General features: G+C 32.8%; 106 protein-coding genes, 3 tRNA genes and 1 riboswitch (2 of these 110 cut by a window edge). Of the genes, 58 read left to right on the top strand and 51 right to left on the bottom strand.

The annotated features are described in order from the left end of the window. Nucleotides 1–1350, bottom strand: the 5' portion of a protein-coding gene (locus OS188_RS02140) for a GH3 auxin-responsive promoter family protein (protein ID WP_267147168.1). Its footprint begins 165 nt before the window's first position; the window shows 1350 of its 1515 coding nt (coding positions 1–1350); the start codon lies at nt 1348–1350; its stop codon lies off the left edge, out of view. 128 nt (nt 1351–1478) lie between these two features. Between OS188_RS02140 and OS188_RS02135 the strand changes: the two genes are divergently transcribed. Continuing rightward, entirely contained in the window at nt 1479–2273 is a 795-nt protein-coding gene (locus OS188_RS02135) for a DUF2797 domain-containing protein (RefSeq protein ID WP_267147167.1), read from the top strand. On the opposite strand, the gene OS188_RS02130 is transcribed toward OS188_RS02135, so the two are convergent. The 4 genes from OS188_RS02130 to OS188_RS02115 form a co-directional block, all read right to left on the bottom strand. Next, nucleotides 2266–2715, bottom strand: coding sequence for a GNAT family N-acetyltransferase (locus tag OS188_RS02130; RefSeq protein ID WP_267147166.1), 450 nt, complete (start codon nt 2713–2715; stop codon nt 2266–2268). The two genes, OS188_RS02135 and OS188_RS02130, sit on opposite strands and share 8 nt — an antisense overlap. 6 nt (nt 2716–2721) lie before the next feature. After that, nucleotides 2722–2916, bottom strand: a complete 195-nt coding sequence (gene rpsU / locus OS188_RS02125) for a 30S ribosomal protein S21 (RefSeq protein WP_267147165.1) — start codon at nt 2914–2916, stop codon at nt 2722–2724. A gap of 43 nt (nt 2917–2959) precedes the next feature. Continuing rightward, complete coding sequence (locus tag OS188_RS02120; protein WP_267147164.1) at nt 2960–3823, bottom strand: sigma-70 family RNA polymerase sigma factor; 864 nt, start codon at nt 3821–3823, stop codon at nt 2960–2962. A gap of 305 nt (nt 3824–4128) precedes the next feature. Next, nucleotides 4129–6822, bottom strand: coding sequence for an AsmA-like C-terminal region-containing protein (locus tag OS188_RS02115; protein ID WP_267147163.1), 2694 nt, complete (start codon nt 6820–6822; stop codon nt 4129–4131). 304 nt (nt 6823–7126) lie between these two features. Here OS188_RS02115 and folK point away from each other — a divergent pair, with 304 nt between their 5' ends. Continuing rightward, nucleotides 7127–8269: a 2-amino-4-hydroxy-6-hydroxymethyldihydropteridine diphosphokinase gene (gene folK / locus OS188_RS02110; protein WP_267147162.1), complete on the top strand. Its 1143-nt coding sequence runs from the start codon at nt 7127–7129 to the stop codon at nt 8267–8269. 188 nt (nt 8270–8457) lie between these two features. Here folK and OS188_RS02105 read toward each other — a convergent pair whose 3' ends face one another. Continuing rightward, nucleotides 8458–8997, bottom strand: a complete 540-nt coding sequence (locus OS188_RS02105) for an RNA methyltransferase (RefSeq protein ID WP_267147161.1) — start codon at nt 8995–8997, stop codon at nt 8458–8460. Nucleotides 8998–9263: 266 nt separating this feature from the next. Between OS188_RS02105 and mutS the strand changes: the two genes are divergently transcribed. The 3 genes from mutS (at nt 9264) to OS188_RS02090 (ending at nt 12174) form a co-directional block, all read left to right on the top strand. Beyond that, entirely contained in the window at nt 9264–11897 is a 2634-nt protein-coding gene (gene mutS, locus OS188_RS02100) for a DNA mismatch repair protein MutS (RefSeq protein ID WP_267147160.1), read from the top strand. A gap of 96 nt (nt 11898–11993) precedes the next feature. Beyond that, nucleotides 11994–12065: transfer RNA gene (locus OS188_RS02095), tRNA-Gly, on the top strand. A 25-nt stretch (nt 12066–12090) separates the two neighbouring features. After that, a tRNA-Leu gene (locus OS188_RS02090) sits at nt 12091–12174 on the top strand. Between the two features lie 209 nt (nt 12175–12383). On the opposite strand, the gene OS188_RS02085 is transcribed toward OS188_RS02090, so the two are convergent. The 6 genes from OS188_RS02085 to OS188_RS02060 form a co-directional block, all read right to left on the bottom strand. After that, on the bottom strand, nt 12384–13415 hold the full coding sequence (locus OS188_RS02085; RefSeq protein ID WP_267147159.1) for a DUF6371 domain-containing protein: 1032 nt from the start codon (nt 13413–13415) through the stop codon (nt 12384–12386). 177 nt (nt 13416–13592) lie between these two features. Then, nucleotides 13593–14906, bottom strand: a complete 1314-nt coding sequence (locus OS188_RS02080) for a DUF3987 domain-containing protein (RefSeq protein WP_267147158.1) — start codon at nt 14904–14906, stop codon at nt 13593–13595. 10 nt (nt 14907–14916) lie between these two features. Then, nucleotides 14917–15177, bottom strand: a complete 261-nt coding sequence (locus OS188_RS02075) for a helix-turn-helix domain-containing protein (RefSeq protein WP_267147157.1) — start codon at nt 15175–15177, stop codon at nt 14917–14919. 93 nt (nt 15178–15270) lie between these two features. Continuing rightward, complete coding sequence (locus OS188_RS02070; RefSeq protein ID WP_267147156.1) at nt 15271–15882, bottom strand: hypothetical protein; 612 nt, start codon at nt 15880–15882, stop codon at nt 15271–15273. A 23-nt stretch (nt 15883–15905) separates the two neighbouring features. Beyond that, a complete protein-coding gene (locus tag OS188_RS02065) occupies nt 15906–16169 on the bottom strand; it encodes a hypothetical protein (RefSeq protein WP_267147155.1) in 264 nt (87 codons plus the stop codon). A gap of 138 nt (nt 16170–16307) precedes the next feature. Then, nucleotides 16308–17672 (bottom strand): tyrosine-type recombinase/integrase, encoded by a 1365-nt coding sequence (locus tag OS188_RS02060; protein ID WP_267147154.1) that lies wholly within the window; start codon nt 17670–17672, stop codon nt 16308–16310. 658 nt (nt 17673–18330) lie between these two features. Here OS188_RS02060 and OS188_RS02055 point away from each other — a divergent pair. Further along, nucleotides 18331–18948: a nucleoside deaminase gene (locus OS188_RS02055; RefSeq protein ID WP_267147153.1), complete on the top strand. Its 618-nt coding sequence runs from the start codon at nt 18331–18333 to the stop codon at nt 18946–18948. A gap of 66 nt (nt 18949–19014) precedes the next feature. Here OS188_RS02055 and OS188_RS02050 read toward each other — a convergent pair whose 3' ends face one another. Both OS188_RS02050 and OS188_RS02045 read right to left on the bottom strand, forming a co-directional pair. Then, nucleotides 19015–19902, bottom strand: a complete 888-nt coding sequence (locus OS188_RS02050; protein WP_267147152.1) for a ChaN family lipoprotein — start codon at nt 19900–19902, stop codon at nt 19015–19017. Nucleotides 19903–19908: 6 nt separating this feature from the next. Beyond that, nucleotides 19909–20667, bottom strand: coding sequence for an NYN domain-containing protein (locus tag OS188_RS02045; RefSeq protein ID WP_267147151.1), 759 nt, complete (start codon nt 20665–20667; stop codon nt 19909–19911). A gap of 195 nt (nt 20668–20862) precedes the next feature. On the opposite strand from OS188_RS02045, the gene OS188_RS02040 reads away from it, so the two are divergent. From OS188_RS02040 to OS188_RS02030, 3 genes are read left to right on the top strand one after another with little or no spacing between them, the layout of a single operon-like run. Beyond that, nucleotides 20863–21636 carry an MlaE family ABC transporter permease gene (locus OS188_RS02040; protein WP_267147150.1) on the top strand — a complete coding sequence of 258 codons (774 nt, stop codon included), beginning with the start codon at nt 20863–20865 and terminating at the stop codon, nt 21634–21636. Nucleotides 21637–21639: 3 nt separating this feature from the next. Next, entirely contained in the window at nt 21640–22419 is a 780-nt protein-coding gene (locus tag OS188_RS02035; RefSeq protein WP_267147149.1) for an ABC transporter ATP-binding protein, read from the top strand. Nucleotides 22420–22478: 59 nt separating this feature from the next. Next, on the top strand, nt 22479–23465 hold the full coding sequence (locus OS188_RS02030) for an MlaD family protein (RefSeq protein ID WP_267147148.1): 987 nt from the start codon (nt 22479–22481) through the stop codon (nt 23463–23465). Nucleotides 23466–23522: 57 nt separating this feature from the next. Here the strand turns inward: OS188_RS02030 and OS188_RS02025 are convergent, their stop codons facing one another. The 8 genes from OS188_RS02025 to OS188_RS01990 all read right to left on the bottom strand — a co-directional run bounded on the left by OS188_RS02025 (nt 23523) and on the right by OS188_RS01990 (nt 29672). Then, nucleotides 23523–24098, bottom strand: a complete 576-nt coding sequence (locus OS188_RS02025) for a GNAT family N-acetyltransferase (RefSeq protein ID WP_267147147.1) — start codon at nt 24096–24098, stop codon at nt 23523–23525. A 64-nt stretch (nt 24099–24162) separates the two neighbouring features. Next, nucleotides 24163–25266 carry a transporter substrate-binding domain-containing protein gene (locus OS188_RS02020; protein ID WP_267147146.1) on the bottom strand — a complete coding sequence of 368 codons (1104 nt, stop codon included), beginning with the start codon at nt 25264–25266 and terminating at the stop codon, nt 24163–24165. Nucleotides 25267–25385: 119 nt separating this feature from the next. Continuing rightward, a complete protein-coding gene (locus OS188_RS02015) occupies nt 25386–25682 on the bottom strand; it encodes a chaperone modulator CbpM (protein ID WP_267147145.1) in 297 nt (98 codons plus the stop codon). A gap of 2 nt (nt 25683–25684) precedes the next feature. Beyond that, nucleotides 25685–26572, bottom strand: a complete 888-nt coding sequence (locus tag OS188_RS02010) for a DnaJ C-terminal domain-containing protein (protein ID WP_267147144.1) — start codon at nt 26570–26572, stop codon at nt 25685–25687. 11 nt (nt 26573–26583) lie between these two features. Next, nucleotides 26584–27039: a pyridoxamine 5'-phosphate oxidase family protein gene (locus tag OS188_RS02005; RefSeq protein ID WP_267147143.1), complete on the bottom strand. Its 456-nt coding sequence runs from the start codon at nt 27037–27039 to the stop codon at nt 26584–26586. 69 nt (nt 27040–27108) lie between these two features. Next, the gene (locus OS188_RS02000) at nt 27109–28329 is read right to left on the bottom strand and encodes a metallophosphoesterase (RefSeq protein ID WP_267147142.1); all 1221 of its coding nucleotides are present in this window, start codon (nt 28327–28329) and stop codon (nt 27109–27111) included. Between the two features lie 18 nt (nt 28330–28347). Further along, nucleotides 28348–29247, bottom strand: a complete 900-nt coding sequence (locus OS188_RS01995) for a mechanosensitive ion channel family protein (RefSeq protein ID WP_267147141.1) — start codon at nt 29245–29247, stop codon at nt 28348–28350. A gap of 14 nt (nt 29248–29261) precedes the next feature. Continuing rightward, complete coding sequence (locus OS188_RS01990) at nt 29262–29672, bottom strand: hypothetical protein (protein WP_267147140.1); 411 nt, start codon at nt 29670–29672, stop codon at nt 29262–29264. Between the two features lie 171 nt (nt 29673–29843). On the opposite strand from OS188_RS01990, the gene OS188_RS01985 reads away from it, so the two are divergent. The 9 genes from OS188_RS01985 (at nt 29844) to OS188_RS01945 (ending at nt 39858) form a co-directional block, all read left to right on the top strand. Beyond that, complete coding sequence (locus OS188_RS01985) at nt 29844–32282, top strand: PAS domain S-box protein (RefSeq protein WP_267147139.1); 2439 nt, start codon at nt 29844–29846, stop codon at nt 32280–32282. 55 nt (nt 32283–32337) lie between these two features. After that, nucleotides 32338–33387, top strand: a complete 1050-nt coding sequence (locus tag OS188_RS01980) for a response regulator (RefSeq protein WP_267147138.1) — start codon at nt 32338–32340, stop codon at nt 33385–33387. Between the two features lie 82 nt (nt 33388–33469). Next, on the top strand, nt 33470–34312 hold the full coding sequence (locus OS188_RS01975) for a universal stress protein (RefSeq protein ID WP_267147137.1): 843 nt from the start codon (nt 33470–33472) through the stop codon (nt 34310–34312). A 162-nt stretch (nt 34313–34474) separates the two neighbouring features. After that, nucleotides 34475–34855, top strand: coding sequence for a hypothetical protein (locus OS188_RS01970; protein ID WP_267147136.1), 381 nt, complete (start codon nt 34475–34477; stop codon nt 34853–34855). A 562-nt stretch (nt 34856–35417) separates the two neighbouring features. Then, a complete protein-coding gene (locus OS188_RS01965) occupies nt 35418–36266 on the top strand; it encodes a universal stress protein (RefSeq protein WP_267147135.1) in 849 nt (282 codons plus the stop codon). Between the two features lie 44 nt (nt 36267–36310). Then, nucleotides 36311–37153 carry a universal stress protein gene (locus OS188_RS01960; RefSeq protein ID WP_267147134.1) on the top strand — a complete coding sequence of 281 codons (843 nt, stop codon included), beginning with the start codon at nt 36311–36313 and terminating at the stop codon, nt 37151–37153. 54 nt (nt 37154–37207) lie between these two features. Continuing rightward, nucleotides 37208–38044 carry an ATP cone domain-containing protein gene (locus OS188_RS01955; protein ID WP_267147133.1) on the top strand — a complete coding sequence of 279 codons (837 nt, stop codon included), beginning with the start codon at nt 37208–37210 and terminating at the stop codon, nt 38042–38044. 3 nt (nt 38045–38047) lie between these two features. Beyond that, the gene (locus OS188_RS01950; RefSeq protein ID WP_267147132.1) at nt 38048–39421 is read left to right on the top strand and encodes an MBL fold metallo-hydrolase RNA specificity domain-containing protein; all 1374 of its coding nucleotides are present in this window, start codon (nt 38048–38050) and stop codon (nt 39419–39421) included. A 17-nt stretch (nt 39422–39438) separates the two neighbouring features. Then, the gene (locus tag OS188_RS01945) at nt 39439–39858 is read left to right on the top strand and encodes a hypothetical protein (protein WP_267147131.1); all 420 of its coding nucleotides are present in this window, start codon (nt 39439–39441) and stop codon (nt 39856–39858) included. Between the two features lie 297 nt (nt 39859–40155). Here OS188_RS01945 and OS188_RS01940 read toward each other — a convergent pair whose 3' ends face one another. The 3 genes from OS188_RS01940 to OS188_RS01930 form a co-directional block, all read right to left on the bottom strand. Next, a complete protein-coding gene (locus OS188_RS01940) occupies nt 40156–40992 on the bottom strand; it encodes a universal stress protein (RefSeq protein WP_267147130.1) in 837 nt (278 codons plus the stop codon). Between the two features lie 202 nt (nt 40993–41194). Further along, complete coding sequence (locus OS188_RS01935) at nt 41195–41602, bottom strand: hypothetical protein (protein WP_267147129.1); 408 nt, start codon at nt 41600–41602, stop codon at nt 41195–41197. 117 nt (nt 41603–41719) lie between these two features. Then, entirely contained in the window at nt 41720–42895 is a 1176-nt protein-coding gene (locus OS188_RS01930) for a 3-deoxy-D-manno-octulosonic acid transferase (RefSeq protein WP_267147128.1), read from the bottom strand. A 142-nt stretch (nt 42896–43037) separates the two neighbouring features. On the opposite strand from OS188_RS01930, the gene OS188_RS01925 reads away from it, so the two are divergent. The 3 genes from OS188_RS01925 (at nt 43038) to OS188_RS01915 (ending at nt 45545) form a co-directional block, all read left to right on the top strand. Continuing rightward, a complete protein-coding gene (locus OS188_RS01925; protein WP_267147127.1) occupies nt 43038–44171 on the top strand; it encodes a DegT/DnrJ/EryC1/StrS family aminotransferase in 1134 nt (377 codons plus the stop codon). Further along, the gene (gene galE, locus OS188_RS01920) at nt 44164–45186 is read left to right on the top strand and encodes a UDP-glucose 4-epimerase GalE (RefSeq protein WP_267147126.1); all 1023 of its coding nucleotides are present in this window, start codon (nt 44164–44166) and stop codon (nt 45184–45186) included. Before OS188_RS01925 ends, galE begins: the two co-directional genes overlap by 8 nt. A 167-nt stretch (nt 45187–45353) precedes the next feature. Further along, nucleotides 45354–45545, top strand: coding sequence for a hypothetical protein (locus OS188_RS01915; RefSeq protein ID WP_267147125.1), 192 nt, complete (start codon nt 45354–45356; stop codon nt 45543–45545). Nucleotides 45546–45578: 33 nt separating this feature from the next. Here OS188_RS01915 and lspA read toward each other — a convergent pair whose 3' ends face one another. From lspA to OS188_RS01855, 12 genes are all read right to left on the bottom strand, one after another. Then, nucleotides 45579–46076, bottom strand: coding sequence for a signal peptidase II (gene lspA, locus OS188_RS01910; protein ID WP_267147124.1), 498 nt, complete (start codon nt 46074–46076; stop codon nt 45579–45581). After that, entirely contained in the window at nt 46076–46969 is an 894-nt protein-coding gene (gene fabD / locus OS188_RS01905; RefSeq protein WP_267147123.1) for an ACP S-malonyltransferase, read from the bottom strand. Before fabD ends, lspA begins: the two co-directional genes overlap by 1 nt. Before the next feature lie 97 nt (nt 46970–47066). Then, nucleotides 47067–48617: an NAD(P)/FAD-dependent oxidoreductase gene (locus OS188_RS01900; RefSeq protein ID WP_267147122.1), complete on the bottom strand. Its 1551-nt coding sequence runs from the start codon at nt 48615–48617 to the stop codon at nt 47067–47069. Between the two features lie 101 nt (nt 48618–48718). Next, nucleotides 48719–49468: a hypothetical protein gene (locus tag OS188_RS01895; RefSeq protein WP_267147121.1), complete on the bottom strand. Its 750-nt coding sequence runs from the start codon at nt 49466–49468 to the stop codon at nt 48719–48721. Nucleotides 49469–49634: 166 nt separating this feature from the next. Then, the gene (locus tag OS188_RS01890) at nt 49635–50903 is read right to left on the bottom strand and encodes a chloride channel protein (RefSeq protein ID WP_267147120.1); all 1269 of its coding nucleotides are present in this window, start codon (nt 50901–50903) and stop codon (nt 49635–49637) included. 18 nt (nt 50904–50921) lie between these two features. Then, nucleotides 50922–51824 (bottom strand): dihydrofolate reductase, encoded by a 903-nt coding sequence (locus OS188_RS01885; RefSeq protein ID WP_267147119.1) that lies wholly within the window; start codon nt 51822–51824, stop codon nt 50922–50924. Between the two features lie 42 nt (nt 51825–51866). Then, complete coding sequence (locus OS188_RS01880) at nt 51867–52691, bottom strand: energy transducer TonB (protein ID WP_267147118.1); 825 nt, start codon at nt 52689–52691, stop codon at nt 51867–51869. Nucleotides 52692–52705: 14 nt separating this feature from the next. Continuing rightward, the gene (locus OS188_RS01875) at nt 52706–53530 is read right to left on the bottom strand and encodes a thymidylate synthase (RefSeq protein ID WP_267147117.1); all 825 of its coding nucleotides are present in this window, start codon (nt 53528–53530) and stop codon (nt 52706–52708) included. 157 nt (nt 53531–53687) lie between these two features. After that, nucleotides 53688–55400: a NupC/NupG family nucleoside CNT transporter gene (locus tag OS188_RS01870; RefSeq protein WP_267147116.1), complete on the bottom strand. Its 1713-nt coding sequence runs from the start codon at nt 55398–55400 to the stop codon at nt 53688–53690. Nucleotides 55401–55417: 17 nt separating this feature from the next. Next, nucleotides 55418–56032 carry a bifunctional nuclease family protein gene (locus tag OS188_RS01865; protein ID WP_267147115.1) on the bottom strand — a complete coding sequence of 205 codons (615 nt, stop codon included), beginning with the start codon at nt 56030–56032 and terminating at the stop codon, nt 55418–55420. 165 nt (nt 56033–56197) lie between these two features. Next, nucleotides 56198–57157, bottom strand: coding sequence for an electron transfer flavoprotein subunit alpha/FixB family protein (locus tag OS188_RS01860; protein WP_267147114.1), 960 nt, complete (start codon nt 57155–57157; stop codon nt 56198–56200). A gap of 107 nt (nt 57158–57264) precedes the next feature. Next, nucleotides 57265–58011 (bottom strand): electron transfer flavoprotein subunit beta/FixA family protein, encoded by a 747-nt coding sequence (locus tag OS188_RS01855; protein WP_267147113.1) that lies wholly within the window; start codon nt 58009–58011, stop codon nt 57265–57267. Nucleotides 58012–58344: 333 nt separating this feature from the next. Here OS188_RS01855 and OS188_RS01850 point away from each other — a divergent pair, with 333 nt between their 5' ends. The 5 genes from OS188_RS01850 (at nt 58345) to OS188_RS01830 (ending at nt 66459) form a co-directional block, all read left to right on the top strand. After that, nucleotides 58345–59322 (top strand): pyruvate dehydrogenase complex E1 component subunit beta, encoded by a 978-nt coding sequence (locus OS188_RS01850; RefSeq protein ID WP_267147112.1) that lies wholly within the window; start codon nt 58345–58347, stop codon nt 59320–59322. Nucleotides 59323–59476: 154 nt separating this feature from the next. Further along, a complete protein-coding gene (locus OS188_RS01845) occupies nt 59477–61978 on the top strand; it encodes a DUF5686 and carboxypeptidase-like regulatory domain-containing protein (RefSeq protein WP_267147111.1) in 2502 nt (833 codons plus the stop codon). 272 nt (nt 61979–62250) lie between these two features. Then, nucleotides 62251–62778, top strand: a complete 528-nt coding sequence (locus tag OS188_RS01840) for an inorganic diphosphatase (protein WP_267147110.1) — start codon at nt 62251–62253, stop codon at nt 62776–62778. Between the two features lie 114 nt (nt 62779–62892). Further along, the gene (locus OS188_RS01835; protein ID WP_267147109.1) at nt 62893–65358 is read left to right on the top strand and encodes a sodium-translocating pyrophosphatase; all 2466 of its coding nucleotides are present in this window, start codon (nt 62893–62895) and stop codon (nt 65356–65358) included. Nucleotides 65359–65463: 105 nt separating this feature from the next. Beyond that, entirely contained in the window at nt 65464–66459 is a 996-nt protein-coding gene (locus tag OS188_RS01830; protein ID WP_267147108.1) for an App1 family protein phosphatidate phosphatase, read from the top strand. Here OS188_RS01830 and OS188_RS01825 read toward each other — a convergent pair. Both OS188_RS01825 and OS188_RS01820 read right to left on the bottom strand, forming a co-directional pair. Next, the gene (locus OS188_RS01825; protein WP_267147107.1) at nt 66456–67070 is read right to left on the bottom strand and encodes a deoxynucleoside kinase; all 615 of its coding nucleotides are present in this window, start codon (nt 67068–67070) and stop codon (nt 66456–66458) included. The genes OS188_RS01830 and OS188_RS01825 overlap by 4 nt on opposite strands. Before the next feature lie 2 nt (nt 67071–67072). Continuing rightward, entirely contained in the window at nt 67073–67852 is a 780-nt protein-coding gene (locus tag OS188_RS01820; protein WP_267147106.1) for a hypothetical protein, read from the bottom strand. Between the two features lie 179 nt (nt 67853–68031). On the opposite strand from OS188_RS01820, the gene OS188_RS01815 reads away from it, so the two are divergent. Further along, entirely contained in the window at nt 68032–69588 is a 1557-nt protein-coding gene (locus tag OS188_RS01815; protein WP_267147105.1) for a M20/M25/M40 family metallo-hydrolase, read from the top strand. Between the two features lie 179 nt (nt 69589–69767). Continuing rightward, nucleotides 69768–69849, top strand: a tRNA-Tyr gene (locus OS188_RS01810). Between the two features lie 829 nt (nt 69850–70678). Here the strand turns inward: OS188_RS01810 and metK are convergent. Continuing rightward, nucleotides 70679–71968, bottom strand: a complete 1290-nt coding sequence (gene metK / locus OS188_RS01805) for a methionine adenosyltransferase (protein ID WP_267147104.1) — start codon at nt 71966–71968, stop codon at nt 70679–70681. Nucleotides 71969–72393: 425 nt separating this feature from the next. Further along, a riboswitch (SAM riboswitch) is annotated at nt 72394–72519 on the top strand. A gap of 121 nt (nt 72520–72640) precedes the next feature. On the opposite strand from metK, the gene OS188_RS01800 reads away from it, so the two are divergent. The 5 genes from OS188_RS01800 to OS188_RS01780 all read left to right on the top strand — a co-directional run bounded on the left by OS188_RS01800 (nt 72641) and on the right by OS188_RS01780 (nt 79777). Continuing rightward, the gene (locus OS188_RS01800; protein WP_267147103.1) at nt 72641–73948 is read left to right on the top strand and encodes an O-acetylhomoserine aminocarboxypropyltransferase/cysteine synthase family protein; all 1308 of its coding nucleotides are present in this window, start codon (nt 72641–72643) and stop codon (nt 73946–73948) included. Nucleotides 73949–73959: 11 nt separating this feature from the next. Further along, the gene (locus tag OS188_RS01795) at nt 73960–74409 is read left to right on the top strand and encodes an OsmC family protein (RefSeq protein ID WP_267147102.1); all 450 of its coding nucleotides are present in this window, start codon (nt 73960–73962) and stop codon (nt 74407–74409) included. A gap of 3 nt (nt 74410–74412) precedes the next feature. Continuing rightward, nucleotides 74413–77811 carry a bifunctional aspartate kinase/homoserine dehydrogenase I gene (thrA, locus tag OS188_RS01790; protein ID WP_267147101.1) on the top strand — a complete coding sequence of 1133 codons (3399 nt, stop codon included), beginning with the start codon at nt 74413–74415 and terminating at the stop codon, nt 77809–77811. A gap of 124 nt (nt 77812–77935) precedes the next feature. After that, nucleotides 77936–79027: an acyloxyacyl hydrolase gene (locus tag OS188_RS01785; protein ID WP_267147100.1), complete on the top strand. Its 1092-nt coding sequence runs from the start codon at nt 77936–77938 to the stop codon at nt 79025–79027. 3 nt (nt 79028–79030) lie between these two features. Then, a complete protein-coding gene (locus OS188_RS01780) occupies nt 79031–79777 on the top strand; it encodes a head GIN domain-containing protein (protein ID WP_267147099.1) in 747 nt (248 codons plus the stop codon). A gap of 56 nt (nt 79778–79833) precedes the next feature. Here OS188_RS01780 and gldA read toward each other — a convergent pair whose 3' ends face one another. Next, complete coding sequence (gene gldA / locus OS188_RS01775) at nt 79834–80727, bottom strand: gliding motility-associated ABC transporter ATP-binding subunit GldA (RefSeq protein ID WP_267147098.1); 894 nt, start codon at nt 80725–80727, stop codon at nt 79834–79836. 271 nt (nt 80728–80998) lie between these two features. On the opposite strand from gldA, the gene OS188_RS01770 reads away from it, so the two are divergent. The 14 genes from OS188_RS01770 to OS188_RS01705 all read left to right on the top strand — a co-directional run bounded on the left by OS188_RS01770 (nt 80999) and on the right by OS188_RS01705 (nt 94232). Further along, the gene (locus OS188_RS01770) at nt 80999–81826 is read left to right on the top strand and encodes a prephenate dehydratase (RefSeq protein WP_267147097.1); all 828 of its coding nucleotides are present in this window, start codon (nt 80999–81001) and stop codon (nt 81824–81826) included. Further along, nucleotides 81823–82965, top strand: coding sequence for a pyridoxal phosphate-dependent aminotransferase (locus OS188_RS01765; protein WP_267147096.1), 1143 nt, complete (start codon nt 81823–81825; stop codon nt 82963–82965). Before OS188_RS01770 ends, OS188_RS01765 begins: the two co-directional genes overlap by 4 nt. An 80-nt stretch (nt 82966–83045) precedes the next feature. Then, the gene (locus OS188_RS01760; RefSeq protein ID WP_267147095.1) at nt 83046–83897 is read left to right on the top strand and encodes a prephenate dehydrogenase; all 852 of its coding nucleotides are present in this window, start codon (nt 83046–83048) and stop codon (nt 83895–83897) included. A 119-nt stretch (nt 83898–84016) separates the two neighbouring features. Continuing rightward, nucleotides 84017–85099: a bifunctional 3-deoxy-7-phosphoheptulonate synthase/chorismate mutase type II gene (locus tag OS188_RS01755; RefSeq protein WP_267147094.1), complete on the top strand. Its 1083-nt coding sequence runs from the start codon at nt 84017–84019 to the stop codon at nt 85097–85099. A gap of 97 nt (nt 85100–85196) precedes the next feature. After that, nucleotides 85197–86150: a ribosome small subunit-dependent GTPase A gene (rsgA, locus tag OS188_RS01750; protein WP_267147093.1), complete on the top strand. Its 954-nt coding sequence runs from the start codon at nt 85197–85199 to the stop codon at nt 86148–86150. Nucleotides 86151–86225: 75 nt separating this feature from the next. Then, the gene (dtd, locus tag OS188_RS01745; protein WP_267147092.1) at nt 86226–86678 is read left to right on the top strand and encodes a D-aminoacyl-tRNA deacylase; all 453 of its coding nucleotides are present in this window, start codon (nt 86226–86228) and stop codon (nt 86676–86678) included. Continuing rightward, nucleotides 86678–87004: a nucleotide pyrophosphohydrolase gene (locus OS188_RS01740; protein ID WP_267147091.1), complete on the top strand. Its 327-nt coding sequence runs from the start codon at nt 86678–86680 to the stop codon at nt 87002–87004. The genes dtd and OS188_RS01740 overlap by 1 nt, the downstream gene beginning before the upstream one ends. A gap of 4 nt (nt 87005–87008) precedes the next feature. Beyond that, complete coding sequence (locus OS188_RS01735) at nt 87009–88241, top strand: 3-phosphoshikimate 1-carboxyvinyltransferase (protein WP_267147090.1); 1233 nt, start codon at nt 87009–87011, stop codon at nt 88239–88241. A gap of 121 nt (nt 88242–88362) precedes the next feature. After that, nucleotides 88363–89412, top strand: coding sequence for a tRNA preQ1(34) S-adenosylmethionine ribosyltransferase-isomerase QueA (queA, locus tag OS188_RS01730; protein WP_267147089.1), 1050 nt, complete (start codon nt 88363–88365; stop codon nt 89410–89412). 222 nt (nt 89413–89634) lie between these two features. Continuing rightward, on the top strand, nt 89635–90675 hold the full coding sequence (gene rlmN, locus OS188_RS01725) for a dual-specificity RNA methyltransferase RlmN (RefSeq protein ID WP_267147088.1): 1041 nt from the start codon (nt 89635–89637) through the stop codon (nt 90673–90675). Between the two features lie 34 nt (nt 90676–90709). Beyond that, nucleotides 90710–91687: a polyprenyl synthetase family protein gene (locus tag OS188_RS01720; RefSeq protein WP_267147087.1), complete on the top strand. Its 978-nt coding sequence runs from the start codon at nt 90710–90712 to the stop codon at nt 91685–91687. A gap of 129 nt (nt 91688–91816) precedes the next feature. Continuing rightward, complete coding sequence (locus tag OS188_RS01715) at nt 91817–92380, top strand: RNA polymerase sigma factor (protein ID WP_267147086.1); 564 nt, start codon at nt 91817–91819, stop codon at nt 92378–92380. Next, nucleotides 92367–93107 (top strand): hypothetical protein, encoded by a 741-nt coding sequence (locus OS188_RS01710; RefSeq protein WP_267147085.1) that lies wholly within the window; start codon nt 92367–92369, stop codon nt 93105–93107. Before OS188_RS01715 ends, OS188_RS01710 begins: the two co-directional genes overlap by 14 nt. A gap of 42 nt (nt 93108–93149) precedes the next feature. Continuing rightward, nucleotides 93150–94232: a hypothetical protein gene (locus OS188_RS01705; protein WP_267147084.1), complete on the top strand. Its 1083-nt coding sequence runs from the start codon at nt 93150–93152 to the stop codon at nt 94230–94232. 61 nt (nt 94233–94293) lie between these two features. Here the strand turns inward: OS188_RS01705 and OS188_RS01700 are convergent, their stop codons facing one another. After that, nucleotides 94294–95379: a DUF748 domain-containing protein gene (locus tag OS188_RS01700; RefSeq protein WP_267147083.1), complete on the bottom strand. Its 1086-nt coding sequence runs from the start codon at nt 95377–95379 to the stop codon at nt 94294–94296. Nucleotides 95380–95516: 137 nt separating this feature from the next. Here OS188_RS01700 and dnaG point away from each other — a divergent pair, with 137 nt between their 5' ends. Then, nucleotides 95517–97475 (top strand): DNA primase, encoded by a 1959-nt coding sequence (gene dnaG, locus OS188_RS01695; RefSeq protein ID WP_267147082.1) that lies wholly within the window; start codon nt 95517–95519, stop codon nt 97473–97475. On the opposite strand, the gene OS188_RS01690 is transcribed toward dnaG, so the two are convergent. Both OS188_RS01690 and nadE read right to left on the bottom strand, forming a co-directional pair. Next, complete coding sequence (locus OS188_RS01690; protein ID WP_267147081.1) at nt 97472–98101, bottom strand: response regulator; 630 nt, start codon at nt 98099–98101, stop codon at nt 97472–97474. The genes dnaG and OS188_RS01690 overlap by 4 nt on opposite strands. 98 nt (nt 98102–98199) lie before the next feature. Then, the gene (gene nadE / locus OS188_RS01685) at nt 98200–98988 is read right to left on the bottom strand and encodes an NAD(+) synthase (protein WP_267147080.1); all 789 of its coding nucleotides are present in this window, start codon (nt 98986–98988) and stop codon (nt 98200–98202) included. Nucleotides 98989–99081: 93 nt separating this feature from the next. Here nadE and gldB point away from each other — a divergent pair, with 93 nt between their 5' ends. Beyond that, the gene (gene gldB, locus OS188_RS01680) at nt 99082–100044 is read left to right on the top strand and encodes a gliding motility lipoprotein GldB (protein ID WP_267147079.1); all 963 of its coding nucleotides are present in this window, start codon (nt 99082–99084) and stop codon (nt 100042–100044) included. Further along, nucleotides 100045–100377, top strand: a complete 333-nt coding sequence (gldC, locus tag OS188_RS01675; RefSeq protein WP_267147078.1) for a gliding motility protein GldC — start codon at nt 100045–100047, stop codon at nt 100375–100377. Nucleotides 100378–100727: 350 nt separating this feature from the next. Here gldC and OS188_RS01670 read toward each other — a convergent pair whose 3' ends face one another. The 4 genes from OS188_RS01670 to OS188_RS01655 all read right to left on the bottom strand — a co-directional run bounded on the left by OS188_RS01670 (nt 100728) and on the right by OS188_RS01655 (nt 105239). After that, nucleotides 100728–101771: an HAD family hydrolase gene (locus OS188_RS01670; RefSeq protein ID WP_267147077.1), complete on the bottom strand. Its 1044-nt coding sequence runs from the start codon at nt 101769–101771 to the stop codon at nt 100728–100730. A 734-nt stretch (nt 101772–102505) separates the two neighbouring features. Then, on the bottom strand, nt 102506–103300 hold the full coding sequence (locus tag OS188_RS01665; RefSeq protein ID WP_267147076.1) for a neuromedin U: 795 nt from the start codon (nt 103298–103300) through the stop codon (nt 102506–102508). 158 nt (nt 103301–103458) lie between these two features. Next, on the bottom strand, nt 103459–104547 hold the full coding sequence (locus OS188_RS01660) for a DUF6515 family protein (RefSeq protein ID WP_267147075.1): 1089 nt from the start codon (nt 104545–104547) through the stop codon (nt 103459–103461). Between the two features lie 26 nt (nt 104548–104573). Then, nucleotides 104574–105239, bottom strand: a complete 666-nt coding sequence (locus tag OS188_RS01655) for a DUF2092 domain-containing protein (protein WP_267147074.1) — start codon at nt 105237–105239, stop codon at nt 104574–104576. A 200-nt stretch (nt 105240–105439) separates the two neighbouring features. Here OS188_RS01655 and OS188_RS01650 point away from each other — a divergent pair, with 200 nt between their 5' ends. The 6 genes from OS188_RS01650 to OS188_RS01625 all read left to right on the top strand — a co-directional run bounded on the left by OS188_RS01650 (nt 105440) and on the right by OS188_RS01625 (nt 111242). Further along, nucleotides 105440–106951: an arylsulfatase gene (locus OS188_RS01650; RefSeq protein ID WP_267147073.1), complete on the top strand. Its 1512-nt coding sequence runs from the start codon at nt 105440–105442 to the stop codon at nt 106949–106951. A gap of 130 nt (nt 106952–107081) precedes the next feature. Next, nucleotides 107082–108050 carry an AAA family ATPase gene (locus tag OS188_RS01645; protein ID WP_267147072.1) on the top strand — a complete coding sequence of 323 codons (969 nt, stop codon included), beginning with the start codon at nt 107082–107084 and terminating at the stop codon, nt 108048–108050. A gap of 28 nt (nt 108051–108078) precedes the next feature. Continuing rightward, nucleotides 108079–109014, top strand: a complete 936-nt coding sequence (locus tag OS188_RS01640) for a DUF58 domain-containing protein (RefSeq protein WP_267147071.1) — start codon at nt 108079–108081, stop codon at nt 109012–109014. Between the two features lie 2 nt (nt 109015–109016). Beyond that, the gene (locus tag OS188_RS01635; protein WP_267147070.1) at nt 109017–109523 is read left to right on the top strand and encodes a DUF4381 domain-containing protein; all 507 of its coding nucleotides are present in this window, start codon (nt 109017–109019) and stop codon (nt 109521–109523) included. After that, nucleotides 109516–110508: a VWA domain-containing protein gene (locus tag OS188_RS01630; RefSeq protein WP_267147069.1), complete on the top strand. Its 993-nt coding sequence runs from the start codon at nt 109516–109518 to the stop codon at nt 110506–110508. Before OS188_RS01635 ends, OS188_RS01630 begins: the two co-directional genes overlap by 8 nt. Beyond that, nucleotides 110508–111242, top strand: a complete 735-nt coding sequence (locus OS188_RS01625; RefSeq protein ID WP_267147068.1) for a VWA domain-containing protein — start codon at nt 110508–110510, stop codon at nt 111240–111242. Before OS188_RS01630 ends, OS188_RS01625 begins: the two co-directional genes overlap by 1 nt. On the opposite strand, the gene OS188_RS01620 is transcribed toward OS188_RS01625, so the two are convergent. Further along, a complete protein-coding gene (locus OS188_RS01620; RefSeq protein WP_267147261.1) occupies nt 111213–112136 on the bottom strand; it encodes an IS3 family transposase in 924 nt (307 codons plus the stop codon). The genes OS188_RS01625 and OS188_RS01620 overlap by 30 nt on opposite strands. Further along, the gene (locus OS188_RS01615; protein ID WP_241836877.1) at nt 112094–112375 is read right to left on the bottom strand and encodes a transposase; all 282 of its coding nucleotides are present in this window, start codon (nt 112373–112375) and stop codon (nt 112094–112096) included. The genes OS188_RS01620 and OS188_RS01615 overlap by 43 nt, the downstream gene beginning before the upstream one ends. An 85-nt stretch (nt 112376–112460) precedes the next feature. Here OS188_RS01615 and OS188_RS01610 point away from each other — a divergent pair, with 85 nt between their 5' ends. After that, nucleotides 112461–113510: a tetratricopeptide repeat protein gene (locus OS188_RS01610; protein WP_267147067.1), complete on the top strand. Its 1050-nt coding sequence runs from the start codon at nt 112461–112463 to the stop codon at nt 113508–113510. Beyond that, nucleotides 113504–114850 carry a BatD family protein gene (locus OS188_RS01605; protein WP_267147066.1) on the top strand — a complete coding sequence of 449 codons (1347 nt, stop codon included), beginning with the start codon at nt 113504–113506 and terminating at the stop codon, nt 114848–114850. Before OS188_RS01610 ends, OS188_RS01605 begins: the two co-directional genes overlap by 7 nt. Nucleotides 114851–114906: 56 nt before the next feature. On the opposite strand, the gene OS188_RS01600 is transcribed toward OS188_RS01605, so the two are convergent. Then, nucleotides 114907–115343: the 3' portion of a DUF4136 domain-containing protein gene (locus tag OS188_RS01600; protein WP_267147065.1), read on the bottom strand. 139 nt of this gene lie beyond the right edge of the window; the window shows 437 of its 576 coding nt (coding positions 140–576); its start codon lies beyond the right edge, outside the window; its stop codon occupies nt 114907–114909.

Genomic DNA, 115343 nt, shown 5'->3' with positions numbered 1-115343 from the left:
CTTCGCTTCGTAATCAGAATTTAAAGATTTTAAGGCACTATCAAGTAATTCATTAAAATAATTAATATCTGTAGGGGGCGTTTTAAATTCTATAAGCCATTCGTGTGCACCTTTTTCCTTGCCTTGCATAAAAATAGGAGCAGCTGTGTAGTCCACAATTTCTGCTTTTGTTTTTTTGCATACTTTTCTTAAAGCATCTTCAGCGTTTTCTATAATAAGCTCTTCGCCAAAAGCATTTATATGATGTTTAGTTCTTCCAGATACTTTTATTCTATATGGATTTACGGACGTAAATTTTACTGTATCGCCAATCATATAACGCCAAAGCCCGGCGTTAGTAGTAATAATAACAGCGTAATTCTTATCGACTTCCACATCACTTAAAGGAATTACTTTTTGGTTTTTTGTGCCAAAAGTTTCCATGGGGATAAATTCATAAAAAATTCCATAATCGAGCATAAGAAGTAACTCACTAGAATTATTTTGATCTTGTATGGCGAAAAAGCCTTCAGAAGCATTATAGATTTCATAATACCTAAAATCTTTTTTAGGTAAAATATTTTTATACTGTTCTTCATAAGGTAAGAAGCTCACGCCTCCATGAAAATAAACTTCTAGATTGGGCCAAATATCAAATAAAGTGTCTTTGTCCGTGGTTTCTAATACATTGTTTAGTAATACCAACATCCAAGATGGTACGCCTGCTAAGCTGGTTACATTTTCTTGAATGGTTTCGTCTACAATGGCTTGCATTTTTTCTTCCCAATTGCTCATTAAAGAGACTTTATTGCTAGGAGTACTGCTGTATTCTGCCCAAAACGGCATATTGTCAATTAATATAGCGGATAAATCGCCAAACGAAGTGCCATTTTCTTTATAGAGTTCCTTGCTGCCTCCAAGACGTAAGCTTTTACCCGTAAATAATTGTGAGTTTTCGTTGTTATTTAAATACATACATAGCAAATCTTTACTAGCTGCATAATGACAATCTTCAAGAGAGTCTTCGCTTACAGGTATAAATTTGCTTTTTGCATTGGTTGTTCCACTCGATTTTGCAAACCATTTAATAGGTTGTGGCCAGAAAATATTATTTTCTCCACGACGAGAACGTTCAATTTTACTTTGATATTCTTCGTAAGTTGAGATAGGTACACGTTCAGAAAAAGTTTTGTAATCTTTAATAGATTCAAAACCATATAGTTTACCCACCTCCGTATCTTTTGCTTTATTGACAAGCTGAATAAGTAACTCTTGTTGCACTTCATTCGGGTACTTTAAAAACAAATCTATTTGATGAAAACGTTTTTTTAAAAACCAGGAAGCTATGGAATTTACAATGGGAATTGGCATATTTGCGTTATATTTAAAAAATAAAAATAATACTTTTTTTTTTGAAATGTGCGTCAAAACTGCTCATTTAAAACCATTCTTTTTAAACGAGTAGATTTTTATACATTTTTAATCTTAATTTTGATAACATGACATACCAAGGTGTTTTAAGAAAAATGACTACGGAAATTTCTAATCCTATTCAATACTATCTCATATTTAAAGAAGATTTTATTAATATGAATCAGCTATTAAATAAGACTATTAATATAAAATTTGTTGGTTATCAATGCTTAAATTGTGGTTTGAACAAACCTATTTATAGACAAGGATTCTGTAAAAGCTGCTTTTTCGATATTCCTCAAGCAGCAGAATGGATTATAAAACCAGAGTTAAGCACAGCGCATTTGGGTAAAGAAGATCGAGATTTAGAATACGAAAAGAGGGTGCAATTACAGCCTCATATTGTTTACTTAGCTAATTCAAGTCATGTAAAAGTAGGAGTTACTAGAAAAAGTCAAGTGCCAACTCGATGGATTGATCAAGGTGCTCATGAAGCGATAGAAATTGTTGAGGTGCCAAATAGATATCTAGCAGGTATTACAGAAATTGCGTTAAGAGATTATGTGTCAGACAAAACTAATTGGCGTACCATGTTGAAGAATGAGATTGCCGATGAGGATTTGGTGGCCTGGAGAGAGAAGTTGAAACAATATATTCCAGAAGAGGCCAAAGAATATTATATTACTTCAAACTCTGAAACAAATATTGAGTTCCCTGTATTGCATTACCCTAAAAAGCCTAAAAGTTTAAACTTAGGAAAAACTCCTGATTTTACTGGGAAATTAGTAGGTATTAAAGGGCAGTACTTAATCTTTGAAGACGAAACAGTTTTTAATGTTCGTAGTAACGAGGGATATGTAGTGGCTATATCTATTAATTAGTGTCTTTTGTAAGACGCATTTCTAGATACTTATTGGTAAAGCCAAGTTTTTCGTAGAGTTTTATAGCTGGATTATTAGGTTCCACATGAAGAGCAATATCTCCATGAGCTAAAGAAATAGCTTCTTGAATCAGTTTTTTACCAATACCTTTTCCTCTGGCATTTTTGTGCACAGCAATATATACTAGAATGTTTTCTGGAATATAATCTGTCATTCCAGTTTTATTAATAATAGTAATTCCTTGTATAAGTTCTTTTTCTTTTAATACCAAGACAAAACCTCCAAAGGAAGAAATTGTATTTTTTACAGCATAATCTAAGCATTTAGAAATAGCTTCTTTGGTATCGCTAAATTCTTGTAAATGACTATGTAAAAAATTTACAATATATTGTTTTTCTTCTTTTGAAGGTTTGGATTCAGAATCATATACTTTAAAAAGCATATAATTCTAAATGTCTTCTTGGTCTCTTAAGCCTTGTATGTATGCGGCTTTTTGTAACTGTCTTCTTTTCTTTACTGAAGGTTTTGTAAAGAATTGATTTTCTCTAATGTTTTGCATGATTTTAACGTTACGGTGTTTCTTTTTGTAACGTTTTAGAGCTCTGTCAATTTTCTCTCCTTCTTTTATTTCAATCTTTATCATCTGTTTATTTTAGTAGGGGTTAAAGTTAAATGTTTATTTAAAACTATCCTAAGTAAGTTCTTAATATTTTGTTTTTTGATGTATGTCTAAGTCTTCTAATGCCTTTTTCTTTTATTTGTCTGACACGTTCTCTGGTTAATCCAAAGGTTTCGCCAATTTCCTCGAGACTCATTGGTTGCTCATTATTAATTCCATAATAAAGTCTTACTACATCTGCTTCTCTTTGCGATAAGGTGTTTAAAGCACGGTTTACCTCGAGATTTAACGAGTCGTTCATGAGTTCTCTATCTGGATTTGGCGATTCTCCTGATTTTACCACATCATATAAACTAGAATCTTCACCTTCTTTTAAAGGTGCGTCCATGGATAAATGGCGTCCAGAATTTTTTAAAGACTGCTTCACATCGCTTACTGTCATTTCTAATTCTTTAGCAATTTCTTCTGGGCTAGGTGGGCGCTCATGAGCTTGTTCTAAATAAGAATAAGCTTTATTAATTTTATTAATAGAGCCAATTTTGTTTAATGGCAAACGTACAATCCTAGATTGCTCTGCCAAAGCTTGTAAAATAGCTTGTCTAATCCACCAAACAGCATAAGAAATAAATTTAAACCCTCTAGTTTCATCAAAACGTTTCGCAGCTTTTACTAAGCCTGCATTTCCTTCGTTTATTAAATCTGGTAATGTCAATCCTTGATTTTGATACTGTTTTGCAACAGAAACCACAAATCGTAGGTTGGAAGTGGTTAACTTATCTAAAGCAAGTTGATCTCCTTCACGAATTCGCTGTGCCAATTCTACTTCTTCATCCGCCGTAATTAAAGGAAGTTTACTAATGTCTTGCAAATATTTGTCTAAAGATTTAGACTCTCTATTTGTAACTTGCTTGGTGATTTTTAATTGCCTCATTCAGATTGTTTTAAAAGTGTTAATCTAACAATCTAACCTTTTTGTTGACAAATCCAAATAAAAGTGTAATTCTTTTCATAAAGAGTATGTTAATCTGTTGATATTCAGTAAAGTTTAACAAATTATTAAGAGGTTGAGTCGCTTTTATATCCAAGATTCATGAAGATATTACTCCCTAAAACAATTGGGAGTAATATCTACAAATATCTCAATTAGGTTATTAAACACATAATTATCAGCTATGTTGTCTATTTATTTTAAGTGCAAACTGGAATTCTTCTCTAATTTTTATGTAGACCTATCTTTTAGTTTATAGAATCAGCTTTTGGGGATTTGTTTTTATTTGGATAATTAAATAGGTCTTTAATCGATTTAGGTTTTGAGTTTCCCGTTGAATCCTTCGGACTGGCATTACCTCCTTTAATAATATCGTCTAATATGTTTTTTATTGGACTGGAAGCTGGAGTTGTAGTTTCTGTAGAGTCTTTAGGGGTATTCTGGTTTTGATTACTATTCATTCCATCAAGAAGGTCTAAAATTTGATTTTTCCCTTTATTTATTAATTTCTGTTTTTCAATTTCAATAAGTTGTTTAGTAAGATTGCCTACAGCACTTGTTAAATCGGTTTTAACATTTGGACTATTAAATGTACCAGTAATATTTGCCGAAACTGGAATAGAAATATTATTCACGGCTTGGTCGTCTATTTTTCCAATCAATCTATTAATATCGCTACCTAAATATTTTGCCGGAACTTGAAAAACAGCATTGTAATCCATAGTATTAGTAAAACTATGCGACCCTTTAATATTTATTTCAATGTCTTTATAATGAACATCGAAAGGCGTGATGTTTACCATACCATTTTCAAAAGTTAAGTTGGTTTTTAAGTCTTTTAAATCCAATTTGCTAAAATCTACAAAACTCAATGCATTATTTAAAGCATTTACAAGGGCTTCGTTTTTAGGTTCAATTTTGGTAGTCTGTAGCTCGAAAAAGGCAGAACCATTAATGCTATTTAAGTCTGGAGTAAAATCATTTCCTAAATTTCCAGTTGCAGCAATATTGCTATTTAATTTTCCTTGAAGTGCACTTGCAATTGGAGCCAGGCTTTGTAGTATTTCTAGACCGTCAAACGATTGGGAAATATCAAACTGGTTCATATCTAAATTCATAACAAAGGTTGGAGTTTCTGGATATGTATCTACATAACCATCCAATAGTAATTTTCCGTTAAAAACATTAGTACTCATATTTCGTAAAACAGCTTTCTCTTCTTTTATATAGAGATCTCCTTTAACATCTTTTAGGGTTAAATTATCGTAATAAACTATTTTGGCATCTGCGTGAATTTTACAATCTAAAAAAGCAGGAATTTTGAAGGCTTCAGAAGGACTTGTTGTTTTGTTTTCTGAATTCTCTGTAGCTTTTTCTTCCATAAAATCGCTTAGGTAAAAAGCATTAGAGTTTACATTAAAATCTCCTTCTAGTTTTTTATTGCTAAAGATAAACCCTAGAAAGTTATGTAAAACACCGTTGGCTTTAATATCACTTTTTCCCGTAGAAGCATTAAATGTTGTTAGCTTAATAATTCCAGGATTAAAAGCAATAGCAGCTTCCGAAACCTCTATAGGATTTACCATATCCTCCGAGTCAAATTTGAAGCCTTTTATACTTAGATTACCGTCGCTTTTTATTCGTTGATAGGCATTGCTTTCTATAGCATCCATATCAAAATTAGTGTTTAAGTTTGCTACTAGAATTCCAGTTAGTTCGTTGTCTAAATCTATGGGGTAGGCCTTGCTTAAGTTAGCTAGGTTTAAAACCCCGTCTACATGTGCGTTTACACTAATGTTTTTTGTTAGGTTTTTAATAACTGCTGTAGATTTAAATACATCTTGGTCAATTTTAAAATTTAATGTCTTTAAGTCCACGTAAGTGTCATCCATAAGGCCAGTTGTGTTTTTAACCGAAGCATTTATAGAAATATTGTCAATTCCTTTAGGTAAATCTGGATATTTAAACGAGGCGTTAGTGGAAACCATATTGATATCTAGGGTAGGAATGGTTTCTTCTGTAAGATTCCCTTTTATAATACCTTTTATTTTAAAGTTTCCTGAAGTCTCTACTTTATCTAAATCTTTGGAATAGGTTTTAGGAATAATAGCTAAAAAGTCTTTAAAGTCAGAACCGGGGTTTTCGAAAGTAATATCAATTTCTTGTCCTTCTTCCAACATTTGTACAAAACCTTGAAATTCTATTGGTAATTGATTAATAAGAGCTTTGTTTTCTTTAAAGGTGTATTTGTTGTTAGTTAAATCTAAACCTATTAATGCGTCTAGTTTAAAGTCGTTATTACTTAAATATTCAGTGCTATCAATTTTCAAACTTACTCGGGCACTTGTTTTTGTATCCAATTCTGAGACATCGCCAGAAAAAGTTCCTTTTCCAGAATGGTTAAATTCAGTAATATAAAAAGTTGTATTAGAGCCTTCATCCAAATAAGTAAGTGCACTATTATTTATGGCGTAATCCTTTATATCTAAAGTAAATCCTTTTGAAGTATCTTCAGGAGAATCCAGCTTGTCTTCGCTTTCTTTTGCAATATCATAATTGGTTTCTCCTCTTTTATTTGTTTTAAGACTAACAAGTGCTTCGTTTAGTTTTATTTCGTTAATAACTACAGGACCTTCATCGGCATTTTTAAACAACTCCTTAACAGACATATTTAACGAAATGGTCTTAGCAGTTGCTAGAGTTTCATCTTTAAATGGTTCAAAATTTGTAATTACTAAATCGGAAACATCCACTTGTGCCTGAGGAAAACTTCTTATAAAACTTAAGCTAACATCGCTAAACTCTACATGAGCATTTAAGTTTTCGTTAATGGTACGTTTAACAATCTCTTTTATTTTAGATTGAAATAGAAACGGGATGCTAATTAAAAGTAACACTAAAACAAGTAAAGTGATTCCAGTAATTTTTAATATTTTTTTCATGTGATATGATGGTTAATGTAAGTATATACGTATATAATAAGTCCAAAGTTGTGGAAAAGCAAAAGTTTAATAAAACTTTAATACTATAGCGGTTTAATCTGTTTGTTTCTTTTTAGGTTGAAGCTATTTGAACAAATAATCCAAAATTGATGAGCCATGAAACTTAATCATATAATTAAAGCAGGTAAAAGATGTAAGAATCGATTAGAAGTAAGTTTGTCTGTTGCGTTCATATAAAATTGTGAATAAATAGGCGTGGTAAATATAAACTATTAAAGTTTCTTTTAGTTAATTTGTTTTTTCAATGGATACACGACGTAAATTTTACATTTCTTTAGGCAGTAATAAAGGAGACAGATTAAAGCATCTGCAAGATGGGCTGGGCCTAATTTTTAAAAAAATTGGAAAAATAAGCAGTATCTCAAAAGTTTATAATACACCTGCTATTGGTTTTGAAGCTGATGATTTTTTAAACTGTTGTATTATTTTTGAAACCTTTTTAGAGCCAGAAATAGTTATGGAAAAACTGCTGGCAATTGAAACTTCTCTGGGAAGAATAAGAAATGACGATTCCGGTTATCAGTCTAGAACTCTAGATTTGGATATTTTATTTGTAGATGAAGAAATAATCGATTCCTTAATTCTTAAAGTGCCACATCCAGAACTCTCTAAACGAAGATTTGTTTTACAGCCATTGGCAGATATTGCTCCAAAATTTGTACATCCAATACTGCGTAAATCCATAACAGGCTTACTTGATGAATGTGAAGATTCTAGTGAATTAGAATCCATTAATATTTGGTTAAAGAACCCGAGTAAGCAATTTCAGTTTTCAACTTATAATTACATGGCCATTGAAGGGAATATAGGAGCTGGGAAAACGAGTTTAGCAACCATGATTTCCAACGATTTTAATGCAAAATTGATCTTAGAGCGCTTTGCTGAAAATCCGTTTTTGCCAAAATTTTATGAAGATTCTAAACGTTATGCCTTTACACTGGAAATGTCTTTTTTAGCAGATAGATATCAGCAAATTAGCGACGATTTAGCGCAACTAGATCTCTTTAAAGATTTTATTATTAGCGATTATGATATATATAAGTCGTTAATATTTTCTAAAATAACCTTGCCTGAAGACGAGTTTAAACTTTATAGAAAACTCTTCTATTTAATGTATAAAGACATTGCAAAACCAGATTTATACGTGTATTTGTATCAAAATACAGAGCGTTTGCAAGAAAATATTAAAAAAAGAGGACGTGATTACGAACAGAATATAGCTAACGAGTATTTAGATAAAATTAATATTGGTTATTTAGAGTTTTTAAAAAACCAATCCGAATTAAATGTAAAAATTATAGATATTTCCGAGAGAGATTTTGTTCAAAACAGGGAAGATTATCTATGGATTCTGGGAGAGATTAGTAAAGAAAGCGAAGAGGTGTAGAATTGTATACATTGGAGAGTTCTTTGTACTTGTAATAAAATTCATCATAAATTTTTAAAACTACTTAATAAAAAACAGGAGATTTAGTTAAACATTGAATGTCTGGACTTTTTTAGCTTATTCCAGGAATAATACCCAAAACAACAAAATGCCGATGAAAAGATTTGGATTCTTTTAAAAGAAAAACACTAGCTTTTTAAGGCGGTCAGTTTCGAAAACAAATCCCAAACAACAACTCCACAACTTACAGAGATATTTAAGGAATGCTTAGTTCCAAACTGTGGGATTTCAAGAACTACATCGCTATTGCTAACTATGTCTTGAGCTACACCTTTTACTTCATTTCCAAAAACTAAAGCGTATGTTGTCTTTTGTACCGGGTTAAAGTCGTTAAGCATAGTCGCGTTTTCAGCCTGTTCAATAGACACTATTTTAATATGGTCTTTTTTAAGTTTTTCAACTAAGTCTATGGTGTTTTCAACATATTCCCAAGAAACAGTTTCGGTACTCCCCAAAGCAGTTTTATGTATGTCTTTATGTGGAGGTGTTGCAGTTATGCCACAGAGATAAATTTTTTCAATTAAAAAAGCATCACTCGTTCTAAAAACCGAGCCAATATTGTTTAAACTTCTAATATTATCCAATACAATAATTAAAGGTGTTTTTTTAACTTCTTTAAAATCTTCAATACTTAATCTGTCTAATTCGCTATTTTTTAGTTTGCGCATTAAAATTTTATTTTTTGTTCCATACCTATTTATTACAAGGCATTGAATAGTAAAAGTCTTTGAAATAGAGTGCTATATAACCTTTTATGGACTATTAAATTCGCCTCAATTTTCAAATAACAATTATTAATAACTTATCTAACTTAGGTTTTACAAAACATGAAATTATGATTACTTTAGCAACCCTAGATATAGCGCAAAAGTAACATATAAAATTGATTTATCCATTGACGGATTTCTGCCTCTATGGAAATGAAAAAGATAAGATGACGAAAAAAACTAAAAAAGTAACCCCGTTAATGAAACAGTACAATGCCATTAAGGTGAAATATCCTGATGCTTTATTGTTGTTTCGTGTGGGAGACTTTTATGAAACTTTTGGTGAAGACGCTGTTAAAACAGCAGGTATTTTAGGAATTATATTAACAAAAAGAGGAGCAGGAAGCGAGAGTGAAACCGAATTGGCAGGATTTCCACATCACTCTTTAAATACTTATTTGCCAAAACTGGTAAAAGCTGGAGAACGCGTGGCTATTTGCGATCAGTTAGAAGATCCTAAACAAACTAAAACAATAGTAAAACGTGGCGTAACCGAATTAGTAACTCCCGGAGTAGCTTTTAATGATGAGGTTCTAAAATCGAAGTCTAATAACTTTTTATGTTCGGTTTATTTTGGTTCTTCTTCAAGCTCAACGTCTAATTCTAAAATAGGAATTTCATTTTTAGATATCACTACTGGAGAGTTTTTAACTTCTCAGGGAAATGAAGAATATATAGATAAACTTCTTCAGAATTTTAAACCCAGCGAAGTTCTAGTTTCTAAGAAAAATCGAAATCATTTTAAGACGGTTTTTGGAGACGATTTTCACACCTTTCACCTAGAAGATTGGGTATATCAGATTGATTATTGCAATGAAACTTTAATCAAACATTTCAACACAAATACTCTAAAGGGTTTTGGAATAGAAGATTTAAACGAAGGTATTATTGCTTCGGGTTCTATTCTTTATTATCTAGGTGAAACCCAACACAACAAATTACAGCATATTACAGCTATTAGTAGAATTGCTGAAGACGATTACGTGTGGATGGATAAATTTACCATTAGAAATCTGGAACTGTATTATTCTACCAATAATAATGCAGTTACACTTTTAAATGTTATTGATAAAACCATTTCTCCTATGGGTGGTCGACTGCTTAAACGTTGGTTGGCTTTGCCTTTAAAAGATGTGAAGCAAATTAAGCAACGTCATGAAGTGGTGGATTATTTATCTAAAAACACGCAACAGCTTCAAAAAATTCAAAATCATATTAAGAATATTGGAGATATTGAGCGTTTAATATCTAAAGTGGCAACGGCCAAAGTGCATCCCAGAGAGGTTATTCAACTTAAAAACTCTTTAGAAGCCATTGTGCCAATTAAAGCGTTGGCTTCTAGTAGCGACAACGATTCTCTAAAAGTAATTGGAGGCACGCTTCAAGGCTGTCAAGTGCTTCGAGAAAAAATAAAGGAAACTTTAAATGAAGACGCGCCAGTAAACGTTTTGAAAGGATTTACTATTGCTAAAGGTTTTTCTTCTGAATTAGATGAGCTCCGTGGTTTATCGCACTCAGGAAAAACCTATTTGGATAATATGCTGAAGCGAGAAAGCGAACGTACAGGGATTACCTCTTTAAAAATAGGTTCTAATAATGTGTATGGTTATTATATTGAAGTTAGAAATACGCATAAAGACAAAGTTCCAGAAGAATGGATTAGAAAACAAACTTTAGTCAACGCCGAACGTTATATTACCGAAGAACTGAAAGAATACGAAGCCAAAATTCTTGGTGCAGAAGAACGTATTTTAGTTATCGAGCAACAATTATTTTCAGAATTAATTGTTTGGATGATGCAATATATCAAGCCAGTTCAACAAAATGCTAATTTAATTGGACAATTGGATTGCTTATGCGGTTTTGCACAATTGGCAATCGATAATAATTATGTATATCCAATAATTGATAACTCTACCGATTTACACATAAAAGACGGAAGACATCCAGTTATAGAAAAACAACTACCGCCAAGTGAAGCTTATATTGCTAACGATGTTTTTTTAAATAGAGAAACGCAACAAATTATTATGATTACTGGGCCAAATATGTCTGGTAAGTCGGCCATACTAAGGCAAACAGCCTTAATTGTACTCTTAGCTCAAACAGGAAGTTTTGTGCCAGCAAAAGAAGCTAGAATAGGGGTGGTGGATAAAATATTTACCAGAGTAGGAGCAAGCGATAATATTTCTATGGGAGAATCTACTTTTATGGTAGAAATGAATGAAACAGCTTCCATTCTAAATAATCTATCCGAAAGAAGTTTGGTTCTATTAGATGAAATAGGGCGAGGAACAAGCACTTATGATGGGATTTCGATAGCGTGGGCTATAAGCGAATATTTACACGAACATCCGGCAAAAGCAAAAACGTTATTTGCTACACATTATCATGAGTTAAATGAAATGACCGAAACCTTCGAGCGCATTAAAAATTATAATGTTTCGGTAAAAGAATTAAAAGATAATGTTCTTTTCTTAAGAAAATTAGTTCCAGGAGGTTCAGCTCATAGTTTTGGAATACATGTGGCTAAAATGGCTGGTATGCCACAGCAGGTATTACATCGTGCTAATAAAATATTAGAAAAACTTGAACAATCTCATTCAAGCGAAGAGTTAACCGAAAAAGTAAAAACTTTAGATAACGACATGCAGTTAAGTTTTTTCAATTTAGACGATCCTTTGTTAGAAAACATTAAAGATGAGATTTTACATATTGATATTGATACACTTACACCTGTGGAAGCGCTTATGAAACTCAATGAAATTAAGCGGATGTTGGTCAAGAAAAAGATGGCTTAAAAATAAATTGCATAATTTTTTAAAAAAGGCTTTGGTATTCACATAAATATTCTAAATTTGCAACCGCAATCGAGAGGTTGTCCGTTCATAATAATTGCGAAAGTAGCTCAGGGGTAGAGCATCACCTTGCCAAGGTGGAGGTCGCGGGTTCAAATCCCGTCTTTCGCTCTATACGCTGATAAAAATATACCAAGCTGAAGTGGTGGAATTGGTAGACACGTTGGACTTAAAATCCAATGTCCATTAGGACGTACGGGTTCAAGTCCCGTCTTCAGTACTAAAAGCCTTGTTAATCTTTTGATTTTCAAGGCTTTTTTAATTTTAGTCCATTCAATTTGTACGGTTTTTGTATTGTGAATTTATTTAAGTTGATTATTTAGTCTTCTCCTGCTTATACTTATATTTTGTATCTTTACAACGGTAATACATTGTTGTATTATTGAACTTTGAACGGTTGTAAAGGTTGCCTTTTTGGTAGCCTTTTTTTTATACTCTTATTTTGTTTCCGTCTTCATCTGTAAGATCAAATAAATCTATTAAGGTTTTAATATTATGGTTTTTTAAAATTAATTTATTTACTAATTTTTCAGTAGGTGTATTTATAAATTCAATTTCTTTTAATTCCTGATTCTTTAATACTGGTTTGTTATAAGTTAGATCTTCATTTATTAATACATCTGCTAAATCAGTGCCTTTTTCGTAATTGGTTGTTTCTAAATATTCACTAATTGAAATACTGAAGCCTAAACTCTTTAATTCAATAGCTTTATTTTGCCAGTCGTTATATTCACTTTTATCAGGAAAACCAATAATTTTATAATTCCTTAAAGGTTTTAAGTATTCATATTTAAAACCACTTTTAGAACCAGTAGCCAGCCAAACGTATTCAGGTTTAAATAAACTCATTAAAACGGCCGTTTTTTCGCTTTCTACGATTGCACAACTGCGGTCTTCAGTTTCATTTATTAGATGTAAACCAAATAAGCATTGTTTTAAGTTGTAATCTTTTAATTTTAATACACTTCTTACGCTTGAAATATACGCTTTGCCCAAATCATTTTTTTGACGTTTACCAGTTTCAGGATTGTAAAGCATTATTTTACCGTGCCTTACTTTTTGCTGGTTATCTATTTGCCAAAATACCGTTGCGCCTTTCCATTTTTTAGATGTACCGATTAAATATTTTTTTATTATTTCTTTGGTTGCTTCAGATCCAAACAAAGATTTAACAAATTGAATAAAATTATTATTCTGATAATTTCGGCCACTTTGTGAAACTAAATTGTAATTGTGATAACTTACTGGTTTTGGTGCTTCATATTTATATTCAAATTCTTTGGCTGGGTTGCCTTTTGGTATCTCAAAGAAACCGCATTTTGTTTGTCGGTCGCATCTTCCAAAATTTTCGTTCATTGTTTCTCCAGTTTCATTATCTATAAATTTTACCAATGTGTTTTTATTGCATTTTTTGCATCTATATTTTTTACTACTGGGATCAAGTGTATATCTGTAATTCATTTTTAAATATGGTAAAGTTGGTAAATATGGTAAACCTCAACAATAGCAAGGTATAAAGATGTTTTTTAGTTGGTAAAGGTTTGGTAAACGTGGTAAAGGTTTGGTAAAGGAAAATATTATAAGATATTGATTTTCAAAAAGTAAAAACTTTAGTTGCCACGTTTACCGCTTTTGCCACTATGTAAATTTCTTTTTATAGTTTCCTTTAGAATTTACTCTTATAAATAAGGATTTATTGTTTAAAAAACGACCAATAGCACCCCCTTTAATTTCATAATCTTCAAATAAATGAAGTACATCAGATCTCTTAAACTCAAGAGGTAATTTGTTGAATAAGTCTATCTTATTTGTTGGAAGATCCTCCAGCGGATTAGTTGATAAAATACGGTCGTTTACACTTAAAGCATTATTTCTAAAATATTCAATTAGTTTAATTGCTTTAATGATGCTGGTATCTGAAATTGTTTCAGTAAAATTATTTATTGTTGCTTGTTGCATCATTTCTATTACAAGAACTAACCGCCAAACGTAGGTTTGTAATTTTGCTTGTATTGATGTTTCTAAATCATCGTTAAAACACTCCTTTATTTTTTTATGTTGCCAGTCTTTATAAATTTTAATTTGGCTATCAGTAGTTTTTAAAGTTAATGCTGGTGCATTATATAAATTATTTATAAAACTATTGTAATTATCAACGTGGCTTTGATGTATTGATTCACCAGTAAATAAATCAGGTTTTAAATTTGTTGGATATACAAACAACATACGAGATAAAAAACCGTCATCATTTCGACCATTTCCAGCAAGTTCTTTTAATTTCTTTGGTTGCAAACCTCCTAAAATATTTACATTCGTTTTTTCTACTCTTATCGGATCTTTAGAAACTCTATCAACTGTTAATGTGCCACCGTTAAAAAACTCTAAATATTTCTGCTGGTCGCCACCTTTTTTATATTGGTCAAAACTATTTATCCAGCCTATTAATTCATCTTTAAAAATTAATATACCTTTTTCATTGTTTTGTAATGCTTCAGCAAGTTTTTCAGGTGTGAAATCTGTAAGTATTGAATTTACATATTTAGGCTTACTACCTTTTTTTTCCTGATCTTCATAGGTGTTAATTAATTCTTGAAATATTTTATAATTCTGTTTATCTTTTTGTTCTATTGGTTGTTTGCTAAAATTTAAAGGATGTGTTTTTCCGATACCTTGACGGCCAATAATTGCCAGCCATAAAATTGGTTGACTTGAATAAGAACCATTAAAAAGGTTTGTTGTGTTACCTATTGCGGTTGCGCAAATTGATAAAATACCAGTGCTTAAAAAATCAGGATTATAACCAATGGTTTTATAGGCGTCTTTTATTAATTCTTGTATTGCTTCAGGAAAAATACCAGTAGGAAAATTTAAATCTGAACTAAATTCAGCATCAATAATATTACTTAAAGTGCTATTGTTTTTTTGAACTTGTATTGCGGTTGTTTTCATCATTGAGCGGATTTTATAGTTCAACGATTGCATTGTCAATATCTTCTTGACGGTATAAAACACGGCCACCAATACCAACGGCTTTAAGTTTGCCGCTACGATTCCATTTATTTAATGTGACGTATGAAACATTTAGCATTTTTGAAACCTCAGCACGACTTAAATATGTTTTTGGTTTCTTTGGTGTAAAGTTTTCTTGTAGATTAGATATTTGATTTTTTAAAAAATTAATATCTTCTTTTAATTCGGCTGGTAATTCAACTTGTATTTTCATTCTGTAAAATATTTATGATTAATATTCTACAAAACTATTCCTAACTTACTGCTATTTTGGGGTGTTACAGTAACGTTACAGTAACGATTTACTTTAGTTCAATTCTTTTAATTTAATATTATACGCATTCATAAAGTCGTTACAAATATTTATATCCTTTTCAATACAATAATTGTAAACTAATTCTAATTTGTCAAAATCTGAATATATATTTTTTAGATCGGTTGTATTATTACTTGTAAACGAAACATAATTTGCATTACTACGCTTTTTAGTTCGTTTAATTGCTATTTGACTTGCAGAAATACCTTTGTTTATCATTTCTTGTATTTCTCCAGTTGCAAAACCTAAACCAATTGGAAACCATTTAGGAAGATCCTCCAGCTGGTTGTCGTTGGTATTTTTTAAAGGTTGTTCTAATTCGTTTATTCTTTTTAATATAAACTCTCTTAAAGAAATTAGATCATAATAATTATACCCATATTGAAAGCAATTTTTTGCGGTATATTCAAAACTTTCATCAGGACAAGCTATTCCTCTATTGGTAATGGTTTTTAATAGGTTTTGAATAGATTTATCTAAATAAATAACTAATTCTTTTAACCTAATTAAATCAAGTGTTTTTATTCTCTCTTTTATTTCTAAAATAGAAATTAAGTCTTCTCTTAATTCATTGTCTTTAGGTTTGTTTATTCCTTTACTCATTTGAACGGTTTTTATATTACTACTTATTCAACTTTTATAGATTCTATATTGTTTTTAAAAGCATCATAAGAATTATATTTAAACTTATTATAGGTTTTAAAATATTGTACGTTTACACATAAAAAAGCATCTTCTTTATTTTTAAAAAAAGGTAGTATGTGGAAGTATCTATTAAAAAAACCGCTATCAGTTTTAAAATCTTCAATTACCTCCAGTAAGTTGTTTTGTACTTTAATTAATTGATCGGTTGATCTGAAATTGAACGTAATTAGGTTTTTTGTATTCATTGTATTTGTTTTTAAATAGTTATCTTTTTAATACCCCCCCCCTATAAATTTTACACTGAGTAAAATCCTGACTAATCAGCGATGTAGGGATATATAAAATCGTAGTGATTAAAGGCCATACCCCTTATTAGGGTTTGCTTATTGGTTTGCTACTTTTTTAATTAAATTAAGTTGAGGTTCTTTTTTCTCTTTTAATGCTTGCAAAGTATAGAAGTCTGCTATCTGCTGGGCATAATCTAAACTATCTTTGCCGATATAATTTAACAACATTTTTTCTGAACTATGTGCCGATACACTCATTATTAAAGGCGTTGGTAATATTCCATATAAGTTACTGCAAAAGGATCTTCTGCAAACATGTGATGCCATTAATTCCCATTTAGGATAAGTGCCAGCTATTTTTCTTTTAAATCCTTTTGAAATATAATTGCCTTTATTGTCTTTAGGTATTTCATTATTATTTTCATCTACCATAAGGATTTTAGATCCTTTTATCATTTCATCAATTCCAGCAAGTTTACAGATATCTTTAATATAATTGTTGAATTTTTGTATTGATATTTTATAAGGATAGCCAGCTTTAATAATTTCTTTAGTTTTTTCTAATACTGGTATGGTTACATTTTTGCCAGTCTTTTGTTGCTTCAGTTCTATTACCTCTAAACCATTACGATTAATAAAATTAGCTTCGTTCAATTGTAAAAGGTCGCCACCTCTTTGCCCTATATTGCACCCTAATAATAACCATTTACGAGCGTTTATATGTGCTTCATTTAATAGGTTTGTATCTTCTATTTGTTTTAATTCTTTAGGGTTTAAATATAGTATGTTTTCATTTTGAGGTTTAGTACTATCAATTTTTTTTAATTGCGTGCTGGTTTCTATTCCATAAAAAGAAGCATCATTGCAAACCGTTTTTAAGTCTGCTATTTTTTTTAGGGCATAACTCTTTTGATAGTTTTTCTTGTTAAGTAAGTATATTAAAAAGTCTTTTGAAAATTTTATATCTACATCTTTTACCTTAAATCTTTTTTGTTTTTGATATTCAGTAATTATATTCTTTAAAGAAATATAAGAATTGATTCTACTTTTAGATAAACCTAAACCACCTATGCCGTTTTTTCTTGTTGGTGCTTCATCAATAATACGTTGTATTGCATCAATTAATAAGTCACTTTGTTTTGTTTCTGTAAAAGGGTTGTAGAATAATTCAAGTTGATTTTTTAACCAGTCTTTATTTATTGTGTTAATAGTTAATTTGTTAAATTCTTGCAATAGATAATTTTCAATAACTATAAGATCTGCATTAATTTTTACCTTTTGACTTTTAATACTTGCATCTTTAGAATTCTTATTGTGAAACTTCCAGTATTCAGCCGAAACGATATATTTTGTTTTTGCGCTTAATGTGTGATCTTTTCCTTTTTTATCTCTAAATAATAACCGAACTGTTAAAGGTGCGCTTTTTCTTGTAGAACGAAATAAAAAATTAATAGTAGCCATAATTATATAGTATTGAATTTTGAACAATACAAATATAATAGTAAAAAAATGATTTTTGTACGGCTTGTACGGTTTTTGTATTGTGAATTTTATTTGCTTTAATTTTAGTTACTTTTAGTTTATGTTTCTAAAAGTATTGATATACAGTGCAATGTGTTAACTGCAAAGGCTTTTTGTGTGTTTTAAAGCGTTTTAAGAAGTGTTTAAATAAAGGGGGTTATCCTCCCGTCTTCAGTACAGATGAAAAGCCGAAACGAAAGTTTCGGCTTTTTTGTTTTAAAAATTTGCGGGAAAGCTCGCTTTCTAGCAAATTTTTAAAATAAAAAAGCGATTCATTTTTATGAATCGGCTTTTCTCAAGATGTTGATAAAGGACTCGGCGCAGCCAAGTCCCATATATCTGTCAAGCTTCTACTTTCAAGCAAATTTTTAAAACAAAAAAGTAATCTAACGCTTTGGATTGGCTTTTCTCAAAATGTTGATATGAGACACGGGGCAATCAAGTCCGTTTATCTGTCATGCTTTCTACTTTCAGACAGGCTTTCAAAATATAGATACCATCTTAGCTCTAGAACATTCTTTTCTTAACTATTTAATTCGTATTTTAAATCATTTATATAATCACTTAAATTTGAATGAACCAAAACAGGAATATAATTATGAGAACAATATGCTTAACTTTAGGATTTGTTTTATCCAGTTTGATTGCGTTTACACAATCTGAGAACCATTTAAAGTCTACAAATAACTCTGAAAAAAAGTATGTTATGACACAGAATAAATTAGATCAAGAAACTGAGTTTACGGAAACAGATTTAAAATTTTTAAAGGACTGTTTAGAATTAGCTCAAGAATCTTTAGATGCCGGTGACAAGCCTTTTGGATCTGTTTTGGTTAACTCTAAGAATGAAGTTATCGCGACAGCTAGAAACCGTGTAAACGAAAAAAATGTCTTGGCTCATCCTGAAATTGAGTTGGCTCATTGGGCACTAGAAAATTTAAGTTTAGAAGAACGCCAAAACCTTAAAATGTACACCACAGGCGAGCATTGTCCAATGTGTGCTGGAGCTCATGCTTGGGCTCAAATAGGTGGTCTTTATTATTTGAGTTCGGCAAAACAATTGGGAGAATGGTTAGCGGAGTTTGACGTAGCACCAGCTCCTATTATATTTATTCCTGCTGGAGAAATTATTAAAAATGGGACTATAAAAGGTCCTGGAAAAGGAGAACTTCTAGATCAAATTAAAAAAATGCACCAAAGTTATTACCAAAAATAATTATGTAGTTCCTAGAAATTTAGATGCTTATTACTTTCTAGAAATTAAGTTAGTATGTATTAATAACTATCTTTTTGTCTGTGTCATATTATCTGCAACAACAATAATATAATTCGCTATTTCCGCTTTATCTTCTTTGCTCATCTCGTCCCATTCAGATTGCATAAGTGTTGCAACCGATTTTATATTTATACCAGGTTGGATTTTATTAATCCACCAAATAATACCTTGATTGTAATTGGAATGATAAGAGCCTCCAAAATGAAAAAGTAAATCTCCATCATTAAAATTCTTAAGAGAAAAGTGGGCCATGGTGGCATCCTTCGAGGCCTGAGCTATTTGAATATTCAGCATGTTTGGAGGTACGTGTCCACCCATGTGGTCGGCCATTTCCGCATATGCTTTTACTGTTGGATCAAAATAAGCTTCTAAGTCGGGACCTACCATAGCAAGAGCTTCTGGACTTAATTCTTTTAAAGCATCCATGCCTTTTTTATGCAGCATAGAGGCATATCTTCTAGGAATATTGGTGGCTATAAAGCGTAATTTATTCTCCTTAGCAAAATCGACTAATGGTTTATAATCTGTTTTGTAATTACTCCATAATTGGGTGATTTCTGGGAGCATTTTATCTTCAGGATAGAAACCGTTTAGGTATTCGTTCAAAACCAATTGGTTGCCATTTTCAAACATTTCAGCTCCAAAAAATAGTTTGTCATCCTTAATTTCGAAGAAACTTTTACTCATTTCTAATTGGAGCCAATGCGAAATTGGATTGTTGTGGTATTCCCCAAAAAAAACCATATCACTTTTAGCTAAATCGCTAATCATTTTTTCATAATTAGCCGATTTTCCGTTGTTTTTAAATAATTGGTAAGCTGGTTTGTGTTTTTGAGCCATAGATGCACTTAGAAAAACTATGGTAAAAAATCCTGTTAGTAGTATTTGTTTCATGTAGGTTTATTGTTTTTTTGACTTCTTTTTTGACTTTTCAATGTTCTTCACATAAATTAATTTATGCTTGCTTTTAGGGGTTTCCCTTTGTTCTATTTCAAAACTGTCGGTAGATTTAATCAAAGGTGTTAATTTTTCAAAACCATAGTTTCTAGAATCGAAATTAGGTTGTTTCTTCTGTAATAAACCTCCAACATCTCCAAGAAATGCCCAGCCGTCTTCATCGGATAAATCATCAATAGTTGTAGAGATTAATTTAATAACTTGAGGTGTAATTTTATCGATGCTGTCTTTATTTTTATCCTTGCTGCTAGTTTCGTCTTTCTTTTCAGATTGAGTTCTTAATATTTCAACATAAATAAATTTATCGCAGGCTACAATAAACGGAGTTGGTGTCTTTTTTTCTCCAATTCCAATCACCTGCATTCCAGCTTCTCTTAATCTAGTTGCCAATCTTGTAAAATCACTATCGCTAGAAACCAAACAAAAACCATTCACTTTATTAGAGTAGAGAATGTCCATAGCATCAATAATCATAGCGGAATCTGTAGCGTTTTTTCCAGTGGTATAGGCGTATTGTTGTATAGGTGTAATAGCATTTTGTAATAAGAGATCCTTCCATTTAGAAAGATGAGGTTTGGTCCAATCTCCGTAAATTCTTTTAATGGTAGGATTGCCATATTTTGCAATTTCCTCCATCATTTCTTTTACATAAGCCGATGGGATATTGTCTCCATCTATAAGTACTGCTAAATTCAAATTCATGTTGTCCATGGTATTTTTTCAAGATTTTTACAAGATATTGATTTATCTATAAGTATTTATAAACTGAGATAATAAAATGAAGGAAATTACTTTTAAAATTTTCAGGAATATGTAAACAAAGATTTAAAACCTCTTGAGATAACTTTTAATTTCATGGACTATAGCTTATCTTTGAGAGACAGACACAATTGCAATATGCAGAAATCTAAGAGCGTTTTTAAATCTTTTTTTATTGAAATTGGCGAACTTTCATATTTTGCTGGGCGTTTTTTTAAGGAAGTTTTTTCTAGACCCTTCGAGTTAAAAGAACTGTTGAAGCAGTGTTATAACATAGGAAATAAGTCAATATTATTAGTAGGAGTTACTGGATTTATTATAGGTTTAGTATTAACCATTCAAACCAGACCAACCTTAGAAGAGTTTGGTGCCGTATCTTGGATGCCTTCTATGGTTAGTATTTCTATTATTAGAGAAATTGGTCCTGTAATAATAGCTCTAACTTTTGCAGGAAGAATTGCCTCTGGAATTGGTGCAGAGTTAGGCTCAATGAGAGTTACGGAGCAAATTGATGCCATGGAGGTTTCAGGTACAAACCCGTTTAAGTTTTTGGTGGTTACAAGAATTTTAGCTGCCACGCTTATGCTTCCAATCTTAGTTCTTTTTGGAGATGCCGTAGCACTTTTTGGATCTTATTTAATTGAAAATACAAAAGGAGACGTGTCTTTTGTTTTGTATTTTAATAAGGTTTTCAATGCTTTAGAGTTTAGCGATATTTTTCCTGCAATTATAAAAACTTATTTCTTTGGTTTTGCTATTGGACTCGTAGGTTGCTTTAAAGGTTATACTTGCAGTAAAGGAACAGTTGGAGTTGGAATGGCTGCAAATTCGGCAGTTGTTTATGCTTCCATGCTTTTATTTGTTTTGGATTTTATAGCTGTTTTTGTAACCGATATATTTATTGATATTTAACAAATGAATCAAACCGAAAACATATTTGATACTTCTAAAAATATGCAAGACAGAAAGCTTATGCTTGAAATTGTAGGTTTAAGAAAGTCCTTTGGTGATAACCATGTTTTAAACGGATTTAATTTAGAACTTTATGAGGGAGAAAATCTGGTAATTATGGGGAAGTCTGGAGCAGGGAAATCCGTCATGGTAAAATGTCTTGTCGGTTTAATGTCGGCAGATTCTGGAAGTATTAAAGTTATGGGGAAGGATATTACCAAACTCAATCGGGCCGAATTAGACGATACTCGTACAGAAATTGGATTTCTATTTCAAGGAAATGCACTTTACGATTCCATGACAATAAGAGAAAACTTAGAGTTTCCGTTACGAAGACATAAAGCAAAATTTGGAACAGTAGAAGACACAACACCACTTATAATGGAAGCTTTAGAAAGTGTTGGTTTGGCACATACTATTAATTTAATGCCCTCCGAACTTTCAGGAGGAATGCAAAAACGTATTGCTTTAGCCAGAGCATTAATTTTAAAACCAAAAATTATTTTATACGATGAGCCAACAAGTGGATTAGACCCCATAACGTCTAAAGAAATTATTGAATTGATGAGACGGGTACAAAAACAATATAAAACGTCCTCCTTAATTATTACGCATGATGTGGATTGCGCTAGAGTAGTAAGTGAACGAATGATTTTATTGGTAGATGGTACTAATTATGCTGAAGGAACTTTTGCAGAATTGGCTTCTTCTAATGAAGAACAAATAAAAGCGTTTTTTAAATAGTTTAACTGAAATTCCCTGTCGAGATGTTAAAATCAAGGGAATGAATTACAAATAAGTCAATGAAAAAAACAAAAAAAGAGACATTTAACCTAGGACTTTTCGTAGTTATTGGCTTGGTTATTTTTATAACAGCCATTTATTTTATTGGCGAGCACAAAAATATGTTCGATAAAACCTTTACCGTAAGCGCAAATTTTAATAATGTAAATGGGCTTATGCAGGGAAATAATGTACGTTATTCTGGAATTAATGTAGGAACGGTAAAAAATATTAATATGATAAACGATTCTACAATTAATGTAGAGCTTATTATTAACGAGAAAATGGTTCAGCATATAAAAAAAGATGCTATCGCAACTATTGGTTCTGATGGTTTAGTAGGTAATATGTTAGTTAATATTATTCCGGGTGAAGGATCTGCAGCCCCCATAAGTCAAGGAGATGTAATTAGTACTTATACTAAAATAGGAACTGGAGAAATGTTAAACACTTTAAACACTACCAATGAAAATGCAGCCCTATTAACGTCAAAATTATTGAGTATTGTAGATGATATAACAAAGGGGAGAGGTACTTTAGGTATGCTCATTAACGATTCGGTAGCTGCAAACGATATCAAGAAAACTTTAAATAATTTAAAGCTTACTAGTCGCGAAGCTAATAGAACCATGCTGCATCTTAATTCGCTTATAAGCAAGATAGATTTAGAAGAAAGTGTGGCAGGTGTATTATTAAACGATACTACAGAAGCTAATAAGGTTAGGAGCATTATTACTAATCTAGAAACTTCAAGTGTAGAAATTCAGACTGTAATTACTAATTTAAATGAAACTATTACGAATGTAAAAGATGGAGAAGGCGCAATAAATTACTTATCTAATGATCCTGATCTTGTGAAGCAATTAGATGAAACCATTAAAAATATTAATGAAGGCACCGAGAAATTTAATGAAAACATGGAAGCTTTAAAACATAATTTCTTGACTCGTGGGTATTTTAGAAAATTAGAAAAAGAAGAAAGAAAGGCTGAAAAAGAAAAGAAATAATCGTCGCTATTTATCTCTTCAAGAATGAAAGGGAATTGTAAATCAAGAGACTTATAACTAATTTTTAAATTCTTTACTATGACTAAATTGAAGGTGTTCTAGTTTTTTTCCAGTTAGAGTTTTTTCACCCATAACTTGAAACCCTAATTTTAAGTATAACTTTTTAGCATTAGGATTATCTTTATCAACAAGTAGGCCTATTGTTTTATTTCTATTATAGACATACTCATCGATCAAGAATTGAAATATTTTTGATCCAATACCTTGGCCTTGCTGGCTTGGATTTACACCAACGCAATCAATATAAAACTCTCCGGGTTGAGTTTCGTCTTCAGGATTAAAATCAATATCAAACATAGATTTGATTGCCTTTGCAACCGGCGCTCTAAGTTCAATTAGTTTTGTTCCATCATAAATATTGGCAGCAGCAATAACTTCGCCATCATTTTCTGCCACCCAACAATTCTCAAAAGAATATTGATTTGCTTTCTTACTTATAAGTAATTCTAGAAATTCAGTCCCTTTTTTAGTAGAGTTTTCTCCAATAAATTGAAAAACAAAATCTTCCATTGCTAACATCATACAGATGGCAATTACTTCTGCGTCTTCTGGTTTGGCTTTTCTAATTATCATGTTTATAAAATCTGAGTTTAGAATTTAGTTTAAAAGTAAGTCTTTGGTGAAAAATAATTTTTCTTTACTCATCTTTCCCTAGATATGTATCCAGATAGGCTTTGATTTCTTGATCTTCGGCAAGTTCTAAAAGACCTCTATTCACTTTGTAAGTAAGGGGAGAGTTTAATGGAAACGCAAAGCCGTAACCCAATTTGTAATATTCTGCTTTAGCCATATGCAGGTCTTCTTCGTTATGGCTGTTTAGATAGTATAAGAGTTGAGGTCTATCGTACACAACAGCTTCCACCTCTTTGTTTTTTAATTTAGAAAAGCCATCATCTAGATCATCTACAATAACTACTTTAGTATTATATTCACGTAAAAATGCTTCAGAAGGAGAACCAGAAATAGTTGCTGCTTTTTTATTTTTTAATTGTTCAATATTTGTAATGGTCGATGTGCCAAGCGATGTGAGTGTTAGAGTACTCGCTATTCCAGCCACCATGGATGTCGCGAAAATAATAGAAATTACCATCCAGCTACCTGCAATTATTCTACCTGCCAAAGTAATAGGCGCTTTGTCTCCATAACCTGTGGTACTCATGGTTACTATTGCCAGCCACATTCCTGTGCCAATTCCATGTATTGGATCGCTTGAGAATTGCTCTGGAGATTTTTTACGTTCCGCATACCATAATAAAGTACCCACAAAGGCTAAGATTATTAAGAAAACTAATACGGCCATCAAGAGTTTGGCACTAAAGAAAGGTTTTATCTTTTGCCAAAGATCAAGCTTATCGTTTCTGGAAACTATGGTTAAACTAGAGTTATAAAAAGGTTGAGAAAACTTGATGTCTTCTAAACGTCTTGAGGTTATGCTAATTGGACCAACAACTAGATCTAATTCATTTTTTTTTAATGAAAGCAAGGCTTCGTCAACCTGGCTAAAATTTACGTATTTGTAATTCCATTCTTCTTCGGAAGCTAAATCTTCCCATATATTAACCGCTATTCCTTTTCTATCCACATTATTTTCAAAAACAAAAGGTTCGCTTCCAGCTACACCAACTATTAAGGTGTCTTTTAAGGTTGATTGTAATTCCGATTGTGCTTGAAGTTGGAAATTAAAACTTAAGAATAGAAAGATTAAAGAGACTAATAATTTAAAATTATTTGTTTTTTGCATAAAGTGTATTTTGAAATAAATGGAATAAACATAGCTAATTTTAAATAGAAATTTTATTAGCGTATTTGTTTAAATGGTATTTAATTTAATATGATTTAAACCTAAAATAAGAAATTTTTTTATTTCTCTTCATAAAAACGCAACTTATTGTCTAATTCCTTTATTCTTTTTTGCAGGCTTTCTACTCGGTTTAATAAACCTGAAATAGCATGTATTCCTTCCAAATTAATATCCATTTCGTAATGAAATCTGATGAGTTTTTCGATATTCTTTATTTGAGTTATACGAACACACTGAGTGTTTTCTTCTGTTGTAATTTCAATTAATTCGTATTCATACAAGGATGTTATAAACGTTTCTGGAACCTTATAAAGCGTGCAAAATTCTTGTATTGATATTAAATTCTCTCTGTCCATAATTATCTTAATTTTGCTAATTCAGTAAATAATTCCTTTTCTTTCTCTGTCAGGTTAGTAGGAGTCTTTATATTATAAGTAATGTATAAATCTCCAAATTGTCCCTCTTTTTTATAAACAGGAAACCCTTTGCCTTTTAATTTTATTTTAGTACCGTTTTGGGTCTCGGGTTTTACTTTTAATTTCACCTTCCCATCAAACGTATCTACAGTAACTTCTCCTCCTAAAAGAGACTTGTATAAATCTAAATCGGCTGTGGTGTACAGGTTGCTTTTATCTCTTTTAAAATTAGTGTTGTTTACTACAACAAACTTTATATATAAATCGCCATTAGGACCTTTATTTACTCCTTTTCCACCATGGCCAGTAATTTTAATTGTCTGACCATTTTCTACTCCGGCAGGAATAGTAATTCTAATATTTTTATTGTTGACTGTTAATGTGCGTTTATGTGTGGTATAAACATCTTTTAAATCCAGTTGCAATTCGGCATTAAAGTCTTGTCCACGAAACATGGTACTACGGCCTCCTTGTCTGGAAGCACCGCCAAACATGGATTCAAAAAAATCTGAAAAATCACTTTCGTTAAAATTGCCTGAATATTGCTGTTGTCTCCCTCCTTGATACTGTTGTTGCTGTTGTCTGGCTTTTTCGAATTCGTCAGCATGTTTCCAGTCTTTCCCGTGTTCGTCGTATTTTTTACGATTTTCTGGATGACTTAAAACTTCGTTAGCTTCGTTAATTTCCTTGAATTTCTTTTCAGCTACTTTATCGTTAGGATTTAAATCTGGATGGTACTTTCTAGCTAATTTTCTATAAGCTTTTTTGATGTCCTTATCAGACGCATTTTTTGGAACACCCAATATTTTATAATAATCTATATATGCCATATTCTATTTTGCTATTGGTTTCTTTTTTTACCTGTTAAACTATCAATTTTTATTAAAAAAATAAATGCAGCTTCATCTTTGTCTATTTTACTTGAAAACTCGCTAATAAAATCAACTTTTTGATATTCTGTTTCAGTAATTATATTTTTAATGCCTAAAGAAAAGTCATGAAGATAAGTTCTTGCTTCGTTCCCAAAATGAAGTTCGGAATGTCCATGGACTATAACAGATTTCCATTGATTTATAGAATGCACATTTGCTACCTGTAAGGAAACCTGCTTATTTTTTCTCATGGCTTGTATTTTATGTCCTTCAGCCGAATAACAAATAATATGGTTCTCTTTTTTATCAAAGAAATAGGTGATAGGCACCACATAAGGTATGTTTTCAGAGATGTATCCCAAGTGACCTATGTAGTTGTTTTCAAGGATAAAATGGCATTCTTTGGTTTCTAAATTTTTAATCATAATACTGTTTTTTTTATCAGAAATGAGGCTAATTACTAAAATAATGTTTTTTTATGAATTGGTTTTAAACTATTCATCTCTTTTAAATTCAATACAGGTTATTTCTGGTCTCATTCCTAATCTACCCGGAAAACCAAGCCAGCCTAAACCTCTGTTTACATATAAATATTGCTGTTTATGATTGTATAAACCAGCCCATTGTTTGTATTTATATTTTATTGGACTCCATTCTTTATTTTTTAATTTAAAGCCTGCTTGCATCCCATGTGTATGTCCGGATAACGTGAGTGCAATATTGGTTTGGTCTTTCACTTGCTTATCCCAATGCGAAGGATCGTGCGAGAGCAGAATTTTAAATGGAATGCTCTCAGTGCCATTTAATGCTTTTTTCAAGTCTCCATATTGTTTAAATGGCGGATTTCCCCAGTTTTCCACTCCAACTATAGCTATTTTTTGGTTGTCTCTTTCTAGGATTTCAGATTCGTTCAATAAGAGTTTAAAATCGTTTTCCTTGTAAAAATTTTTAATGGCTTGAAAATTTTTTTCTTTGTCTTCTTTGGAGTCCCATTGGCTATAATCGCCATAATCATGATTTCCTAAAACAGCATATTTTTTTATTTCGGGCGAAAAATGTCTGAAGGCTTTTCGCCACCCACGTAACTCCCATGCATAATTGTTTACAAGATCTCCAGTAAAGAAGAGTAAGTCTGGTTCTAACTGATTAATTTTTTTTATGGCACGCTCTAAAATATGAAAACGATGATTAAAACTTCCCAAGTGTAAATCGGAAATTTGAACAGCTTTCATACCATGAAACTCTTGTGGTAAATGAGGAAGAGAGAGTGCAATATTGTAGACTTTAAAGTTGTATCTAGCTTTAAAAATACCATAAGTTATTACAAAAAACGGCAAAAATCCAGCAATTAAACCTATAAAGGGAATAATTAAAACCAAGTTATTATTTTTAAACACAAAATTGGTAGAAAGGAGAATGGCCATGACAATTATAAAAATTATCTTAGGGATAAAAGATGAAATGGTTAAGCCGTATAAAGAAGAAATAAGCAGTTGTTTTCTTCTGGGTTGAATATCGTCTAATCTAATTTTAAGGGTAATTATGGCAGCAATCAACCCGAAAGTAAAGAACCAAAATAAAATATGGATACTGTTTCTTAAAACACTGGAATGTATTAAGTCTGTGATAGATTTTAGTCCATAAAAAGCTAAAAAATCTATTATAAAAATAGCAACACACAAAAGTAAAATAGTAAATAGAGAATAGCTTTTCATGATTTGGAATAATATCTTTTACTTATTAATATCAACTTTTAAATCTGGAATTTTAACAAGCTCAATAGTTGTTGAGGCAAAAAGAACTTTGCCTTTTGTGGCTTCAAAAGCTTTTCTTATGCTGTCTTGTAATTCATTTTTTGTAAACCTACGCTTTTTGTAATCTACTATATATCTTAAGTTAAACAGAATCCAATTATCGGTTAAAGAAATAGCTAGAGTAGGTTCTACCTGCGCATCTTCAATATAATATTTATTAACCACTTCTTTCCATTTTGCTCTGGAGTTAACTGTGTATTCAGATAAGGCCTTTGAAGCAATATCAATCACTAAAGACTTAGCCAATTCTATATCTGAACCGTATTTTATTGGTAGATTAAACTCGTCCCAAATAAAAGGAAAATCCTGAGAGTAGTTATAGATAGGTCCTTTAAAAACAAAGGCATTACTTAATTTTACAATTCGTCCACTATAATTATCGCTAGAAACCCATTGGCCAATTTCCATCATGGTGGTGTACATGCTATCTACGTCTATAACATCTCCTTTTATGCCATTAATTTCAATTCTATCTCCTGGTTTATAAACATTAACAACATAAATATAGACAGAGCCCGCAATACTTAGAATTAACTCTTGAAGTGTAAAAGCAATTCCAGCAGAAAATAACCCAATAGCTAAGGTAAGATCTTTAATGTTTCCTGTAACATATGAAAAAGATAAAATGACTAACAACACGTAGCCTATAAACTCTATAGTTTTTTGCGATTTATATCGCGCAGTTGTATCTTGAATATTCTTTCTTAAAAAACGTCTTAATAGTTGAATAACAAGAAGTACGACAGCAACCATCAATACAAACTGTAATATGCTGTAAATTGTAGGGTTTTCTAAAATCAAATTTTTAAATTGATTCATAGGTGTTTAATGGATTATATTTTTTTTAGTTCCATTTCTAATCTTGCAAGAATAATAAGTTCCGACTTATTCTTACCCGAAAAACTAGCTGCTATGGCATGAGCTGTTTTAATTATTAATTTTTTAATAATTGGTGAAAAAAAATGTGCTTGCTCGTTTTTATATGTTACAAACTCTTTAAAAAGTGCTTCACTATTTAAGTTGTTTTGAGCATTAAGCCAATCGAAAACTACTTCAATCTGGAAAGCAGCATCTGTTTGAAAGGCATCTTCGCTTTCATCAACTGGCAACCATTCCTCTCTAATAATTTCTTTTAACTTATTCACTTCAGAAAGTTCCACAACTCCATCGGCTGCAGCTACAGCGTAAAATAGTTTTCCAAGAACTTCGTAAAAAGATACGTTTAGACTGTTTTTGCTTTTCATAATACTAAGTTGTTGATTATAAAACAATTTAAAGATAGAAAAATAGATATGAAATGATATTGCTCAGACTCAGGATTTAACTAAAATCTAACATTTGTTTAAGTGTAATTACAAGTTGTTTCTATAAAAATTAAGTAACTTTAAAATTTAAATTTTATTTCGCAATTTTATATGCTAAAGAGTAATCAAGATGTTTTTGAAATTCTTTCAGAAGCCATTTCCGAAGGAATTGTTATAGTGGATGCAAATCAAGATATTGTTGCTTTAAACTCAACAGCTGAAACTATCTTTGGTTATCCCAAAGGAGAGCTTTTGGGACAACCATTAAACACGTTGATTCCTGTTCATTTCCATGAAAATCACGGGAAATATTTTAATAAGTTTTTTAATCACGGCAAAAAGCGCTCCATGGGTGAAGATAGAATTCTTCATGGACTTAAAAAAGATGGCAGTACTTTTCCTATAGAAGTTGGACTTAATCCATTTACAATAGAAGGGGAAGCTTATGTTATGGCATTAGTTATTGATATTTCTACACGCTTAGATATAGAAAAATCTTTGCATATAAAAAGTCAGGCTTTGCAGTTTGCCAGCAACGGGATTGTTATTACAGATGCCCTGCAAAAAGATCATCCTATTATTTATGCTAATACCGCTTTTGAGAAGCTTTCGGGTTATTCTCAAGAAGAAATTTTAAATCAGAATTGTAGGTTTTTGCAAGCCCATGATAAGGATCAAAAAAATATAAAGAAATTAAAAACTGCTTTAAAAAAGGGGAATAGTTGCCAAACTATTTTACGTAATTACAGAAAAGATGGCAGTATGTTTTGGAACGAATTGAGTATAACTCCCATTAAAAATAACTTAGGGGTTATAACTCATTTTGTGGGAATTCAAAATGATGTTACTGAACGTAAGCTTGCAAAAGAAAACCAGGCGCATTTAGCTACTATATTAGACGAATCTTTAAATGAAATTTATGTTTTCGACTCGGAGTCGTTAAGGTTTTTAAATGCGAATTATGGTGCTTTAAAAAACTTAGATTATACATTAGAAGAGTTAAAAGCTATAACTCCGGTAGATATTAAACCCGATTTTAATCTACAAGATTTTCAAAAACAAATTGATGCTTTGTTAAGAGGAAAGGTAGATAAATTAGAGTTTGAGACCAGACATATAAGAAAAAATGGTTCAATTTATCCAGTAGAGGTCCATTTACAAATGTCTAATTTTGAAGACAAAGAGGTGTTTGTTGCAGTAATTCTGGATATTACAGAAAGAAAAAAACAAGACTTATTTAAATCTAAGCAAAACCATATTTTAGAATCTATTGTTTTGGATGTGCCTTTACAAACAATTCTAAACGATGTAGTTTGTTTAATTGAAGAACAATCTCAAGATGTTTTTATCTCATTATTATTGTTGAATGAAGACAAGCAAACCTTGCAAACCTTGGTAGCTCCAAATATACCAGATAGTTATGGTAGGAGTTTAGAGGAGTTGCTTGGTAACGAATTTGTTGATGCAAATAAGGTTGTAAGTTTTTTGAAAAAAGAAATTGTTGTCTCAGATATAGAAAATAACGACTTATGGAAAGACTACAAACATTTGGTTTTGCCTTTAGGGTTAAAATCCTGTTGGACCATTCCTATTGTGTCTTCTAAAAATAGTGTTTTAGGTGTTTTTGCTATTTACCGAAAAGAGAAACAAGATTTTAGCGATTTAAACAAACAGGTGCTTGACGTTGGAAATAAGTTAGCCGGAATTGCTATTGAAAAGCATTTAACCAATAGTTATATTGAAAACACTCAAAAACAGCTTGAAAATTATGCAAAAGACCTAAAAGAGCAGGTAGAAGAGCAGACTCACGAATTACAAGAAGCTCTTAAAAATGAAAAAGAACTTAACGAGCTGAAAACTAAATTTTTATCCTTGGTCTCTCACGAGTTTAAAACACCTTTAAGTGGAATTTTAACTTCAGCCATGTTATTAAAAAAATATACACTAGAAGATCAGCAGGACAAACGTGATAAACACATAAATACCATTAGCAATATTGTAAATAATTTGAATAATATTTTAAACGATTTTCTTTCGGTAGAAAAATTGGAATCTGGAAGAGTTAGTTATCAGTTCAAAACATTTAAGCTAAGTAAGGTGTTAAATGAGGTTGTTTACAATTCGAATATGTTGTTAAAAGATGGGCAGAAAATTAAATATCCAGAAAATATTGACGAGTTGTCAATGCTTCAAGACGAACGGGTGTTAGATCTTACCTTGTCTAATATTATTCATAATGCCATTAAATATTCTCCAGAAAATTCTAATATTGCTATAGAAGTTACCCAAGATGAGCTTGTAACCGTATTCCAAATTAGAGATGAAGGTGTAGGGATTCCAAAAGACGATCAGAAAAATATTTTTAATCGTTATTTTAGGGCAGAAAATGTACTTACCACTCAGGGAACTGGAATTGGATTAAATATTGTAAAAAGCCATATTGAGAATCTGGGAGGAACCATTTCGTTTACAAGCAAACAAAATATTGGCAGTATCTTTACCATTACTTTGCCAAATAGACCATTAAGTGAAACACCCATTAATTTCTAATTGAATAGAAAATTAGCATCGTTTCCTGATGTATTAAAACACTAAAAATAAACTAATGAAAACCATCTTATTAATTGAAGACGATATTGTTTTAAGAGAAAACACAGCAGAGTTGTTGGAGTTGTCTAACTATAAAGTTCTCACAGCCCCAAATGGCAGTGTGGGAGTGGGCGTAGCAAAGAAAAGTCTTCCAGACATTATTGTTTGCGATATTATGATGCCAGAATTAGATGGTTATGGCGTGTTAGAAGCCTTGTCGAAACATCAAGAAACTAAAAATATTCCTTTTATTTATTTGTCGGCAAAAACCGAACAACAAGATGTTAGAAAAGGAATGAATTTAGGGGCAGATGATTATCTCACCAAACCCTATAATGAAACCGATTTAATAAGTGCTATTGAAAGCAGATTGGCAAAAGCTTCAATTTTAAAGGAATCTAATAATGCAAGTAATCCTTCTGACACCGAAAATAATGAATTAAGAACATTAAACGATCTTAAAAATTTCTTAGATGACAATGGTGAAACAGTACATTACTCTGAAGGCGATAGTATCTATAAAGAAGGCGATCATTCTAATACCATTTATTTAATTAGTAGCGGTATAGTAAAATGCCATAAGTTAGACGAAAAAGGAAAAGAATTAATTACGGCACTTTACAAAGAGGACGACTTGTTTGGTTATACTTCTTTTATTCAAAATATACCTTATCAAGAATCTGCAACAGCTATTAAAAACAGTACTTTGGTAAGTGTTTCTAAAGTTGTATTGAAAGAAGTTTTAATTAAAAATCATGAAGTAGCTATAGAACTAATGGAGTTGCTTACAGATAATCTTTTTAATGTAAAAAATCAATTGTTGCAAATGGCTTATGGATCTGTCAACCAAAAAACAGCGCAGACCATTATTAAATTCTCCGAAAGACTTAACAGAAAACCTGGTGATGCCATTAGAATCTCTCGAAGCGACTTGGCCAGTGTGGCAGGTATTGCCACCGAAACACTAATTAGAACTATGACTCTTTTTAAAAAGCAAGGCCTGATTGAAATTGAAGGTAGAAACATAAAAATTCTGGATTTAGAACGGTTAAAAGAAATTTACTAGGTAGCATCTTATTGGCAATATGATGGATATCATTTTATTCCGAGTTCTCTAGACTTACATTTGATTTTTAAGTAAATGTGAAATGAAAAATGTTTTATTGCCAACAGATTTTTCTGAAAACTCGTGGAATGCTATTAAATATGCTATAGATTTTCATGAGGGAACTGCCTGTAATTTTTTCTTATTACATGTTACTAGATTAAGTCATTTACTGTTATATGAAGTGCCTTATTTGCCAACTCAGGAAGTTGTAGAAAATGTTTATACCAAGACTGGAAAAATAAAACTGCTTGAATTACAAAAACGGATTGTAGCTGAAACATCTTCTAATACCAAACATAAATTTTATACCCTAACAGATCATAATTTTTTAGTTCAATCTATTAGAGACCACGTAAAAAAGAAAAACATAGAACTTATTGTCCTTGGAACAAAAGGTGCTTCTGGTCTTAAAAAAGCCATTGTTGGTAGCAACACTGGAGACGTAATAACTAAAGTAGCTTGTACCACTTTAATTGTTCCTGAAAATGCGAGGTATAAAAAAATAAAAGAATTAGCATTTCCAACAGATTTTGCTTTACAATACAACCTCAATACTTTAGAGCCTATTTTAAAGATAATCCAAAAAAACAATGCATCGCTTAGAGTGGTTCACATAAGTAAAAGTACAAGTCAATTAAATCGCGATCAAATAAAACACAAAGAATTATTAGAAGATTATTTTCAAGCATATACACATAGTTTTCATTTCTTGACCAATAAAAATATAGAAGCAGCCGTTCAAGGTTTTGTTGAAAGCAGAGATGTTGAAATGATTACTATGGTTGCGAAAAATTTAAATTATTTTCAGCAGATTTTATTTCATTCAAAAGTAGAAGAAATCAGTTACCATATAGATATTCCTTTTTTAGTGCTTCATAATTAATTGTACTTAAAGCTATTTTTTAGTTTAAAACCTTGATTTCTGTTTGTTCGACTGCTTGTTTCTTTGTAAATTATCATATAATTAAAGTCTAGGAGCTTTCTGTTTTAGTTTTATAATGGGAAGCAAAAATTATTCACTTATATAAAAACAACATCTATGGACATGTCTATTTTCTTAGCTAAATTTTGGGGTTGGTATTTAATCCTGTTTTTTGTGGTATTAAGTTTTAATCCCAGACGAATTAAACAAATATTTAAAGACTTGCACGACGAAAAATTTCTAATAGTCACTTCGTCTATTGCTGTTATAGTTGGTTTACTCAATATCTTGATTCATAATGTTTGGGAGTTTAGCTGGAAGTTAATTCCAACACTAATTGGCTGGTTCGCTTTATTTGAAGGAGCAGCCTTGTTTACCTTTCCAAGACAAACGGTTACAAGACTCAATTATATAAATGTAAAATATGTTCAAGTAATTTATATGCTTTTATTTTTAGTAGGAATTTTTCTTTTAAACATAGCATATAATATTGTGCCATATTAATCTTTTGAAAATGAATTATCTAAACTGATATATGTCATTTTAAAATATTAAAGTATATGCTAATTTAGCATCTAGAGATAGTATGGATAATTTTGTTATTGATGTGTCAAAAAAAAAGTTTAAAAGTGAAAGAGGAATCATTTTTAGACAACATGCTATTAATTAGAAAAGCCAAAAAGATAATCTTTTTGGCTTTTTTTTTTGTAAACTGATAAATATCATTTAAAACAATCGTATAGTTCCTTATTTTTGAAGTATAAATTTAGTGTTTATATAGTTAAAGGTTTAAGTGGTTATTTGTTTTAGAACAATAACCGAACAAGAGTTCTAGAGTTATTATTAATTCAATTTATAGGTCTTTTATAATAGAAAGATGGATTAATGTTTATAGAAAAGATTAATAAGAACTAGAAGAACTTAAAAAAAGCGAGAAAGAAGATACTTTCTCGCTTTTTGTTTTTTATAGGCTTGTTAATCTCTTGTTAATGTGATATATGTCATAGTTTAAATTCTAACAATCTTCTAACTTTATGTATTATAATCATTTTTGCAATTTCTAACTATGAGAAAAATATTAATACCTACAGACTTTTCATTAAATGCCATGAACGCTATAAAATATGCTTTAGAGCTTTTTAAATACGAGATTGGTCAATTTTATATCTTACATGCTTATCAAGATGAAATCTATAATAATAAGACCTTAGAGAATCGAGAGGATTTAGATATGGTTACAAAAAGCATCTATGAAAAATCACTTAAAAACTTGGAAAAAGTTCTTCAAGAAATTCAAGAGTTGTCGCCTAACCCAAGACATGAATATCATATAGTTTCATCTAACAACTTATTGGTTGAAGCTGCTAACGATATTGTGGAGAAAGAGAATATAGATGTAGTTGTTATGGGAACTAGAGGAGAAACCGATGATAAGAAAATAACCTTCGGAAGTCATACTTTGCAAGTCTTAAAGTATGTTTCATGTCCTGTTTTGGCCATACCAGCCAACTATATTTACACGCAACCAAAACATATACTTTTTCCAACTAATTTTATGATTCCATATAAAAGAAGAGAGTTAAAGTTGCTTTGCGATATCGCTGCTCCATATAGAGCTATTATAGATTTATTATACGTCTCTAGAGGCGAGAAACTGTCTTTAAGACAAGAAGATAACTTAGAGTTTTTAAAGGGTACAGTCTGTAAAAATCAAATAGAGGTGGTTATGAAAAAAGAGACTAATATTTTAAATACCATTAATGAGTATATAGAAACACATGAAATAGATATGTTAGTTATGGTTAATTCTAGGCATTCATTTTTAGAAAATATTTTATATCCATCAACTATTTCTAAGTTAAGTTTAAATCTTGATATTCCATTTTTGGCTTTACAGAATATAAAACGTAGTTAATTATCATAATCTGCATCTGCAGATAACTCAAAAACATTCATATTATGAAAAAAATACTCTTACCAACAGATTTTTCAGAAAATTCGTGGAATGCTATTTCATATGCACTTCAATTATTTAAAGACGAAGAGTGTACTTTTTATTTGTTAAATACATACACGCCTATTGTATACCACATGGAGTATGTGATGATGAGTGCTTCGCAAATTGGTTTGGAAGATGTTGTAAAACAGCAAGCTTTAAAAAGCATAGAAGGTTTTGAAAAAAGGATTGAAGAGCATTACAAAAATCCTAAGCATTCTTTTAAAAGCCAAGTGGTGTTTAATACTTTGACTCTAGAGGTTGAAGAACAAGTTAAAGAGAACCAAATAGACTATGTAGTTATGGGAACTAAGGGAGCTACCGGAGCAAAAGAAGTATTGTTTGGTTCTAATACGGTTCATATTTTTAAACAGGCAAAATGTCCTGTTTTAGCCATACCTGATAGTTTTGAGTTTGAAAAGCCAAGTCATATCTTATTCCCAACAGATTATGAAATTGACTATTCTAATAAACAAGTAAAACCATTGGTCGAGTTGTCTAAAAAACATCAAGCAAAGATTAATATTTTAAACGTGTCTTATGGTAGAGATTTAACTTCAGATCAAGAAACAAATAAAGCGGCCTTGTCTACATTCCTAAAAGATCTGAAACACGAGTTTTTTAGTGTAAAAAATCAAGAAATAACTAAGGCAATTAGCGATTTTCAATCTAAAACACCGGCCGATCTGTTAATTATGATTAATAATAAGCACTCATTTTTTGAAAACTTATTTTTCAAATCCACAATTAACCAGATCGGATTTCATCTAAATATTCCTTTTTTAGTTGTTCCTTCAAAAAGCTAAAAAAAGACTAATTAAGGGGTTTTAATTTTTTCGAATAACTATAATAATTAACTTATGGACCCTAATATTGAAATTATTAAAACATCTGGAGAAAAGGTTGAGTTTTCGTTAGAAAAGTTACGCGCATCATTAAACCATTCTGGAGCAGGGAAAGAATTAGTAGATCAAATAGTAGATAGAGTTTGCGACGAACTATATCAAGGTATCTCAACCAAAGAAATATATAATAGAGCCTTTGCTTTACTAAAAAAGAAAAGTGGTTTTTTTGCTTCTAAATACAAATTGAAAAAAGCTATTTACGAACTGGGACCAACCGGCTTTCCTTTTGAAAACTTTATAGCTGCTATTTTTAAATATTCAGGTTATAATGTTGAGATTGGTAAAATATTACAAGGTCATTGTGTTACTCACGAAATAGATGTCCTAGCTAGTAAAAACAACGAAATGACTATTGTAGAATGTAAATTCTATGGCGAAGAAGGTAGAAATTGCAATGTAAAAACACCTCTTTATATAGCGGCAAGATTTAAAGATGTTAAAACTCATTGGGATAGTAAATCACATAAAATTAATTTAAATAAAGGATGTGTTGTAACCAATACACGGTTTACTAAAGATGCCATAAAATACGGAAACTGCATTGGTCTAGAACTATTGAGTTGGGACTACCCAAAGAACGATGGTTTAAAAGACAAAATAGATAGACTAGGCTTGTATCCAATTACAGTTTCGACCTTACTTACTAAAAGAGAAAAGCAATTCTTATTGAGTAGAGATATAGTTTTATGTAGAGATTTAATTGGAGATTCTTTTTTTCTAGACCATTTAGGAGTTTCTGAAATTAGAAAAGAAAAAATCTTTAAAGAGATTAAACAACTTTGTAATAATTAAGCCATGGACAACTCTGTTAAAATACATTTTTTAGGTGCCTCTGGAGTAGTTACAGGTTCTAAGTTTATAATAGAAACTTCGCAACAGAATATCATGATAGATTGCGGAATGTTTCAAGGCCTTAAAGAATTAAGAGAGTTAAACTGGGAAAATCTTACGGTTGAGGTTAAAAATATAGATGTAGTTCTTTTAACCCACGGACATTTGGATCATGTTGGGTATTTGCCAAGATTAGTTAAACAAGGATTTCAAGGTAAAATAATTGGTACAGCTCCAACCTTAGCTATTGCAGAGATTATTTTAAAAGATAGCGCTAAAATCCATGAGGAAGAAGCTAAAAAGGCGAACGAAGAAAACTACACAAAACACAAGCCAGCCCTGCCTTTTTATAGTATTCGTGAAGCAGAAAATACGCTGAGATTGTTTGAAATGAAACAAGTAGGAAAATGGATAAAGTTAACAGAAGATATATCTTATAGATTTCAATACAACGGACATATTATTGGAGCTACTTTTATAGAATTAGATGTTTTTAAGAAACGTTTTGTGTTTTCAGGAGATATTGGAAGAACCGAAGATTATTTATTGGATAGACCTCAAAAACCCGAATGGGCAGATTATTTATTTATAGAAAGCACTTATGGAGATAAGTTGCACCCAGAGGAAGATGTAGAAACTATTTTGTCTGATATTATATCAGAAACCATTCATAAAAAGGGCAATTTAATTATTCCTAGTTTTGCTGTAGAGAGACTTCAAACCTTGATGTTTATACTTTGGAAATTATATAAAAAAAATAGAATACCAAATATTCCTATTTTTGTAGATAGTCCTATGGGAAATAATGTGCTTGATGTATTTAAATATTTTCCAGAATGGCACAAGCTTTCAAGTGAAGAATATAGAGCAATGTGCAATCATTTTAATATTATTCAGTCTTATAAAGAAACCTGGGAAACTATAGACGATAAACGTTCTAAAATTGTTATTGCAGGAAGTGGTATGGTAACAGGAGGACGAGTTTTAACATATCTACAGCAATTAATAGACAAGTTGTCTACAACAGTTTTGTTAGTAGGTTATATGGCTGAAGGTACCCGAGGCAGGAATTTATTGGAAGGAGCACATGAAATTAGGTTTTATGGAAAATATTATCCCGTAAAAGCTAAAGTAAAACATCTAGAGAGCTTATCTGCACATGCAGACCAGAAGGATTTGTTAGACTGGATGGGAGAAATTAAAAATATTCCAGAAAAAGTTTATTTAATACATGGAGAACCCAATGCTTTAGATGCTTTTAAATTGAAAATTAAAGACAGATATAATTGGAACGTATGTATTCCAAAACTTCTAGAGGAAGAAACCTTATACCTCTAGTATAAATTTATTTTATTATGCAAACACATCAAGAATATAAAAGTTTTAATACCGAAAAATCTATAGATGAGCTACAGTACAATATGCGTTGCTATGTTGAAGATCTTCGGTCTTTAAAAGAAGAATTAGGTTTTATGAGTTTTTTGGTTAACTCTAATATTTATAAGTCGAATATGATGGATCTTTTTGAGAATCTAGAACGTCATAAAAAGTCAATTAATCAATATAATAATAAATGCGAATTATTAATAATTGAAGCTAATTTACAAGCTAATCAAATTACTCAAAAGATTGAATGCGATGAGCTAGCTTGTGATAATTACTTTATTGATGCGCAAAATAATTTAGAGAAGGATATTCATGATTTTATTATACAGAGTGGAATATTAAAGTCAGAAATATTTAACTATTTGCAAAGTGTAATCAAAACAGTTTAGTAGATATCCTGCAACTTATAGTCTTAACACGCTTAACTGATAGATATCATTTTTAAAATAGATTCTTGTTCATAAATTGCACTTGATTTAAGAGTTTCTTTAAAGGATACATAGTACCTAAAAAAAGAAGTGATATAGAATAAATTGAAAATAAGTTATAAAGCTTTAGACTGCCTGGTTTTTTTAAAATTAGTAACCTTATAAAATGAAGCTTAATCCAACCCATATTGTTAGTTAGAAATTAAATAAAGGATTAAGTTGAAATAATTTTAACAAAATGTCGGGCAGTCTTTTTTATTAATTCTTATGAAATATTAGTAAAGGAACCTTTAAATCCTGACTTAATTTTTTTGTAGAAGACGTATTGAAGAAACGTTCAAATGCTGTTTTTTTCTTGACAAACAAAGTCATTAGATCAATGTCGTGCATCTGTAAATATGTATCTACTGCATAATGTAATGGTACATTCCTAACCAAATGGTAACGGTATAATCCACTTTTAATAGTAGCCTTTAAACTATCTTTATCTTCTTTCTCAATATTCGACTTCTTATTTCTTTCGTTTAGACGAAGTATATGTAAAGACAATTCAGGTTGTTCAAGAAAATTATTAAGTTTCGAGAAAGCTTCGCTCTCCAAAGAATCAGACATTTCTAAAGGAAGAAATATGTTTTTTGGTTGCTTATATAATGCATCTATAGGTATAACCAAAGTTGTGCAATCCACTTTTCTAATCACATTAATAGTATTACTACCAAAAATAACTTCTTTTGCTCCAGTAGCACCACTAGCTCCCATAACAATTAAATCTATCTCTTTTTTCTCTACAATTTGATTTATAGAATATGTAAGAGTTTCGTAATCTACAATAGATTCAAACGTGGCATTCTTATATTTGGACTCTACTTTTAATTTATTTATAAACCTATCTAATTTAAGTTTTGCCTGTTTTACTAAAGAGTCATAAATACTTTTATCTCCGCCAGCTATTAGGTCACTAGTTGTATAAACCGATTTTGTTGGAATATGTAAAATATAAAACTTGCATTTTTGATTATTAAATTGCTCTAGAGCATAATATATGGCGTTTTTGGCATTTTTTGAAAAGTCTGTAAGTAATAAAATATGTTTCATCTGTTTGTCTTTAATTCTTAATTAGAAAATCTCAATAGTAGTTTTACCTGTACTTTAATATAAATGTTGAGGTAAATTAGTCGCATTTATAAAACTAAAATTATTAGAAAATAACTGAATCAGCTATGATATTAGTCATTTTTAAACAAAAAAAAGACCCTCAAGTTATTTGAGAGTCTTCTATCTGGATGAAATACTTTATTTAGTTATCTCCTTTTACTGCATTAGCAGCGTCATTTGCGGCTTTCTCAGTTGCATCGGCAGCATCGTTAGCAGCTTTTTCAGTTGCATCAGCAGCATCATTAATTGCTTTTTCAGTTGCATTAGCAGCGTTATCAATAGCTTCACCTGTTGCATCAGCAGCGTTATCGATAGCATTTCCAGCCTCGTCAATCGCTTCTTCAGTCGCTTCCATTGCGTCGTTTGCAGCGTCTTCTGCATCGTTAGCAGCATCTTCTGCAGCATCTTGAGCGTCGTCAGCAGCATCTTCCATTGCATCAGCAGCATTTTCCATTGCTTCAGAAGCGCTTCCTTCTTTTGTGTCTCTACAAGAAGTAAACGTTAAACTTAAGCATAATACTACTACAGTACTTAATAATAATTTTTTCATTAGTTAAAGTTTTAGTGTTAAAAATTAATGCCACGAATTTAATAACTTATTTTTTAACTTTTATAAGTTTTGTTAACATTTTTTAACATAAATTATTTTAATTGGACACTAATCGTATTATTTACGTAAGTAAGACATGATTTGGATTACGGCTCCCCGATTATTTTTAATATAATCTAAGTTGTTTTGACCAGAAGAAGCTCTTAATTCATTGTTATTTATAAGCTTATCAAGGTTTTCAAATATTTCTTTTTTTGATTTAAAAGAAAACATTCCATTGTTTTTTATCATGGCTTTTGCTTCTGGAAAGTTGTTAAAATGTTCTCCTATTATAATTGGAACACCAAAAACAGCGGGTTCAAGTGTATTGTGTAAGCCGGTTTTTCCAACGGCTCCACCTACATAAGCAATATCTGCATAGTTATAGACCTTAGTTAAAAGACCAATAGTGTCTAAGATAAGGACTTGATTTTTAGAAATATCAGTTTCATCTTTTTCTGTAAAAAGAACAGTTTTTTTATTAATAGACTGTTTTAGTTTTTGTATTTGTACTGTTTTTATATTGTGGGGTGCAATAATAAATTTTACAGTATCTGTTTTTAAGGAATTGATATAATCTACCAAAAATATTTCGTCTTCGGGCCAAGTACTTCCTGCTACCACACAAAGCTTGTCGCTTTTAAACTCTGCAATAAAATCTAACGTATTATCCTGCTCTAATTGGCTATAAACACGATCGAATCTAGTATCTCCAGAAACGCCTACATTTGTATAACCAATTTGATTAAGTAATATTTTAGATTCTTGATCTTGGGTAAAAATATGCTGAAAAGCAAACAAAGCCTTTTTCATAAAACCTCCATACCACTTAAAATAAATCTGATTTTCCCTCAACAAAGCAGAAATCAAAATAGCTTTTAATTGTCGCTTCTTAAGTTCGTTTAAAATATTTGGCCAAATATCATACTTAACAAAAACAGTTAATTCCGGATGTACTAGATCCAAAAACTGTTTTGCATTGGCTTTGGTATCCAAAGGAAGGTATGCCACAACATCTGCAATCTCCGTGTTTTTTCTAATTTCGTAACCCGAGGGGGAGAAGAAGGTCAAAACTATTTTGTGATTTGGATGCTCGTTTTTTAATTCTTTAAAAACGGGAAGGCCTTGCTCATATTCGCCTAAAGAAGCACAATGAAACCATAAGGTTTTATCAGCTGAAGAAATTGTAGTTTCTAAGACGCTAAAGGTTTTTTTTCTTCCAAGAACCCCAAGTTTTATTTTATGGTTGAACATTGAAATTAGTTTCAATATCACTTGGCTTAGGTGCATTCCTATATTATAAATCTGTTGCAATTTTAAATCTTTCTTGCTAAAATACACTTCTTTGATAAAATTTCATTGCTTAACGTTTACTAATTTCGTAATTTCGTAGGGTATGAAAAAAATTCAAATGGTTGACCTAAAAGGTCAGTATAAGTCTATAAAAGATGATGTTAACCCTGCCATTCTTGAGGTAATAGAGAACACATCTTTCATTAATGGACCAAAGGTTCATGAGTTTCAAAAAAATCTAGAAAATTATTTAGGTGTCAGGCACGTAATTCCTTGTGCTAATGGTACAGATGCTTTGCAAATAGCCATGATGGGCTTGGGGTTAAAGCCAGGAGATGAGGTTATAACGGCCGATTTTACTTTTGCTGCAACCGTGGAAGTTATTGCTTTATTGCAATTAACTCCAGTTTTGGTAGATGTAAATCCAGACGACTTTAATATAGATGTTGAAGCCATAAAAAAAGCTATTACGCCTAAAACAAAAGCCATTGTTCCTGTGCATTTATTTGGACAATGTGCTAATATGGAGGCAATAATGAAGATTGCTAAAGAGCATAATTTATATGTTATAGAAGATAATGCCCAAGCTATTGGAGCAACATATACGTATAGCAATGGTAAAAAAGCCAAGGCTGGAACTATAGGACATGTGGCATCAACTTCTTTTTTCCCTTCTAAAAACTTAGGATGCTATGGAGATGGAGGTGCTATTTTTACTAATGATGACGACTTAGCTCATACCATTAGAGGGATTGTAAATCATGGAATGTACGAACGTTATCATCATGATGTGGTAGGCGTGAATTCCAGATTAGACTCCATTCAAGCTGCTGTTTTAGATATTAAATTAAAGAAGCTGGATAGCTATAATAAAGCAAGAAGAGAAGCTGCAAACAAATACAACGAAGCCTTTAAAAATATAGATAAAATTTCTACACCTTACGAGTATGGAACGCCGGACAATCATGTGTTTCATCAATATACATTAAAATTAAAAGGTGTTGACAGAGATGGACTTGTTAAGTTTTTAAATGAAAATAACACCCCTTGCGGCGTTTATTATCCAATTCCACTTCACAAACAAAAAGCTTATAAAGATTCCCGTTATAACGAAGCAGATTTTGTAGTTACAAACCAATTAGTAAAAGATGTTATTTCTTTGCCAATGCATACCGAATTGGATGATGAGCAAATTGAGTTTATTGCATCTAAAATTATAGAATATATTAATGGCTAAAATTTTAGTTACAGGAGGCCTTGGTTTTATAGGATCTCATACTGTTGTAGAACTTCAAAATAGAGGTTTTGAAGTAATAATTATCGATAACCTTTCAAACTCTTCTATAGAGGTATTAGATGGAATAATTGCTATTACAGGAATAAAACCTGAATTTTTAAATCTAGATTTAAAAGAAAAAAACTTAGTTCAGGAGTTTTTTAATAATCACAGTAATATTGATGGTGTAATTCATTTTGCTGCGAGTAAAGCAGTAGGAGAAAGTGTTAATCAACCTCTAATGTATTATGAAAACAATATAAATACCTTGGTTTATTTGCTTCAAGAATACAATAAATTAGAAATTTCAAACTTTATATTTAGTTCGTCTTGCACCGTTTATGGAGAGCCGGATATGTTACCCATTAATGAAACGGCGCCTATAAAGCCTGCTTTATCACCTTATGGTAACAGCAAGCAGATAGGAGAGGAGATTATTCAGGATTTATGTAAGGTAAGTAATAACTTTAATGCCATTTCTTTAAGATATTTTAATCCTATTGGAGCTCATGAGTCTGCTTTTATTGGCGAGTTACCACTTGGTGTACCACAAAATTTAATTCCTTTTATTACTCAAACGGCTATTGGAAAAAGGGAGCAGCTTGCTGTTTTTGGAGACGATTATCCAACAGCAGATGGCACTTGTATTCGAGATTATATTCACGTAGTAGATTTAGCTCAAGCGCATGTTATTGCTTTAACCAGATTGCTAAATAAAAAGAATAAATTCAATTATGAAGTCTTTAATTTAGGAACAGGAACTGGTAGCTCTGTATTAGAAGTAATTCATGCTTTTGAACGTGTTTCTAATAAAAAATTAAATTATAGAATTGCCGAAAGAAGAGAAGGAGATGTTATTTCTGTTTATGCCGATACTAAAAAAGCAAATAAGGAACTAGGTTGGATCTCCAAATTAACTCTAGATGACGCTATGAAATCGGCTTGGAAATGGGAGCAAAAGATAATTAAATCTTAAAATTAAGAATTCTTTAACAAACAACCATATCAAATGTCAATCTGTTAAAAATATAGCCTGTTAATTATCAGATTAAAAATAATGTATTGATTAACAGTGATTTAACCAATTAGATTTGGATTTATGTAAGTAAAGCCGTTACTTTGTACGAAATGATAATGGAAAATATGAAATTGATTACAGTACAAAGAGAAACAATTGAAGAGAAAAGGTATACACCTAAAATGGGAGAGCTACTTACAAAAGTAACTTATATTAAGAAAGCTTTTTTAAGTATTCCAATTAAAACAATTCACAAATATCGAGAAACCTATTACGGTGAAGTTAAAGATTGCGAAGCTTGCAATCTAGCAAGATAAAAAAATTAAAGCCTCTTAAAAAGAGGCTTTTTTTTATGCTTTTTTTATGTTTTTATCCTTTTTAAATCCAGCAAATAAAAGAAGTCCAAGTCCTAGCATGACTGACATGTCTGCGAAATTAAAAATACCTGTTCTAAACACGCCTCCCAAATCTATATGGAAGAAATCTGTTACAGAGCCATAAACTATTCTATCGTAAACATTAGCGATTCCTCCACCAATTATACAGCAGAATCCAATTAAAGACATTCTGTCTAAATCTTTGTTTGAAATAATATGATATGTAACGTATCCTAATACAAGAATAGGTAAAGCTAATAGAAAAATAAGCCTTAATGTTGGATTTAAGTCACTCCCCATTCCAAGAAAAGCACCAGTATTTTCCACATTATGTAATGTGAATAGATTTCCAATTATTGGTGTTTCGCTTCCTGGAGTAACATAAAGTCTAGTTAAAACTTTAGTAATTTGATCTAGAGCAATATTAAATACAATAAGAAGAACAATAAATGTATTACGAGATAATTTCATTAAGCTTCTTTTGAGTAGGTTGCAGAAGCTGTTTGCGCTTCTTTATTTATTTTCTTTACTAAGCCTTGTAAAACTTTTCCTGGACCAACTTCAGTGAACAAAGTAGCTCCATCTGCAATCATTTGTTGAACAGATTGGGTCCATTTTACGGGAGCTGTTAATTGGGAAATTAAATTGCTTTTTATGGCCACAGCATCTAAGACAGCAGAAGCCGTTACATTTTGATAAATTGGACAATTTGGTTTGTTGAAAAACGTGTTTTCTATAGCTGCAGCTAATTCTTCACGAGCTGGTTCCATTAAAGGCGAATGAAAAGCTCCCCCAACAGGAAGAACTAGAGCACGTCTGGCACCTGCTTCTTTTAAATCTTCACAGGCTTTATTTATGGCGTCTACTTCGCCAGAAATAACTAATTGTCCTGGGCAGTTATAATTTGCAGGAACAACAATACCATCTGTATTAGCACATATTTTTTCAACTATATTATCTTCTAAACCTAAAACGGCAGCCATGGTACTTGGTTGTATTTCGCAAGCTTTTTGCATGGCAAGAGCACGTTTAGAAACAAGTTTTAAACCATCTTCAAAAGTTAAAGTCCCATTTGCAACCAATGCAGAAAACTCTCCTAGCGAATGTCCTGCAACCATCTCTGGTTTAAAACCTTCACCAAGAATTTTTGCTAGAATTACAGAATGTAAAAAGATAGCAGGTTGAGTAACTTTGGTTTCCTTTAGGTCTTCTGCTGAGCCTTGAAACATGACATCAGTTATTGAAAAACCTAAAATATCGTTAGCTTGCTCAAATAATTCTTGTGCCTCAGATGAGCCTTCGTAAAGATCTAATCCCATTCCTGAGAATTGTGCGCCTTGGCCTGGAAATATATATGCGTTCATGTGTTTTAGTTTTAATGTGGCAAAAATAGGAATTTATTATTAGTTTTCACTGGCAGTTTTTAGTATTCAGTTGACGCTACATGAGTAACGAAAAAGCTTACTGACATGCAGCCTCAGCACAACGTTCTCCATCCATAGCAGCAGAAACAATGCCTCCAGCATATCCGCCACCTTCTCCACAAGGAAATAAGCCTTCTATTTCCGGATGTTCTAAATGTTCATTTCTAGGAACACTAACAGGAGATGAAGTTCTACTTTCTACACCAATTATATTGGCTTCAGAAGTATAATATCCTTTCATTTTTTCTCCGAAAGCTTTAAAACCTTGACGTAAATTTCCACCAATAAGTTTAGGTAAAAGCGAATGTAAGGGTGATGAATTTATTCCCGGTTGATAGGAGGTAGAGTTTAAATCTGATGATAATCTCCCTTCAACAAAATCGGTTAATCTTTGAGCTGGAGCAGTTTGTGTTCGCCCTCCGGCAGTAAATGCTAATCGTTCTAAATCTTTCTGATATTCTAAACCTTTAAGAACGCCAAAATGTTCGTATTTAGGGAAATCTCTATCCACATTTAATTCTACAACAATTCCTGAATTAGCAAATTGGTTGTTTCGTTTTGAGGGCGACATGCCATTTACAACTACTTCGCCATTAGCAGTAGCAGCAGGAACTATAAAACCTCCGGGACACATGCAAAAGGAATAGACACCTCTGTTATTTACTTGTTGGACCAAACTATATGAAGCAGCAGGAAGTAGTTCGTGTCTGTCTCCAGAACAATGGTATTGGATGGAATCTATAATATGCTGTGGATGTTCTACGCGAACTCCCATGGCAAACGACTTTGGTTCTAAAGCAATTTTTTTGTTATACAGGAGGTAGTAAATATCTCGCGCCGAATGTCCAGTAGCTAGAATGACACGATTAGCTGATAATTCTTCACCATTTAATAATTGAATGGCTTGGATTTTTTTGTTTTTAATTTTTAAATCGCTTACACGAGCTTCAAAATGCACTTCACCACCGTATTTTATAATAGTTTCACGAATATTGGTGACTACCTTTGGAAGTTTATTCGTGCCAATATGTGGATGTGCATCAACTAAAATCTGTTCTGTAGCTCCATGATATACCAAGTTTTCAAAAATACGTCTAACATCTCCACGTTTTAAACTTCTAGTGTATAGTTTTCCATCGCTGTAGGTCCCAGCACCACCTTCGCCAAAGCAATAATTAGAATCTTCGTTTACAAAATGATCTTGATTTATGGCTTTTAAATCGCGTCGTCTGTCTTGCACATTTTTGCCACGTTCTAAGACAATAGGTTTAAATCCTAACTCAATACAGCGCAAGGCAGCATACATTCCTGCCGGTCCAAAACCAATAATATGTATAGGTTTGGCTTTGGAAACATCTTTATAATTAAATGTGTATTCGGAAGTTTCCGGAACAGGCTCGTTAATATAAACGGCTAGTTTGTAATTTAAAATTATTTTTGGTTTTCGCGCGTCAATAGATTTACGAAGTACTTTTACACCAAAGATTTTGTCTTTGGTTATGCCTAGTTTTTCGGCAGATTTTACTAGAAGAATATTCGGAATTTCTTCCTCTTTTAAACTAATACGTAGCTGAAGCTCTTTTATCATGGGGTAAAATTACAGAAAAATAGAAGATGAGTTTAAATTAGTAAGTGTTTAGTTTGTAATAGTTAAGAGCAAATAAACAATTTTCTATCTAACTGGAGTTATTATATATTCTCTTTTTTGCCAAAGAAACTTATTGTTTGTTTATTAGATATTAGCTTTTTAGTATAATCTGAAACGGAATCGGATGTTAAATCAGGGCTTTTAATTTGATACGACTTCAGTGATTTATTTTTTTGAGGTGCAATAAGTATGGTCTTTCCAAAGCTTAAATCAAAAATCCTTGAATTTATGATTGCATAAGCATTATTTTCAGCTGTTTGAAATGCTAAATAGTCAATTCTATTATTTTTTGTTTTTATAAATCCTTGTCCTAAATAATCAGGATGGTTTCTTGAGATGGCAATACTTTTATTTAAATTATAATTTTCATTATCAATAGTGTCGGTTAAAACAAGAACTTGAAAAAACACCTCGTCTTTCATTCCATCTAATCTGTTTTTATTTAAACGATTTTCACCAACAAAAAAACAGTTCATTAAAATTTTTTTATCCTTAATTTTAAATTCTTCACTTCTGTTTCCCAAACCTTTAAAGCTTGCTTCACCTATTAAGTTGTATTTAGGTTCTGGGAAGACTCCAATTTCAAAAGGACCAAAGTCTCCAATTTCAATCATTTTTATGTCGTTATTAAACATTTCCCTATCCCAAGAAGTTGAGTCATTTCTGTTTTTTAAGAGTTGTTCTCTTTGTTGAAGATTCCATTGTTTGCTGTTAGATTTACTTTCAGAAGATTTATTAGAACAGCTATATATAGTTAATAGAATGGCTAATATTAATAATGTTTTTTTCATAAAACTTAATCCTATCAATTATATTCTCGTCTTCAAATTTCAGTGCGAATATTCTAAGCTTTTCTTAATACTGATTCTATTTTGCCAAAAGACCTTTTGGTTTAATTCTACTAATAAATAACGCTATGATATTTTGAACTTTAAAGAGTTTCTAATATAATTCTTTTTATTCATTTTTTAACTGAGATGAAATGAAAGGAATTTTAGGAGCTAAAAAATAACCGGTTAAACTGGCAAAAAGAATAGGTATAAAGTAAGAGAATCCTGTTAAGGTTGCTAATAAAATAGTAGTACTCATTGGAGTTCTAGTAACGCAGGCGTTTATGGCCGCCATACAACTTACAATGGTAAGCGATAAACTTATGGAAGGAATAAAATGATGAATTATTAGGCCTAAGGTTGCGCCAGTAAAGAATAAAGGAATAATAAATCCACCTCGCCACCCGGAGGTAACTGTAACGGAAATGGCTAATATTTTTAAAAATAAAATAGCAATTAACATCTGAATTGAAAAGTCGCTTGTTAAGAGTGTAGAAAGTTCATAGTGACTAAAGTATCTTGTAATTGGTACATAATAGACGATTATTCCCAATAAAATTCCACCAATTAATGTTTTGATATAAATAGGAACATGTAATTTTTCAAATAGATTTTTTAAAAACTTGGTGCAAAAAATAAAAAACCAACCAAAGCATGTAGCTATAATTGCAAAAAACACGGCGTATAAGAAATCGAACTTATCTAGCATTTCATAGCTTGGCAAAATCCATAAAGTTCCAAGGTCTAGCTGAGTAATTAGTGCAAAAACAACATAACTAAAGCAGCTAGCAACAAATGCGGGCATGATGGCTTTGTAATATTCTACCGCATGTTCATGATGTAATATTTCTAAGGCAAATAAACTACCTCCTAAAGGGGCGCCAAACATGGCCGTGAATCCAGAGGCCATTCCTGCAATACTCATAGAGCGTAAGTCTTCGCCTTTTAATCTGAATAACTTACCTAACCAAGTTCCCGAAGACCCAATAACCTGAACTAACGGAGCTTCTGGACCAAGACTTCCTCCAGAACTTATACAAAGCAAGGAAGATAAAAGCATAGATGGATTGTTTTTAGGGTCTAGCTTTCCTTTATTGAACCGGATGTTATTTACTATTAATTGAATTTCTCCCGGATCGCCAATATAATGAATTATAAGTCCTGCAAGTAATCCGCAAATAGCCATAGTAGGAATTACCAACCAACCCTGAAAATAAGCGAGTTGATGGGTTAAAAACTCTAAAGTAATCCAATATAATCCAGCTATAAATCCACCAAGCAGACCTAATAAGGCCCATAATAAAAATTTTCTACTAAAAACAAATGGGTTAAATTGGATGGGTTGATCTAAAAGATTGAGGTATGTAACTAACTGCCTTTTTCGTTTTAGTTTCACTGGATGATTGGTTTTAGATTATAATCTAGTGTATGTTAAAAATGAAAAGTCATAGTCGTGTTTTTCATCTTTAGAATGATAGGTGTTATTTGCTTCCTTCCAAATAGTTGGGTCTATTTTTGGGAAAAAAGTGTCTGCATCAAAACTCTCATGAACTCTGGTGATTTCTATTTTATCGGCAAATGTCATAGCTTGTTTGTAAATTTCTCCACCTCCAATAACAAAGGGTTGCCTGTCTGATTTAGCAGCATCAAAAGCATCTTCTATATTATTAACTACAATAACTCCATTAGGAACCTGGTAGTCTGCTTGTCTAGAAATAACTATGTGCGTTCTATTAGGTAAAGGTTTTGGAAAACTTTCAAAAGTTTTTCTTCCCATGATAATATGGTGCCCATTTGTAAGTTGTTTAAAACGTTTAAGGTCGTCACTTAAATGCCAAATAAGTTGGTTGTCTTTTCCTATGGCATCATTTTCTCCTGCAGCTACTATTAGGGTAACTTCAGATTTTTTTGAACTAGGTAATTGTGTTTTTTTTTCTGTAACAAGAGGGTAATCTTTCTCAACTTGTTGTTGTAGTTTGGCAATTCGTTCTTTTTGTAAAGCTACTAATTTATTAAGTTGCTCTTTTTCCCAAGCTTCACCTAAAAATTTATTCGTAAAATAAACGTTAAAAGCATGGTATAAGAATATTAGTAACCAAATTAAAATGGCATAAACAAACCAATTAACACCTAATGGATTAACTGTAGCTCCAACATCAAAAACCAAACTGGCAACAATAATAGCAAGAGAGCCAATTAAAAATAAAACAAAGTGAATATAAAGGCTTCGCTTCTGCTTGATCCGTTTTTGAGCAGTTTTAATTAACTCTAATTGCTCTTTATCTATTTGTGGAGTTTCTTTTTTCTTTCCGAACATAATCTGAATGTTTATGTAAATTTAGCTAATTTCTAGTAATCTTTAGAAATGTATGGTCATTAAAAATTCCATCTTGGTATCTACGGCTTTCCCATTCTTGTATGCAGGATCTTTAAATTTAGGCATTCGTTTTAATACTCTTATCACTTCGGCAGCCATCTCTACTTTATGAGCTTTTGCAGTTATTTTTTCAGCTTTACCTTTTTTGTTTATTGTAAAACTCACTAAAAACTGAGTGGTTTTATCCGTTGGAAAGAGCTTGTCGGCCAATTCATAATCAATACTTACCTTTAAATAGTCTTTTATCTTTTTAGTAGTACATTCTTTTATTGCTTCATAGCTTGATGTTTCATCACAACCTCTATAAATTGGAGGTTTTCGGTTTTCGCTTGATTCAATATTGGATACTTGGAATTTAATAGGTAAATAATAAGGCACTCTTACGGGTTTACCATCTATATAACCCGGTTTCAATTTAGGGATTAAATTTGTTACACGAATAGCTTCTTCTTCCAACTCTGGAAATGGCGCTCTAACTTTTATATCCATTATCTCTCCTGTTTTAGATATTTTAAAAAAAACAGATATTTTTACTATAGTTTCATTTGGTAAATTAAGCTGCTCTGCAATACGCGTATTGAAGTTTTTAGCTATAAGAGTGTTTACTTTTTCATTAAAGCAATCCTTCAAGGCATTATTAGTCATGGTTTCATTGCAGCCTTTATATATTGGTACTTTCTCTACAACATCAAAGGAAACATCTTCGGAAGTTTCTTGAAGTTCATCATCTGTTAGCTCGATGGTGTTTTTTTGAGAAAAACTTAAAAAACTAATTGCAAAGAGAAAAAATAGTAGGTAGTATTTCATGAGTTTAGTTGAACTTAAATAGCAACCTTGCCTTTAATATGTGGATGATGTTCGTAATCTACAAGAGTAAAGTCTTCAAATTTAAAATCAAAAATATCTTTTACATCCGGGTTGAGTAGCATTTTAGGAAGAGGTTTTGGATCTCTGGATGATTGTAGTTCCAACTGCTCTAAATGATTGTTATAAATATGAGCATCGCCAAAGGTATGTATGAATTCTCCAGCCTGATAACCACAAACCTGCGCCATCATCATAGTAAATAGGGCATAGGAAGCAATATTAAAAGGGACTCCTAAAAAAATGTCTGCACTACGTTGATAGAGTTGGCAAGACAGTTTCCCATCGGCTACGTAAAATTGAAAAAATGCATGACAAGGAGGAAGCGCCGCTTTTCCATTAGCTACATTTTCGCTAAAACTTTTTGAATTATCTGGTAATACTGAAGGATTCCAGGCAGAAACCAGCATGCGTCGACTATTTGGATTCTTTTTCAAGGTGTTGACAATTTCTTTTATTTGGTCAATCTCATCGCTGTTCCAGTTTCTCCATTGGTGTCCATAAACTGGTCCTAAATCACCATTCTCATCGGCCCATTCGTTCCAGATTCTAACACCATTTTGGGTAAGGTAGTTAATGTTGGTGTCTCCTTTTAGAAACCAAAGTAACTCATAAACAATGGATTTTAGATGCAGTTTTTTGGTAGTAACCATTGGAAAACCCTCACTTAAATCAAAACGCATTTGGTATCCAAAAACACTTTTTGTTCCTGTTCCGGTTCTATCACCTTTTTCATTTCCGTTTTCTAAAACGTGGCTAACTAAGTCTAGATATTGTTTCATGTTCACTTCCCACGAAAGTGGGAATCTTTTTTTAAATTCAACTAAATTCAATAAAAATAAAAATAGAAAAAAGCTTCATATCAAAAGAATGGAAGCTCATTTTTATATTAAAAGTTATTAACTATAATTATAAGTTTAGAGCGTTCTCAGGAATTTTTTAACCAATAATCATTCCAGCAATAGTTGCGGACATTAAAGAAGCTATGGTACCACCTATTAGGGCTTTCATACCAAACTCTGATAAGGTTTTACGTTGTCCGGGAGCTAAAGAGCCAATACCTCCAATTTGAATTCCTATAGAAGCGAAGTTGGCAAAGCCACAAAGCATATAAGTAGCCATAATTATGGATTTGTTATAATTTAAATGCACTTCGTTAGCTACGTTTTTTAAGTCGGCTAACTGGATGTATCCAACAAATTCGCTAGCAGCCAGTTTAATACCTAATAATTGTCCCATCATCATAATATCTTCAGTCGCAACACCAATTAGCCACATTAAAGGAGCAAAAATAGTTCCTAGAATGGCTTCAAGAGAAAGTGCAGGATATGGTGTGTTTGCTGCCATCCATGTATTAATAGTAGAAAAATCTCCAATCCAGCCTAATATTCCGTTTATCATGGCAATAAACGCAACAAAAACTAAAAGCATAGCTCCTACATTTACCGCTAATTTTAGCCCTTCGGTTGTTCCGTTGGCAATTGCATCAAGAATATTTGAACCTATTTTTTCTGAAGAGACTTCAATTTCAGAATTAATTTCTTCGGTTTGAGGGTATAATATTTTTGAAATTACAATAGCTCCTGGTGCGGCCATTACGGACGCCGCTAATAAATGCTTGGCATAGACTAATCTTAAGGCAGGATCATCTCCTCCTAAAAACCCAATATAGGCAGCAAGTACGGCTCCGGCAACAGTTGCCATACCGCCAATCATAACCAAGAGTATTTCACTTTTGGTCATTTTCTCTAAGTAAGCTTTAATTAATAATGGTGCTTCCGTTTGGCCTAAAAAGATGTTTCCGGCAACACTTAAACTTTCTGCCCCTGAGATTTTTAATAGCTTGCTTAATAACATAGCCATTAATTTTACTGCTTTCTGAATTAATCCTAGATAGAATAAAACAGAAGTCAATGCAGAAAAGAAAATAATGGTTGGTAATACTTGAAAGGCGAAAATAAATCCGAAAGTGTCCATGTCTACAACTAGTCCATCGAATAAGAATTTACTTCCTGCTCTTGTAAAATCTAAAATGCTTATAAATACTTGACCAACAGCTTCAAAAGCACTTTGAATGAACGGTACTTTTAAAACACCAATAGCAATTATTAATTGAAATAATAAGCCTATTCCTACAGTTTTCCAATTAATAGCTTTTCTATTAGAACTAAATAGGAAGGAAATAAAAATAAGGGAAACCATTCCTAAAACTCCTCTCCATAAACTATTGAATGAAAAGCCTTCGCTAGGTTTTATTGAATCGTCTTTTCCAAGGAGAGCAGATTCATCAACTGAAGAAGTTGTATTAGAAAAATAATAAGTATTTCCGTTTTCTTTAAAAACTAAAGTAGAATCTGTAAGCGTATTTATTCGGTATCTTTTTACAGAATCTGAAGGTTTACTGTAGTAAAAAACCAATAAATTATTTTGACGAATAAAATCTCCAGAAGCTTCAAGAGAATCTTTGCTGACTGAAAATTTAAATTCTCCCTCGTAAAGTTCTAAAGCATCTGTTTCTTTATAAACTGATGTTTGTTTTCCGGTTGGGTCTTGAATACTTTCTAATTGCCATGTTTTTTCTAATTCTTGCGCCTGTACACTTAAAGTTAGTCCAAAAAAAATAGCAGCAACGGCTAGTAGAAAATGTTTCATCTGTTAGTTTGGGTTGATTATCTTTTAGAAATTTCGTCGCGAATTTTTGCAGCTTTTTCGTAATCTTCATTTGCTACAGCTTCATCTAACAGTTGGTGTAATTCGTCTAATGTTTTATTCTTATAAACATCTTTAGGCGAGCTGGATTCTAATTCTTCAGCAATAAAATCGTCTACTAAAACACTATCTCCTTCTGATTCATCTTCACTTTTAGGATCTACCTTTAAGTAAATTCCAGCCTTATCTAAAATGTTTTTGTAAGTAAATATAGGAGCATTAAAACGAAGAGCTAAAGCAATGGCATCGCTAGTTCTTGCATCAATAATTTCTTCAACTTTATCGCGTTCGCAAATTAAGCTAGAATAAAACACGCCATCAACCAATTTATGGATAATAACCTGCTTGACAACAATATCAAAACGATCGGCAAAATTTTTAAAGAGGTCGTGAGTGAGAGGTCTTGGAGGTCTAATTTCTTTTTCAAGAGCAATAGCAATGGATTGCGCTTCAAAAGCACCAATAACAATAGGTAGTTTCCGGTCGCCATCAATCTCGTTTAAAATAAGTGCATAGGCACCATTTTGGGTTTGACTGTATGAAATTCCTTTGATATTAAGACGTACTAAACTCATAAATTTTTAAAACACAAAGAACTGTTTAAATTAGGACTTTACCAACTGCTTAAAGCATATTTGACGATTTTGCTATAATGATTTGCAAAACCAAAGTTGCTATAGCTCCAGGAATAATGCTATTTAAACAGTTCTTATTAACAATACAAGTTAAAAAAAATTAATTTATTGCTGTGCTTTAAAAGCTTTTAATTTTTCGATTAATTTAGGAACAACTTCAAAAGCATCTCCTACAATTCCGTAATCTGCAGCTTTAAAGAAAGGAGCTTCCGGATCTGTATTGATAACCACTTTTACTTTACTTGCGTTAATTCCTGCAAGGTGTTGGATGGCTCCCGAAATTCCGATAGCAATATAAAGGTTTGCAGCTACAGGTTTTCCTGTTTGTCCCACGTGTTCTCCATGAGGTCTCCAACCTAAATCACTTACTGGCTTAGAGCATGCAGTTGCTGCACCTAATACGTCGGCAAGTTCTTCAATCATTCCCCAGTTTTCAGGTCCTTTTAAACCACGTCCACCAGAAACAACTATTTCTGCATCTGCAATTGTTACTTGTCCAGTAACTTTGTCTACAGATTCTACTTTAACTCCTAATTCTGGAACTGAAGGTGAAAAGTCCTCAGCAGTTGCACTCCCTGAATTTTCTTTAAGTCCAAAAGCATTTTTAGAGACTCCAACTACTTTTACATCTGTATTAATTGCTGTCATATTAAAAGCTTTGTTTGTAAAAGCAGTACGTTTTACTGTAAAAGGAGATGTGCTTGAAGGTGCTTCAACTACGTTAGAGGCATAACCTGCATCTAAATCAATAGCTAAAAGAGGTGCTAAATATTTGCTGTCTGCACTCGAGCTAACTACAATTACTTTAGTGCCTTCTTGCTTGGCTGCTTGTGCTATAGCACTTGCGTAGGCGTTGGCATTAAAGGTTTCTAATTTTTGGTCGTTAACTTTTAAGACTTTATCTACTCCGTAATCTCCAAGAATAGCTGTGTCGTCTGCATTAAAAGTCACAGCTGTAACAGTTGTTCCCATTTGGTCTGCAACGGTTTTTGCATAAGAAGCTACTTCTAAAGCTACTTTTTTAAAGGTTCCTTTCTCGGATTCTGTATATACTAAAACTGACATGTTATTATTTTTTTTCCTATCCCAACCTTTTCTATAGGAAAAGGCTACGAAACGTTAATATTTTGTTTTATCCTTTTTTCTCTCAATAGGAGAGAAGAAGGGAGGAATTAGATCACTTTAGCTTCGTTATGAAGTAAGTTTACTAATTCTTCTACATTATCTGGGTCTATTAATTTGATAGCACCTTTTGGAGCTGGTTTTTCAAATTTTACAGATGCTGTTTCTGTATTTGCATCTATAGGTTCAACTACTGTTAAAGGTTTTTTACGAGCCATCATAATACCTCTCATATTTGGAATACGTAAATCGCTTTCTTCAACCAAACCTTTTTGGCCACCAATAACTAAAGGTAAAGATGTAGAAACAGTTTCTTTTCCACCATCAATTTCTCTTACAGCTTTAGCATTTGTTCCATCTACTTCTAAGCTAATACAGTTAGTAACAAAATTAGCTTTTATTAAACCAGCTAACATGCCAGGAACCATACCTCCATTATAATCAATAGATTCACGTCCGGCAATTACTAAATCGTATCCACCATCTTGAACTACTTTCGCTAATTGTTGTGCTACAGCAAAGCCATCGGTTGCCGGAGTATTAACTCTAATAGCTCCATCTGCTCCAATTGCTAAAGCTTTACGTAAAGTTGGTTCGGTTTCTGGGCCACCAACATTTATAACATCTACACTAGCTCCTTGCTTTTCTTTAAACCACATAGCACGCGTTAAACCAAATTCGTCGTTTGGATTAATTACATATTGCACGCCGTTAGTGTCAAACTTGGTATCTCCTTCAGTAAAATTAATTTTTGAAGTCGTATCAGGTACATGACTAATACATACTAATATTTTCATTTTTCGAATAATTTATATGTTTATAATTCTATTTATTCAGTTTGAATAATCTAAAAATTAGGCTAAAAATATCGCCTTGAAAACCGCCAACTGAAATCAGGTTACGAAGTTACTTATTTTATTCAAAATATTTACTATGCGTGCATAATAATTCATAAAATAATGAAGATTTTTGGAGAGAACATGAAAAGTTGCGTGTTAATTTTATTTAGCGATTTGTTTTTACCAATATTATATGTCGTTTTTATTCTTAATAATTCTTATTTTTGTGCTCCTTTTACAATAAGTATTAATTAAAACAGTTCTTTCGTTTTTGAAAGACATTATACAGGAATGAAAACAATTCAATTTAGAGAAGCTATATGTGAAGCTATGAGTGAAGAAATGCGCAGTGATGAAAGCGTTTACTTAATGGGTGAAGAAGTAGCTGAATATAATGGTGCCTATAAAGCATCCAAAGGTATGTTGGATGAATTTGGTCCAAAACGTGTAATCGATACCCCCATTGCCGAACTTGGTTTTGCAGGTATTGCTATTGGTTCTACTATGACTGGTAATAGACCTATTGTGGAGTTTATGACGTTTAATTTCTCTTTGGTGGGAATTGACCAGATTATTAATAATGCTGCAAAAATTAGACAGATGTCTGGTGGCCAATTTCCTTGTCCTATTGTTTTTCGTGGACCAACAGGTTCTGCAGGGCAATTAGGCGCAACTCACTCTCAGGCTTTTGAAAGCTGGTATGCTAATACACCTGGGTTAAAGGTGGTTGTTCCGTCTAATCCGTATGATGCAAAAGGACTTTTAAAATCTGCCATCCGTGATAACGATCCTGTTATTTTTATGGAAAGTGAGCAAATGTATGGAGATAAAGGTGAAGTGCCAGAAGGCGAATACACTATTCCATTAGGAGTTGCAGATATAAAAAGAGAAGGAAAAGATGTAACTATTGTTTCTTTTGGAAAAATTATAAAAGAAGCTTATAAAGCAGCTGACGAATTAGAAAAGGAAGGAATCTCTTGCGAGATAATCGACCTTAGAACCGTTCGTCCTTTAGATAAAGAAGCTATTTTAACTTCGGTTAAGAAAACTAATAGATTGGTTGTTTTAGAAGAGGCTTGGCCTTTTGGAAACGTAGCTACAGAAATTACTTATATTATTCAATCTGAAGCTTTCGATTATTTAGATGCTCCTATTATAAAAATTAATACAGCAGATACACCTGCACCTTATTCTCCTGTTTTATTGGAAGAATGGTTGCCAAATAGTACCGATGTGGTAAAAGCTGTTAAAAAAGTTTTATATAAATAAATTTTTTAGAAATTAGTTTAATTGACTTCATTGGCATTAATATTGTTGATGAAGTTTTTTTGTTTATTTTCAAGCCTAAATAATGTTTCTATAAATCCAATGCATGGATTATTCAGAATCCTGTCTTTGTTAGAAAAAGACATAATAAAAATACATGACTAAGAACCTACTTGTATTATTGTTTTGCTTAAGTACCTGCTTTTTGTTTGCTCAGACAAAAGTTAGCGGGAAAGTTTTTGATGAAAATAATGATCCCGTAGCATATGCCAATATTATTTTTAAAAACTCTTCGGAAGGTACAATTACGGATGAGAACGGAACTTTTTATTTGGAATCTGATAGTACTTGGGATACTTTAATTGTTTCTTTTATAGGTTACGAATCCATAGAATACCCATTAGTAAAAAAAGTTAACTATAATTTAAGTTTTAATATTATAGAAGCTGCTTCGGCTTTATCGGAAGTACTTATAATCTCGGGGAAACAATCTAAAAAAGCCGAGGAAAATCCGGCTATTGCTATTTTGCAAAAAGTTTGGGAACGTAAACGTCAAAATGGTTTAAGGCAATTTAGACAATATGCTTACGATAGATATGAAAAAGTTGAATTCGATATAAACACCATTGACAGTGCTTTAATAAATGGTAAATTATTTAAGGGGATGGAATTTGTTTTTGACCATGTAGATACCTCGAGAGTAACCGGGAAAACATATCTTCCATTTTTTATAAATGAAGAGTCAGCTAAAGTTTATGGTGATAACCTTTTAAACAAAGAAAAAGTTGAGTTAAAAGGGAATAAAAACTCCGGATTTGATAATAATCAATCCATTATCGACTTTATAAAAGACCTGTATTCTGAATACGATATTTATAATAACTATCTTAGATTCTTCGATAAAAGTTTTGTAAGTCCCATTTCTACTACAGGAATAAATACCTATAATTATGTCTTGTCAGATAGCGCATATATAGATAATAAATGGTGTTATAATATTATTTACTATCCAAGGCGTAAAAACGAACTAACTTTTAAAGGTGATTTCTGGGTGGCAGATACCACTTATGCTATTAAGGATATTAATATGCAGGCTTCTAAAAGTGCGAATATTAACTGGGTTAAAGACATTTATATAGAGCAGGAGTTTGAAGTTTTAAATGATTCGGTGTTTTTAGTCAAACGTGATTATTTTATGTCCGATTTCACTTTTAATAAAAAGGAGAAATCAAGAGGCGTTTACGGGAAGCGAACAACACTATATGATAATTATGTTTTTAACGAAGTAAAGGAAGAAGGGTTCTATAAAAAAGAGGTTTTTAATTATAATAAGGATGCTTATAATAGAGATGATGCCTTTTGGGAAGCGAATAGGATGGAGGCTTTATCTAAAGATGAAAAAGGAGTTTACAAAATGTTAGACACCTTAAAAACGGTTAGTAAGTTTAAAAGACTTTATAATCTTGGAAGTATTTTAGGTTCAGGCTTTATTGAAATTGATAAATTAAATTTAGATGTAGGTCCTATTTCATCAACCATTGGATATAATGATGTGGAGGGTTTAAGATTAAGAGCAGGGGCAAGGACCTATTTTGGTCAAAACGATTTATGGCGAGCTCAGGGATTTTTAGCTTATGGTTTTAAAGACGATAAATTTAAATATGGGATTTCTGGAAAATGGATGATTAACAAACAAAACAGATTAATTATATCTGCTGGACATCGAAGAGATATCGAACAGATTGGAGCAAATTTAACAAGTTCAACAGATGTTTTAGGAAGAAGTTTAGCTTCGAACGATGTGTTTTCGGTTGCAGCAAACGACAAGCTTACAAATATTGACTTAGTGGCTTTTGCTATAGAAATGGAGCCTTGGCAAAATGTTACTTTTAGACTGGGAGGAGATTATAGAACCTTATCTTCGGCTTCCCCTACTTTTAGTTTAGATTATATAGATCCAGATTCTCCAACAGGTATCTCTTCTGAAATTAAACAGTTTGAAAGTACTTTTGGAATTAATTATTATCCAAAAAGAAAAATGACTGGACACGGAGTGGAAAGATCGAATGCCAACGACGATTATGCGTCATTATTTACTCAATTTAGTTTCGGAGCTAAAGGCATTTTTGATAGCGATTTTGACTATACTAAAGTGCAATTTTCTTATATTCAACCTTGGCAAATTGGTGGTATGGGGCAACTTAAATCAACGTTCGAAACAGGAAAGATTTTTGGAGACGTACCATTGGGATTATTAAGTATTGTTCCAGGAAATCAATCTTATTTTTCGTTTTATAAATCGTTTTCTCAACTAGATTATTACGAGTTTGTTACAGATACTTATGCGGCATTATATTTAGAGCATAATTTTAACGGTCGTTTCTTTTCAAGAATTCCTTTTTTACGAAAATTAAATTGGCGAGAGATTATTGGAATTCGCGGAGTTTGGGGAGATCTATCTGATGGAAATATGGCTTTAAACAGTCCTACAAATATTCCTCTATTAGCTCCAAATAAAGAGATTTACTACGAGTATAGTGTGGGAGTTGGCAATATTTTCAAGCTCATGAGAGTAGATTTTAACTTTAGAGGGAATTATCTGGATAATCCGCAAGCTAGAGATTTTGGAGTCTCTATAAATTTTGGGTTTAGATTCTAATCATTTTTAATTTAAATCTGCAAAAACTAGGGACCTTTATGTTTTTTGTTATTAAAATGAAGAGTAGCAACAAGCTTTCAATTTACAACTTGAACTTTAGATTTATAGAGTAATTATCTTGGTTTTTTCGAAAAATAGAAAGTCAACTTCTTTTTAGTTGCCTAAGCCCAAAGACTTATGTATCTTTGCAGCCCCTTAAAAAGACTGCTTACAATTTTTAAGCCTAGGTTTTTTTAAAGTAATAAATTAGATATAACATTAGACATAATAATATGAGTCCAAAAGGAAAAGAAACTTTTGATGTATTAATTGAAATACCAAAAGGAAGTAGAAATAAATACGAATACGATTTTGAATTAAAGAAAATACGTTTCGATCGTATGTTGTTTTCATCTATGATGTATCCAGGTGATTATGGGTTTATTCCAGAAACCTTGGCTTTAGATCACGATCCATTAGATGTTTTAGTATTAGGTGCAGAGCCAGCATTCCCAATGTGTGTTGTGGAAGTTAGACCTATTGGAGTTTTCCATATGGCTGACGAAAAAGGTCCAGACGAAAAGTTAATCTGTGTACCAGTTTCAGATCCAATTTGGAATAGCTATAGAGACCTTAAAGATTTAAATCCACACCGTATTAAAGAAATTGAACACTTCTTTAAGGTGTACAAAGACTTAGAAATGAAAAAAGTTGATGTTGGTGGTTGGGGAGATGCGCAAGAAGCATATGATATCCTTGATAAATGCATCGATCGCTACGAAGCAAGTGAGCATAAAAAGACAGGTAACTTTACAATATAGTTACAAGACATTCAGTAAAATAAAACCCTTCTATAATAAAATAGAAGGGTTTTTTAGTTTTAATTGATTTCACTACTTTAGCGCAACTAATAACAAATCAAAAATTAATATTATATGGAATCAATGATGATTTATATGCCAATTGTCGCGGCACTTTTAGGATTAATTTACATGGTCATAAAGAAATCTTGGGTTATGAAACAAGATGCTGGAGATGGCAAAATGAAAGAAATTTCAGATCATATTTACGAAGGTGCCTTGGCATTTTTAACTGCAGAATACAGGCTTCTAGCCGTTTTTGTGGTTATAGTAAGTGTCGCTTTAACTGCAGTTTCTTTTATAGTACCAACAACTCATTGGTTAATAGCTGTTGCTTTTATTTTTGGAGCTATATTTTCGGCATTCGCTGGAAATATTGGAATGAAAATAGCTACTAAAACTAACGTTAGAACAACACAAGCAGCAAAAACAAGTTTGCCAAATGCACTTAAAGTCTCTTTTGGAGGTGGAACGGTAATGGGGCTAGGAGTTGCTGGTTTAGCTGTTCTAGGTTTAACCCTATTCTTTATCATCTTTTTCTGGGTGTTTATGGATAGCACATGGACAAACACAATGGATATGACCATCGTGCTTGAAACATTAGCAGGATTTTCTCTAGGTGCAGAATCTATTGCTTTATTTGCTCGTGTAGGAGGAGGTATTTATACCAAAGCTGCCGATGTTGGTGCAGACTTAGTAGGTAAAGTAGAAGCAGGTATTCCGGAAGACGATCCAAGAAACCCAGCAACAATTGCAGATAACGTTGGCGATAACGTGGGAGATGTAGCCGGAATGGGAGCAGATTTATTTGGTTCTTATGTAGCAACTGTATTAGCTGCTATGGTTCTAGGAAACTACGTAATTAAAGATATGGGTGGCGATATTGCTAGTCATGGGTTTGGTGGAATAGGTCCTATCTTATTACCAATGGCTATTGCAGGAGTAGGAATTGTTATTTCGGTAATTGGTACCATGTTAGTAAAAATAAAAAGTAACGATGCTAACGAAGCTAAAGTAATGGGCGCATTAAACCTTGGAAACTGGGTGTCTATTGGGCTAGTGGCTATTTCTTGTTATGTTTTGTGTCAATGGATGCTACCTGAGACGATGCATATGAAATTCTTTGGAATTTTAGAACCAGTAGAAATTACTTCTATGTCTGTATTTTACGCAACTTTAGTTGGTTTATTTGTTGGAGCTATGATTTCTTCGGTTACAGAATATTACACAGGATTAGGTAAAAAACCTATTTTAAAAATTGTACAACAATCAAGTACAGGAGCAGGAACAAATATTATTGCAGGATTAGCAACCGGGATGATTTCTACTTTCCCTTCAGTTATATTATTTGCTGCCGCTATTTGGGCGTCTTATGCTTTTGCAGGTTTTTACGGAGTGGCTTTGGCTGCCTCTGCTATGATGGCTACAACAGCAATGCAATTAGCTATTGATGCCTTTGGTCCTATTGCCGATAATGCAGGTGGAATTGCCGAAATGAGTGAGCAAGATCCTATTGTTAGAGAACGTACAGACATTTTAGACTCTGTTGGTAATACAACAGCTGCAACAGGAAAAGGATTTGCTATTGCTTCGGCAGCCTTAACATCTTTGGCTTTATTTGCCGCCTATGTTACTTTTACTGGCATTGATGGCATTAATATCTTCAAAGCTCCAGTTTTAGCTATGCTATTTGTTGGAGGAATGGTGCCTGTAGTTTTCTCTGCTTTAGCTATGAATGCTGTAGGAAAAGCAGCCATGGAAATGGTACAAGAGGTGCGTCGTCAGTTTAGAGAAATTCCTGGAATTATGGAAGGCACGGGAGAACCGGAATACGACAAATGTGTAGAAATTTCTACAAAAGCCTCTTTAAAAGAAATGATGCTTCCAGGTTTGTTAACTATCGGATTTCCTATAATTATTGCTTTTGTTCCAATGATTTTTGGAATGGACAATTTACTTATTGCTGAAATGTTAGGTGGCTATATGGCAGGAGTTACCGTTTCAGGTGTACTTTGGGCAATCTTCCAAAACAATGCCGGAGGAGCTTGGGATAATGCTAAAAAATCTTTTGAAGCAGGAGTTATGATTGATGGAGAAATGACTTATAAAGGATCTGAAGCTCATAAAGCTGCTGTAACAGGTGATACTGTTGGAGACCCGTTTAAAGATACTTCTGGACCGTCTATGAATATCTTAATTAAATTAACTTGTTTAATTGGTTTAGTAATTGCTCCAATTCTAGGAGGACATGCGCTTACCGAAGATGGGGAATTAAGTGAGGTTAAAACATCTGTAAATGCGAATGTAATAAAAAAGATATTTGTTCAATTTGAAGTTGAAAGCGAAGATGTTGCTAAAGCCGTTGTAAGTACTACCTTAATTGAAAATGGGGAAACTACAATTGATGAACGCGTTATTTCAGGTTCTATTGCAGAAGTAAAAGCTAAATTAGAGGAACTAAAAAAAGGAGCTTCTTCTGTTAAAGTAAAATCAAATCAAGCAGATCTTGAGGAAGAGTTTTCTGTTAAGGTAATAGAGTAACTACTCTGCTTAACAAAGAGTAAGAAAGTAAAAACCACGTGATTCTTTAAATAGCTTTAAGAATGCGTGGTTTTTTTGTTTGTTGAATCTTTTCTAATTTTAAAGATGTTTAAAAAAGACCCTTTACAAATTATTGCCTTTCACAGTTATGGAAGCAATAGTCACTTTTATTTAAGAGGAAGAGCTCTGGAAGATGAGTCCATAGATTTAGAAGCCAAAGGCTGGTTTAAATTGCTGATAAATTCGTTTAAACGTTTTGAGAGTGATGAGGTTAAGCACGTAGAAATTAATTTAAAACTTCCCAATAATTTAGTTTTAAAAACAAACACCGATGCAGATGGTTATTTTAAATGCGAAGAACATTTAGATAATTTAAATGCTCTAACTAATAACAATGGATGGTTACCCATTGTAGCCTCGTATAGTGATGTTTCCATAAAAAGACATATTATTAGTAGCAATCAGTTTCCAGCAGAAATATTAATTCCAGCAGAAGACTCGGAATTTGGAGTAATTAGTGATATTGATGATACTATTCTTCATACAGGAGTGGTTTCCAGGCTAAAATGGCGAGTGTTATTTAATACTTTTTTTAAAGGCGCTTTTAGTCGGATTCCTTTAGAAGGTGCCGCACAATTTTATCATTTGTTACATCGTGGAAAATCTGGTAAAAAAGCAAATCCTATTTTTTATGTGGGTCATAGTCCATGGAATATGTATCGCTATTTAGACTATTTTCTAAAGAAGAATAATTTCCCAAAGGGACCTATTTTATTGAGAAGTATGGGATCTATTTTCAGTAAGAAAAGTCTAGACACAAAACCTCAAAAGCAAAAAGAAATCGTACATATTATAAAGGCATATCCTCATTTAAATTTTATCCTTATTGGCGATGGTGGAGAGCACGATGCCGATATTTATATGGAGTTAGCAGAAACCTATCCTAATCGTATATTAACTATTTACTTAAGAAGTGTTAATCACGAAAAGAAAATGTTACGTATAAAAAGCTTATTCGAAAATTATAAAACAACTCCCGTTTTATTAGTTAAAAGTAGCGAGCAGGCAATAGCGCATGCCAGAGAAAAAGGTTTTATTTAAAATAAACCATGAATTTGAGCATCGATTTTATTTATAATATCTCCTAAATCTTCAGGATTAGCCACAAAATCTAAATTATCTACATCAATAATTAATAAATTCCCTTTGTCGTAGCCATGGATCCATGCTTCGTAGCGTTCATTCAGTCTACTTAAATAATCGATACTAATAGTGTTTTCATAATCACGGCCTCTTTTATGTATTTGAGATACCAAATTAGAGATAGAGCTTCGCAAGTAAATTAGTAAGTCCGGACCTTGAACAAAAGACTCCATTAAATCGAATAAAGACCGGTAGTTTTCAAAATCGCGATTCGTCATTAAGCCCATAGCATGAAGGTTGGGCGCAAATATATGTGCATCTTCATAAATGGTTCTATCTTGGATAATATCTTTTCCACTTTCGCGAATTTGTGACACCTGGCGGAATCTACTATTTAAAAAGTACACTTGTAAATTAAAACTCCAACGTTCCATCTGGTTGTAGAAATCGTCCAAATACGGATTGTCTACCACGTCTTCCAATTGAGACTCCCAATTGTAATGTTTTGCAAGTAATTTAGTAAGGGTGGTTTTACCAGCACCAATGTTTCCGGCTATAGCAACGTGCATAATTATTTATTATTTAGTTGGAATTTATGTAAAAATTTGGAATCGTAAATATACACTGTTTCATTGGTTACTAAAAACTGTTTTACTAACAATTCTGGGGTTTCAATTAATTGATATGCTTTTTCAGATTCATTAAAAAATGACAAATGGCTGTTTTTAACTAAAAAAATCTTGTCGTTACTTTCTACAAGTGAGGTAAATCCTTGGTTTTCTACCTTGTAAACTAGACTTCCAAAGTAATTGTATTTATACAGAAACTTTTCGGTTAATAGCCATGCGTAATTATAATTACTTTTTAAATCTAGAGCTTTAGATTGTATAGGTAGGGTTGTGGCTCTAGTTTTATTCGTTTTATAATCGAAAAGTTCCAATTGCTGAATATCTTCATTAAAAACCCATAAAGCATTGTCGTTTGCAGTTGAAACAAAAGAAATATTTTTATAATATTCCAAACTACTAAAGTCAATTTTTAAAATTTCAGCAAATCTATTATCTAAAATAAAAGCTGTATTAAAATCTTCGTAAAAAACAGTAATTTTTAAAGGATTAAAACTATTAGCTGAAGTGATTTTTCCAAATTGTACATGACTATAAGCGTAATTATTTTGGTCTTCTACCTTGTATAGTGTATTGTTGTTTACGAAATATTTTGTTCCAAAATTATCAATACCAACTATGGTATCGGCTTCAAAAGGACTCTTGGAGATAAACAATGTTTCTATAGATTCTTGTCCGTAAGACGAAAAAGAGCATAGAATAAAAATGTAAAGAAGTGTTTTCATTGCGAATTGAAATGTACAAAATTCCTTTTAGTTTTAAGATAAAATTCGTTTTTATGAGATATTTAGAATTCTGAGGTGTTTTCTCTTTATTTAAGTGAAAGTCCTCTTAAAATTAAAGAGGCTTTGGTTAATAATTTGTATTTTGTTTGTTTCGAAAATTAACCTTTTAAAAACTTATTATGAAAACAGCAAGTCGTTTAATACTGATTGCTTTCTTGTCGCTCTGTGTATTTCAATTACATGCGCAAGAAACAGATACAGTAGTTAAAAACATTATTGAAGAAGCTACTAATAATTCGCAGTTAGAAATCTTAGGGCATGAATTAATGGATGTTATTGGCCCTCGATTAGTAGGAACCCCACAAATGCAGGAATCCCATGATTGGGCTGTTGCCAATTTTACAAAATGGGGAGTATCTGCTAGAAACGAACAATGGGGAGAATGGAAAGCCTGGGAACGAGGGATTACACATATTGATATGTTAGAACCACGAGTTCAATCTTTAACCGGCATGCAGTTAGCGTGGAGTCCAAGCACAAAATCCAAGGGCGTTACTGCTGAGGTGGTAACTATTCCTACAGTAAAAGATTCTTTAGATTTTCAAAAATGGATGAAAACAATAAAAGGAAAACTGGTAATGACTTCTATTTATCAGCCAACAGGGCGTCCAGACTACAACTGGGAGGAATTTGCAACAGAAGAATCTTTTGAGAAAATGAAGAAAGACAGAGATTCTCTAACAAAAGAGTGGCGAGCTAATATAAGGAGAACAGGATACAGTTCGAGAGAAATCGATATGGCTTTAGAGCAAGCTGGAGCTGCAGGAATTATTTCGTCTTATTGGTCTAGAGGTTTTGGAGCAAATAAGATTTTTGCTGCTAGAACTAAAAATATCCCAACTGTTGATATTGAGTTAGAAGATTATACCATGCTTTACAGATTGGTAGAATACGGAAGTAAACCAAAAGTTAGAATTGTGGCAGAATCTAAAGATTTAGGAGTTGCACCAACTTATAATACAATTGCCGAAATAAAAGGAAGTGAAAAACCGGAAGAGTATGTTATTCTTTCAGCACATTTAGATTCTTGGGATGGAGGAACAGGAGCAACAGATAATGGTACTGGAACTTTAGTAATGATGGAAGCTATGCGAATTTTGAAAAAAGTATATCCAAATCCAAAACGTACTATTTTGGTAGGGCTTTGGGGAAGTGAAGAACAAGGTTTAAATGGTTCCAGGGCTTTTGTTGAAGATCATCCAGAGATCGTAAAAAACGTACAAGCTGTTTTTAATCAGGATAATGGAACGGGACGTGTAGTCAATCTTTCAGGAGCAGGGTTTTTACATGCCTACGACTATTTATCTAAATGGCTAGCGGCAGTTCCAAAAGACATTACAAAACATATAGAAACCCATTTTCCTGGCTCTCCAAGTGCCGGAGGCTCGGATAATGCTTCGTTTGTAGCAGCAGGAGCTCCAGCTTTTAATTTAAGTTCCTTAAATTGGTCTTATTGGAATTATACCTGGCACACCAACAGGGATACTTACGATAAGATAGTTTTTGACGATGTAAGAAGTAATGCTATTTTAACAGCTATTTTGGTGTATATGGCTTCTGAAGACCCGAATAGAACATCTACTGAGCAAATTGTATTGCCTGTAAATTCTAGAACGGGAGAACCAGGGACTTGGCCAGAACCACGATCTCCAAAAAGAAGGGGAGGACTTGATTAAATAGATGCGATTTTAAAAAATGAACAGTTTTATAATAAGCAAACTGACATTTTAAAAGCTAAACTTAAAAACTCATGATGATTAAGTATGTCATTATGAGTTTTTTGAGTTTTAAGAGAAAAAAAACCTCTTTTTATGTAGTAAAAATTAAAAACTATAATATATTTGCACTCGGTTTTGGGGAGATACTCAAGCGGCCAACGAGGGCAGACTGTAAATCTGCTGACTACGTCTTCGCAGGTTCGAATCCTGCTCTCCCCACTTTAACTCGAAAAATCCACACGGACGTGTGGATTTTTTTATTTTATAAAATACGCGTGAGTTTACTCACAAGCATATTTTATAAAATAAAAAAAATAAACAGCGCAGCAGTTTGATTTTTCAATTTCAGGAAGTGTTTGTCATGATCAACGCAGTTAATCCTAATTCTATGGTTTTCTTTGTTTTGTTTTTAAATCTTTAGTGTTCTTTAAATCTAGCTTTATAGGATTAATCTAGTTAATCTTGGTTTTCAGAAAGTGTGAAGAAACAGGCCTATAACTCTGTAAATTCATAGTTGGGTTTTTTGTAGGAAAAAACGTTGGCTTCCATAGGGAAGGTATGGGAAAGGTATGGGAAAGCCATTAGGAAGCTATTGGAAAGGCATAAAGAATTTATAGAACTACAATGTGGGTTTGATTTTCTACTTGTTAAGGGACTAATAAGAGAGTTTCTCTTTATAGTTTTGCTTGTATGCTAATGCATTATATGGTAATATCCAATCGTTAAGCCAGCTTTTGTCAGTACCTTATCGTTCATTTAATATGAATGAGCTTTGACACGGACTATGTACGGAGTATGCACGGAGGATCTACGAACTATCTACGAACTGTGACTCGTCCCAAAATAACTATATAGGTTAATAAATAAATCCTGTTATAATTATACAACTATTTGTCAGTTTCTATATAGGATTCCTGGTCTAAACCTTTTTGTTCTAGGTTGATTGTTTCAATTAATTCAGGATTAGTTCTAATAGCATTTTCTACCAAATAAAAAGCCCCAAAACAAAAGTTCTGAGGCTTATTCCATTTGAATTTAGAGATACAGCTTAAAGATCGAAAGCAGCCTTTACCTTATCTACATAATCTAATTTTTCCCAAGTAAATAGTTCAACTTCCAGGTCTATTGTTTCCCCATTTATTTGTTCGAATGTTTTTGTAACAGTTTTGCTCTCTCTTCCCATATGGCCATAAGCAGCTGTTTCGCTATAAATTGGCTGACGAAGATTTAAACGATTTTCAATGGCAGATGGACGCATGTCGAAAATTTCTTTTACTTTTTGCGCTATTTCACCGTCTGTCATATTAAACGGACAAGTGCCATAGGTATCCACATAAATAGAAGTTGGTTCCACTACGCCAATAGCATAACTTACCTGTACAAGAACTTCTGTACAAACTCCGGCTGCCACTAAGTTTTTAGCAATATGTCTAGTTGCATAAGCACCACTTCTATCTACTTTACTTGGGTCTTTTCCAGAGAAAGCTCCTCCACCGTGGGCGCCTTTTCCTCCATACGTATCGACAATGATTTTTCTACCTGTAAGGCCTGAATCCCCATGTGGTCCACCTATTACAAACTTTCCAGTTGGATTGATATGATATTTTATATTGTCTGTAAATAATACTTGAATATGTTCTGGTAGAGAAGCAATAACTCGTGGAATTAAGACTTCGATCATATCTTTTCTAATTTTTTCAAGCATGGCTTCATCAGCAGCATCTTTATCTTCTTTCGATTTCGATTTTGGCTGTATAAAATCGTCATGCTGAGTAGAAATAACAATGGCTTCAATACGTTGTGGCACATTATCATCGCTATATTCAATAGTTACCTGACTTTTAGAATCTGGTCTTAAATAGGTGATATCTTTATTTTCTCTTCGTAATTTAGCAAGTTCTAGCATTAACCTGTGAGATAAATCTAATGCTAAAGGCATATAGTTATCTGTTTCATTGGTAGCATAACCAAACATCATTCCTTGGTCTCCTGCACCTTGCTCTTCTTTACTTGCTCTGTCAACACCACGATTAATGTCTTCCGACTGCTCATGAATAGCTGAAAATACACCACAAGAATTGCCATCAAACATATAGGCACTTTTAGTGTATCCAATTTTGTTAATGGTGTCTCTGGCAATTTTCTGAACATCTAAATAGGTGTTCGATTTCACTTCTCCTGCCAATACAACCTGCCCGGTTGTAACTAAGGTTTCGCAGGCTACTTTTGCATCTTTATCGAAGGCTAAAAAATGATCTATTAAAGCGTCGCTAATTTGGTCTGCTATTTTATCTGGATGTCCTTCTGAAACACTTTCAGAAGTAAATAAATAAGGCATAATTACTTGTTTTTTAAACTGTTAAATCAGAAAATGTAATATGATTGCAAGCTGCTAGAGGAGTAGAATGTTTACTGCTTTAGCATTTTATTTCCAACTTGTTTCCGAATCTTTTTATGAATTATTCTGAATCAAATTGAAGAGGTTGCAATCAGACAAATTTTTCCTCTTAATAATTGAACTGCAAAACTAATAAAATAAAATGGATTGCAAATTGTTTTTAATTTTTTTCGTAAAAAATTTGGTTTATAACTTTTTCTAATGCAATATTTGCGCTCACAAAGTTCAAAAACTTACTGAAAAGGAGAACTTTTAAAGACAAAGTTTAAGGCACAATAAATTTTTAAACCGCAGTTTACTATAGTAAATGAGGATTTTAAAAATTTTGAAGTAACGCAAAAATTTGTTTTTAAAATAATCCGAAAATGTTATCAAGAAAGGTGGAGGGATTAGACCCGCTGAAGCCTTAGCAACCCTTAGTTCTATACTATGAAGGTGCTACATTCTACTTAATATTCGATTCATTTATCGAATTATTGGATAGATAACTTATACGAAATTACTCATCTGTGATTTCAATTTTTCTTTTTAACATTTTTCTATTAGGTACGCTTCTAACGAGGCTTATTTGACTTTTGGTTTAATCATTTATTAACTCAAAAAACTAGAAAAATGAGTATTCAAAATTTCGCAACAAAAGCGTTGCACACAGGTCACGATGTTACAAAAAACGGAGGAACACGTGCTGTGCCAATTTACCAATCAACTTCTTATGTGTTCAACAACTCTGAACACGCAGCAAATCTCTTTTCTTTAAAAGAATTAGGATTTATCTATACCCGACTAAACAATCCAACCAATCAGATTTTACAAGAGCGTTTAGCTGCTGTTGAAGGAGGGATTGGAGCCGTTGTCTTTGCTTCGGGAATGGCTGCTATTTCTACTGGATTATTAACACTTTTAAAAGCAGGAGATCATATTGTAGCATCCAGCAGTTTGTATGGTGGCACCTATAATTTACTAAATGTTACCTTACCAAGACTGGGTATTACAACTACCTTTGTTGATGCCTCAGAACCAGATAATTTTGCAGCTGCTGTTCAAGAAAACACAAGAGCCTTTTTTGTAGAATCTTTAGGAAATCCGAAGTTAGATGTGCTGGATTTAGAAGCTATTGCAGAACACTCCAAAGCAGCGAGAGTGCCTTTTATTGTTGATAATACGGTGGCAACCCCAGCCTTATTAAATCCGATAGCCCATGGCGCAAACATCGTGATTCATTCCTTGACAAAATATATTGGTGGACAAGGAACATCTTTAGGAGGAGCTATTATTGACGGAGGAAATTTTGATTGGTCCAGTGGAAAATTTCCGGAATTTACGGAGCCATCAGCTGGATATCATGGGTTGGTTTATCACGATACTTTAGGCGCAGCTTCTTATACGTTTAAATTGATTTTAGAAGGCTTACGCGACTATGGAGGAGCCATAAGTCCGACAAATGCTTTTAACATTATTCAAGGTTTAGAAACTCTGGATATTCGTATTAAAAAACACAGCGAAAATGCTTTGGAAATTGCCCAATGGTTGGAAAAACAAGAGGAAGTTGCTTGGGTAAATTATCCAGGTTTAGAACGTAACGAGTACCACGAATTGGCTAAAAAATACTTGCCAAATGGACAAAGTGGTTTGGTTACTTTTGGCGTAAAAGGTGGATTTGAAGCTGCTAAAACAATAGTCGATAACACCAAAATATTTTCCTTACTCGCTAATATTGGGGATACAAAATCGCTAATTATTCATCCAGCCAGCACCACGCATCAGCAATTAGATGAAGTGTCTCAAACAAGTGCAGGCGTGTCTCAAGATTTAATCAGATTGTCTGTTGGACTTGAGGATGTAGAAGACTTAAAAGCCGATTTAAAAGCAACCTTCAAAATAGTTAACGAAACTGTTTTGGAAACTGAATCTAACTTATAAAAAAGATAATTATGAGCGATTTAATTTTTAAAGTACACGGAGAAAGTGCATCTCCAGCAAAATTCATTGCAAAAGCAAGGAATTTCAAATTAATTATAGACGAACCTAAAGATTTAGGAGGAACTGATGAATATGCAAATCCTGTAGAATATTTGTTAGCTGGATTGGCTGGCTGTGTAAATGTTGTTGGGCATTTGGTTGCTAAAGAATTAGGATTTACAATTAATTCCTTAAAAATTGAAGTAGAAGGGAATATAAATCCTGATACACTATTTGGAACTTCCAATAAAGAAAGAGCGGGATTCAAGGAGATTAGTTTAAAGTTAATTCCAGAAACAGAAGCGTCTATTGAAATACTTGTGTCTTGGTTGAAAATAGTTCAAGAACGTTGTCCGGTTAAGGATAATTTATTGAACGTGACTCCAGTAAGTCTTGAGGTTGAAAAACAATATGCTATTTAATAAATGTCAAAATTAAAACACATCCAAATTCCAAATTTCAAATTAGAAATTGGTAAGACAATGACTTTAAAATTGTCTTACCAATTATTTGGAAAACCTTTAGGTGCGGCACCCATTGTCCTTGTTAATCATGCCCTTACTGGGAATAGTAATGTGTCTGGAACAGATGGCTGGTGGAAGGATCTTATTGGAGAGGGTAAGGTAATTGATACCCAGGTTTATACAATTTTGGCATTTAATATTCCAGGAAATGGATACGACGATTTTATCATAGAAGACTATAAAAGCTTTATAGCAAAAGACATTGCAGCACTATTTTTATTGGGATTAAAAGAACTTCAAATTGAAAAGCTATTTGCAATTATTGGAGGCTCTTTAGGCGGTGGTATTGCCTGGGAAATGTTAGCTATAAAACCAGATTTAGCTTGGCATTTTATTCCTGTAGCTACCGATTGGAAAGCGACCGATTGGCTTATTGCCAACTGTCAGATCCAAGAACAGTTTTTGGTTAATTCCAGTAATCCGGTGCACGATGCACGTATGCATGCCATGTTGTGTTATAGGACGCCAGCTTCGTTTAAAGAAAGGTTTCACCGTACTAAAAACAGCGATTTACAGATATTTAACGTGGAAAGCTGGTTGCTCCATCACGGTAAAAAGTTGCAAGAACGCTACCAATTGGCATCCTATAAACTCATGAATCAATTGCTTAAAACCATTGATGTTACTAATGGCGGAGCACATAGTCTGAACATTTTAGATAAAATTCAAGCCCATATTCACATAATTGGAGTCGATTCGGATTTGTTTTTTACTGCTGAAGAAAATCGGGAAACACAAAAACAAATGGCAGTAATACATCCAAATGTGACCTATAATGAAATCCATTCCATTCACGGTCACGATGCGTTTTTGATAGAATTTAATCAATTAGAAAAAATTATTTCAGGAATTTTTAAACCTGAAACAAAAGAAAAGAACATGAAAATATTAAAATTTGGAGGGAAATCTTTGGCAAACGGAAATGGTTTGAACAAAGTACTTACCATAATAGAAAGCAAAGTAAAAGACAAACAAAACATCGCGGTTGTTGTTTCTGCCAGAGGAAATGCCACAAACGAATTAGAAGAAATTCTTGAAAAGGCAGCCGCCAATCAAGCCTATAAAACACAATTGGAAGCTTTTAAAGCCTATCAGACAGAACCTTTAAAATCGGTTGATTTTTCAGTAGAATTTTCAAAGTTGGATACCCTTTTAGAAGGCGTTAGCTTACTTGAGGATTATAGTGAAAAAATAAAAGATGAAGTTTTATCCCATGGCGAAATACTAGCAACAAAAATCATCACGCAGTTATTGACAGAACGGGCCATTAAAGCTCATGCTACAGATGCCAGGCTATTAATTAAAACCGATGCTAATTTTGGAGATGCACAGCCTATTCTTGCTGTTTCAGAACAGAATGTAAAAGCACATTTTGAGAAGTACAATGGAGAAACTGTTCATATTGTATCGGGATTTATTGCCTCTAATTTAAAAAATCAAACGACCACTTTAGGGCGAAACGGAAGTAATTATACAGCCTCATTATTAGCAAATTACCTGGATGCCGAAGAGCTGGAAAGCTATACGCATGTCAATGGAATTTATACAGCTAACCCAGATTTGGTTCCTGATGCCAAGAAAATAGATCAGTTAACATTTGGAGAAGCCAATGAGTTGGCCAATTTTGGGGCTACCATTTTACACGCTAAAACCATTGTTCCTTTAATAGAAAAAAATATTAATCTTCGTATTTTAAATACTTTTAACCCTGAAGATGAAGGTACTTTAATTACATCAAAAGCAACAGTTGAGGGCATTAAATCGCTTTCAGTTTTAGAGCATGTCTCGCTTATAAATTTTGAAGGACGGGGACTTTTAGGAAAAGTAGGAGTCGATGCCAGAATATTTAGAACTTTAAGTACGCACCAAATTAGTGTCAGTATTATTGCCCAAGGCTCCTCAGAGCGTGGCATTGGATTTATTGTGGCTTCCAATCGTGCAAAAGATGCTGTTGCAGCTTTAGAACAAGAGTTTGAAAATGAATTTTACACCAAAGACGTTCATAAGATATCCATTATTGATGATGTATCCGTTATTTCTATCATTGGATTGGACTTAAGTAAATTTCATCAGCCTTATAATGCGCTTATAAAAAACCAGATTGTTCCCTTATTATTCAACAATACCATTTCCGGGAAAAATGTGAGTTTGGTGGTTAGGAAACATCAGTTACACAAAGCACTTAATGTGATTCACGGACAAGTGTTTGGCGTGGCTAAAAACATCAATATTGCCATTTTTGGAAAAGGCTTGGTTGGTGGCACGCTAATCGATCAGATTTTGGAGAACGCCGAATCTATTTTAAAACGAAGACATATTCAACTCCGTGTTTTTGCTATTGCAAACTCTAAACAGGTACTTTTAAACGCTTCTGGCATAGATGAAAACTGGAAACAGGATTTAGAAACTGAAGGCATCGGCAGCACATCTGCTCAAGCTATTATCGATTATGCTGAAAAACACCATTTAGAAAATCTGATAGCAGTTGATAATACGGCAAATGCCGATTTTATTGAAAACTATATTCCTTTAGTGGAAGCTGGTTTCGATTTGGTGTCTTCCAACAAAATAGCCAACACCGTATCTCATAGTTTTTATAAAACCTTAAGAGAAAAGTTAGCTAAAAACAAAAAGGAATATTTATATGAAACTAATGTTGGTGCAGGCTTGCCTTTAATTGATACCATTAAATTATTACACGAATCGGGTGAAAATATCACACGAATACGAGGTGTTTTTTCGGGTTCTTTAAGTTATTTGTTTAATGCGTTTTCTTCGGAAAACAGACTGTTTTCAGAGATTTTACAAGAAGCGATTGATGAAGGATATACAGAACCAGATCCAAGGGAAGATTTATGTGGCAACGATGTAGCCAGAAAATTATTAATCCTTGCCCGAGAGTTAGATTTAGAGAATGAATTTGAGGACATTCATATAGAAAACCTTATTCCTGAAGCATTTCGAGATAGTTCTACATCGCAATTTTTAGGGGATTTAGAAGCATTGAACGAAACCTTTCAAAAGAAAAAAGATGCTCAAAAACCAGATCACGTCTTGAGATATATTGGCGACTTGTCGGGCGATTTGTTTCAGAGTAAAGGGCAATTGGATGTGCAATTAGTGTCGGTTCCTAAAAATTCAACTTTGGGATCTTTAAAAGGATCGGATGCTATTTTCGAAATATTTACAGAATCTTATGGCGAAAGACCATTAGTCATTCAAGGTGCAGGTGCAGGTAAACATGTAACAGCAAGAGGTGTGTTTGGAGATATTTTACGATTGGCGAAAAACACCAACTAAAAGCGTTAAAAGTCAGTGGTGTTAGTGCTTCATTATTACTCCATGGGAAAAAGTGATAATATTAAGGCCATAGCATCACAGGTATTTTAAATATTCTGCTATTTTTGCCACATAATTGATATTAATGAGGCAAATTATAACCTACTTTTTGTTTTTAAGTTTCGCAATTGTTTACTCTCAGGAAAAGCAGAGCAAATCGTATTTCGATGTTAATTATTTTACAGGAAATATTGCCTTACATAATAATGATATTCTTCATTTAATTAAAGGTCATCCAGAAGGAGCTATTTTAAGTTGGAATAAAAAGTCTTTTGGAGAAAAAGACTGGGAACAGCGCTATGGTTATCCAGATTGGGGAGTTTCTTTTGCTTATCAAGACCTTAAAAATGATGTTTTGGGTGATAATTATTCACTTTATGCACACTATAATTTTTATTTCTTAAAACGTAATTTAATGCTACGGATTGGGCAGGGTTTAGCATATAATACCAACCCCTACGATAAGGTAGATAACCCAAAAAATGTAGCCTTTGGTTCTACTATTTTAAGTGCCACCTACGTGATGCTTAATTACAAGAAAGAAAGAATATTTGATAGGTTTGGAATTCAAGCAGGACTTTCACTTTTGCATTATTCCAATGCCAATATCAAAGCCCCAAATACCAGTGTGAATACCATAGCTTTTAATGTTGGGTTGACCTATAATTTAGATGAAGCTGATCCAGAGTATATTAAAGCCATTACCAAAGAAAAATTCACCCAACCTATAAAGTTTAATTTAGCCTTTAGAACTGGTATTAATGAAAGTGATTTAATAGGAAGTGGGCAATATCCGTTTTATATTCTGTCTGCTTATGCCGATAAACGCTTGTCTCATAAAAGTGCGGTGCACGCAGGAACAGATGTGTTTTTCTCCATGTTTTTAAAAGAATTAATTTATTATAAGTCCGTTTCTTTCCCAGAAGAGAATGTTTCAGGAGACGAAGATTATAAACGTGTTGGCCTTTTTGTAGGTCATGAATTGTTTATTAATAAGTTGTCTGTAGTCACCCAGTTTGGTTATTATGTGTACTATCCATACGACTTTGAGGGCAGAACTTATTTAAGAATAGGTGCAAAACGCTATTTTGGCGAAAAGTGGTTTGCAGCATTAACCTTGAAATCTCATGGTGCCAAAGCCGAAGCTGTTGAATTTGGCGTTGGTATAAGATTGTAAAAAATGAAAAAACTACTTTATATATTCATATTAGTTGGCTTTTTTGCTTGTGATAGCGAAGATACTAATGATTGTTTTCAAAAATCAGGAGACATTGTTCAGCAAGAAGTAACTGTTCCAGGTTTTGATAAAATATTTGTAAATAGAAATATTGAATTGATTTTAAAAGAAGCTGCAGAAACACATGTTCTAATTGAAACAGGGAAAAATTTACTCAATGATGTAGAGGTTGTAGTAGTAGATAATCAGTTGCGTGTAGTTGATAATAATACCTGCAACTTTATCAGAGATTACAAACCCACTAAAATTTATGTTTCAGCGCCCAATATTACTCAAATTAGGTGTTCCACACAGTATGATATTTTGTCCGATGGAGTTTTAAACTATAGTAATTTAAGCTTGTATTCTGAAGATTTTTCTTCGGAAGGCGATTTTACTGTTGGAGATTTTAAGCTACAAGTCAACTCTAATAGTTTAAGTATAACCTCCAATAATCTATCTTCTTTTTACATTTCTGGAAAGACTAATAATTTATCTGTGGGGTTTTATTCGGGGTCCGGACGTTTTGAAGGTGCTGGTTTAATAGCTCAAAATGTCAGTATTTCTCATAGAGGTTATAACGATATGATTGTAAATCCGCAAGTATCTTTAACAGGAGTGTTACGTGGCACAGGCGATTTAATTTCTAAAAATCAACCCCCAACGGTAGAAGTAGAGCAATTGTATACTGGAAAACTAATTTTTGATTAAAAGAAAAACCTCTCTCTGAAACTCTGCGTTTTCTCGTTGAAATTATATGGAGTTATTTATTTTGTCAACTCTCTAAATAGGTTTTCCAAGCTGGTATTTTTTTGATTCAGCTGAAGAATTTTCAACTGATTATCATGTGCAAAATCAAAAACATGAGAACGCATATCTTCTGTTGTAGAAAAGGTGATTTCATAAATAAAATCGTGTGTATTTAACACCTGTTTTGCTTTAGGTAAGTTTAATAAAAAAGCATCTTCAACTCTGTAATCAAACTCTACAATAACTATTTGTTCTTGACCTTCTCTTAGATCCTTTAGTTTTTTGTCTGTCACAATTTCTCCGTTATTAATAATAATTACACGATCGCACATGGCTTCCACCTCTTGCATGATGTGAGTAGAAAGAAAAACAGTTTTTTCCTTTCCTATATTTTTAATTAAAGTTCTAATTTCCACCAATTGATTTGGGTCTAAACCGGTTGTTGGTTCGTCTAAAATTAAAACATCTGGATTGTGCAATAGCGCATTTGCCAGACCTACACGCTGTCTGTAACCTTTAGAAAGTTGTTGAATTTTTTTATGAGCCTCAGAAGTTAATCCGGTTAGTTTTATCACTTCTTCAATACGTTCTTTTTCAACCCCATAAACCTGTGCGTTAAAGGTTAAATATTCTCTAACATACTGTTCTAAGTACAAGGGGTTGTGTTCTGGCAAGTATCCAACACTTTGTTGCACCTTTTGTTTATTGGTGTTTACATCAAAATCATTCACTTTAGCTTGTCCTTCAGAAGCCTCAATATAGGTGGTTAAAATCTTCATCATAGTCGATTTTCCAGCACCATTAGGACCTAGAAAACCAACAATTTCTGGTTTATTCACTTTAAACGACACCTTGTTTAATGCTTTTTGCGACCCGTAAATTTTTGAGATGTTTTGAACTTCAATAGACATAAAACTTGTAGATTTTTTGTAAAAATAACTATTTAGTAAACGATTTCAATTAAAAATTAGTCTTTACATGTTGTTTTTTAAAATTATTCTCTACTTTAGCAAACTGAATATGAAAGCAACATTGAATTTTGCATATTATAACTGGAATTATTTCTTTTTTAACAGAAGAAACGAGACCTCGTATATGTAATTTTTATTAATAATACATGATATAAAAGTCTCGATGGAAATCGGGACTTTTTTTTTGTCAAATACCAAAAACTAAAACCATTTGAGACATACAATCGGTATACAAGGAGTAAAAGGGTCTTTTCATCATATTGTAACTCAGCAATATTTTGAAAACGAAGTAGCTGTGCAAGAATGTGCATCTTTTGATAAGCTTGTTCAAGGTTTGCTTTCTAATGAAACCGATGCCATTGTTATGGCTTTGGAGAACTCGATTGCGGGATCAATTATTCCGAATTACGCTTTAATAGATTCAAATAATTTAAGAATTGTAGGAGAGTGTTATCTGGATGTTCAACATCATTTAATGGCTTTAAAAAATCAAACAATTACAGATATTGTTGAGGTATATTCTCATCCCATGGCGTTATTGCAATGTAAGGAATTCTTTAAAAAACACCCACATATAAAGCTGATTGAAGATTCAGATACAGCAGGAGTCGCACAACGTATTCAAAAAGAAAGTTTAAAGGGTGTAGCCGCCATTGCGAGTAAATTAGCCTCAGAATTATTTGAGTTAGATATTTTGGCAGAAAGTATTCAAACCATAAAAAATAACGAAACCCGCTTTGTAATAGTTGAAAAAACAAAGAGAGATTTAGAGGAAGCGCACATTAATAAAGCATCTGTAAAATTCGAATTAGATCATAAAAGAGGAAGTTTAGCAACCGTTTTAAATGTGATGAGCGATTGTAAATTGAATTTAACTAAAATCCAATCCTTACCAAAAATAGAAACGCCATGGAAATATGCATTTTTTATAGATGTTACTTTCGATGATTACCGAGATTATAAAAAGGCTCAGTCGCTTTTAGAAATAATGGCAGAAGAATTTAAAATATTAGGGGAATATAAAAATGCAAAACAATGATAGAAGTAGCACAAAGATTGCAATCGGTTGAAGAGTATTACTTTTCAAAGAAATTACGGGAGGTTAGGTTGCTGCAAGCTGATGGAAAACCCATTATAAACTTAGGAATTGGGAGTCCAGATTTGCAACCGCCACAAAAAGTTATATCGGCTTTAAGTGAAAGTTTTAAGGACGTTCAAGCCAATCAGTATCAGAGTTATCAGGGTTTGCCAGAATTGCGCGAAGCCATGGCTTATTTTTATAGATCTCAGTATCAGGTCAATTTAAGTCCGTCTACAGAAGTGCTGCCATTAATGGGGAGTAAAGAAGGTATTATGCATATTTCTATGGCATTTTTAAATCCGGGAGATCACGTACTTGTACCAAATCCGGGCTATCCAACCTATTTATCCGTAAGTCGTTTGGTTGGTGCCAATCCCATTCTTTATCCTTTAAATGAAGAAGAAAACTGGTTGCCAGATTTAGAAGCTTTAGAACAAAAAGATTTAACTCAGGTAAAACTTATGTGGATTAATTATCCTCATATGCCTACTGGAGCTGTAGCGACAGAGGCTTTTTTTGTAAAACTAATAGCTTTTGCAAAAAAGCATCAGATTTTGATTGTAAACGATAATCCGTATGGCTTTATTCTTAACAGTTCTCCAAAAAGTATTTTAAATATTCCAGGAGCAAAGGATGTTTGTTTAGAGCTAAATTCTTTAAGTAAGACTTTTAATATGTCTGGATGGAGAATTGGGATGGTTTTAGGAAAATCGGAATATATAGGACATATTTTAAAGGTTAAAAGCAATATGGATTCTGGGATGTTGTACGGGATTCAAAAAGGAGCAATTGAGGCCTTAAATTGTTCTAAATTATGGTATGTCAGTCTAAATAATGTATATGAAGAACGACGAAAACTAATTTGGCGATTGGCAGACAATTTAAATTGCACCTATAATAAACAAGCTACAGGCTTATTTGTTTGGGCAAAAATTCCTGGGTCTTTTACGTCTGAAGAGTTTATTGATTTACTGTTGAAAGAGAAACATATTTTTATTGCGCCAGGAACCGTTTTTGGAAGTCAGGGAGAAGGTTATATTAGGTTTTCACTTTGCGCTTGTACAAAAGATATTGAAGAAGCCATTGCTAGAATATAGTTAATAAACCGTGCTTATTTAAAAATTAAAAACACATGCTTACTGCCTTAAAATAGTAAGGGTAGAAGCGTAAAACACATATGAAAAACATATATATCATAGGAGTTGGATTAATTGGAGGCAGCATTGCTAAAGATGTTAAGAAGTTGAATCCGGAAATTACAATTCATGGAATAGATAAAAATAAGAACCATTTAGAAGACGCTCTTTCTTTAAAACTCATAGATAAAAAAGCCGTTTTTGATGATCTGGAAAAAGCTGATTTAGTGATTGTTTCCATACCTGTTGATGCTACAGAAATGTTGTTGCCAGGAATTCTTGATAACGTCTCAGACGATGCTTTAGTCATAGATTCTGGATCTACAAAAGCGAGTATTTGTAAGGCTGTTGAAAATCACCCGAAACGCAGAAACTTTTTAGCAACGCATCCCATAGCGGGAACCGAGTTTTCCGGGCCAAAAGCTGCATTGGAAGGGTTGTTTGCAAACAAAACAAACATTATTTGCGAAATAGAAAAAACAGCTTTTAAATTGCAAGAACGCGCTTTAACCATTTTTAAAATTATGGGAATGCATATGCGTTATATGAATCCCGAAGCTCATGATAAACATATTGCCTATGTATCGCATTTGTCGCATATAAGTGCCTTTATGTTAGGGAAAACGGTTATAGAAAAGGAAAAGAACGAACGTGATATTTTTGATTTGGCAGGAAGTGGTTTTGCTTCAACTGTCCGATTGGCAAAAAGTTCGCCCCGGATGTGGGCACCTATTTTTAAACAGAATAAAAGCCATGTTATAGAATCTTTAGACGAGTATATAAACAACTTATCCAAGTTTAAAGCAGCCATGGAATTAGATGATTTTGATTTTATTTTTAGTGAAATGGAAAACACAAATCATATAAAACAGATTTTAAACGGAATACAATAATCTAAAAAAATAAATAGTCTGTCGGTTTAAAAGACAGATAAAAACCTAAATTCCAAAAGATAAGAAGTATCCTATTATAGGAATTTTGAATTTGTTTATTTTTGAATATTACCAATATTATGGAGAACAAAAAAGAACTTAAAAACTGGTTAAACGCTTTTAATTTAAAGCACCCTTTAGTAATAGCGGGACCGTGTAGTGCAGAAACCGAAGAACAGGTGTTAACTATTGCTCATCAGTTAAAGAACAGCGATGCCACTGTTATGCGTGCAGGTATCTGGAAACCTAGAACTAGACCCGGAAATTTTGAAGGTGTTGGAGCTTTAGGCTTAAAATGGCTTCAAAAAGCCAAAGAAGAAACAGGGTTGTTAATTGCAACGGAGGTAGCTAATGCCAATCATGTAGATTTAGCCTTAGAGCACGATGTAGATCTGTTATGGATTGGAGCACGAACAACGGTTAGTCCGTTTATTGTTCAAGAAATTGCAGAAGCTTTACAGGGCACAGATAAAATAGTTCTAGTTAAGAATCCCGTAAATCCGGATTTATCACTTTGGCTGGGTGCTGTAGAAAGATTTCATACTGCAGGAATTAATAATTTAGGGGTTATTCATCGTGGGTTTTCAACTTACGAAAAAACCAGATATAGAAATAATCCAGAATGGCAAATACCTATCGATTTACAAAACCGTTTTCCAGATTTACCACTAATTTTAGATCCTTCGCATATTGCCGGTCGTAGAGATATTATTTTCGATTTATGTCAAACAGCTCTCGATTTAAACTACGATGGTTTAATGGTGGAAACGCATCATAATCCGGATAAAGCGTGGAGCGATGCGTCTCAACAAATTACTCCAGACACTTTGGATCAATACACAAAAGATTTAAAAATTAGAAAAGAAGTAGGAGAAGCTGCCGAATTTAAAAATAGAATCAACACTCTGCGCACACAAATAGATGTGATAGATCATCAATTAATAGATATGATTGGAAAGCGTATGAAAGTTGCAGATGATATTGGTGCCTTAAAAAAAGCGCATAATGTGGCTGTTTTACAAACAAAACGCTGGAATGAAATTTTAGGAAAAATGATTCTTCAAGGAGAGGAGAAAAATTTAAGTGAAGAGTTTATTCTACGCATGTTTAAGGCCATTCATCAGGAATCGATAAATCATCAGGAAAAGATTATCAAAAAATAAATGTCTTAGACCTTTCTAATCCTAAAGTTTTGGGACTGAAAGGTCTTTTATCTTTGATTTGTTTTTCCTTATTAATTAATATTGCATCTTTGTAATAATGACAGGAATAGTATATAAATCTACTGGAAGCTGGTACACTGTAAAAACGGATTTAGGTGCCATATATCAATGCCGAATTAAAGGAAAGTTTAGAATTCAAGGTATTAAAAGCACCAATCCCATTGCTGTTGGAGATCGTGTGGATTTCGATTTAGACGAAAGTAATAATGAGGAACCAGTAGGGGTAATTACTAATATTCACGACAGAACGAATTATATTGTTAGAAAATCGGTTAATTTATCGAAACAAACACATGTTATTGCTTCTAATATAGATCAGGTTTTTCTCTTGGTAACTATAGATAATCCTCCAACCTTTACAACGTTTATCGATAGGTTTTTAGTAACCGCCGAAGCCTATTCCATTAAAGCCATTTTGCTTTTTAATAAAGTAGATACTTATAGTCAAGAGACGCTTGACGAAGTGAGATATCTAGCTCATGTGTATCGAAAAATTGGTTATGAATGTATTGGAATTTCAGCAGCTACCGGAAAAAACATCGATAAGGTAAAAGCTATCATGCAAGATAAAGTAAGCATGTTTGCCGGACATTCAGGAGTGGGAAAATCTACTTTAGTCAATGCCATTGAACCGGAATTAAATTTGAAAACAAAAGAAATATCTACCCAACATAGCCAAGGGCAGCACACCACTACCTTTGCCGAAATGTTTGACTTAAGCTTTGGTGCAAAAATAATAGACACCCCAGGAATTAAAGGTTTTGGAGTTGTAGATATGGACAGAACGGAGGTTGGCGATTACTTTCCAGAGTTTTTTAAACTGAAACAAGATTGCAAGTTTAATAACTGCATTCATGTAGACGAACCAAAATGCGCTGTAAAAGATGCTTTAGACAAGGATGAGATTGCTTACTCAAGATATAGAAGTTACCTTCAAATTTTGGAAGGAGAAGACGCGCATTATAGAACAGATATTTGGGATCAAGAGTAATTATACTACATCTTGTTATTGGTATTAAACATAAACTTATTTCTTTATTTTTTTTTGAAAAAATTGTAAAATATTATGAAAGCAGTTATTCAAAGAGTTTCAAAAGCCAGTGTTACTATTAATGGAAATAAAGTAGCATCCATTGCTAATGGGTTACTTGTTTTATTGGGAATTATAGACGAAGACAGTCAAGAAGATATCCATTGGTTGTCTAATAAAATTGCTAATCTTCGAATTTTTAATGACGAAAATGGGGTGATGAACCAATCCTTGTTACAGCAAGAAGGAGACGTTATTGTGGTTAGTCAATTCACGCTTCACGCTAATACAAAAAAAGGAAACAGACCAAGTTATATTAAAGCAGCCAAACCGGATGTTGCCATTCCTCTTTATGAAACTTTTATAAAAGAAATGGAAGGCATTTTAGGGAAACCAATTCAAACCGGAGAATTTGGAGCAGATATGAAAGTAGAGCTTTTAAACGACGGACCTGTATCCATAATTATTGATACTAAAAATAAGGAATAATGGACATAAAAAATTCGCAACAGGCAGTAGATACATGGATAAAAGAACACGGGGTTCGTTATTTTAACGAGCTCACTAATATGGCTCAGCTTACAGAAGAAGTGGGCGAGGTAGCCAGAATTATTGCTAGACGTTACGGCGAACAAAGCGAAAAAGAAAGCGATAAAAGCAAAGATTTAGGGGAAGAGTTGGCAGATGTGGTATTTGTAGTTTTATGTCTTGCCAATCAAACAGGAATCGATTTGCAAGCTGCTTTCGATAAGAAATTGGATTTAAAAACCAAGCGCGATCACGATAGACATCATAATAACGAAAAGCTGAAGTAGATTTATGGACTTAAAACTTCAAAAATCAAAAATCGGTAATCAGCAATCAACAATTAACGTAACAGGTTCAAAAAGCGAATCTAACAGATTGCTTTTGCTACAAGCTTTATATCCACATATTGAGATAAAAAACTGTTCAAATTCTGATGATTCTGTGGTTATGTCTGAAGCCTTATCATCGTCTTCAAATATCATCGATATTCATCATGCAGGAACGGCTATGCGCTTTTTAACGGCCTATTTTGCCACACAGGATGGACGGGAAGTTGTTTTAACAGGATCTGATAGAATGAAAGAACGTCCGATAAAAATTTTAGTGGACGCACTTAAAAGTCTAGGAGCAGATATTTCTTATTTAGAAACAGAAGGGTTTCCGCCATTAAAAATTAAAGGCAGGCAACTTAGTAATAATAAAGTTGCACTTAAAGCGCATGTTAGTAGTCAGTATATTTCAGCCTTACTGCTTATTGCAGCAAAACTAGAAAATGGTTTAGAACTCACTTTAGAAGGAGAAATTACCTCTATTCCGTATATTAATATGACCCTGAGTTTATTAAATGAAGTTGGTATAAAAACCTCTTTTAAAGGGCAGCTCATAAAAGTGTATCAGCAGGCAGCAATTTCCAAGCAAGAATTGATAATTGAAAGCGACTGGTCGTCAGCATCCTATTTTTATAGTATGATAGCTTTAAGCGAATTAGGAACAGAAGTCAAGTTGTCTGCCTACAAACAAAACAGCCTGCAAGGAGATTCTGTATTATCAGAAATTTATCAGCAATTTGGAGTTGAAACTCATTTTCATAATACGCGTATCACGCTTCGAAAATCAAAAAATGTGGATCTTGAGTCTATAATTACCTTAAACTTATCAAATTCACCAGATATTGCTCAAACTATTGCCGTAACTTGTTTGGGTTTGGGACTAGAATGTAAACTAACAGGGCTTCATACTTTAAAAATTAAAGAAACAGATAGACTGCTTGCGCTTAAAACTGAAATTGAAAAATTAGGAGGAGAAGTAGCCATAACCAGTAACAGTTTGCATTTAAAGGCCTTAAAGGTTAAAATTAATACCGTTGCAATAGATACTTATAACGACCATAGAATGGCCTTGTCTTTTGCGCCTTTAGCACTAGTAACTTCAATTACTATAAGGGATGCCGAGGTTGTGTCAAAATCATTTCCCAGTTTTTGGAACGATTTAAAAGCCCTGGGATTTCAAGTTGAAAAAATATAAATGGCTAAATACTTGACAACGCCTACTTTCAGGTCGTATATTTGTGGCTTTCCAAAATATAAAGTTTTCACTAAAACATGTTTCTCATTGAAAAAGTGAAAATGATAAAAAAGAACTATATATGAAATTATCACATTTTAATTTTGAACTTCCAGAAGAGTTATTAGCAGAATATCCATCTGAAAATAGAGATGAATCTCGCCTCATGGTTTTGGATAGAGAAAAACAAACCATCGAGCACAAAATGTTTAAAGATTTAATTGATTATTTCGATGAAGATGATGTCATGATTCTTAATAATACGAAAGTTTTTCCGGCTAGGCTTTTTGGTAACAAAGAGAAAACAGGAGCAAGAATTGAAGTGTTTTTATTAAGAGAGTTAAATGAAGAACAACGTCTTTGGGATGTTTTGGTAGATCCAGCTAGAAAAATTAGAATTGGGAATAAATTATACTTTGGCGAGGGAGAATCTTTAGTTGCTGAGGTTATTGACAACACCACATCAAGAGGAAGAACTTTACGTTTTTTATACGATGGTTCTTATAGAGATTTTCGAGTAAAGCTTACTGAATTAGGAGAAACTCCACTTCCTAAATATATTAAAAGAGAGGTGGAACCAGAAGATGAAAATCGTTACCAGACTATTTTTGCAAAGAATGAAGGAGCAGTAGCGGCACCAACAGCTGGGATGCACTTTTCTAAACATCTTTTAAAGCGTTTAGAAATTAAAGGTGTTAATCTTGCTGAAGTTACTTTGCATGTTGGTTTAGGAACTTTTAACCCAGTAGAGGTAGAAGATTTGTCAAAGCATAAAATGGATAGTGAAGAAATTATCATAAAAAAAGATGCTGTAGACACTATTAATACTGCAATTAAAAACAAAAAACGTATTTGTGCCGTTGGTACAACTGCCATGCGTGCTATAGAAAGTTCGGTATCTTCTAATGGTACTTTAAACGAGTTTGATGGTTGGTCTAATAAATTTATTTTCCCTCCATACGAGTTTAGTATTGCTAATTGTATGATTACTAACTTCCATACACCAAAATCAACTTTATTAATGATGGCTTCGGCTTTTGGAGGTCATGATTTTATTAAAAAAGCTTACGACGAAGCTATAAAAGAAAAATATAACTTCTATAGCTACGGAGATGCGATGTTAATTATTTAATTAGAATAGCAAATCACATATAATTGAAAGGCCTTGTTTTTACAAGGCTTTTTCTTTTTATATAGATTTTAGAGTTTAGATTGTTCTATCAACAAATTAATTTTTAACTAAGAATAAGGCTCCGTATAATTTGGTTTAACTCTGAAAATCTGTGAATAAGCTTTAAAATTGATAAATTAAAAAATCGTAAAACGGAAATCCTTTACGTACTTTTGCAAACAGATGGAAACAAAAAAGAAAGATATACGAGCCTTAACGAAAGAGCAACTTCGAAATTTCTTTGTTAAAGAGGGAGATCAAGCGTTTCGTGGTAATCAGGTTTATGAATGGTTATGGAGCAAAGGCGCTCATAGCTTTGAGGATATGACCAATATTTCTAAAGAAACCAGGCAGATGTTGGAAGATAACTTTGTTATCAATCATATTCGTGTGGATACCATGCAAAAAAGTAATGATGGAACTATAAAAAATGCCGTTCGTTTGCATGATGGATTGACCGTGGAATCGGTTTTAATTCCTACAAAATCAAGAACAACAGCTTGTGTTTCCAGTCAGGTTGGATGTAGTTTGGATTGCAGATTCTGTGCGACTTCTAGACTGAAGCGTATGCGAAATTTAAATCCAGATGAAATTTTTGATCAAGTAGTTGCTATAGATAATGAAAGCCGGTTGTATTACGATAAACCTTTAAGCAATATTGTATTTATGGGGATGGGAGAACCACTTATGAATTACAATAATGTCTTAAAAGCCATTGATAAAATTACTTCAGATGAAGGATTAGGAATGTCGCCAAAACGTATCGTAGTTTCTACATCGGGAGTTCCAAAAATGATTAAGAAAATGGCAGACGATGAGGTGAAATTTAAATTAGCTGTATCACTTCACTCAGCAATAGATGAGGTTAGAACATCTATTATGCCTTTTAATGAAACGTTCCCTTTAGCAGATTTACGTGAAGCTTTAGAATATTGGTACGCTAAAACAAAAAATAGAATCACCTACGAATATGTGGTTTGGAAAGATATTAACGACAAGAAGAAAGATGTTGATGCCTTAATTGCTTTTTGTAAATTTGCACCAAGTAAGGTTAATTTAATTGAATATAATCCTATTGACGATGGCGAATTTCAGCAAGCGCCAGACCAAGCAATTGATATGTATGTTTCTATGCTAGAAGCTAATAATATAACGGTAACCGTAAGACGTTCCAGAGGAAAAGATATTGATGCTGCTTGTGGTCAATTGGCAAATAAAAGTTAAATATATTATTTGAATTGCTATATTTGATACTTCAGTGAAAATAGTAGAACAAATAAAACAGCCCATCGATTTTGAAATGGAACTTTTTGAACAAAAGTTTCAGCTCTCCATGTCTTCTAAAGTGGCGCTGTTAAACCGAATTACGCATTATATAGTTAACAGAAAAGGAAAGCAAATGCGACCAATGTTTGTGTTTCTCGTGGCTAAAATGGTGTCAAATGGAGAAATTAGCGAACGTACCTATCGTGGCGCATCTGTTATAGAGCTTATTCATACAGCTACTTTGGTACATGACGATGTGGTGGACGAAAGTAATAGACGCCGTGGGTTTTTCTCTGTCAATGCCCTATGGAAAAATAAGATTGCTGTCTTGGTTGGAGACTATCTACTTTCAAAAGGACTCCTGCTTTCTATAGACAACAACGATTTCGATTTACTGAAAATAATTTCTATTGCAGTAAGAGAAATGAGTGAGGGCGAATTACTTCAAATAGAAAAAGCTCGAAAATTAGATATTACTGAAACTGTTTATTACGAAATTATCCGTCAAAAAACAGCAACACTAATTGCAGCTTGTTGCAGTTTGGGTGCTGCTTCGGTAAAACCAGACTCAGACCATGTAGAACGTATGCGAAAATTTGGTGAGCTTATTGGAATGGCTTTTCAAATTAAAGACGATTTATTCGATTATGGAAATGAAGCTATTGGGAAACCCACAGGAATTGATATTAAAGAGCAGAAAATGACCTTGCCTCTAATTTATGCGCTAAATCAAGCAGATAAAAAGGAGAAACGTTGGCTTATTAACTCTATTAAAAATCATAATAGAGATAAAAAACGAGTCAAAGAAGTCATTAGTTTTGTAAAAGAAAAGGGAGGCTTAGATTATGCGGTTTCTAAAATGAAAGAATTTCAAAAAGAAGCCTTGGAAATACTTCAAAAATATCCAGAATCTACTTTTAGAAGCTCACTCGAGCTTATGGTTAATTATGTAATTGATAGAAAAAAATAAACCATAACCCATACATTTATAGAGGATTAAACTCGTAATATCATATTTTTATAAATAAATATGGATGTCAGGCAACCTTTTGCATGATTTTTTCGTCTTTATAAATAGAAGCAGGACAAAACCCTTTAAGTGAAAGTTATTCAACTCTACAAAAACGAATCGGTGCTTATAAAAAAGGCCATAAAAAACAATCGTGAAGCACAGCACGTCTTGTTTAATATGCATGCACCTAAAATGTTGAGTGTTTGCAGGTACTATATTAAAGATTTGCAACATGCCGAAGACACTATGTTGATTGGTTTTTTTAAAGTGTTTAAAAATCTTAAAAGCTATAAAGCTAAAGGTAGTTTCGAAGGTTGGATTAGACGTATTATGGTTAGAGAATCTATTACATTTTTAAGACAGCAAAAACACATTGAATTTCCAGTTGAACATATAACCGATAAGAAAGAGGTACCGGTGCAATTAGATACAGAACTTGAAGTTAAAGACATTCAGCAGTTAATTGATAATTTACCCGAAGGATACAGAATGATTTTTGTTATGTACGCTATAGAAGGCTATAAGCACGCTGAAATAGCTGAGCTTTTACAAATAAGTGAAGGAACTTCTAAGTCGCAATTGTTTAAGGCAAGAAAACAGCTTCAAGAACAGATTAATAAACAAAATATAACAAGTTATGGCTCCAAATAAATTTGAAGAACATATCAAGACTAAGCTTGAAAAAAGAACCCTTGAGCCATCAGGTCAGGCTTGGGAGAAGCTTTCAGAAAAATTGGAAATCGACAATAAAAAGTCATCTTCTAAAACCCTATGGAAGCTTGCAATAGCTGCAAGTTTAGTTGGGATTCTTTTTATGGTGAACATGTTTTTTAACCCCTCGGAATCTACTACAAGTAAACCTGTTATAGTAGATGCGGAGGTTAAAGAAGTTCAAGGTATTGAGAATTCAAAACAGATAAAAACGGATAAAACTCTAATTGCTGTAGAAAATAGTAAAGATGAAGTTGATACTACGGCAGTAGAGAAACTACATGCAACCCAAATTGGAACAAGTTCTGTAAACTCAAAAACAGATTCAACTAAAAATGCCATGGTCGCTGAAGCTTCAAAACAAGAAGAACCAAAAGAAACTGCAATAAATACCATTCAAGAAGGATCTTTGGTTCATGTGGAATTAGCAGAAGTAGAACATCAGGAAAGAGAAAGAAACACCGTAACAGATATTGATTCTTTACTAAAAACAGCGCAACAAAATTTAGCTAAAAATGCTGATATAAAAAACAATTCTATTGATGCTCAAGCGCTACTTCAAGACGTTGAAGAAGATATTGAAGCTTCTTTTAGAGATAAGGTTTTCGAAACTTTAATAACAGGCTATAAAAAAGTAAAAACAGCTGTTGTGGAACGTAACGATTAATCGCATCGCATATTAATTTCATCCATTAAAAAACAAACACTTATGCAAACTATTACTAAATATGTAGCACTACTTGTGCTCGTTTTTTCTGCGCAACTAATCTCTGCACAGGAAATTACCAACAAAGATAAAATTGAACTTTTAGAAGCTCAGAAGGAGCGAGTTTTAACTGAAGAAAAAGACTTGCTCAAATTAGAAGTTGAAGCTGTTAATGTGCAGTTAGATAATAAGGAGATTAGTTTAGAAAAAGCCAATTCTTTAAAGGAAGAGCTTGCCACCAAACATGCTTTAAACATAGAAAACAGGTTGGCCATTATAGATAATAGAATTGCGCTTTTAGAGAGAAATGAAAATGGGTCTTATGATATTGAAAACCATAATGATGGTTTTACTTTTACTATTGGAAAAGATGAAGATTCCTATAAATACGATTTAAAAAGCATATATATTGGGCCTCAAACTAAAAAAGAACCAAAAAAATACGATAGACGGACCACCAGCGATTTAGTATTTGCCATAGGATTTAATAATGCCATTATTGAAGGGCAGTCGCTTAACGATTCGCCATACAAGCTTGGTGGTTCTGGGTTTGTAGAATTAGGTTGGGCATGGAAAACCAGAGTACTTAATAATAGCAATGCCATCCGTTTAAAATACGGTGTTTCTTTTCAATGGAATAAATTAGACATAAAAGACAATCTGTACTTTCAGGAAGTGGATGATGTGGTAACCTTAGAAGAGTTTCCAATAAACCTCAGTAAATCTAAATTTAGATCTACCAATTTAGTCATTCCTATACATTTTGAATTTGGACCGTCTAAGAAAATTGAGCGTGAGAATTATTATAGATATTCAACACATAAGAAATTTAAAATAGGGGTTGGGGGTTATGGAGGTTTTGTACTTCAATCCATGCAGAAATTAAAATACGACGATATGCATGGTGATTTTCAAAAGCAAAAAATAAAGGATTTCAATACCAATAATTTTGTGTATGGTTTAAGTTCATACATTTCTTGGGGACATGTAGGTATTTATGCTAAATATGACTTGTCAACCATTTTTAAAGATCAAGCTATAGACCAAAATAATATTTCTTTGGGTTTACGTTTTGATATGGATTAGTTTAAGTAGTTAATTAGTAAACCCTTTCAGTTTTTTAACCTGAAAGGGCTTTTATCTTCTTTTATTCCTCCTCGTTAAAGGCATCTTTAAACTCTATGTCGTCATCAACAACCCCTTTAAAAGCTTCCACCCAGGCATTACTTAAAATATTTGTAAATGTTTTCCAAACTCCTGCTTCTAGATTGTTAAGGTCGCCTTCTAAAGGTATTTTTGTTGCAAGTGTATCTGTACGTTGGTTTTTTAAAGCAAACTTGAAGAATCCAACAAAGCCTTCCCAAACAGTTTCTATAAAATTATCGTCTTTACCTATAAGTTTGGAATTCTTAAGTAAGGGTTTCATATAACCTTTTAAATAACCATCTGCAATGGCAATTTCACTATATAAATTAAACTCGCCACTTTCAAAATTAATATTGGCATAATGCTTGGTAAAATCGTTTAAAGCTGTAGCATCTGTGTTCTCTAATGCGAATTCAATATCCATATCAGGAATATCTTTAATAAGGTTTAAATGTCCTTTTAAACTCATATTTCCTTGTCCAATTGAAACAGCCGAAGCTGTAATAGGAGAGGGTAAGCTGTGTTTTTCTTCACGAACATTTCTTAAATTGTCTGCCGTAAGTTCTAAATTATCAAAATGAAGATCAATTTTAGGTTCGGCCTGTTCTTGTAAAAAGGATAGTTTGCCATTATGCACTTCAAAGTGGTTTATTTTAATTGGAACTAAGTCGGTTAAAGCTTTTGTCCAACTATCCATATCTGGGTTTTCGCCATCCGTTTCCTGGTCTTCTAATACGTAATTTATTTTAGGACCCATCATGATAATTTCGCTTACTATTTCGCCTTTAAATAAAGATTTCCACTCAATGGAAATATCAGTCTTTGGAAAATCTAAAAACGGAATTTGAGTTTGAGCATTCACTTTATTTAAATACATGCCGTTTATTTTATAAGCTCCACGTACAAGAGCAATATCTATGTCTTCAACCTGTCCATAATAACCAGGGATATCTGCAAGCACTTTGTTTACATAGTTTTTTACCAAAGTTGGGAGATACAATCTAAAAATAAAAAGTACAGCAATTAATAGTATAGGAATAATATACCTTTTCTTTTTATAAGCTTTTCTATTATTTTTGGTTTTCATAGCTTCAGGTTCGGGTTTGTACTAATTTAGTAATATTATTTATTCTGAATACTAAAATTTAATTAGGTTTAACAGTTTAAGGTTTCTGTTTTGAGACTTAATTTTACTACTTTTATACCCGTTAAAATCCGAAACCTTTGATATCAAAATCCACCATAGATCAAGTATTTGAAACTGCTCGCGTTGAAGAAGTTATTGGCGATTTTGTGCAATTAAAAAAATCTGGAAGTAGCTTTAAAGGCCTAAGTCCGTTTAGCGACGAACGTTCTCCTAGTTTTATGGTATCGCCAGTAAAGCAGATTTGGAAAGATTTTTCAAGTGGAAAAGGCGGAAATGTTGTGGCATTTTTAATGGAGCATGAGCATTTTACCTATCCAGAAGCCATTAAATACTTGGCTAATAAATATAATATTGAAGTTGAAGAGACTGAGCAGACTAACGAGCAGAAAGAACAGGCCAACGAGCGGGAAAGTTTGTATTTAGTAAGCGAATATGCCAGTACCTATTTTCAAAAAACACTTCATAAAACAGATCAAGGGAAATCCATTGGCCTAAGCTATTTTAAGGAACGTGGTTTTACAGAAGAAACCATTAAAACATTTCAATTAGGTTATTCTTTAGACGAGTGGCAAGCCTTTACAGACGAGGCCTTAAAACAAGGTTATAATATAGATTATCTAGAAAAATCGGGGGTGACGATTGTAAAGGGAGAAAAGCGTTTCGATAGGTTTAAGGGACGAGTTATGTTTCCTATTAGAAGTATGAGTGGCCGAGTTCTGGGTTTTGGAGGAAGAATTTTAGGGAACGATAAAAAAGCAGCTAAATATTTAAACTCTCCCGAAAGTGATATTTACCATAAAAGTAAAGTGCTTTATGGTATTTTTAATGCCAAACAAAGTATTGCCAAGGAAGATAATTGTTATTTAGTAGAAGGTTATACAGATGTTATTCAGTTTCATCAACGAGGTATTCATAATGTGGTGTCTTCTTCTGGAACGGCTTTAACTCCAGATCAAATTCGGTTAATAAATAGATTGACAAAAAATATTACCCTTCTTTTTGATGGGGATGAAGCTGGAATTAGAGCATCTTTAAGAGGTGTAGATTTAATTCTTGAACAAGGTATGAATGTGAAAATATGTACTTTCCCTGAAGGAGATGATCCTGATAGTTTTGCCAGACAAAATACTTTAGAAGAACTTACATTATATTTAGAAGAAAATGCCCAAGACTTTATTCAGTATAAAGCATCTATGTTATTCGAAGCTTCTAAAAACGATCCCATTAAAAAGGCTGAAACCGTTAGAGATATTATAAATAGTATTTCTAAAATTCCAGACAGAATTAAACGGGAAATCTATATCCAAGAGTGTTCTAAAATCATGGATATCAGCGAAAATGTTTTGTATAGTACTTTAGCTCAGTCTTCTAAAAAAGAATTTCAGGAGGCTAGTAAAAAGCATCATCAAGAGCAAAAAGCTTTTGATGTTATAAAGAATCAACAAGGTCAGAAAAAGGTTGATGTTCAATATGAATTGGAACGTAAAATTATTCAAATTTTATTGTTGTATGGAAACAGAACTGAAGATTTTGAAGATCTAATACTGAAAGAAAACGATAAGAATGAATTAATTTTAGAACCCGTTGTACAAGAGGCTAGAGTTTTCGAAAAAATATTTTTAGACCTTCAAGAAGACGAAATGGAGTTTACCAACATCAAATTTAAGGATCTATATTATAAGATTATCGATACTTTAAATAGGAACCCCGATTTTGCCTTAGAAAACTTTGCAAAGGATGCTGATACGGATTTGGTTGCGGAAATGACTACTATTTTAATGGAGGATGAGCGTTATACCTTGTCCGATTGGGAACGTCAGAATATTTTTCCAAAGAAAAAAACAGACTCTATTGCACAGTTGGTAAATGAAACAATTTTAAGTTTAAGATGTTTTTTAATTAGTAAGAAAATAGACGCTCTAAGTGCAGAAACAAAGAACAATCTACAGGTTCAATACCGTGATATTTTAGAAGAAGTTATTGGATATAAAAAGTTAGATAATTTACTGTCTAGGAAACTAAATAAAGCCCTTTAAAACTCCATTAATTTAGCTCTATTTATAAGATCTACGATATTTTCCACATGAAGTTTTTTCATTAATCGCGCTTTATAGGTGCTAACAGTTTTTTCGTTAATATCTAGTTCTTTCGCAATTTCTTTATTTTTTCTGCCTACAGAAATTAGTTTAAGAACCTCAATTTCTCTTGTTGAAAGTTTTTTATAAGGAGATTTAGTAGATTTACTTATATGTCTTCCAAAAGCCACTTTACTTGCAAGATTATTACTTAAATAATTGTTTCCTTCAGCCACTTTCATAATGGCTTCTCTAATGGTAATTATATTTGCATTTTTAGATAAATATCCAGATGCTCCAGCTTTAATGGTGTTAAGTGCATAAATTTCTTCGGGTTGCGAAGAGAACATAAGAACTTTTATTTGGGGATATTCTTTAGAAAGACGCCTTAAAGCAGTAATGCCATTGAGTTTGGGTAAATCAATTTCAGATAAAATTACATCTGCTTTTTCTTGTTTGAGGAAATCGAAAATAGCTTCGCCATTACTTACTCCTCCAACAACTTTAATGTCTTTGGAAGCAACAAACAAAAGTTCGATTCCTTTTCGAATTATGGGGTGACTATCTACTACCAACAGTTTAATCATTTTGCTTTATTTTTTAAATATTAAGAAAGACTGCTGAGGCAAAAAAAGTGAATGGTATTAAGTAAAGATAGTAAATTTCTGTCAAATTATAATTAAAATTATTTTAAATTATTTGGAATTATACAAATAGGGATGGGATCCATTTTATGTTTGTTGGCTTTATTTAATCTTTGATAAATTTTTAGAACCTCCTTTTGTCTGCCTTCAAAATTGGTTTCATTTTTATTCTCAACTACCATTTTCATGGCCCATTCTAATTCAGGGTAAGAGGCTCCTATTTGGTCTTCATCGCTTCTGTCGTCTCCAAACAACCCATCGCTTGGAGCCGCATTTATAATAGACTCTGGTACTTGAAGCGTTTTTGCTAATTGATAAACTTCAGATTTTAATAAATCGGCAATGGGACTTAAATCTACTCCGCCATCCCCATATTTTGTATAGAAACCGACACCAAAATCTTCTATTTTATTTCCAGTTCCTGCTACCAATAGACCTTTTAGTCCGGCATAATAATACAAGGTGGTCATTCGTAATCGAGCTCTTGTATTAGCTAGAGCCATATCAATTACAGCCTGATTGCCTTCTTGTATCACTTCCTTTTTAAATGTGTCGAAAACTGGAGTTAAATCGGTTCTTAACTGATCCACATTTTTATAGTTTGCTTTAAGAAAAGCAAGGTGTTCCTGAGCTCTATTGACATGACTTTTTGCTTGATGGATGGGCATTTCCAAGCATAAAACATCTAAGCCTGTTTTAGCACATAAGGTAGATGTTACAGCCGAGTCTATGCCGCCAGAGATACCAAGAACAAAACCGTTAACTCCAGCGTTTAAGGCATAATCTTTAAGCCATTCTACTATAAAATCTATAACTTTTTCTGTTTGCATTTTTTACGAATTTTAAACAAAGAACCTTACCTTTGCCTAACAAAAGTAAAAGAAACCTCTTATTAATAAAAATTAACAAGCTTATAGTTTTATATGAAGAATCTTAGTGTGCTATTTTTTCTGTTAATCTCTGTTGTTTCTTGTAAAAAGGACAGTAAAATTGAAAAAGAGATAGCTCAAATTCCAATTAATTTTGATGTGGAGCGGTTTGATAAAATATTTGGCGCATCTACCGTAGAGAACTTAGCTGAAACAAAAAGAGCTTATCCGTTTTTGTTTTCAGAAAAGTATACAGATTCTTTTTGGATAGCAAAAGTTAATGATACCTTACAGAAACAATTAACCGAAGCGTCTGCACGTATTTTTCCTGAGTTTAAGGAAGAAAAGATAGAGATTACTCAACTATTTCAACACCTGAAGTATTATTTTCCTGAGTTTAAAACTCCAAGAGTTATTACGACAACCTCCTCGGTTGATTATAGAAATAAAGTTATAGTAACAGACACTATTGTATTAATTTCTTTAGATACTTATTTGGGAAGTGATCATGAGTTCTATCAAGGCATTCAAAAATATTTAAGTCAGAACTTTACAAAAGATCAGATTGTTGTGGATATGGCTACAGAGTATTCTAAAAAGCATATCTATCAGCAACAATTAAAGACTTTGTTGGACGAAATGATTTATTATGGAAAACAGCTTTACTTTAAAGATTTGGTTATTCCTTTTAAAACAGATGCAGAAAAGATAGGCTATACCCAGGAACAAATAGATTGGGCCTCTGCCAACGAGACTGAAATATGGCGCTACTTTGTAGCCCGTGAATTATTATTTAGCACAGATTCTTCGCTACCCAACAGATTTATAAACCCAGCTCCTTTTTCTAAATTTCAATTAGAAGAAATAGATAGAGAGTCTCCTGGAAAAATAGGAAGATATATGGGGTGGCAAATAGTACGCGCTTATATGTTAAATAACAAGGTGTCAATGAAAAATATGATGCATAAAGAAGCGAAAGATATTTTTAATAACTCTAATTTTAAACCTAAAAAATAAATGGCAAAAACAACATCCAAAATTGAATTAACTGTCGAGTTAGACGAGAATAGAGTCCCAGAAAAATTACATTGGACAGCCGAAGATGGAGGTATAAAAAATGAAGAGGCAAAAGCGATATTACTGTCTGTTTGGGATAGTAAAGCTCAGGAATCTTTGAGAATTGATTTATGGACTAAAGATATGCCTGTAGATGAAATGAAGTTGTTTTTCCATCAAACTTTAGTAGCCATGAGCGATACTTTTAATAGAGCCACTCAAGATGAAAAAATGACAGCTACTATGAAAGATTTTTGCGATTATTTTGCGGAGAAACTAGAACTTAAAAAATAAGTGGACTGTTTAAGACAATCCTGTTTTCTATTTTTCTAGATTTTGTTCTAGTTCTTATTTGGAGCATAGAAAGAAAAGGTCTATGAAATAAAATAGAGAAAAGGTTTCTTAAAACGTAGATATTCCAGACCTATTTTGAGAGATATGTTTTTAAGTTGTCTGAATGCGGAATCTATTAAAAATAATAATCCAGCATGAACGTTAATTTACTGAAATCTCTTGCTCTATTAAACTGTCGATAGCTTCTGTATTAAACCTAGAATAGACAAACAAACATTAGGAGTTAAAACTAATTGTTCTACTCGAATAAGAAGCTATTGACGCTCCTAATAGAAAAGTTTTAGATGGCCTTATTTATATAGCGTATCTAATTGAAAAGGATAAATTACTTTCCAGTCTTTTTTCATATCAACAAGTGTCCAATTTTTTGCTTTAGCCTCGTCTAATCCTTTGTTTAACTCGCCCATAGTAGAACCTCTATCATACGCCCATTCTCTGTTTGGATCTGTATGATGTACAAATAATTTAAAAGACTTGTACGTATTAGAGTCTGTCCACTGTAACATTTGTAAGTCACCATCAGAGTTCCCTGCAGCAAATGCGGGTTTTCTACCTATATATCTATGAATACCTAGAGGTTTACCAGCCCCATCATCTATAAAATTTATTTTGGCTAGACGTTTTATTACTGGTTCCCCGTGGTTATAATTAAATTCTGTAGCAATGCTACTTCCTACGATTTGATTTTTAGGAATGTTATACGCCTTTTCTGCCCATGGTCTCATAAATTCTATGCCACCACCGGAGACAATAAAAGTTTTAAATTCGTTTGCTCTTAAATAGTCAAGCAGTTCTAGCATGGGCTGATATATCAATTCATTATAAGGTTTATTAAAACGTGGGTGTCTAGCTGTAGTTAACCAATCTAATACAATTTGTTCAAATTCATCTGTCGTCATACCTGAGTGAGAAGCTAATAGTAGCTGCATCAAACCGTGATTTCCCAGAGTAGTTAAGGTTTTCATATCGTCTTCAATAGCCGCTTTATATGGTTGGAGGTTTTTCCATTCTGGATGTTCTGCTGCTAAAGTTTTTACTCTATCTATGGCGAATAACAATTGAAAATAGGCTGGTTGCTCAGACCATAGTGTACCGTCATTATCAAAAGTGGCAACTCGATCAACTTCTTCAATATAATTAGAGCTTAATTTATTAGTAACATCGGAGATATAATTTATAATGGCCGATTTTGTTTCTCCGTCATTCCACGACGGTAAGGGGTCCATAGTTTCAGTTAAAGATTCTGCAACTATTTCAACTTGTTGACTTTCAGGTTTTTTAAGGCATCCAGTAAGAAGCAAAAAGGTGATACTTAATAAGATAATGTTTTTCATGAGTTTTAAATAAATAATAATTATCAATTTTAAGCTCAACTAATGCTTAAATAAAAACAGTAATGAGCCTAATGTTTAATATTGATTGTAATATTAGCAATTAGAAGCCACTTTATCGTGTAATGGATAACTATATTTTATATCTAAGTATAAAAAAGCAACGTTCTCTTCTTTAAAGAATTACCATCATTTCCAATAGAGGTTGAAAAGTTTTTGGCAAATTTGAATAAACCCATTACGGGAGAAAATATAAAAGTCCAAGATTCAATATTATTATTATTATTATTATCAAAAAATCTCTCTCTATTAAAATCTTTTGCAACAATGTGTGTATGCAAATTTATGGGCTATTTTTGGTTAATTTCGAAATGGTAGTTTAATTTAAATAAAGGGATCCTCAATCAAGATGTTTCCCCATTTTTATTAATTGCTTCTTAAAAATGGATATGATCTAATAAAAACTTAATTGAATATTGTTTTTCTTTTACCTCTATTTGCTCTTTAGTTTGAGACGGTATAAACTACTAATAAAGCAGACTAGAACTAAAAAAAAACGTGTTTTTTCTGTCATTTTGATGGTTTGAGATGGTCTAATTATTAAAATAAACTTTTTAATTTAGGTGTCAAAATAAAACTTAAGGATGTTGATGCGTAGATTATGTTTGTAAAACCTCATGACGTACTTGCGCCAGTTTTTTAATTAGTTAAATTTTGTCTATTTTAAATTAACATGATTATCTATGCTTCAAAATAAAAGTAGCCTGAATTTGAATTAACCAATCGGCATCTGTTGGATGAGCCACATATTTGAAAACACCTGCTTTCACATTTATTGGAAGATATCTATTATGGGTAATTAGTTTTCCTGCTCCAGCTCCTAATGGAATGGTCCATTGTTTGTCGCTAGCAGCATTCCAGTCTGCTGTAATATTCGGACTGGAATAAACATACCAACTCTTGTTGAGTTTTTTAGATAAAATAACTTGTGTGTACAAATAATTAACATCTCCAACATCGCTAGGACCAGCAACCGAAAAAAAGTTTTGTACCAATAAACCATAAGTAAAACCATTGTTTTGTTTTAAAGCAACAACAGAAGGTCCAATAGAGAACTTTTCATAACCTAGGTCTTTAACTCCGGTTGGGAGCATAATTGCAGGACCAGCACCCCAAGTAAAACTATCTTTTTTAGCGGGTGTAATAGCTCCAAAAAAGGTAATGTTTTCTACGCCGTTTGAATAACCAGATTGGGATGGTGCATTGATAAAAGGTATGCTTGTTTGGGTAACTAGCAGCCACTTTTTTGATAATTTAATGGGGATTACAGGCTGAAAGTTGACAAAATTAGAATTTTTGTCATTAATCGATAAATTGTAGTTTATAGGAATACTCACCATATTCGCAATGGGATTTTGAATCATGTCTTCCAGACCATGACCATCTTCAGGATCTGCACTAGTCCTGTTTTCTTGAGCGCTAAGGGTTGTAAAAAACATTACAACGAGTCCAAAAAGTACCTGTTTTTTCATTTGTTGAATTTTTAAGGATTAATAACATGTTCTTATTTTTTTTGATAAAATTATTTAGATGACTTATAAAGATACTTTAATTTGTTGACTAGTACAAAAAAGAAAAAGCAGCAAGGTGTTGATTTGCTGCTTTTTACTAATCTTGTGTAAATAATATTTTACTCTTTTTTAACTTCTACAATTTCGTACATATCTTTACCATCTACTTGAATTGGTTGATAGTACGTTTCTCCAAACTGCACATAGGTTACTTCACCTATTTTAATTTCTTCTCCACCTTCAGGTAGGTTAGGCACTATAGTTCCAGCAGTAGCAGGAACAACCATATAACCGTCTTTGTTTTGCTCATAAAAAGCACCACCATAGTAATAGTTTGTTGTATTATTAACTTCTACTTTCTCTGCTTCTTTTGGAATTTCGGAGACTTCAGCACCTACTGGAGCTGGAACAGCAACAAAACCATCTTCAGTTTTTAAGTAGTAATTACCGTTTTCATAGTGGTATTCGTCATCGTCGTCGTCATTGTCGTTCGTAATACTAACAATAATGGCTGTTGTTGCTAAAGAGGTTACAAAATATCCCCAAGGGTGGTAATATGGACCCCAATAAAAAGGTCTATACGGGTGGTAATAGTATGGTCTATGACAGTAATAACCATAACCACCATAACGATATGGAGGTCTAGAATAATGTACTGGACTCGGTCTGACATATGTATTACCACGATTAATGTTTATGTTTCTGCTATTGTCTATATTAATGTTTCTATTACCGCTATTTATATTATTTCCTCTATTGCTTCTGTCTTTTATATTAGATGTTTTTCTGTTATTGGGATTTAATTTCGGAGCCGAATGACTATCTGTTTTGTTTCCAACTTTCGATCTATCTCGTGTTGATTTGTTTGTTGTTGATGGTCTATGAGTTGTTGTAGGTCTAGCGCTTCGATTCGTACTTTTATTGTGTCCACCGTTAATAGTTCTAGAAGGCATTCTATTGTTTGTAGAAGGTCTGGTAGTTTGTGGTCTACTTGAAGAGCGCGATCTACTTGGTGTGGCTCTATTATTAGAAGGTCTACTAGCAGGTCTAGACATACTATGACTACCACCTCTTGACATGGTGCGTCCACCACCTCTTGATGCGCCATGACTCATGCGTTGTGCCGTTAATTCAGCAGGAAGTATTAGAGCTATAAAAACTAATAGTAGTCCTAAAATGTGTTTTATATTTAAATTGTATGTTCTCATGATAATTTAATTTTTAATGGGTACTGTTAAGGCTTCTTGAGAATACTTATTAGTCTAGCCGTTGGAGGAGGAAGAAAGCTAAATGCCGATTCCGGAATTATAGGGTTGATTGACCAATTACTAAAAGTAGATTCATATTGGATATTAGACTTTTCTTTATAAATAACTATAAAATGTTTAGGCAATAAAAAAGATTCGTTAGAAATCCATAATTGGACATTCAGTTTTTCGTTTGATGCCATGATATGATAACATTCTTCATCGTGAATGACTTTTTTTCCTAAAAATGAAATGATATTAAATTGCTCAATCATATCGTCAGTAAGACTAGGGTAAAAGAAATCGGCTGCTGGGAAATCAAAATCAAAATCATGATGCATCTCATCAATCATTTCTATGGTTGTTTCCAGCGTTTCTAATGTAACATAGTTGTTTTCGTCGTAGTTGTAAAATGATAAATAAGTACCATCATACCAATAACCAACCTTACCCTTAGTTCCTTCTGTTCTTATTAGTAATTTGTCAGGACCAGAAAATGTAATGATGCTACTAGAAAATTGTGTTACAATGTCACCTTTATAGTTTAATTCGTCAACAGAATTATTTAAATTAAAGGTTACAGATTCTAAATTACCAATATTATCACTCATTTTATCTAAGATAAAGATAGCTGTAGAATCGTGTTGTTTCATATTTTCTTGAGGATGACAAAAATGAAATGAAAAAATTAAGGTTAAAAGTAAAAAACAGGCTTTCATAATTGGTGTTTATTTTGGTTTATGAAATATCTAAAAAAAAATCTATATATTAGTGATTATTAAAAAAAAACACCATTAAATTAAATTTAATATTATTTAATTGTTAAATTTAACAAGGAATCAAAATATTTTTTATGAAAACAAACATTTTTTTTACTTTATTATTGACATTGATAGTCACATCTGTTGTGTTTGCTCAAGACAAACCCAATATTTTGGTGATTTGGGGAGATGATATTGGATGGAGCAATGTAGGATTTAACAACAACGGAATGATGGGCTACGACACGCCAAACATAGACCGTATTGCTAATGAAGGTGCTTCTTTTACAGATTGGTATGGTCAACAATCATGTACAGCAGGTAGAGCGGCCTTTGTTTTAGGACAACATCCTTTCCGTACAGGTTTATTAACTATTGGTATGCCAGGTTCTAAACATGGAATACAAGAAAGCCAACCTACTATTGCAGACTTATTGAAACCACATGGGTATGTATCGGGACAATTTGGTAAAAATCATTTAGGAGATCAGAATGAACATTTACCAACTAATCATGGTTTTGATGAATTCTTCGGAAACTTATATCATTTAAATGCTGAAGAAGAGCCAGAAGGGTACTACTATCCAAAAGATCCAGAGTTTCGAAAAAAATTCGGACCACGTGGTGTTATTCGTTCCACTTCCGATGGAAAAATAGAAGATACGGGCCCATTAACAAAAAAACGTATGGAAACTGTCGATTCAGAATTTGAAGCTGCAGCCGTTGCATTTATTAAAAAAGCACATGCTGCGGGTAAACCTTTCTTTGTTTGGATGAACTCAACACGATGCCACGTATGGACGCACCTTAGCGAAGAAAGTGATGGTAGAACAGGTATTGGCTTGTATCCAGACGCTATGGTAGAGCATGATCTTTCCGTTGGGAGATTATTAGATTTGTTAGATGAACTCGGAATTGCAGATAATACTATTGTCATGTATTCTACAGATAATGGTGCAGAAAAAGCTACTTGGCCAGATGGAGGTTCAACCCCTTTTAGAGGAGAAAAAGGAACAACCTGGGAAGGTGGTTTCCGTGTACCTACAGCCATTAAATGGCCAGGAGTAATTGAGCCAGGAACAGTTCATAACGAACATTTTTCGCATGAAGACATGATGCCTACATTGGTAGCAGCAGCAGGTGAACCAAATGTTAAAGAAAAAGTTCTTAAAGGTTATACAGCAAACGGAAAAACTTTTAAGCAACATTTAGATGGTTATAATATTTTACCTTTCTTGAAAGGAGAGGTTGAAGAATCGCCTAGAAAAGAAATTTTCTATTTTGATGCTGCTGGAAATATGAATGCCATTCGTTATGGAGACTGGAAACTGCACTTTACTATAATGGAAGGTGATATTACTGAGGCATATAGAAAGTCTCCAAGTTGGCCTTATGTTATCAACTTACGAGCTGATCCGTATGAAGTATCTCCAGATTCTAGAATGTACATAAAATGGTATGCAGAAAATATGTGGCTTTTTGTGCCTGCACAACAATACGCAGGTCAATTTTTGTCCACATTTAAAGATTTTCCTCCACAAACTGGATCGTCTTTATCTATCGATAAAGTTGTACAGCAGTTAGGATCATCACCTAAAAACTAACATGGAGTTATAATTGTTAAAAGCTGATAATATTGAAAAATAGTATCAGCTTTTTTTATTTTCTTCTGGAGTTTTATAAATAAGTGACATTATGCATATTTAAGTATATTTCATTCTCAAAAAGATCCATATGACACCACACGAAACCATATCAACTCTCAAAGCAAAAATGTCTGAATCCATAATCGGGCAAGAACAATTAATAGACCGACTATTATTAGTACTGTTAGCCGATGGTAACATGCTATTAGAAGGCTTGCCAGGACTGGCTAAAACACGAGCTATAAAAACCCTAGCAAAACATTTAGATTGCGATTTAAGTAGAATTCAATTTACGCCAGATTTATTACCGTCTGATATTACGGGGACCGAAATTTATCAACCTACCGAAAAAGAGAAATTTTTATTTCAAAAAGGGCCTATTTTCAGTAATCTTATTTTAGCAGATGAAATTAATAGAGCGCCGGCCAAAGTCCAATCGGCTCTATTGGAAGCTATGGAAGAACGCCAGGTAACCGTTTCTGGAAACACCTATAAAATGGAAGACTTGTTTATGGTTATGGCTACCCAAAATCCCATTGAACAAGAAGGAACTTATCCGTTGCCAGAAGCACAAATGGACCGATTTATCATGCATGTGGTTATTGAGTATCCAGATGATGCATCTGAATTGGGAATTCTACAGTTAAACAAACAAGAAAACGATAAATCTTTTAAAGCCGAAGAAAACGTTACCATTTCGCAACAGCATATTTTTGATGCTCGTGCAGAAATCAATAAAATAAAAGTCACCGAGGAATTGGAAAAATATATGGTGAGTCTTATTGCAGCAACCCGTTTTCCAGAACGTTACAATCAAGAATTACGCGATTTAATTGATTTTGGAGCTAGTCCACGTGGAACTATTGCCTTAGATCGATGCAGCCGTGTAAATGCCTGGATGGAAGGAAAAGACTTTGTGTCGCCAGATAATATTCATAATGTCATAAAAGATGTGCTGCGCCATCGTATTGCCTTAAGCTATAAAGCCAGAGCCGAAGGTGTGACAGTCAATCAAGTTATCGATAAAATTATAGAACAAGTAGCTGTTGTTGCTTAATATTGGCATAATTTCTTAGACCTGTTTCATGAAAAAACCTATTGAAAATACCAATATGTTTTTAACACTCGAGCACCTTTTAAAGTTTGAGTGGCTAAATACCGTTTTAAATTTTAAAGTAGGAAGTCAGAAATCCAATAGTATTTTATCTGGACGTTACAGTTCAAAACTACGAGGAAGGGGTTTAGATTTTGAAGAGTCCAGACCTTATGTAAGAGGCGATGATATTAGAAATATCGATTGGAATGTTACCGCCAAAACAGGAAAAACCCATACCAAGGTTTTTACCGAAGAGAAAGAAAAACCTGCGTTTATATTTGTAGATCAATCGGCAACCATGGGATTTGGTTCTACACTTAAAACTAAAGCGGTTGTAGCAGGAGAATTAGCTGCAATTATAGGCTATAAAATTTTAAAAGGAGGCGATAGAATAGGAGGCATGGTCTTTAAGGGAAAAGATTACGACCTTATAACGCCCAAACGTGACCGAAGAAATATTTTACAATTTTTCCAGAAAATTGTCGATGCCAATAAAACCATTTATCAGCATGAAAATTTTGATTTTTCCGATGCTTTAAATCAGATGGCAGGCAAACTTCGGAACATTATTACACATGACTATTTAGTTGTTATTATTAGCGATTTTTATCGGTATAACCCGCAAACCATAAAATATTTAAGTGAAATTTCAGAGCATAACGATGTGATTTTAGTTAAAATTGAGGACCCCATGGAATCCAAATTACCAATGGAAAAAATGACCTTGAGCAATATTTTCCATCAGCTTCAGATAAATGGAAAAAATAAAAAGGTTATTTCAAAACTAGCATCAGATTATGAAGATAATTACCAGGAGTTTAAGGCTTCGGTAGAAAAATATAATATCACACTTTTTAAAATTAACACGGTCGATAAATTAGAAGACCAATTGGTTCAATTATTCACCAGATATAAATCCCGTTAAATTTGAGTTTTTATTTAGCACATATCGCTTTAATTCAAGATCCGGAAGTTGCTCCATTAGAATTGGGGAACATCATGGAACCAGATCCTATTGCTTTTTCTTTTAATACCATAGGTTGGAAAGTAGTATTTGTTATTTTAGGCGTACTGATTCTTTACGGTATTTATAGACTTTATTTAAAATACAAGCACAATCAATACAGACGCGATGCTGTTGCTGAAATAAAGACTTTAAAGCAAGATCCTAAACTTCCGGAAATGCTGTTTATTACCAAATGTGTTTTTATTTTAAAACGTACAGCTTTACAGTCTTATCAACGTGAAAAAGTGGCTTCTTTAGAAGGCGATGCCTGGTTGGAATTTTTAGATGCTGAGGTTAGAGGTAGTCATTTTAAAACCTATAAGGAAGACATTGCTAATGCTGTATATAAAGAAACTTTTAATAATACGAATTTTAATAAAGAAGCATTTTTTCAAATGTCACTAAAATGGATTAAACATCATGCCTGATAATTTTCAATTTGCATATCCATTAGTGGCACTTTTAATTCCGTTGCCACTCATAATTTATTGGTTGTTACCACCTATAAAAAACAGAAGTACTGCCCTAAAATTTCCTTATTTTCATCGGGCTGCAGAAGTCACCAATCAAAAACCAAAGAGAGCATCCTATATAAAAAAAAGAAATTGGTTTAGTTGGATTCTTATGTATACAATCTGGCTATTGTTGCTCATAGCTTTAGCTTCCCCAGAATTAGTAGGCAAACCAGAAAAAAAGATTAAAACAGCGAGGAATTTTTTAATAGTAGCCGATATTAGTTTTAGTATGGCTAATACCGATTGGGTTTTGGATGGTAAACGCGTCACGCGCTGGGCGGCCGTAAAGGACATCATGCACGAATTTATTGGAAATCGAAAAAGTGATAGAATGGGCTTGGTTTTCTTCGGAAGTAACGCTTATATACAAGCGCCTTTTACGTCCGATTTAAAAACCATTCAAACCATGCTGGATGAAGCCGATGTTGGCATGGCTGGACAAATGACCAACATTGGAAAAGCCATAGTTAAAGGGATGGACTTGTTTCAAAGAGATACTATCCAAAGCAAAGTCATGTTACTTTTAACCGATGGTGTGGATAGTGGAGAAGCTATTTTACCTTTAGATGCAGCTAATCTGGCTAAAAAAGATTCGACCGTAATTTATACTATTGGAATAGGTGATCCAGGAAGTTCATCTTCTGATTTAGATGAACGCACGCTACAGGAAATTTCAGAGATGACTGGGGGAAAATACTTTAGAGCAAAAGACACCAAAGGGTTAGAAAATATTTATACCGAATTAGATACTCTAGAACCTATAGAATATGAAGAAGAGAGCTTTATACCCAAAACCTTATTATACTACATTCCGTTGGGAGCAGCTTTGGCTTTAGCGGCTTTTATTGTTTTGATGAATAATTTAATCTTACTGTTTAAACGTTTTAGGCGAGATTGATGATAGAGCAATTAAAACATATCGATTGGGAGAAATTCCATTTTTTAAGACCAGAATATATGTGGTTGGCTATTCCTTTGGCTATTATCTTACTTTTGGGTGTCTTGGTGTATTCAGAAAAATCAAGTTGGAAAAAACATATTGCAAAACACTTAAGGCCCTATGTTATTCAGAAAGGAACGTCTTGGAAATCAAGAATGATTCATTTATCCTTGTTTTTACTATTTGGAATTGCTTTTATAGGTTTTTTAGGTCCTACCTGGGAAGAAGTAAAACAACCTACAAAAAAGTTGGAATCGCAGCTAGTTATTGCTTTAGACTTATCTCAAAGTATGATGGCTACAGATGTGTCTCCAACCCGTTTGGAACGTGCTAAATTTAAAATACAGGATTTTCTAGAGGCCAATCCCAGAGCAGAAACAGCACTTCAGGTGTTTGCAGCTTCTACCCATACGGTAGTGCCATTTACAACCGATTATAAAATTATTTTAGATCATTTAGACGGTTTAAAACCTAGTATGATGCCCAAACGAGGCACAGGCTTCGATAATCTGTTTACAAATTTGGACAGTCTATTTGTGGATAATCAAGCTGAAGGTAAAATCCTCTTATTTACGGACGACTTAGAGGGTTTGGAAACTCAGAAAGTCAGTGCTTTTATGCAGCAGAACAATGGAATTCCTACTAATTTTGTGACATTTTTTTTAAGCCACTTTATTAGTTTTCCCTCTTAATTTAATTTCCATTTCTAGAGGGGAAATATACCCTAGAGATGAATGTAGTCTTTCATTATTATACCAATTTATATAATCTTCTACAGAACTATGCAATTGGGAGTAAGTGGTGTATTTAAAACGGTATAACCATTCATTTTTAATTGTTTTAAAAAAGCTCTCAGCCACAGCATTGTCCCAGCAATTTCCTTTTCTACTCATGCTCTGGACAACTTTTTTGTTGAAAGAAAAGAGGTTAACCATTTTATTACATGCATATTGTACTCCACGATCCGAATGAAAAATAAGCCCAGGACTAATAGTTCTGCTTGATCTAGCGTGAAGCCATGCTTTGATAATCGTATTTTCGGTGGTCATATCCTCACTTAATGACCAACCTATGACTTTCCTATCAGCCAAATCTATTATTGTCGTTAAGTAGTTCCAATCATTGTTAACTCTAATGTATGTTATGTCAGAGACCCATTTCTGCCCAAGTTTCGAGCTATCAAACTCCCTATTTAGCTTGTTTTCTGAAATCCCAAATGAATGATTGGAGTCCGTTGTTATTTTGTGCCTTCTTCTTAAAACACTCTTCAAACCCATTTCTTTCATTAATATGGCTATATATGAACGACTATAGAAAAGCTTTTCTCTCTCCAGCGCTTTTTGAATTCTATAACTACCATAGATTTGTCTGCTTTTATTAAAAATCAAGCGTATGTGTTCTTTCAATAGAACACGAGATGCTTTCTCAAGAATCTGATCTTTTGTTTTTTCCCAATTATAATAAGCGTTTCTACTAACTTCCATGCATTTACACATCCTCTCGACTGTATAGTTATCAATGTTATTTGAAATAAATTGATACCTTACCTGTCGTTCTTGGAGAAGATGCTTACTGCCTTTTTTAATATATCGCGTTCCATGGTTATTTCTCGAAGCTCCTTTTTCAAGGCCTTCAATTCTATTTCTTCTTGAGACAACTCCTTTTTCTTAGTAAAGTCACCTGATTTAGCTTCGTATTCTCTTCTCCATCGCCTAACCATACTGTCATTTAGATCGTACTCAGTACATACCTCTTTAATTGGTCTACCTGATTTTACTAATTCTACGATTAGAACCTTAAAATCGTTTTCATGTTTTCTTGCCATATGTTAAATTTAATCATTTAGGGCTTAATTAAGTTGTCACAACAAATATAGACACTCCAACAATGTGGTTTTAAACGTGTATCCTATGGCAACCATGTCTGGCGGAACGATCCCTTCATTTTACAACCATAAAATTCCCTTAAAAAATAAAGGAAAGGTTGTTAGTTCACAACGTAATCAAGCCGTAGCAGACAATTTAAAAAGTATTGAAAACGTACATGTTTTAGATATGTCTTTAGACAATAGCGACGTGAGATTATTAGCTGAAGATATTAGCAAACATCTGGTTTTTGAAGAAAAACCTAAAGACGATGAAGAGAATTGGCAAGACAATGGCTTCTGGCTTATTATTCCGGTTTTAATATTATTTGCTTTCAGTTTTAGAAAAGGCTGGGCTATTTATAGTGTATTGTTTTTGATAAGTTTTTCCTCATGTACCAAAGCTTCTGATGATGAGGTAACAGATAAGACTAGTTTTAAAGATTTATGGTACACAAAAGGGTATCAAGGACAACAAGCTTTTGATGCAGGCGATTATGCGTCTGCAGCCAAATTATATGAAGACCCGTTGCATCAAGGTGTATCCTATTTTAAACAAGGTGATTATTTGAGTGCCAAAACTGCTTTCGAAAAAGACAGTTCTAATGTGGGTTTATATAATTTAGGATTGACCTATGCCAAATTGGGGAACCTTGAAAAGTCTCAAGAGGTTTTTGAATCTTTGGTAGAGAGAGACCCGAATTTTGAAGAGGCTCAAAATAATTTAAATGAGATAAAGCAAGCTATCTCCAGTATGGAAAGCTCTATGCCTGAGGATGCGCAATTAAATGAAGAAAAACCCAATGCTAAGAACGAGAAGAATACATCTCAGGAAGACTTAAGTGGTGGAGGGCAGGAAGCCACCAAAAAGGATATGGAGAAAAAACGTTTGGAAGAAGAAACCACAACTGATAAACGCAAAGGAAAAGAATTAGATGAATTACCAGACGATTTTAAAGCTGGAGAAGGAGGCGTTCCAAAAAACGTATTAATGCGAAAAGTCGATGATGATCCCGCTTTGTTTTTAACAAAAAAGTTTAAATATCAGATAAAGAAAAAACAGGTAGAAGCAGAAAAAACACCTAACGAATGGTAGGCAAATTAAAATATATCGTTTTTGTGATGTTTGCTATAAGTGTTCAAACTTATGGGCAACAACTTATTAGTTATGTTTCGCTAAACCACGATACCGCTTATATAGGTCAACCCGTACAGATGACAGTTTCGGTATATTCTAATACTTGGTTTACCACAGGGATTGATGTTGGAAATATTCAGGTGGAAGGTGCTTTAACCGTTTATTTTCGTTCGGTTTCTAATTCGAGAACCTTTAGTGGGAAACAATTTTCGGGAGTAGATTTTATTTATAATGTATTTCCAACTAGGGCAGGGAAGATTACTGTTCCTGAACTGACTATTCATGTAGAATCTCCTAAACCTGGAGGTTATAAAGGCATTAAACATACCATACATACCAAGCCAAAATCTATTCAAGTTAATGATGTACCAGTAGGTTATGATCCAAATAATTGGTTGGTGTCCAGTTCGCTTAATATTACTGAAAGATGGAATACCTCTCTTAAAAATGTTAAGGTTGGAGATGTTTTACAAAGAACTATTACCCGTTCTGCAGCTGGAACACTTTCAGAATTTATTCCAGCCGTTACATGGGATTCTGTGCCAGGAGTAAGTATTTATAATACCCGACCTAAAACCAATACCCATAAGTCTAAAACAGCAGTTTCTGCTAGTCGGGTGGAAATGGCTAATTACCTTTTTGAAAAAGAAGGCGAAGTGGTATTACCAAAAATTGAATTTGTGTATTGGAATTATTATAACAAACGCTTTTATAAAAAAACAATTGATTCCACAGTTATACAAGTAGCGCCAAACGCAGATTTGGAAATGTTAGCCAGTATTAAAAAACAATTAGAAGCAGAAACAACAGAGCCAGAAGTAGCTGAAGATAAACCATTTTTAATTTTAGGGATGACGCCTAAACGGTTTTTGCTGCTGGTTATTTTTGGATTGCTTGCAATTTATGTACTGATTAAATTATTGAAATGGTTTATCCCGTTTAGTAAAAAGAAGTATCAAGCTTATTTGCATTCAGAAAAATATTTATTTACCAAGGTAACACGTGCTTTAAGACAAAAAAATGCGCGAGGATTTTTAGAACAGCTTACAAAATGGATGTTGCATTTAGATCTCGAGGAGCAGAGTTTTGATTATTTTTTAAAGACCTACGGCACCGAAGATTTAAAAAGGGAATACAGTCAGCTAATGGCAAATTTATTTCAAAATGAAAGACCAGCATTAAGTAATTCTAGTGCGCTTTTATCTGCCTTAAAAGCTTCCAGGAAACAGTACTTTGAAACCTTGGAAGAAAAAAGTAAGGCAAAATTAGATACGGATTGGTTAAACCCAACAGGTTAAAAACAAAAAACGACTAAATTTATTTTAGTCGTTTTTTATATTGGCTGTTTTAAATATTATTTCTTAAGTTTAACAGGGTAAGACTTCATGAGTTTAGCTATTTTTCTTGGTGTAGATTTTTTTCTTTTTTTAGGTTTTTCGTTTACTTCGGAAGTTATAACGCCTTGCCATATAAGATTTTTGTTGTTGGTGTCGTACATATCTACCACGAAAGTGCCTTCTAAGTAATCGCTATTGTTATAGGTAGTTGAAGCTGCACCCATTCCCATTCCGGCTCCCATTCCCCAGCCCCATCGACCTCTGTAGCCCATACCTCCATTAAAAGTGGTATAAGCAGTTGTGCTGGTTTTTTTGTTTACTACAATATAAAGCGTTATTGCTGCATCGGCATCACTTTCAACTAGGGTAACACCTCGTTTTGAGAATTCTGAAGTCAAGGCATCTGTAATCCTTTTTTTATCGAAATCGGTTAATTTTTTATCGCTGTCTTCTT

Source organism: Xanthomarina sp. F1114 (assembly GCF_026410255.1).
Lineage (GTDB): Bacteria > Bacteroidota > Bacteroidia > Flavobacteriales > Flavobacteriaceae > Xanthomarina.
This window is presented reverse-complemented; position numbering and strand designations above follow the sequence as displayed.

Coding starts and splice junctions, on each gene's coding strand:
- OS188_RS02135 (WP_267147167.1), top strand. CDS start 1,479: ATGACATACCAAGGTGTTTTAAGAAAAATGACTACGGAAATTTCTAAT.
- OS188_RS02130 (WP_267147166.1), bottom strand. CDS start 2,715: ATGCTTTTTAAAGTATATGATTCTGAATCCAAACCTTCAAAAGAAGAA.
- rpsU (WP_267147165.1), bottom strand. CDS start 2,916: ATGATAAAGATTGAAATAAAAGAAGGAGAGAAAATTGACAGAGCTCTA.
- OS188_RS02120 (WP_267147164.1), bottom strand. CDS start 3,823: ATGAGGCAATTAAAAATCACCAAGCAAGTTACAAATAGAGAGTCTAAA.
- OS188_RS02115 (WP_267147163.1), bottom strand. CDS start 6,822: ATGAAAAAAATATTAAAAATTACTGGAATCACTTTACTTGTTTTAGTG.
- folK (WP_267147162.1), top strand. CDS start 7,127: ATGGATACACGACGTAAATTTTACATTTCTTTAGGCAGTAATAAAGGA.
- OS188_RS02105 (WP_267147161.1), bottom strand. CDS start 8,997: ATGCGCAAACTAAAAAATAGCGAATTAGACAGATTAAGTATTGAAGAT.
- mutS (WP_267147160.1), top strand. CDS start 9,264: ATGACGAAAAAAACTAAAAAAGTAACCCCGTTAATGAAACAGTACAAT.
- OS188_RS02085 (WP_267147159.1), bottom strand. CDS start 13,415: ATGAATTACAGATATACACTTGATCCCAGTAGTAAAAAATATAGATGC.
- OS188_RS02080 (WP_267147158.1), bottom strand. CDS start 14,906: ATGATGAAAACAACCGCAATACAAGTTCAAAAAAACAATAGCACTTTA.
- OS188_RS02075 (WP_267147157.1), bottom strand. CDS start 15,177: ATGAAAATACAAGTTGAATTACCAGCCGAATTAAAAGAAGATATTAAT.
- OS188_RS02070 (WP_267147156.1), bottom strand. CDS start 15,882: ATGAGTAAAGGAATAAACAAACCTAAAGACAATGAATTAAGAGAAGAC.
- OS188_RS02065 (WP_267147155.1), bottom strand. CDS start 16,169: ATGAATACAAAAAACCTAATTACGTTCAATTTCAGATCAACCGATCAA.
- OS188_RS02060 (WP_267147154.1), bottom strand. CDS start 17,672: ATGGCTACTATTAATTTTTTATTTCGTTCTACAAGAAAAAGCGCACCT.
- OS188_RS02055 (WP_267147153.1), top strand. CDS start 18,331: ATGAGAACAATATGCTTAACTTTAGGATTTGTTTTATCCAGTTTGATT.
- OS188_RS02050 (WP_267147152.1), bottom strand. CDS start 19,902: ATGAAACAAATACTACTAACAGGATTTTTTACCATAGTTTTTCTAAGT.
- OS188_RS02045 (WP_267147151.1), bottom strand. CDS start 20,667: ATGAATTTGAATTTAGCAGTACTTATAGATGGAGACAATATCCCATCG.
- OS188_RS02040 (WP_267147150.1), top strand. CDS start 20,863: ATGCAGAAATCTAAGAGCGTTTTTAAATCTTTTTTTATTGAAATTGGC.
- OS188_RS02035 (WP_267147149.1), top strand. CDS start 21,640: ATGAATCAAACCGAAAACATATTTGATACTTCTAAAAATATGCAAGAC.
- OS188_RS02030 (WP_267147148.1), top strand. CDS start 22,479: ATGAAAAAAACAAAAAAAGAGACATTTAACCTAGGACTTTTCGTAGTT.
- OS188_RS02025 (WP_267147147.1), bottom strand. CDS start 24,098: ATGATAATTAGAAAAGCCAAACCAGAAGACGCAGAAGTAATTGCCATC.
- OS188_RS02020 (WP_267147146.1), bottom strand. CDS start 25,266: ATGCAAAAAACAAATAATTTTAAATTATTAGTCTCTTTAATCTTTCTA.
- OS188_RS02015 (WP_267147145.1), bottom strand. CDS start 25,682: ATGGACAGAGAGAATTTAATATCAATACAAGAATTTTGCACGCTTTAT.
- OS188_RS02010 (WP_267147144.1), bottom strand. CDS start 26,572: ATGGCATATATAGATTATTATAAAATATTGGGTGTTCCAAAAAATGCG.
- OS188_RS02005 (WP_267147143.1), bottom strand. CDS start 27,039: ATGATTAAAAATTTAGAAACCAAAGAATGCCATTTTATCCTTGAAAAC.
- OS188_RS02000 (WP_267147142.1), bottom strand. CDS start 28,329: ATGAAAAGCTATTCTCTATTTACTATTTTACTTTTGTGTGTTGCTATT.
- OS188_RS01995 (WP_267147141.1), bottom strand. CDS start 29,247: ATGAATCAATTTAAAAATTTGATTTTAGAAAACCCTACAATTTACAGC.
- OS188_RS01990 (WP_267147140.1), bottom strand. CDS start 29,672: ATGAAAAGCAAAAACAGTCTAAACGTATCTTTTTACGAAGTTCTTGGA.
- OS188_RS01985 (WP_267147139.1), top strand. CDS start 29,844: ATGCTAAAGAGTAATCAAGATGTTTTTGAAATTCTTTCAGAAGCCATT.
- OS188_RS01980 (WP_267147138.1), top strand. CDS start 32,338: ATGAAAACCATCTTATTAATTGAAGACGATATTGTTTTAAGAGAAAAC.
- OS188_RS01975 (WP_267147137.1), top strand. CDS start 33,470: ATGAAAAATGTTTTATTGCCAACAGATTTTTCTGAAAACTCGTGGAAT.
- OS188_RS01970 (WP_267147136.1), top strand. CDS start 34,475: ATGTCTATTTTCTTAGCTAAATTTTGGGGTTGGTATTTAATCCTGTTT.
- OS188_RS01965 (WP_267147135.1), top strand. CDS start 35,418: ATGAGAAAAATATTAATACCTACAGACTTTTCATTAAATGCCATGAAC.
- OS188_RS01960 (WP_267147134.1), top strand. CDS start 36,311: ATGAAAAAAATACTCTTACCAACAGATTTTTCAGAAAATTCGTGGAAT.
- OS188_RS01955 (WP_267147133.1), top strand. CDS start 37,208: ATGGACCCTAATATTGAAATTATTAAAACATCTGGAGAAAAGGTTGAG.
- OS188_RS01950 (WP_267147132.1), top strand. CDS start 38,048: ATGGACAACTCTGTTAAAATACATTTTTTAGGTGCCTCTGGAGTAGTT.
- OS188_RS01945 (WP_267147131.1), top strand. CDS start 39,439: ATGCAAACACATCAAGAATATAAAAGTTTTAATACCGAAAAATCTATA.
- OS188_RS01940 (WP_267147130.1), bottom strand. CDS start 40,992: ATGAAACATATTTTATTACTTACAGACTTTTCAAAAAATGCCAAAAAC.
- OS188_RS01935 (WP_267147129.1), bottom strand. CDS start 41,602: ATGAAAAAATTATTATTAAGTACTGTAGTAGTATTATGCTTAAGTTTA.
- OS188_RS01930 (WP_267147128.1), bottom strand. CDS start 42,895: ATGTTCAACCATAAAATAAAACTTGGGGTTCTTGGAAGAAAAAAAACC.
- OS188_RS01925 (WP_267147127.1), top strand. CDS start 43,038: ATGAAAAAAATTCAAATGGTTGACCTAAAAGGTCAGTATAAGTCTATA.
- galE (WP_267147126.1), top strand. CDS start 44,164: ATGGCTAAAATTTTAGTTACAGGAGGCCTTGGTTTTATAGGATCTCAT.
- OS188_RS01915 (WP_267147125.1), top strand. CDS start 45,354: ATGAAATTGATTACAGTACAAAGAGAAACAATTGAAGAGAAAAGGTAT.
- lspA (WP_267147124.1), bottom strand. CDS start 46,076: ATGAAATTATCTCGTAATACATTTATTGTTCTTCTTATTGTATTTAAT.
- fabD (WP_267147123.1), bottom strand. CDS start 46,969: ATGAACGCATATATATTTCCAGGCCAAGGCGCACAATTCTCAGGAATG.
- OS188_RS01900 (WP_267147122.1), bottom strand. CDS start 48,617: ATGATAAAAGAGCTTCAGCTACGTATTAGTTTAAAAGAGGAAGAAATT.
- OS188_RS01895 (WP_267147121.1), bottom strand. CDS start 49,468: ATGAAAAAAACATTATTAATATTAGCCATTCTATTAACTATATATAGC.
- OS188_RS01885 (WP_267147119.1), bottom strand. CDS start 51,824: ATGTTCGGAAAGAAAAAAGAAACTCCACAAATAGATAAAGAGCAATTA.
- OS188_RS01880 (WP_267147118.1), bottom strand. CDS start 52,691: ATGAAATACTACCTACTATTTTTTCTCTTTGCAATTAGTTTTTTAAGT.
- OS188_RS01875 (WP_267147117.1), bottom strand. CDS start 53,530: ATGAAACAATATCTAGACTTAGTTAGCCACGTTTTAGAAAACGGAAAT.
- OS188_RS01870 (WP_267147116.1), bottom strand. CDS start 55,400: ATGAAACATTTTCTACTAGCCGTTGCTGCTATTTTTTTTGGACTAACT.
- OS188_RS01865 (WP_267147115.1), bottom strand. CDS start 56,032: ATGAGTTTAGTACGTCTTAATATCAAAGGAATTTCATACAGTCAAACC.
- OS188_RS01860 (WP_267147114.1), bottom strand. CDS start 57,157: ATGTCAGTTTTAGTATATACAGAATCCGAGAAAGGAACCTTTAAAAAA.
- OS188_RS01855 (WP_267147113.1), bottom strand. CDS start 58,011: ATGAAAATATTAGTATGTATTAGTCATGTACCTGATACGACTTCAAAA.
- OS188_RS01850 (WP_267147112.1), top strand. CDS start 58,345: ATGAAAACAATTCAATTTAGAGAAGCTATATGTGAAGCTATGAGTGAA.
- OS188_RS01845 (WP_267147111.1), top strand. CDS start 59,477: ATGACTAAGAACCTACTTGTATTATTGTTTTGCTTAAGTACCTGCTTT.
- OS188_RS01840 (WP_267147110.1), top strand. CDS start 62,251: ATGAGTCCAAAAGGAAAAGAAACTTTTGATGTATTAATTGAAATACCA.
- OS188_RS01835 (WP_267147109.1), top strand. CDS start 62,893: ATGGAATCAATGATGATTTATATGCCAATTGTCGCGGCACTTTTAGGA.
- OS188_RS01830 (WP_267147108.1), top strand. CDS start 65,464: ATGTTTAAAAAAGACCCTTTACAAATTATTGCCTTTCACAGTTATGGA.
- OS188_RS01825 (WP_267147107.1), bottom strand. CDS start 67,070: ATGCACGTTGCTATAGCCGGAAACATTGGTGCTGGTAAAACCACCCTT.
- OS188_RS01820 (WP_267147106.1), bottom strand. CDS start 67,852: ATGAAAACACTTCTTTACATTTTTATTCTATGCTCTTTTTCGTCTTAC.
- OS188_RS01815 (WP_267147105.1), top strand. CDS start 68,032: ATGAAAACAGCAAGTCGTTTAATACTGATTGCTTTCTTGTCGCTCTGT.
- metK (WP_267147104.1), bottom strand. CDS start 71,968: ATGCCTTATTTATTTACTTCTGAAAGTGTTTCAGAAGGACATCCAGAT.
- OS188_RS01800 (WP_267147103.1), top strand. CDS start 72,641: ATGAGTATTCAAAATTTCGCAACAAAAGCGTTGCACACAGGTCACGAT.
- OS188_RS01795 (WP_267147102.1), top strand. CDS start 73,960: ATGAGCGATTTAATTTTTAAAGTACACGGAGAAAGTGCATCTCCAGCA.
- thrA (WP_267147101.1), top strand. CDS start 74,413: ATGTCAAAATTAAAACACATCCAAATTCCAAATTTCAAATTAGAAATT.
- OS188_RS01785 (WP_267147100.1), top strand. CDS start 77,936: ATGAGGCAAATTATAACCTACTTTTTGTTTTTAAGTTTCGCAATTGTT.
- OS188_RS01780 (WP_267147099.1), top strand. CDS start 79,031: ATGAAAAAACTACTTTATATATTCATATTAGTTGGCTTTTTTGCTTGT.
- gldA (WP_267147098.1), bottom strand. CDS start 80,727: ATGTCTATTGAAGTTCAAAACATCTCAAAAATTTACGGGTCGCAAAAA.
- OS188_RS01765 (WP_267147096.1), top strand. CDS start 81,823: ATGATAGAAGTAGCACAAAGATTGCAATCGGTTGAAGAGTATTACTTT.
- OS188_RS01760 (WP_267147095.1), top strand. CDS start 83,046: ATGAAAAACATATATATCATAGGAGTTGGATTAATTGGAGGCAGCATT.
- OS188_RS01755 (WP_267147094.1), top strand. CDS start 84,017: ATGGAGAACAAAAAAGAACTTAAAAACTGGTTAAACGCTTTTAATTTA.
- rsgA (WP_267147093.1), top strand. CDS start 85,197: ATGACAGGAATAGTATATAAATCTACTGGAAGCTGGTACACTGTAAAA.
- dtd (WP_267147092.1), top strand. CDS start 86,226: ATGAAAGCAGTTATTCAAAGAGTTTCAAAAGCCAGTGTTACTATTAAT.
- OS188_RS01740 (WP_267147091.1), top strand. CDS start 86,678: ATGGACATAAAAAATTCGCAACAGGCAGTAGATACATGGATAAAAGAA.
- OS188_RS01735 (WP_267147090.1), top strand. CDS start 87,009: ATGGACTTAAAACTTCAAAAATCAAAAATCGGTAATCAGCAATCAACA.
- queA (WP_267147089.1), top strand. CDS start 88,363: ATGAAATTATCACATTTTAATTTTGAACTTCCAGAAGAGTTATTAGCA.
- rlmN (WP_267147088.1), top strand. CDS start 89,635: ATGGAAACAAAAAAGAAAGATATACGAGCCTTAACGAAAGAGCAACTT.
- OS188_RS01710 (WP_267147085.1), top strand. CDS start 92,367: ATGGCTCCAAATAAATTTGAAGAACATATCAAGACTAAGCTTGAAAAA.
- OS188_RS01705 (WP_267147084.1), top strand. CDS start 93,150: ATGCAAACTATTACTAAATATGTAGCACTACTTGTGCTCGTTTTTTCT.
- OS188_RS01700 (WP_267147083.1), bottom strand. CDS start 95,379: ATGAAAACCAAAAATAATAGAAAAGCTTATAAAAAGAAAAGGTATATT.
- OS188_RS01690 (WP_267147081.1), bottom strand. CDS start 98,101: ATGATTAAACTGTTGGTAGTAGATAGTCACCCCATAATTCGAAAAGGA.
- nadE (WP_267147080.1), bottom strand. CDS start 98,988: ATGCAAACAGAAAAAGTTATAGATTTTATAGTAGAATGGCTTAAAGAT.
- gldB (WP_267147079.1), top strand. CDS start 99,082: ATGAAGAATCTTAGTGTGCTATTTTTTCTGTTAATCTCTGTTGTTTCT.
- gldC (WP_267147078.1), top strand. CDS start 100,045: ATGGCAAAAACAACATCCAAAATTGAATTAACTGTCGAGTTAGACGAG.
- OS188_RS01670 (WP_267147077.1), bottom strand. CDS start 101,771: ATGAAAAACATTATCTTATTAAGTATCACCTTTTTGCTTCTTACTGGA.
- OS188_RS01665 (WP_267147076.1), bottom strand. CDS start 103,300: ATGAAAAAACAGGTACTTTTTGGACTCGTTGTAATGTTTTTTACAACC.
- OS188_RS01660 (WP_267147075.1), bottom strand. CDS start 104,547: ATGAGAACATACAATTTAAATATAAAACACATTTTAGGACTACTATTA.
- OS188_RS01655 (WP_267147074.1), bottom strand. CDS start 105,239: ATGAAACAACACGATTCTACAGCTATCTTTATCTTAGATAAAATGAGT.
- OS188_RS01650 (WP_267147073.1), top strand. CDS start 105,440: ATGAAAACAAACATTTTTTTTACTTTATTATTGACATTGATAGTCACA.
- OS188_RS01645 (WP_267147072.1), top strand. CDS start 107,082: ATGACACCACACGAAACCATATCAACTCTCAAAGCAAAAATGTCTGAA.
- OS188_RS01640 (WP_267147071.1), top strand. CDS start 108,079: ATGAAAAAACCTATTGAAAATACCAATATGTTTTTAACACTCGAGCAC.
- OS188_RS01630 (WP_267147069.1), top strand. CDS start 109,516: ATGCCTGATAATTTTCAATTTGCATATCCATTAGTGGCACTTTTAATT.
- OS188_RS01625 (WP_267147068.1), top strand. CDS start 110,508: ATGATAGAGCAATTAAAACATATCGATTGGGAGAAATTCCATTTTTTA.
- OS188_RS01615 (WP_241836877.1), bottom strand. CDS start 112,375: ATGGCAAGAAAACATGAAAACGATTTTAAGGTTCTAATCGTAGAATTA.
- OS188_RS01610 (WP_267147067.1), top strand. CDS start 112,461: ATGGCAACCATGTCTGGCGGAACGATCCCTTCATTTTACAACCATAAA.
- OS188_RS01605 (WP_267147066.1), top strand. CDS start 113,504: ATGGTAGGCAAATTAAAATATATCGTTTTTGTGATGTTTGCTATAAGT.